Origin of the sequence: Rhodococcus sp. PML026, assembly GCF_000963615.1 — a bacterium.
GTDB lineage: Bacteria > Actinomycetota > Actinomycetes > Mycobacteriales > Mycobacteriaceae > Rhodococcoides > Rhodococcoides fascians.
Map to the genome: position 1 here is coordinate 576,577 of NZ_KQ031373.1, position 111,253 is coordinate 687,829.

Genomic DNA, 111,253 nt, shown 5'->3' on the forward strand with positions numbered 1-111,253 from the left:
CGAGGATTCACCGTTGCCGCAGGCGCTGACCGGAGTTCTGGCCATCCTCGCGACAGAGGGTGAATGCAGACAGACCGACCTCGCCAGCAGGCTCTGCGTCAGCCAGTCCGCCCTCAGCCGGCAGATCGCGGACCTCGTCGAACTCGGCTACATCGATCGGCACCCCGATCCGGACGACAGAAGAGCGTCCCGGGTCTGCGTGTCGGACGAAGGCCAAGCTCGACTGAAACAGATTTGGGACAGGCGAGCTCGTCGCCTGGCAGAGATGTTGAGCGAGTGGAGCGAAACCGAGGCTCTCGATGCCCTCGATTCCATCCGCAAGCTCAACGACACGTTCACCGAAGACGCCCACGCCCAGCACCAGGACGTGGCCCGCATTGAATTGATTGCGAGATAACCAATGACAACATCCGCGGAGAATCCGCCGAATCAGGCAGTCGCCGATCCCGATGCGATGACGCATCGCCAGATCCTCGAAGCCCTCACCGGTCTGCTGGCCGCGCTGTTCACCGCGCTGCTGAGCACCACCATCGTCTCGACCGCTCTGCCGACCATCATCGGTGACCTGAAGGGTTCGCAGACCGCGTACGCCTGGGTCATCACCACCGCCCTGTTGGCCAACGCCGCATCGACGCCCATCTGGGGCAAGCTCGCCGACCTGTTCAACAAGAAGGTCCTGGTCCAGAGCTCCATTCTGATCTTCGTCGCGGGCTCGCTCATCGCCGGCTTCGCGCACAACGTTCCGGTGCTGCTCGCCGCACGTGTGGTGCAGGGCATCGGCATGGGTGGCCTGACGGCACTCGTCATCGCCATCATCGGAACCATCGTCTCCCCGCGTGATCGTGGCCGCTACTCCGGTTACACCGGTGCCGTCATGGCCGTATCGATGTCCGGTGGCCCCATCCTCGGCGGCGTCATCGTCGACAGCCCCCTCGGGTGGCGCTGGTGCTTCTTCGTCTGCGTCCCGTTGGCTGTCATCGCCCTCGGCCTGCTGCAGAAGACGCTGCACATCAAAACCGTCCGCAAGGACAACGTCTCCATCGACTGGCTCGGCGCACTTCTGCTGACCGCAGGCGTGTCCGTTCTCCTCGTGTGGGTTTCGTTCGCAGGCAAGGCCGACTACTACGCCTGGATCTCTCGTGAGACCGCGTACCTCGTCGGCGGCGGAGTTGCGCTGCTCGTCCTGACGATCATCGTCGAGGCTCGACACAAGTCGCCGATCATCCCGCTCAAGATCGTCACCGAGCGCACCACCGGCCTGGCCATCATCGCGTCCATCGCGGTCGGCGTCGGCCTCTTCGGAGCCACCACGTTCCTCGGCCAGTACTTCCAGACTGCTCGCGGCTACACCCCCACCGAAGCTGGATTGCTGTCCATCCCACTGGTATTCGGCATGCTCGTCGCCTCCGTGGGCTCCGGTCAGCTGATCACCAAGTTCGGTCAGTGGAAGCCGTTCATCGTCACCGGCTCCATCTTGCTGGTCATCGGATTCCTGCTGCTGGGCACCATCGACCACGCCACCAGCCTGGTGACGGTCGGCATCTTCATAACCATCGTCGGTCTCGGTACCGGCATGCTGATGCAGAATCTCGTTCTCGCAGTGCAGAACACGGTCAGTGTGCAGAACGTCGGTGCCGCATCGTCGACGGTTGCCTTCTTCCGTACCTTCGGCGGAGCGATCGGCGTCTCGGTTCTCGGTTCGCTGCTGGCAACCCGTGTCGCCGAGAAGTCGGCAGCCGGTCTGGCGCAGCTCGGTGTGGACGGTTCGGCCGGAGGCGGCGGATCGCTCGACCTCACGGCACTGCCTGCTCCGATCGTCAGCGTCATCCGCACCGCATACGGCGACGCGACCGGACGCATCTTCATGATCGCCGGCTTCGTTGCGATCGTCACGCTCATCGCAGTGGTCTTCATCCCGAATCGCCCGCTGCGCAAGACGATCGACATCGCGTCGGCACCGGCGCAGGGACCCGTCGCCGATCCGAACAAGACCGATCTGGACCAGAACGATCTCGACGGTGATGCTCAGGCACAGCCCGAACGTCGCGAGCAGCTCGCCGAGATCCCGTCCTTCGGGGCGACTCAGGATTACGTCGGAGCGCAGTACGGCAACGAACGGCGCTTCGAGCGTCGCAACGAAGGTCGCCACGAGGCTCAGCCGGGTCAGCGTCCCTTCGATGGACTGAGCACCGATGCCCGTGATCGACTGCTCTCGCTGCTGCTGCCCCAGCCCGAGGACACGTTGACCGCACTCGACGAGGCCGAGGCCATTCGCGCCGAGGTGATCGAGCTGCAGCAGGAGCTCGACGCCAAGATGCTCGACTTCGATGCAGTGTGCGAGCGACTTCGTCGACTCGGACTCAGCGAGCAGCAGGTGGCTCGGGTGTTGGGAGACAACCACATTCCCGACAGCCACAATCACTACGCCAACGCCGGACTGAACGGCCATAGCGTCAACTGATCTGCCACAGAACAGCGAAAGGCCCCGCACACCCGAAAGGGAGTGCGGGGCCTCTCTCGTTCGCCTGCCGACTACTACCGGCCGGGTATGTACTTCAGCGCTTTGACGAAGGGAGGCATGATCTTTGCCCACAGCTTCGGCGGAAGTCCGCGCGGTCCACCTAGATTGAGCAGGCGGGTCGTCGCGATGGTCTGCGGCTCGGTGTACTTGAGAAGTCCCTCGTTTCCGTGCCTACGGCCCATGCCGGAGACGCCCATTCCGCCCATCGGTGCACCGGTGGTGCCCCACGTCGGCGCGTAGCCCTCGTCCACGTTGACCGTTCCCGCATGCAGACGTGCCGCAATGGCCTCGCCCTGCGCCTTCGTCTTGGCCCAGACGCTCGCGTTCAATCCGTAGTCGGTGTCGTTGGCCTTCGCAATGGCCTCGTCGACGTCGGCGACGGGGTAGATCGACACCAGCGGCCCGAAGGTCTCGGTCGCCGCACACTCCATGTCCTCGGTGACGTTCGTCAGCAACGTCGGCTCGTAGAACAGCGGGCCGATGTCGGGACGCGCCTTGCCGCCCGCGACGACGGTCGCGCCCTTGACCTTGGCGTCGTCGACGTGCGCCGAGACCGTCTTGATCTGGTCCTCGGAGATGAGGCTGCCCATTTCGATGCCGAACTCGTAGTCGGCACCCACGGTCATGTTGCGTACCCGCTGGCCGAACTTCTCGGTGAACTCGGCGGCGATCGACTTCTCGACGTAGATGCGCTCGATGGAGATGCAGAGCTGACCGGAGTTGGAGAAGCAGGCGCGCACTGCCGCGTCGGATACTTCCCGCAGGTTCGCGCCCTTGGCGACGATCATGGCGTTCTTGCCGCCGAGCTCGGCGGAGAAACCGATGAGTCGACGCCCCGCCTGCTCGGCCAGGAGCTGACCGGTGGCCGTGGAGCCGGTGAACATGACGTATTCGGTGTTCTCGACGATCGCGGTGCCCACCACCGAGCCGGGGCCGGGGACCACGGCGAACAGGTCGCGGGGCAGACCGGCCTTGTAGAGCAGCTCGACGCAGGCCAATGCGCAGTACGGCGTCTGGCTGTCGGGCTTGAGCACGACGCCGTTACCGGCCAGCAGCGCCGGAATGGCGTCGGACACCGCGAGAGTCATCGGGTAGTTCCACGGCGAGATGATTCCGACGACGCCCTTGGGCTGGTACCGAACGCGAGTCTTGGTCAGCACGGGAAGCATGCCGGTGACCTTCTTCGGGGCCAGCAGTTTGGCGGCCGTGCGTGCGTAGTGCCGCGAGGTCATCGAGATGTCGAGGACTTCCTCGAGGGCGGCGGCGCGGGACTTGCCAGTCTCGGCCTGCGCCATGTCCATGAGCTCGTCGCGGTGCGCGAGCACCAGGTCGCGGTAGCGGTGGAAGATCTCTGCGCGCTCGGAGACCGGACGCTTGGCCCAGGCCGCCTGAGCGGTACGGACGCGCGCGATCGCAGCCAGGGCATCTGCAGCCGTACCGACCGGAATGGTCGCCAGCTCCTTACCGGTGAACACCTCGGTGATCGTCTTGGTGGGACGCGAGTCCGCGTCGGGAATGGCGATGAGATCAGCGAGCCGGGAAAAGGTCGCAGTGGACGGAGCAGGCATTTTTGCATCCCTACTGATGAGTAGTGTTCGGAGTAACAGACAACCTACCTGGTCTTCGGCTCAGTTCACAGGGCCGATGTTCCCTGGCCCTGTGGCACGATGGGCGGTGGTCTACTCCGACGTCGGGGCGTTCGGAAGCAACAGGGTGGGGAATCCATGCGCAAGGCACTAGTTCTGGCCGGAGCAGCAGCACTGATGGTGGCATTCGCGGGGTCTGCGCAGGCAGATCCGGTCCAAGATTTCATTGCTCCGCCGAGCGATCCGGCTGCGTATCTCCCCTCGTCGCTCGGCGATCCGTGGTTCGATCCGCCGGCGGGATACGAGAATCTCGTGCCCGGCACTGTCCTCGCTCGACGCGATGTCGCGGTGACGCCCGAGGCCTCGTCCGTCCAATTACTCTTCCGCTCCACCGATTCGAAGAATCGTCCCATCGCAGCGGCGACGACGGTGCTGACTCCCACCGCGCCGTGGACCGGTGGTGGAGATCGCCCCGTCATCGCATACAACGAGGCGACGGATTCACTCGGCAACACGTGCGCGCCGTCGTACACCCTCCCGCGGGGCAACAACAAAGAGATCGATCAGGTCCGGATCCTGCTCGGCCGCGGTTACACCGTGGTGATGACCGATTATCAGGGGCCGCGTCAGGCGTATTCGGCCGGTCTCGTGTCGGGGCACACCGTGCTCGACGGTCTGCGCGCCTCCCGGACTGCAGGCGTGAGCGCGGATGCACCCATCGGCATCACCGGATATTCCGGCGGTGCGATCGCCTCGGGCTGGGCGGCGCAGTTGGCACCCGAGTACGCACCCGAGCTGAACATCGCCGGAGTCGCGTTCGGCGGTCCGCCCACCGATTACAAGATTCTGCAGACGTCGTTGAACGGTCAGATCGGGTCGGGCTTGTTCACTGCGGCGACGATCGGACTGTCCCGGGAGTACCCGGAGATGCGGCAGCTCGCCAACGACAACGGCAAGCGACTGGCGCTGGCACAGAAGGATCAATGCGTGGATGTGTTGTCCTACAGCGGACTACTGCTGTTGGACCAGCGAAATCTCTCCAACGTCCCGGACGTCTTCGCGCATACGATCACCACGGCCGTCGTCGAGGAAAACCGCATGGGCCAGACGAAGCCGGACGCGCCGGTGTACATCTACCAGGGCCTGCAGGACTTCCTCATTCCCAAAGAAGGTGCCGAGGCCGTGCAGGATCAGTGGTGTGCAGCAGGAGCGTCGGTACATCTGGAAGAGGTGCCCGGCGACCATTCACTGGCCCAGACCAACGGCCGTCCCGGTGCCTACGATTGGTTGGCGCAACGCCTGGCCGGTGTGCCGACCTCGGGTTGCGAACGTGTGATTCGCTAGAGGTCCATAACGAATCGTTTTTTCGTCTTGACCCTCACGCCACGGGAGGCAGCACAGTGTCCTTCGTGAGTGATTCGTCCGCGAACAGTTCGGTTGACGTCCAGGTCGGCATGCAGGTCGGCGCGGTCTCGAAGTTGGTGGGTGTCAGCGTCAGAACGCTGCATCACTACGACGAGATCGCGTTGGTGGTGCCGTCGGGGAGAACTCCCAAGGGCTATCGGACGTATTCATCGGCCGATGTCGAACGGCTGCATCAGGTATTGACCTACCGCGAGCTCGGGTTCCCGCTCGAGGTCATTGCAGCGTTGCTCGACGACCCGGCCGTCGACGCGATGGCGCATCTGCGGCGGCAGCGCGACCTGCTCGGCGAGCGGATCGATCACTTGCACGCAATGGCTGCGGCCGTGGACAAGATGATGGAGGCGAAGAAGATGGGTATGCAATTGACTCCCGAGGAGCAGCGAGAGATCTTCGGCGACAACTGGCCCGGCGAGGAATACGCCGAGGAGGCCGAGCAGCGCTGGGGCGAAACCGACGAGTGGAAGCAGTCTCAGCAGCGGACGGCGTCGTTCACCAAGGACGATTGGAAGGCCGTCAAGGAAGAGACGGACCTCCTGGAAGCCGATCTCGCTGCCGCGATGCAGCGGGGTGTGTCGCCGGATTCCGACGAAGCCGGGGAATTGGCCGAACGTCATCGCGCGTCGATCGAGCGGTACTACGACTGCGGTTACGAGATGCAGGTGAACCTGGCGGAAATGTACATCGCCGACGAGCGATTTGCCAAGCACTACAACGCTATCGCCGACGGTTTGGCGCAGTATCTCCGTGACGTCATCGTCGCGAACGCCGCTCGTCAGAGCTGACTCGTCTCGATCCGCACCCCTTTTCGGAATCCGCGCCTCCTGCAGGGGGTGCGGATTCCGAACCGGGGCGTAGATGTCCGGGCGAACGCTGCTCGTCAGGGTTGACGCGAGCGGCAGGCGGCATTCATCTGCCAATCCCAGTGCTCTGAGAATGGTTGTAGTGCTTGCGCTTCCATCGAACTCCCGTACGCATCAAACACTCAACAAACTGCGGGCATTGCCGGATGTGACGGCGCGCCAGTTCTCCAGTCCACCGTCCGCGGCTCCCGCGTCGAGCGAGCGCAGCTGCTCCTGCACCGCGCCGATCGGGGTGAAGCAGTAGTCGCTGCCGTAGACCAGACGATCGGGTCCGACCGTCGAGAGCAACGCCGGCAGCTGCCGCGGAACCGGCGTACCGGCGAGGTCGAACCACAAGCGCTGCAGTACATTCGGCGTCGACGGGGTACCGAGACCGACCTGCGTCCGGAAGAAGTCGACCCGATCTGCCAACAGCGGCAGTACTCCACCGCCGTGAGTGAACACCCAGCGGATGTGAGGGAACCGATCGACCACGCCCAGCAGAATCAAGTCGATGACGGTTCGCGCTGTGTCGAAGAGGAATTCGACCATCGGAGCGGGCCTACCGAGCGCTACCGCAGCTGCGTTCGGCGGCGAGGTGGGATGCACGAAGACCACCGCCGAACGCGCATCGAGCGCGGTGAGCAGTGGCGTCAGCACCGCGTTGCCCAGATACATGCCGCCGGCGTTCGACATCACGGTGACCCCGTCGGCACCGAGCTGATCGAGAGCCCGAATGGCCTCGACCGTCGAGTCGACGACGTTCGGAAGGGGCAGCGACGCAAAGAATCCGAGGCGTGGCTGGCCCTGGACAACTCCGACTCCGAAGTCATTGACCCGTCGGGCCAGATCGGAAGCCTGGCCGTCGTTGCCGAAGTGCACCCCAGGGCTCGACACGGACAGGATCGCCCTGTCGATCCCACACCGGTCCATCATCTGCAGATGCTCGGTCACCGACCAGGACGGCCACTTCGGCATGCCGTCGGGAAAGACGATGCCGGACGCGAGCGCTTCCCGCAGGTAGAAGTCGGGGACCATGTGCGAGTGCACGTCCACTACTCCCCCGGCGGCAGGCGTCGGTGACGCCGACGCGGTCGCTGCGGACAGGGCGACGCCCGAGAGCGTGGCTGCACCGAGCGCGCCGAGCAAGGTTCTGCGGTCGATCACGATCTACGTCCTTGTCGTCGACACCACCCGGTCCGAACTGACGCTATCGTCACATATGAGATTATCTGCAGTCAACGGTGACTTGTACCAACTGATGTAGGACTAACATGGCGCGATGACGACCGAACGTACGAAGCCCAGTCCTGCGCAATTTTTGGGGTACTCGTTCGGTCGGGTCCTGCCCCCGTCGATGCAGGATTGGGTCCGAAACGACCTCGTCGGCAACGGGGCCCAGGTGCGCTACCTGGCTCGATTCACGGTTCCCGTCATCCCGTTGCTGCTGCTGTTCCTGCTGATTCCCGGCCCACTGTGGATGTCGCTGGCGATGATGGCGTTGCTGTTCATTCCGCTGGTGTACTTCGCGATAGCGCTGATGAACGTCTATCGGCGGCACCGATTACTCATTCACGGCCTCGATCCCCAGTTGATCAACGCCAAGGCGCAGAGCCGTGTCGACCGCACCCGGGACGACTACGAGCGACGTCACGGCCGCGGCTGACGATCGGACGTTAGTCTTCTGCGCATGACTTCACCTGTGGAATTCAAAGCAACCGCTGATCTGGCCGACGAGATCGGTCCCGACATCCGCAGCTGCGACACCCAGTTCATCCAGTTCGGCAAGCACACCGAGTTCGCCGGACCCATCACCACCATCCGCTGCTTCCAGGACAACTTGCTGGTCAAGCAGACGTTGAGCGAGCCCGGCAACGGCGGCGTTCTCGTGGTCGACGGCGACGCCAGCATCCACACCGCGCTCGTCGGCGACATCATCGCCGGGCGGGGTGTCGACAACGGCTGGGCAGGCGTCATCGTCAACGGCGCTGTGCGGGACTCGGCGATTCTGCGCACCCTCGACATCGGCGTCAAGGCATTGGGGACGAACCCACGCAAGAGCACGCAGACGGGATCAGGCGAGAAGAACGTGCCGGTGACCTTCGGCGGCGTCACCTTCACCCCCGGCGAGATCGTCTACAGCGATCACGATGGAGTGGTCGCGGTCTGATCCGACGCGAAAGGGACGGCCGCGGTGCCGTCCCTTTCTGTTGCGTCTTGTACGACGTCGGTGCTACTTCACGAATGCGAGAAGCGCGTCGTTCACTTCCTGGAAGTGTGTCCACAGCAGCCCGTGGGGTGCGCCGTCGACCTCGACGTACGTTGCCTCCGGGAACGCCTCGTGGAACGGGCGGCCGGTGGAGTCGATCGGCAGGATGTTGTCGGCCGTGCCGTGCAGGATCAGCGTCGGCTTGCCCGATGCGCGGACCTTCTCGACGTCTCCGCGAAAGTCTTCGAGCCAGGTGGGCACGACGGCATAGGCCGCGACGGGCGCGCTGGTGGTGGCGGTGTTCCAGCTGGCGCGCACGGTGGCCTCGCTGATGCGGCTGCCGAGGTTCTCGTCGAGGTTGTAGAAGTCCTTGTAGAAGTTCTCGAACCAGGTGAAACGATCCTCGCGCGCTGCGGTCTCGATGCCGTCGAACACCGACTGCGGAACGCCGGTGGGGTTGTCGTCGGTCTGTAGCAGGAACGGCTCGAGCGAGGCGAGAAACGCGAACTTGGCGACGCGATCGGTGCCGTACTTCGCGGCATACCGAGCCAGTTCTCCTGTGCCCATGGAGAATCCGACGAGGATGACGTTGTTCAGGTCGAGCTCGGTGAGTACCTTGTCCAAGTCTGCAGCGAAGGTGTCGTAGTTGTAGCCGACGGTGGGCTTGCTCGACTGCCCGAATCCACGGCGGTCGTAGGTGATGACGCGGTAGCCGGCATCGAGCAGCGCACGCGACTGGCGCTCCCAGGAGTTGCCGTCGAGCGGGTAGCCGTGGATGAGCACAACCGGCTGGCCGGAGCCGTGATCCTCGTAGTAGACCTCGACGGGGGTGGAGTTCTCGGTTCCGACGTTGATGTACGCCATGATCCTGCCTTCCTGTGTCCTGAACATCGAGCGGGAGAACGGTCGTTCTCTCCGTGTGTGGACTACTGTAGAGAACGTTGGTTCTCTCGGCAAGGGGTAAGCGATGACCATTACGGAAATCGGACGGGCACAGGTGGTGAACGCCGCGGACGAATTGTTTTATGCGCGCGGCATCCAGGCCGTCGGCATGGATGAGCTGCGCACCGCAGCGGGAATCTCTCTCAAACGCATGTACACACTGTTTCCGTCCAAGACGGCCATCGTGGCCGAGGTCCTCCGTGGCCGCACTGCCCAGTGGAACGACGGGATCCGCGCCGAGGCGGACCGACACGACACGCCGCGCGGAAAGCTGTTGTCCATCTTCGACTTCCTGGATCGATGGTTTCGAGAGGACGACTTTCGCGGGTGCGCGTTCATCAACTCCTTCGGCGAACTGGGCGCAACCATGCCCGAGGTCGCCGACGCCGCGCATCAGCACAAGAAACGTTTCATCGAGTACGTCACCGCCTTGGCCGTCGAAGATGGATGCGAGCCGACCGTCGGTCTGCAAATCGCACTTCTCGCCGAGGGTGCTCAAACCACCGCCGCCATCACCGAACTGGCCGAATCCGCCTCTGCAGCAAAGACTGCGGCCGAGGTTCTGTTGAATTCGAGCGCGAAGTGACCGGCATCGCGGATCACTGACATTTGACACTGAAATTGTCCGTTTCGGGACGTTAGTGTCGAATCCATGAGCAAGCTACGAGTCCTCGCCGCCCTCACCGTCTCGACGTTCCTGCTGGTCAGTGGATGCACGTCGTCCGACGAGCCCTCAGCCGTGCAGGCGACCACTACGACGACGTCGAGTGGGAACATCAGGACCGACGACGTCCAGGCGGCTCTGGACGCGCTGGTAGCGGCCGGGTCCGTCGCCGCTGTCGCGCAGGTGCGCGACGGCGAGGATTCCTGGTCGGGAGCGGCAGGACTCGTCGAGCGTGATGGCACCGAGCCGGCGGGTGCCGATGATCCGGTGCGCATTGCAAGCGTCACCAAGTCGATGGTCGCGGCGGTGGTGCTGCAGCTCGTCGACGAGGGAAAGCTGCAGCTCGATCAGCGGGTCGACGAACTCCTTCCGGGCCTGCTGTCCAAGTCCGTCACCGTCCGACAACTGCTCGACCACACGAGCGGAATACCCGACTACCTCACCGGACTCGATACGGCGCAGCAGATCGCTTCTCGCGCCGATGATTCCGTCTCCGACGATGAGCTGATCTCGAAGGCATCGGCCATGCCGTGGACAAGTGAACCGGGCCAGGAGTTCAGCTACTCGAACACCAACTACGTTCTACTCGGGCGGATCGTGGCCGATCTCGATGGGAAGCCCGTCGGACAGTCGTTGCAGGACAGGATCTTCGAACCTCTGCAGATGACCGACACCACCTACCCCACCGACACTGATATCGCCGGCGATGCACTGCACGGCTACGTGCTGGAGAACGGGATCTACACCGACGTCACCGAATACGACGCGAGTATCTGGTCTTCCGCTGCTGCAGTGGTCTCCACCGTAGAGGACATGAACACGTTCTTTCGTGCTTTGTTCGACGGCACACTGCTACCTCGCAACATGGTCGACGACATGCAGGTGGTCAGCCCCTCCGGCTACGGCCTCGGATTGCTGCTGGGAATCGACGCCTGCGATCCAGAGTCCGGTGAGCTGCTGTTCGGCCAGCGCGGCAACGGCTTCGGATATCGCACTTTTCAGTTCTCGAGTCCCGACGGCACCCGTCAGGTGTCACTGGCCTGGACCACAGCCGCGCCGACCCCGGGCACCGATCCGCTGCTAGAACCCGCATCCGAAGCCCTGATCGCCGGGCTGGCATCGACCTGCCCGGCGTAGCTAGAGGGTCGTCACCCAGCCGTGCACTTCGTCGCTCGTGAGTGCAGCCTGGTGACGCTTCCGCAGAGTGAGCGTCGCCGGTCCGGTTTCCTTGGTTCCTATTGCGCGGCCGTCGATTTCGTATACCGGGGCAACCCCGGCCGACGTGCCACACACGAAGACCTCGTCGGCGATGTACAGCTCGGTGAGGTCGACGGTTCGCTCCTGAACCGTCATTCCTTCTTCGCGCGCCAACGTCAGAAGCGTTCGACGGTTGATGCCATCGAGAATGTCGCTGGTGACGTCGGGTGTGACGAGCACTCCGTTTCGGACGAGGAAGATGTTGGCGGCACTGAGCTCGCAGACGTGTCCGTTGATGTCGAGGAAAATGCAATCGTCGAACCCACTGTCGATGGCATCCTGTTTCGCCAGAACGGAATTGACGTATGCCCCGTTGACCTTCGCGCGCGACGGAATCGCATAGTCGGGGATGCGACGCCACACACTGGTCTTCAACCTCATACCGTCCTGCGGCACAATGGGATTGGCGTCGTAGAGGAAGATCGACACTGTCGTGTGCAGGCCACGGACCCGTGTTCCGGGAATGGACTCGTCGACGTGGACGGTTGCCCGCACGTACACCTCGTCGGTCGGGGCGTTGGCCGCGACGACCTGCTGCGTCACCTGCACGAACCGTTCGAAACTCCACTGCGTCGCGAAGGTGTCGATGCCGATGATCTTGCAGGACTCGACGAGTCGCTGGTAGTGATCGAGCAACCGGAAAGCGGTGCGCCGATCTCCGTTCATCTGCACCGGAAACACGGTGTAAACACTCAGGCCGTAGAGGACGGCCGAGGTCGCGACCCCGAGTGTCGCGTCCTGCGCGTCCACCAAGCGATCGCCGAAATACACCTTCGAGTGCGGGAGTGCCATGCGGCGATGCTAGTCGCCCGGTGAGTCCAAGCGACAACGCTTTTACTTCTCTATGGTCGAGTACATGAGCGAACGCGCAGTATCCTGGCCACCCCTTGGTCGTTCCGCAGGCTCCACTCCCGCCCGCACACTCTGGAACGACGGCCCCGAGGTGGGTGCCGTCGGCTTGGGCTGCATGGGAATGACCTGGGCATACAAGGCAGACGACCAAACGGAGTCCCCCGATCGCGTCATCGGGCACGCATTGGACCTGGGTGTGAACTTCATCGACACCGCCGATGTGTACGGACCGTTCACCAACGAGGAAGTCGTCGGCGCAGCCATCGGCAGTCGACGCGACGAGGTGGTGCTCGCGACCAAGGGTGGATTGACCTCCCACATCGGCGACGCCGGCGAGCCGGTCATTTCCGGCCCCAATGGCAAGCCCGAGCATCTGCGGTCTGCCATCGACGACTCGCTCCGACGGTTGGGCGTCGACCACATCGATCTGTATTACCTGCACCGTCCCGATCCCGAGGTCGACGTCGAAGACAGCATCGGCGCGATGGCCGAGGCCGTGCGGGCCGGAAAGGTTCGCGCACTGGGTGTTTCGGAGTTCACCGTCGAGCAGCTCGATCGGGCTCAGCGGGTGCATCCGATATCTGCTGTGCAGTCGGAGTTGTCGTTGTGGACACGCGACCACCTGGCAACCTCGTTGACATGGACGAAGGACAACGGTGCCGCCTTTGTGCCGTTCTCACCGCTGGGCCGAGGGTTTCTGACGGGCAACTTCCGCGGAACCGCACCCGCTGCAGATGATTTCCGCTCTCGACTGCCGCGTTTCAGTCACGACAACCTCGATGCGAACCTCGTCATCGTCGACGCCATCGCGGCCATCGCCGACGAGCTCGGTGCGACGCCTGCGCAGGTGGCCCTGGCATGGGTGCTGGCGCAGGGAGAGCACGTGGTGCCGATTCCCGGCACTCGCCGCACTTCACGTCTGGACGAGAACGCCGGTGCCGCCTCGCTCACGTTGAGCTCCGAGCACCTCGCCGCACTCGACACGTTGCCCGAGCCCGCTGGTGGCCGGTATTGAGATAGCGCAGGTCGATCCGTCGACGGATCGGTTGTCGGCCGAGAAAATCCTGGCCGTACAGAGGAGTGCGTACGCTGTCGAGGCCGAGCTCATCGGCGACGACCGCATCCCACTACTGCACGAGTCGGTGGATGATCTGTGTGCAGCACAGGTCCACTGGCTCGTCGCGCGCGATCTGGACGAAATCCTCGGTGCCGCAGCGTGGTCCGGATCCGAGATCGACCGTCTGGTGGTGGCTCCACACGCACATCGGCAGGGCATCGGACGAGCGTTGGTCGAGGTGATGCTGAATTCGATTGCAGGACAGCAACTGCTAGTCGCAACGGGACGCGACAATGGACCGGCCCGCCGCCTGTACGAGTCCCTCGGCTTCGCGCACACCGAGAATCAAGAGGTGTTGCCGGGACTGTGGCTGGCCCGCTACGAACTCAACCGTTGATCTGTATCGGGCTTACGCGGGCGAGCGACGAACCATATCAGTGCGCCTGAGATGGGCATCAGCAACACGAGCAGACACCACCAGAACGCGGATCCCCGACGAGCCTGATTGCTCCGAAGTATCGACACCCATGCGACACCGACGAGTAGCAGCCACAACACGATCCCAGCCATCCATGCGAGATCGAACCATAACGGCAGAGCCGGGTTACCGTCAGCATCCATGGTCTTCCGACTCCTTTCACCTCAGGGCAAGACTAGCCACGACGCAGGCATAAGGTGCGACCATGACTTCTGCCGGCGGCGCGATTGCATTGGCTCTCTTCGGCATTGCTCTCGTGTCGATCGTCCGCGACACAGGCTCCAACTGGCTCATCAAGCTGGCATGGGTAGTGGTGACACTGATCCTGCCCATCGTCGGCCCGATCCTGTGGTTCGCAGTCGGGAAGCGCTATCCGTATGGGGTGAACGGCGGCAACAGCTGAGAGTTCAGTGTCCAGTCGCATTGCGTAGGTCGATGTTGATCAGATGGCTTACCTGGTCGCGGAGCCATTCAACCGTCTGCGGGTTGGGGGCGGGTGCGTGGGCCAACAGCGTCCAGCGCAGTCGGGTTGCTGCGGTCAGATCGAACTGCACCAGGACGTCGGGAAGACTCGGCCACGGCGAGCTCCACACCACGCGGTCGAACTCACTACTCTCGACGATGCGCGGCAGAGCGGCACCCTCGAACATCACCGGCCAGGCGAACCCTTGATTCTTCGGATGCAAGTCTGGGCGCATCAGTGCCTTCCAGACGAAGAAGACCGGCGGCGACAACTCCGCAGTCCTGCTCGCGAGAACCATCATCGGGTTACCGTACGCGGGCGCCGACTCGGGAGCCCTCCTATTTTTCGCGCACGCCGGTGCGGGCGGTCGCGATGTACTGACAACAGACAGAGCTGTGCCCTGACGCTTGTGTGGGTCGTCAGGCGGGTTGTCGTGGTTCTTCGTCACCGGTGTCGCGGGTGTTGTCGCAGTGGTGGTCGGGTGGGTAGAGCACCTCCTCGGGGTGGTGTGCGTGATTGATCAGCCCACGGCGTGTGGGGTCCATTCCGGTCGGTGGGTGCCACAGGGTTCTGCCCGGATAGCGATGTCCTGCTGTGGTTTTGGTGGTTGCCCACTTTCCGGGGCCGGTGCCGACGAGTGCGTGGTGCATGTCGCAGCCGAAGGTGAGGGAGTCGATGTCGGTGGGTCCGCCCTCGACCCAGTCGTCGAGGTGGTGCGCTTGGCACCAGGTCGCCGGGCGGGTGCAGGAGGGGAAACTGCAGCCGCGGTCGCGGGCGATGAGGACAATGCGTTGGTCGCCGGAGGCGATGCGTTTGGATCGGCCGAGGTAGAGGGCTCTGCCGTTGTCGTCGAAGATGGTGAGGTAGTGGTGGGCGTGCGAAGCCATGCGGATGGCGTCGCGGATCGAGACGCGGGATCCGGTGGCGGTCATGGCGTAGCCGCAACCTGATTCGAGGTCTTTCGAACTCATGGTGACGATGGCGGTGACGGGCAGCCCGCGGTGGGTGCCGAGGGTGCCGGAGGCGAGGGTGTGCCGGAGCGCCATCTTCAGTGCATCATGACGGCGTTCGTTCTGGGTGCGTCGATCCCGCGCGGCGGCAGCGTCGCGAGCAGCGGTGTCCGATGCGTCGGCGTCGGTTTGGCCGCCGGGTTCAGCAGTGCTGTCGGAGCCGGCATCGTCGTTGGTGTCGTTGGTGTCGTTGGTGTCGGGCGTGCTGTGTGGCGTTGTGCCGCAACCACAATCGCTGCTGTCGGTGCACTCACCCTCACCGCGGCCGTCGCCACTGCGGTCGTCGCCACTGCGGTCGTCGTGACCGTAGAAGTTGGCACCGTTGTCGTCGGTCCCATCCCACAGGTATTCGTCATGCGATCGAGCATCGCTCGATCCTGCCTCGTCGGGCATCGGCCCGGGCTTTGGCGTAGCCGCACTGCCACTCCCGCCGCCGTCCTCGTCGCCGGTGGTCTCATCCTCGTGGACGATCGATGTCGGGTCTGCAGGGTTGTTCACTCCCGGCTTCGCGGCTTTCGAGAACAGGGCTTCGAGGTAGGCCCGTAGTTCGGAGTCGACGCAGAACTTTCCCTCGGACATTCCGTCGGACCCCTGCTCACCGAGGTAGAAGAACGCATCCCGTTTCCGTGGCCTCGGCTTCGCGTTCTTGTCTTCGTCTTCGTCTTCGTTCTCGTCGAAGTCGCCGTCGGGGTCGAGGATCGAGTCCAGGTGCGCGACCAGTGGTGCGAAGTCGTCGGGCCGTCGGGTCGAGGCGAGACCGACCAATTGCTGTTCGGCGCGATCTCGGGTCTGCGGATCGACACTCGAGGGTAGGTGCCGGAAGAATTCGCGGATCATCTGCACGTGCTGGGCATCGAGCAGTCCTGCCCGCAATGCTGCAGCGGTGTGCGGCAACAAGGGAGGCAGCATTTCACCGGACAGTGCGGTGCGATCACCCAATTCGGCGGCCAGACGCACCCGCGCCCCGGCCGCTCGTGGGGTGATTCGCAGCATCCACGCCACCGAGCACGGCACCGAACCCGGATACACATCGAGGCCGTGTTGTGAGATCAGTTCGTTGAGCCAGGTGTGCGAATACGCGGTCACAGACCGCGACAGAGCTTCCATGCGTTGGATCACCGCACGGCGGTCGGTATTCGACCACGACACCGACGCCTGCCCCGCCAACTCGGCGACCGCCGACTCCACACGGTCCACCAGCACCGACAGTTCGGGGTCGGACACGACGGGGGCAGGCGGCACCGTGTCGATGCCGTCCACCCCTGATTCGCCGTCCCCCGAAAGCATGAACAGAATCTACCGCGACCCACCGACAAACTTTCGAACACACGTTCCTATCCAACTCTGTCGCCTCAGGCCGCGGTGACGACGGGCACCACTTCGTAGGCCAGCTCCGGTAGTCCGGTCCACCTCATGGATCGGTAACGTCGCACTAGCGCAAGCCCGGTATCGACCCAGAAAGGGCGCACCATGACCGTGCGACCATCCAGCGATCCCACTGCCGCCGACTGGCTCGTCCACGCTGATCGAGATTGGTGGGACCTCGCCACCAGAGGTCCACTGGGGTACGAGAGCTACGCGCGTCTCCGGTTCATCCCGGATCCGACGCACGCGGATCAGCGTGAGGGCGAGGCCGACGTTCCGTACGACGAGCGTTCGGAGACAAACCAATTGGCGATGGTCGTTGCGACGCTGGCCAAACACACGACGACACCAGCGGACTGCTACTTTTGCGTATGGGAGGGGTGGGGTGGTCTCGAGGTGCACGGTGCCGCGCGAATCCACCTCCCGGAACGGGAAGCATTCTTGTTCCGGGGGGCTGCCCTGGACCTATTGCGCTGGGAACAGGCACTCGATCCCCCTGATCGCGAGGGTCTGCCGATCCCCTCGTTCGTCTGGCCCGCCGACCGAGCCTGGTGCATCGCCAACGACATCGATCCCCACTTCGCCACCATCGGTGCGAGCTCGTCCGCGATAAAGGACGTTCTCGCCTACCGTCGAGTCGACACAGTCATCGACGACCCTGCCAGCCCACAACCCTGGTACAGCCATTGAATACCGGCCGCACAGAATGGTCTAACACTGATCTGCAACAGGATATCTCGGCAACAGGATGGGTGAACGACGGCCTGAAGGTCGTCTCCGAAACCACAGTGGGCTCGCTGGTCCCCACTGTGTTCGACGCCTATGCCCGCATCCTGTATCCCGGGCGCAACGGCACGCCGAATCCCCTTCCGCGGGCGAAACCCATTGCAGCCCGGCATGTTCAGCTGGCATCCATCATCGAGGTACTCGCTGGTAGCACGAACACACCGGACGATTGCTTCTTCGCTATCTGGGAAGGCAACACCGCACTCGACTACATTCGCGATTCGGCACCGACCACGAACATCGCCGGCTACGACTACTTCCTGCTGAGGGGGCCGGTCTCACGTGCAACGGACACCCTCGGTGGGTTGTCACCGAATCTGTGGTGGCCCAACGACCACGCGTGGTGTGTAGCTCAGCACTTCGACTTCCCCTGTGCCTATATCGGGGGCAGCAGGGATGCCGTTGCGGACCTTCTCGCGCTCACAGAGATCGATTCGTCGCCGGTCCGCGTCGACCAGATCATCACCGTGAACTACGACCAGCACATCGACTGAGATACCTCAACCAGTCGATGCAACGGTCTCGACAATCGATGCTTTCCAACGAACTCCGAATCCCGCAGGTATTGAATCCCTTTCGTGGTACTCCAGCGCACCGCTGTACGTCACACTGAACGCGCCGGGATGTCGCGTCGGGATCAATTCCCGTCGTTGCACGAGAAGACCGGCCCGATCATGGATGCGGAGGGTGCCTCGCGGCCGCGTCCGAAAGTCCAACCACAGATACCTGTCCCACACCAGGCAGCCGTGTAACGTCACATCACCGACCAGGCCGCCGTCGCCCATCATCGTGGTGAAGCCGTTCCCGAGATGCGCCACCCACTCCGTCAGACCGTCCACAGTGACAGTCTCGACCCGAGCCGGCACCTCGGCACACATTTGCGCCGGCAGGTCCATCTGGTCGGGTGACGCCCAGTACGTGGTGGGAGTAAACACCGCGCCTACGGCAGGCTCGTCAGGCCACGGTTCCATGTCCTCGAGCATCCACAGTTGCGACATATCAAGCAAACTCACGTCAGAACTGCGCCCTGGGCGCTCCCATTCCCGGGTCGATTTGGAACGGCCCGCTGGCGGACGGCGCTATCGGGAAATCGAAGATTGCGGTGGGGATGTACACGGTGGCACAGGAGTTGGGTATGTCGACCACTCCGGACAGGCGTCCCTCGATCGGGGCCGAGCCCAGCAGCAGGTACGCCTGCTCGGGGCTGTATCCGAATTTGGTGAGGTAGTCGATCGCATGCATGCAGGCGTTCTGGTAGGACAGGTCGGAGTCCAGATACTTCTGCTCGCCGTCGACGGTGACCGAAATGCCCGAGAAGGCAATCCATTCCGAGTACTGCGGTGCGGTGTTTCCTGGCATGAAGATCGCGTTTTCACTGACCCCGTACGTGTCCATGCCGCCCTTGATCAGGTCGACGTGCAGGTCCATGAAACCGCCCATTTCGATGGCACCACAGAAGGTGATCTCCCCGTCACCCTGCGAGAAGTGCAAGTCTCCGAACGACAACTTCGCCCCCGGTACGAACACCGGATAGAAGACGCGAGTGCCCTTGGTGAGATTCTTTATGTCCTGATTGCCACCGTTCTCTCGTGGCGGTGCCGTACGTGCGGCTTCGCCTGCGACACGCGAGAACTCGTCGCCGCTCAACGATCCCAGAATTGCCCCGTCGAGTTCGGGTGCCAAAGCCAGTGGCGGAACACGATGGGGATCGGTGGCGATCAGAGCACCTTCACGGGCGTTCCACTTGGCCAGCAGAGCAGCCGATGGCGCGGTTCCCATCAGGCCGGGATGAGTGATGCCGGTGTACTTCACGTGCGGAACGTGGCGAGATGTGGTGGTCTGGCCGGAAAAGTCCCAGATCGCCTTGTACGCGTCGGGGAATCGATCAGTGAGGAATCCGCCACCGTTCTGCTTGGCGAAGATCCCCGTGTATCCCCAGCCCTGACCGGCCAGTGGGCCCGAATCTTCCTGTGGGATCGGACCGACGTCGAGGATATCGACGATCAGCAGGTCCCCGGGCTCGGCTCCCTCGATGTGGAACGGCCCGGACAACGTGTGCACGTTGTTGAGCGGCGCATTCAGAATGTCCTCGGCGGAGTCGTCGTTGTGAATGGCCCCGTCGAACCATTCGCGGCAGTGCGCCCGAAACGACGTGCCGGGCTTCACTGTGACCGCCGCCGGGATATCGGGATGCCATCGGTTGTGACCGACGATCTCCTGTTCGGTGAAACTCTTCGTCGAGTCGAGCGGAAACAGCAGTTCGGGCACGAGGCACCTCCGGTTGCGCGGATTCTCCTGCCTCGATCATTGCACCGTCGTGGTGTATTCGGCCCAGTATGACGTGTAAATGTTGTATGACGTTGCGCCGGAACGCCACTGACACGACACCTCGCGCTACCCTCGTGTGCGTGCCCACCTACAGCTTTCGCTGCACACAGCGTTGCGAACCCGTCGAGCAGAGATTCTCCATGGCCGATGTCCCCTCCCAGGTGACGTGCCCGGAGTGCGGCGAGAGCGCTGCACGCCGGATTTCGTCTCCTGCCCTCGGCAGGGGGAACAGCGCTGCGATGAAGGCACACGACGCCTCGCGGGCCACCGCCGACTCACCGACGGTAGTCACCTCCATCCCACGGCAAGGGCGGGCGGCTAGCCCGACGACGTCGAACCCGCTCCACCGTCGCCTGCCACGTCCCTGATCTCGGCGTTTCTCTTTCGTGCCGACGGGGAAGTCCGGGTGCATGTCCCAGCTCCCCGCTCCCCCGTCCATCGCCGACGGCTTCACCACCGACGACGTCGTTTCCTGGGTTGCCGAGCATCTGGGCGACCTGACGCTCGAGCGGCCGGACGGGATTGCCGCCGGCGGCATTCGCGGCGGACAGTCGGCCGCCGACATGGCGCTGGCCGGTCTGGACATCACCGGCTACGCCCGCGACCGCAGCACTGTCCTTCCTGCGAATCGTCGTGGAGCCAGTCGAATGTCGCCGTACATCCGGCACGGTCTGCTCACTCTCCCTGAGGTGTGGGACGCCGTAGCGGACGCCCCTGCGCGCGATCGCACGCGGTACCGGGACGAACTCATGTGGCAGGAATACGCCCGCCACCTCTATGCCCGCGTCGGAGCCGATCTGGGGAGATCCCTTCGTCGTGAACAACCACGACCGCACAACTGGACTTCCGAACCCTGGCCCGACGAGATGAACTGCATGTCCACGGTGGTGGGCGAATTGCACAGTGACGGTTGGCTCGTCAACCAAACACGCATGTGGCTGGCGTCCCAATGGGCTGTGCGTGCCGGCGCGACATGGCGCGACGGCGAGGACGAGATGTTCACCCACTTGCTCGACGGCTCACGGGCGGCCAATCGACTGGGTTGGCAATGGACGGTCGGTACCGGAAGCGGCAAGGTGTACGGCTTCAGTCGGTGGCAGGTGAACAAGCGCGCACCATCCCTGTGCCGCAACTGCGCGCTGAAAGACGCCTGCCCCATCGAGAATTGGCCCGACGATGATCTCGGACCGGCAGTCGACGGACCCGATCTCAACAAGGCACCGGTACCCGCGGGCCCCGCGAGCATGGAAGGTGATGGTGCAGAACAGGTCTGGCTGACCGCCGAATCGCTCGGCACCACAGACCCCGCCATGGCTGCGAATCCCGAGCGACCTGCCGTCTTCGTGTTCGACGAACCACTCCTGCACAAGCTTCGGCTGTCCGGAAAGCGACTGGTGTTCCTAGCCGAGACTCTCGGCGAGATCGCGTCGACCCGGCCGTTGGAGGTACGTCGCGGCCGAGTATCCGAGGAACTTTCCGGACGGTCTCTGGCCGCCACCTGGGCACCCGTTCCCGGCTTTTCTCGCATCGCCGACGCCATCGCCCCGGTCGAATTGCATCCATGGCCCTGGCTGACGCGTCCCACCACATCCTCGGTCCGGTCGTTCAGTGCGTGGCGGCGCAGTCACTGACGTGCCCGCACCGTGATCTGCCCTTCCTCGCTGGTGGCGGAGACCGTCTTCGGCGATCTGGGGTCGTTGATCACGTCGACGACGACGTCGCCTTTGTCGGATGCCGCGTCGACGGCATAGAAGTCGGCGGGCGGAAGCCCGATCGTCGTGTCGCCGATCACGTTGCGCGCCTTGACCGATTCCGGTGCAGTACGCGATTCGACGCTGATCTCGCCGAACGTCGTGCTCACATCCACGATGGACGCAGTTGCATCACTGATCTTCACGTCACCGAACCGTGTGTCGACCCGGATGGCTCCCGCCGATCCACGAGCGAACACCGATCCCGACGCTGTCGAGACGGATACGTCTGCACCGACATCCGACAGCACGACATCACCGCCCGCACCGTTCACCGCGAGGGTCAGGCCTGCGGGTATCTGCAATTCGACGTCGGCGTCACACGTCTTGTACCTGCCGTAGGAACATTCCACAGCCACGCTCGACCCGTCCGCACCGACGTCGACCGTGGGGGCGTCCCCTCGGTAGATCCCGTGCGCTCGAACATGCAGCGAATCATCGGGGCTGGGCACGAACTTCAGGTGCGCGAACCCGGTCGTCACAGTCAGCTGCGAGCCGTCGATCGCGTGATCTACCGAGTAGTCGTAGTTCTGAGTCTTCGGAACGGAGAAACCGAGCGCGATCGCCGCAGTGGTGCCTGCTCCGGCCGCACCGACCACGACGGCCGCTGTGGTGATCGCCAACGTGTAGCGCAACAATGGAATTCGATTCATCGAATAGCTCCCAGGTATCGTAGGACTGCCATGACCCGGCGGTGATCCGCACTGTCGCCGAGCAATCCGAGTTTGGCGAAGATGTTTCCGATGTGCTTCTCGACGGCTGCTTGGCCTACGACCAGAGTGGAGGCGATGCCGGCATTGGACTTACCTTCGGCCATCGCCGTCAGCACATCTCGCTCTCGCGGTGTCAGCGAGTCGAGTGGATCCGATCGTGGTGCGCGCGCCAAAATCTGTTGCACAACTTCTGGATCGATGACGGTTCCGCCGTCGGCGACCGTTTTCACCGCGTCGGAGAATTCGTCCACATCGGCGACGCGATCCTTCAGCAGATATCCGACGCCGTCCGTGCTCTGCCGAATCAGTTCTGCCGCATACCTTTCCTCCACGTACTGCGAGAGCACCAGTACTCCGACATCGGGCCAACGCTCACGAATGACCAGTGCCGCTCGCAGACCCTCGTCGAGAAATGTCGGAGGCATCCGCACGTCGATGACGCAGACGTCGGGCAGCGGCTCGGTGGACGACATCAGCGTCAACAGCTGCGCCGCGTCACCAACTTTTCCGATCACCTCGGCACCGGAGTCGACCAACAAACGCGCAACACCCTCACGTAGCAGTACCGAGTCGTCGGCAATGATCACTCGCACGGGATGGTCACCTCCACTCGTGTCGGGCCGCCCGACGGCGAAGTCACCGTCAGGGTTCCGTCGATTCCGCTGAGCCTGTCGGCCAATCCGGCCAATCCGCCGCCGGGCTCGAAATACGCACCGCCGCAACCGTCGTCGACCACGGTGACGGCGACGGAGGACTCGCCGCGAGCGACATCGACCTGCACGTTTCCGGCGTGGGCGTGCTTGCCGACATTGGTCAAGGCCTCGGACACCACGAAGTACACCGTCGACTCGGCGGTGGCGTTCAGACGTCGCTCGCCGGTGAGGGCCGGGTCGATGTCGATCGTCACCGGAACTGTCGACAACGCCGCGACCGACGACAGCGCTGCGTCGAGTCCGCGATCGGTCAGGATCGGGGGATGCAGTCCGCGCGTCAACGTTCGGATCTCACCGATCGCGTTCTTCGCCTCCCGATGTGCATCGTCGAGCAAACCCTTCAAGACCACGTCGTCCGTAGCCGACGCGCGAGACTTCGCTTGTCCCAGTGACATTGCCACCGAGACCAGCCGTTGCTGGGCACCGTCGTGCAGGTCCCGTTCGATGCGTCGCCGCTCGGCATCGGCGGCGTCGACGACGCGAGCACGGCTCATGGTCAGCTCGTTCACCCGCTTGCTCGACTCCGACTGCCCGAGAAGTGCTGCAGCGCTCCACCAATCGAGCTTGGCAATCAGGGTCGTCAGTGGCGGAACGCCGGCAACCAGGACTACCAGAGCTGCCACTCCGATCACCGCAACCAGCGGAAAGTCCACTCGTTCGGCTATCTCCAACCCGGTGCCCTCGGGATCGGTGACCAACCACGCGACCGGGGCGGCCGCCAGAACCGGAAGCGCCAGGAAGAGCGCAGGCAGCAAGAACAGCAGCGCAGCCGAGATCGGAATACGAATGATCCAGTAGACGAGCGACTTCCACAGCCCGACGTCACGAACACACCACACCAACCTTCGCCAACTGGTCGGATAGACGATGGTGTCCGGTTTCGTGATCTCGATGCCACTGGTCAGGTCGATGCCCGCTCGCGCCGCGATGTCCAGCCAACGAAGGACCACGATCGTGAACACGAAGACGAGCACACCGCTGAGGGCGAACGGCAACGCGAACACCGCGAGCAGGAGCAGACCTACGATCAGCCATCCGCCCAGTCCGGCGAACGTCGTCGCCAACAGCGACGCCATTGCCAACCACCACTGCTGCGAAATCCACGCTCTGAGCGGATTGAGGGGAATCGGTAATGCCTGGTTCATGCGGATGAGCCTAAGTGGGCAGTCGCCGGGGCGTCCTCACTGCGAACCCACGAGGTGAGGTAGGGCCAGCCCTACCCTCGGCGCGCAGGTCCATGTGAGTTCGCCCAGCTCAGGCGTCGAACACGCCCTTTGCTTCCCGAACTTGTCGGTAGCCGGTGATATCAAGGAAGTACACGACTACAGAAAGGGTTCCCATGTCCGCCAGTGTCGATACCTGCCACGGAACGCTCGTGATCCACGCAGTCGGTAGTGCGGAATGCACGGAACCCGATTGCGTGGATCTCGAGTACGTTCGCCACTTCCTGGTGCTCGAGTGCGAGGAGATCACCGGCGGCTGCCAGTGCACAGCGCTGGTTGAGCTCGCTCAGGCGTCCTGACGCCGGACGACCGGCTGCTGCAGCTCCGTCACCCAGTTCTCCTGCGGCGCAGGCTCGGAGACCAGGTAGTACTCGCGGCAGATGCCGGAGAGCTCGTAACCGTTGGCGTCGATCCAGGCCATGAACTGCTCCCAGGTTTCCCCGATCGTCGCCATCGAGCCGTGGTGCACGGTCGTCAGCGCGAGGTCGATCGCGGGTAGCTCGGTGACGTCGTAGTCCTCGCCTGCATCAACGTCGGGGGTGATCTCGAACGCGGCATGCACCGTGATGCCGGTGCCGTCACCGTCGTCGACGGCCTCGTAGAGGGCGATCGACGACGGTCCGAATTCGACTCCGTCTCGTGCCAGAGACGACGCGAGCCGGGCGTACATCGGACCGATCACCGGGCCGATGTTCTGTGGCCCGTAACCGGCAGCATTCTCGGTGACGACGGCGACGCGGGTGGCCGGCAGCGACTTGGTGTCCACAATGATCATCGAATCTTCTCCCTCTACGGCGCGGAGGCGCGCATCGATCCGACGCAGTCGGGCGGCGTCGAGATCGAGTCGATGGGCGACGTCTTCACGTTTGGCGACGAGCATCCGACGCAATCGGTCGGCGCTGACCTGCGCATGCACGATCTGCTTCACCTCGTCGAGCCGAAATCCCAGGTCCTTGAACATCAGGATGCGGCCCAACTCCTCGAACTGTCTACCGTCGTACGACCGATATCCGGTGAACGGATCCACCCGTGCCGGCGTCAACAGCCCGATCTCGTCGTAATGCCGAAGCATGCGAACCGAAACCCGGCCGATCGATGCGAACTCTCCGATACTGAACATGACCCTCCGAGACTGCCGTCTCACACTGTGTGAGGGTCAAGTATCGCGCGCCGTGCGGTGGCTCGACCCGTTCTGCGCGCACCGATCAACCACTTTCGCCGGTCGTCGCATCGATCGAGTGCGCTCCCTGATAGTCACGAAAAATTCGGACCAGGCCATTCGCCAGGTCTACGGCACCCCAGCGGTCACCGTAGCGCAACAGGCGTTGAGAAACCAGGCTTGGCAGTGAATTCCCGACACATCTCGAGACGGCCTCCCGGAGCCGCCTCGATAACCGACCGGGCGTCTGTAATCAAATGTTGAACGACCCTGTGAATGGGACGTCGCAGCGGTTATGGTTCGTTTCGATGCTCCTCCCCCGAACCCACAAGGACTCGCCATGAAGAGACGCCTGATCGCCTATTCCATTGCTGCACTTGCTATCTCCGCCACCGCAGTGGCGCTTCCCACCGGAGTGGCCTCGGCCGCGCCGTGTTCGGATGTGGACGTCTCGTTCGCTCGCGGCACCGGGGAACTTCCCGGCCTCGGCATCACGGGTACTCCTTTTGTGAGCACCGTCAAATCGCAACTCTCGGATCGCTCGGTCAGCACGTACGCCGTGAACTACGCCGCCGACTTCACCCAGGCCAGCGCGGGACCCGGATCTCGCGACCTCGTGGCTCATCTCAATTCCGTTGCGGCATCGTGCCCGTCGACGAAATTCGTGATCGGCGGTTACTCGCAGGGGGCGACCGTGGTGACCAACGCAGTCGGTCTGCGCACTCCCAGCAGCTTCACCGGTGCCGTCATCCCGGCCGCGATCGCCGACCGTATCGAGGCCGTTGTGGTGTTCGGCAACCCATTCTGGCTTACCGGCAGGAAGATCGAAACAGCCAGCAGCACATACGGTTCACGCACCAACAGCTTCTGCAACTTCGGCGACCCGGTGTGCCAGATCGGTGGCTTCAACACCTTCGCTCACCTGACCTACGGCACCAACGGCTCGACGACGCAGGGTGCCTCGTTCGCGGCCGCTCAGGTACGGAGCTGAATCGACTCACCGAAATCGGTGCGCGGGCCCCGATGGTTCTGCGGATAGAAAAGTCGGTTCCGGTAGCCCGGATTGCTGTGCGCTCGTGAAGATTTCCTCAGCGACTGCATCGACCCGAGCTATCGGAACCAACGCAATGGCCGAACCCCCGAACCCCCCACCCGTCATACGGGCCCCGTATGCCCCGGCTCGCAGCGCAGCATCGACGGCGCTGTCCAGCTCGGGGGAACTGACCTCGTAGTCGTCTCGAAGCGAGACGTGCGACGCCGTCATCAGGTCGCCGAGTTCGGTACCGATGTCACCGCCGTCCAGCAACGCTACTGCCCGCTCGACTCGTCGTATCTCGCTGGTGACGTGACGAACTCGGGGAACGAGAGCCTGATCGACGAGCCCCGATACCGCCCGCTCGGGGTCGAGTCCGCGCAGCGTCGACACACCCAGCTCCAGGTAGGCCCGGTCGAGGGCGGCCCGGCGGGCACCGTACTGGCCGTCGACCAGACGGTGCGGAGCGTTGGTGTCGATCACCATGATGCGAGCACCCGACGCCGCGACGTCCAGTGGGATCTGCCGGGTCGACCCGTCGAGGCAGTCCAGAAGCAGGGCATGCCCTCGTTCGGCAAGCATCGCGATGGCTTGATCCATTCCCCCGGTCGACGCGCCGGCCACATCGTTCTCGGCGCGAATGCTGGCGTCGATCAGTACCTTTCGATCGACGTTCAGATCGAACAGATCGCTCAGGGCCAAGGCGAACGAGCACTCGAGGGCCGCCGAACTCGACAGGCCCGAGCCCACCGGTACCGAGGAGTGCACGGCAACATCGACTCCGCCTATCCCGTGCTCCTGCAGCGCCCAGGCAACGCCCGCGACGTACGCGGCCCATCCCGACGGACTTCCCGGTCCGATGTCACCGAGTTGCCCCGTCCACGTCTGGTCGGTGTGCGTCGAGACCGCCCGCATCGTGGCATCCTCGCGCCGCCGAACAGCGACTGCAGTGGCGAAGGGCAGCGCGAACGGCAACACCAGACCTCCTGCGTAGTCGATGTGTTCGCCGATCAGGTTGACTCGCCCCGGTGCCAACCAGACGCCGTCCGGCTCCCCGCCGAACGCGGTGTCGAACAGCCCCGAAGCACCGTCGGCGAGGCTCTGCTCGGACACGACGCTCAACCAGTTCACACCAGCACCTCGCGCAATCTGTCTGCGATTCTCTCGGGAGTCGTGTCGTTGATCCATGCGCCCATCGCCGACTCGGATCCGGCCAGAAACTTCATCCGGCCCGGTGACCGCATCATCGAGAACAGTTGCAGGTGAAGTCGTCCCAGCTCTCGATCGGATCCGACGGGGGCCTGGTGCCACGCCGAGATATACGGCACCTCGTCCACGCCCTCGAAGAATGCGTCGACGCCCCGCAGCAATGCGCGGTAGACGCCGGCCAGCTCGTCGCGCTCCGCGTCGTTCAGTTCCGCAAGATCTGCGACGTCGCGGCGCGGAGCAAGATGTACCTCGAGCGGCCACCGTGACGCCGCGGGGACGTACGCCACCCAATGCTCGACATCCACGACTATCCGTCGGCCCGAGCGCAATTCGGCGGCGAGTACATCGGCCAACAGAACTCGACCGGTGTTCTCGAAGTGCTTGCGCGACTGCCTGATCAAAGCATCGGTACGAGGAGGAAGGTAGGGGTAGGCGTAAATTTGGCCGTGCGGGTGCGTCAAGGTGACACCGATCTCCTTGCCACGATTCTCGAAGCAGAACACCTGTTTCACTCCATCGATCGCCGAGAGCTCCGTGGTCCGGTCTGCCCACACGTCGATGATCGTTCGGACCCTCGACAGTTCCAGCGAGACGAAAGACGCGTCGGGATCACTGGCGAAACAGACGACCTCGCACCGACCGGTACCTGCCGCCAATGGCCACATCGGCTCACCGTCGACCGCTGCCGGAAGAGTTTGTTGTGCAGCACTTCCCGCCAACGACGGGAAACGGTTCTCGAACACCACGACGTCGTAATCCGAGGCCGGGATCTCGGTCGCCGGCCGGCCCGGACGGCTGGGGGCCAACGGGGACAGGTCGGCGGGAGGCAGGAACGTGCGGTCCATCCGCTGGGCAGCCATGACGATCCACTCGCCGGTGAGAACGTCGAATCTCATCTGCGAGAGCGACATCGACGGCGGCAGCGGCCGTGAATCCACCAGCTCCCGGGTGGCACCACCGGAAAGGTAGGGCTCGGTGTCGTCGTAATAGATCAATTCTCGACCGTCGGCCAGCGTGGTCGAGGTCTTGCGCATCGGATGGCTGGTGTCCTGCGTGGTCATCGACTGCTCTCTTCTCGAGTTGTCGGCCGGGGCTCGGCGGGACCGGTTGCGACGACCACGTCGTCGACGATGTCGGTCAGCGCGTCGCGAATACGTTCGGGCACATCGACATCGGTGACGATCACGTCCACCTCCGACAACGCAGCGGTGGTTGCGAGGGCGCGAACACCCCATTTGGTGTGATCAGCGAGGACCGCGACGCGTCGAGCCGAGGCGACGAAGGCCTGATTGGTCTGTGCCTCCAGCAGATTGGGGCAGGTGAGGCCCGCATCGATGTCCACTCCATGCGTGCCGAGAAACAGAATGTCGACGTGCAGCGTCTGCAACGCACCGACCGCCAACGGGCCGACGAGTGCGTACGACGGGGTGCGTTGGCCTCCGGTGAGCAACACGGTGTGGTCTGCTCTGCCGCCGGCGTGAAGGACGTCGGCGACGGGCAAGGAGTTGGTCACCACGGTGATGTCGGGTACACGAAGCAGTTCCCGCGCCAGCGCGTGTGTCGTCGTACCTCCGGAGATGCCGATGGTCGTTCCTGGCCGGATCAATCGTGCTGCGGCGCGGGCAATGGCGGCCTTGGCGTCACGGCTCTGCTCGGACTTGACCGGAAAACCCGGCTCGAACGCGCTCGCGGAACTCGGCGCGGTGATGCCGCCATGCACTCGCTCGACCAGGCCCTGGGCGACCAGTTCATTGACGTCACGTCGAATGGTCATGTCGGACACCGACAGAGCAGTGCCCAACGCGGCCACCGTGACGGCTCCCTCGGACAGCACCCGGTCCAGAATCTTTTGCTGACGTTGATGGGCGAGCATCACACCATCACCAGACCTGATTCCATGCACACAACATTCACCAGATAACAACAAATGTCAACAAAAGCGAACAGGGTGCGGCGATGTGGTCAGAAGTCGTCGTCGCTCTCGGACGCGGTTCGTGTACGCCCGATCCGTGTCAGATGCACCCGTCGCGCCAGTCGAATCACGGGACGAATGAGCAGTTCGATACTCCCCAGCAGGAAGAGCCACGTACCGATGACCGTCGTGCTCTCCTGAAAGAAGAGGATGCTGCCGGCGATGAACCAGACCGCAACGAGAATGTCGTTGATGATGCTGACAACTTCCCACCGCTGGCGAATCACCAGCTCCTCGTGCCCGATGGTGAAGGTCAGGTCGTTCATAGCGGCTCCTTCGTAAAACGTCTGTGTACCCAGTCCGACTACCCGGATCCCTCCCAATCGACCCGGGCTGCCATCTCGAGCAGTTTCCGACGGCGTGTCTCGCTGGTCTCGCCGATCCGCGCGATACGTCCGTACACATGGGCACGGAAGTCGGTCAGAACGTCCCGATTCTGTTGAACTGCACCGCTACCGATGCAGTTGTGCAGTAACGCGCGGAGGTTGTCGTACTCCTCTCGCGGAACTGCGGGCCACGCATTCACCACCAGCCCGGTGAGCTGTTGGCGTTGATGCGCGCGCCGCACTCGGGTTTTGTCGGGATGAATCGTGAAGCCCTCGTCGTGCACAATCTGGGACAGCACCCATAGCAACTTGTCGACGTCGAGGTCAGCCGGACCGGAGAACGCCAGGTCGTCGGCGTAGCGGGTATACCGGGCACCCATGGTGCGGGCGAGCCCGGCAGCTCGAATATCGAGTTGGCGGGCAGCCAGGTTGGCCAAGGCGGGCGACGTCGGTGCGCCCTGCGGCAAGTGAGTGGTGCGAAGCCTCGCCGCCGTCGCGCGGTCCATGCCCGTCAATTCGCCGGCCGGGGTGACCGTTGTGCACAGCGCGGCAAGATTGGCCGCGACCTTTCTGCGGTAGCCGACGGCCTCGAAGATCGCAACGACGCGATCGAACCCAATGGACGGAAAGAAGCGACGTAAGTCGACCGAGACCACCACCTCACGCTCGGCGTGGGGCGTCGCGAACGTGCGGGGGCTTCGCCCTTTACGAAAACCGTGCGCGGCGGGATGTGGTGGAATTCGATCCAGGATGCGGTGCAGTATCTTTCGCTGAATCTCGCGCAGGCGCGGTTTGGGAACCTCCAGCAGTCGAATGCCCTGACGTTTGTCCAGTCGCGCAGATCGATAGTGCTGCAACGGGAACGGCGCGGTGCGCAGCCTCCCCTGCAGGTCGGCAAACCACTCGATTTCGGAAATGGTCAGGTCAAGCGATTGCGCGAGCTGGCCCGTCGTCTCGTAGCGAGGCACCTCGAACCGCCAGGGTACGACACGGCCACGTATCGGCGATCGCTGTGACGACTTCGACGGCTGCGTAATTAACGGAAGATCTCGCAGCAGAACGAATATCGACGCCTCGTCGAACGGCGGACTCGGGTACAGGTCGATGATTCGATCGGCCAACCGCGAGGCCTTGGCCGGCATGAATCGAGAGAACGCCTCCTCGAGCCCCGATTGCGTCCACTCTGCGTCTGCAGCCAAACGAGCCAGGGTTGCGGCGGCGCGCGGAGACAGTTCGCGGTCGTTCACGTGTGTCGCTCCGCCGGACCTGGAGCGAGAGAATGCAGCGACGCGAGGCGACCGAAATCTTTCGTCCTCGGAGCAGTCGGGCACGCGTAGCGTGCGGAGCTGCTTCGGACGCAGTGCTCGATTCTCTTCATGTACCCAGGGGTTACCCCTGAGACCGGTCCCGCGGACCAACTCTCGCCCACGCGCCGCTGCATCCCACCACAATGCCAAACCGACGCGGATCTGTCAGCGGGATGACTCACTAGTTCGACCGACCGGTCGGGTTTTGAAGTTTTCGTGAGTTGCTCGATTGCGAGCCGGAGCTCTCGAGTCCAGAGCAGGTGAACGGAACCAGCGCCGACTCCGTTGCGTCCAACCCGTAGATGGGCTCTTGGGAAAGGACAGTGCACATGCATCGAAGCAGTCGATGGGCGGCAATCGCAGTAGGTCTGCTCCTGCTCAACGCATGTTCGACGGGCCCCGGCGGTACTGCAGTCCCCGAAGTCATCGCGACGACCAACACCGCCGTCGCCGCATCGACGCCGTGGGATCCATGCACCATCCCCGACGACGTCATCGAGCAGGCGGGATTGAACACGGCAACCAAGGAATCGGGGGTGTTCGGCAGAGATCAAAACGGATTCAAAATTTGCGGATGGGTAAGTCGCTCGCCAGCTGACGCCTACTTCCTGCGCATTTTTGTTGGGCTGCAGAGCTTGGACTACATCGACGATCCGAGCCATTTCGATCGACTCGAGCCTGTCCGAGTAGGCACTCGGGATGCCACCCAGTACCAGCAGATAGCCGCCGATGCATCCCGCAACTGCGGCATCGCATTCACCGCTGGAGCTGAATTGATCAGAGCAACGTTCATTACAGGCCAATTGACTGGCAGCTCACCGTACGACCCATGCACAGAGCTCAATGCCGTAGTGGCCAGACTCGATTCCGAACTGCCCAACTGAATTTTCCGTCTATCGAAGGACACACACCGTGGGCCAAGTGAAGCCTGACCTCCTCGCACAGTGGCAGGACATGAACCAACGAGCCGACGCCGGCACCCTCACCATTCCAGCCGACGTCGCTGCAAAATGCGACGCAGCCTGTGTCACCTACCTGGCTCACCTCAAGAAGATGCAGGTCGACTCGCTTGCACTGACCGAGGTCGAAGACTGGGGAAACTTGCCATCCGCCCAAGCGTTGCGTGACAAGTTCCTGCGCCTTGCGACCGGCAAAGACACGTCACTCGACGTCATTCTTCAGCAGCACATCGACGTCATCGATTCGATGCGTACGTTGTTTCGGCGCTACTTCGACGAGACGGCAGAAGTCGACAGCAGAACGGCCGCGAATGTCGTCGCGCTCACTCCAGAGAACTGACGGCCTGCAGCACTATTCGCTGGACATCGACCTCGCGGTTGTCGTTGTCCAGTGCCGCTACACCGGCTCGCAATTGCGAGAACGCCACCACTCGATCCGCGCCCTCAGCCGTCAGGCACACCCCACCGACGAGGTGTGGATCCCGACGATGGCGTGAATCCCCGCCTCCCCGCGTTTTCGTCGCGTCCGGAGCGTAGCTGCAAGCAAGCCTCCTGAGACGGATCAAGGCCGCCCAGGTTAGAACCACACCTAGAGGTTCGCGTGGTGGAGACTCAGCCTCCGTGCGCCTCGACGGCCACCGGCTGCCATTCGCGCCAGTTGGCCAGTCGCGACTCGTAGTCCTTCGTCGCGATCTGGAGCGGTGCCTCGCCGAAAAAGACTCGCAGCGGCGGCTTTTCGGCGTCGACGACTTTGAGCAGCGCCGAACGCGTAGCTACCGGATTGCCAGGAGTCGCCTGCCTTGCACTCCGCAGTTCGGCGGCCTTCTTCCGAACCGGGTCGTACGCGGCGATGTCGGTGGACTTCTTGGCGGACGGACCGGCCCAATCGGTGGAGAACCCACCCGGTTCGATCAGCGTCACATGGATACCGAAGTCCTCGACCTCCTGCGCCAGGGCCTGACTGAATCCTTCGAGGGCCCACTTGGACGCGTGGTACGCACCGACATTGGGGAATGCGGAGATTCCGCCGATGGACGACACCTGCAGGATGTGGCCGCTGCCCTGCTCACGCATGAACGGCAACGCGGCCTGAGTCACCCACAGCGCTCCGAAGACATTGGTCTCGATCTGCGCGCGGGCGTCCTCCTCGGAGATCTCTTCGATCATCCCGAACTGGCCGTAGCCGGCGTTGTTGACGACGATGTCGAGTGATCCGAAGGTCTTGTGCGCCAGGGCGACTGCTGCGAAGTCGGCAGCGCGGTCGTTCACATCCAGCTCGATCGGCAGAATCGCGTCGCCGTATTTCTCCACGAGATCGTGCAGTGTCGCCGTGTTGCGAGCCGTGGCTGCGACCCGATCGCCGCGGTCGAGGGCTGCAATCGCCCACTCGCGTCCGAATCCCTTGGAAGTGCCGGTGATGAACCACGTCTTGGATGCCATGAATCTCGCCCCTTCGCTACACGGACAAAAGTAAGGACGACGTCCGCTGCAAACGCCTCTCGGCGAGTGGTCGCTCGTAGCGACAAATGGGGTGAGGCCCGGGGCTTGCCAAGCGAACGCCGTCGAAAGAGTCCAACGGGGTGGGTACGCCGACTATTCCCCGCACGTCAACTTCGTTCCGTTCAGCTGTGCTCGGTGATCATCACCGCCATGGTGTTCGGCTCCAGCGCCTCGAAGATGTGCAGCGCGTCGCCGGGGTAGGCGACGTAGTCGCCGGGCATCAGCTCGACTGCCTCGCCCACCGGCCCCACCAGGGCTCGTCCGGCGCTGAGCACAACGTGCTCGACCACGCCGGGGGAATGAGGGTCCGAGCGCCTGGGCTCGCCCACGTCCGCACTGACCAGATAGATGTCTCGTCGCGCGTTCGGCGGAGACGACGCCAGCAGCGTCGCGGAGTAGTCCGCCCGGTCCGATGCAAATCTTGGCCCCTCGCCCGCACGGATCAGGCGGACCGACTGCTTCGCGGGCTCGACCAGTCTGGAGAACGGTACGTCCAGGGTGACGCTGAGCGCCCACAGAGTTTCCAGACTTGGATTCCCCGTACCCGATTCCAGTTGCGACAGAGTCGATTTCGCAATCCCGGCGCGGCGCGCCACCTCGGCCAGCGAGAGGCCGACGCGTCGCCGCTCCTGCTGCAGAGCGGCAGCGATGGCTGCGATCGGTGGTCCGGCGTCCGCCATTCGTTCACTCCATCGGTACGTTCGTTTGATTTGACGAACAGCCTAACATCGTCCACTATAACGACCATGCGTTCGACATGGCGAACCCTGCAGGGGGTCAACATCCGCGACATCGCGTTGGTCTGTCTGGCCGACGCCTTGGTCGGGGCCTCGTTCGGTGCCATCGCCGTAGCCGCCGACCTGCCACTGTGGCTACCGGTCGTGATGTCCCTGGTGGTCTTCGCGGGCTCATCCCAATTCATCTTCGTCGGCATCCTGGCCGTCGGCGGCAACCCCGTCGCCGCCGTGGCGAGCGCGTTGCTCGCGAACACTCGGCTCGTACCGCTCGGATTCTCCATAGGATCCGTTTTCGACAACGTCTCGCCATGGAAGCGACTGCTCGGCACCCACCTGATCACCGACGAAGCGGTCGCATTCAGCGTCGCCGAAGAAGACGAAGGACGGCGTCGAACAGCGTTCTGGCTGTGCGGAATCGGACTGTTCGTCACCTGGAACATCGGGGTGGTGATCGGCACTCTCGGTGGTGGCGCAATTACCGATACCGCCGCACTCGGACTCGACGCCGCATTTCCGGCGATCCTGCTCGGACTGATCATGCCTGCGCTCCGAGATCGGGGCACGCGCAATGCCGCACTCGTCGGCGCAGGGATCGCCCTGGCAGCGTCGATGTTCCTACCGAGCGGACTGCCGGTGCTCCTCTCGCTGATCGCCGTGGTCCCCGCACTGCTGTCCGCCAAGCCCGCCGCAGGCAAGGAATCCGCATGAGCCTCACGATCCCGCTGATCGCCATGATCGTCGGCACTTTCGCGCTCCGCCTCATCGGCCCGGCCCTGCACTCGCGCATGACCATCTCGCCCCGCATCGACCGCGTCATGTCCACCTCGGTCGCCGTCGTGTTCGTAGCCCTCATCGCCACCTCGACCCTGCTCGTGGGCAAGGACTTCGCGGGCTTCGCAGCCCCTATCGGCGTCACCGTCGCCGGAATCCTCGCTTGGCGCAAAGCACCCTTCGTCGTCATCGTGATCGCCGCTGCCGCAACCACCGCTGCCCTCCGCTGGATCGGTGTCGCCTGACCGAACCGCGGCACCCCAAGTCCACTAGATGTGACATTGACCCCCGAAAAGTCCACTCGACGTCACATTGAGTGCATCGGATGGGGAACACGGGTGACAGCCATCGCCCCTTCGCGGACTACCGACACGGCAACAAGCCCGTTGCCACCCGGGCCACCTCGCTTACTGACCTGAGCGCCCACTATTTCTCTGCATCCACGGGATCCCGCCTTTCGAGCCGAATTGTGGGCGCTGACATCAGTTGGCCGGCGCAGCGTGAACCGCCGACCCCCACTGGACCCACCTGACCTCGTGCACCGCTCCCCGTTCACCGGCACCCCGGGTCCACTAGATGTGACATTGACCCCCGAAAAGTCCACTCGACGTCACATTGAGTACCCCCGGGCGGGGACAATGGAGAATGAACACAATGTCTCGATGTGGGGAGCAGCAATGACCGCGCTGGATGCAGTACGACGACGCTGGCCGAAGACGATGCCACTTCAGCCGCTTCCGTCGGAGTCGTGGGCCAAGCAGGAGCCGACGTGGAAGGGTGCGAATCCTCAGGTCATCGAGTCGGCGTTGAAGCGTGCGAAGACTCGGACGTCGGGCAATTGGTTCGTTTTCGCTGCCAGTCGCGACGTGAAGGCCGACAAGCCGTTCGGTCGCTATGTCGGCACCACCGAGTTGGTTGCGTGGCGGGATTCGGCGGGCAAGGTGCACATCGGTCCGGGTGCGTGTCCGCATCTCGGGGCGGCACTCGATACCGCGAAGATCGAGTGCGACGCGTTGGTGTGCCGGTGGCATGGGCTGGCGTTGGGTCCGAAGGGTAAGGCGGGCTGGCGGCCGGTTCCTGCGTTCGACGACGGTGTTCTGGTGTGGGTCCGGCTCGACGAGCTGGGCGGCGAGGAGCCGACGCCGGTGCCGGTGGTACCGATCAGGCCCCCTGCGTCGACGTCCATTCCTGGTGTCGTCACGTTGATCGGGAAGTGCGAACCGGACGACATCATCGCCAATCGCCTCGATCCGTGGCACGGCGCATGGTTCCATCCGTACTCGTTCGCGAGGCTGAAAGTGGTCAGCGCGCCCACCGACATCGATGTGCCCGAGGAGGACGATCGCTTCCTGGTCGATGTCACGTTCCGCGTCAGTCGCGGCATCGGTGTTCCCGTTCGAGCCGAATTCGTCTGCCCCGGCCCACGCACCATCGTCATGCGCATCCTCGACGGTGAGGGGGCGGGAAGCGTCGTCGAGACTCACGCGACTCCCCTGGCTCCTGCGCCCGACGGCACCCCGCGGACGGCGGTCGTCGAGGCGACGATCGCGAGCTCGGATCGACCCGGCTTCCAGATGGCGCGCAAGGTCTCGGGATTGTTGCGTCCGGCGATGAACTTCACCGCCGCACGTCTGTGGAAGGACGACCTCGACTACGCCGAACGTCGTTACGAACTGCGCTCGACGGGTCGCGCGTGATCTAGCCTTCGACGAACGCGGCGAGTTGGCCGATGACGGTTCCCCAACCGTCATGGAAGCCCAACTCCTCGTGCATCTTTCGGTCTTCTACGCCTGCCACCCCTGGGGATAGAAGCAGTCGTACACGAACGACGGGACCGCCTCCTGCACGAGCGGAAACACCGGTTCCCACGCGCGAAGCGACAGCGCGAGCAACTTGGCCCGATACCGGGGGACGCACGGCACGATGGTCACCATCGGACCGAGTGTAGGTTGCAGCATTCGAGCGAGGCGGCGGTTCGACCGTCATACCGACTGCCGCACGCCACCCCCATTGCGCCGCAGCACTATTGGGTGGAAAGAATTTCCAAAAAAGTGCCGAAAAGGTCTTGGCACTCGCCGCATTCGAGTGCTAATTTCTGTGTTGCACAGTTGAGGAGCGCCTCGCCACAGGGGCGAGCGCATCTGGGTACAGGAGGTGGTTGCTGTGCTTCGTTTCGATCCGTTCCGTGACGTCGATTCGCTCACCTCGGCATTGTTGGGTGCGTCTACCGGTTCGGACCGCGCACCGCGATTCATGCCCATGGATCTGTACAAGGTCGACGATCACTACGTACTCAGTGCCGACCTTCCCGGCGTCGACCCGGGATCCATCGACGTCGACGTCGATCGCGGCACATTGACGCTCACCGCGCGACGAACAGTGCCGGAAAGCTCCGGCGTGCAGTGGATTTCATCGGAACGGTTCGCCGGGACGTTCCGTCGACAGATCTCTCTGGGTGACGGCGTCGACACCGAGGGCATCTCGGCGTCGTACGACAACGGCGTCCTGTCGATCACCATTCCGCTTGCCGAGCGAGCGAAGCCGCGCAAGGTCGACATCGCTCGTGCCGAGCTGACCGGCGAGCAGAGATCCATCGAACACCAATCGACCTGATCCGTCACGCGCACAAGCACATCGAGCACTGTCGAACTACTCAGGGAGGGTGATGCATATGGAAACGGATACCGTGGTCTGGCCGGAATCTCCCGATCGTGACCAATGGTGGCGCACGGTTCTCGGGGTCGGGACCGAGATCCGTGAATGCGCCGCGGCCGATCTACTGGATCAGCAGCGAGCAGAGCCGGTCGACGACGACCTCTACCCGCACGTACCGCGACAGCCCGTCGCTGCGTGATCCCAACGACCGCAAGGCCCGCACCGACATTCGGTGCCGGCCTGCGTCATTGCCGCACCGAGTAACTGGTCACAAGGCCAGACATCACAGGACCAACGAGTAGAACGTGCTCGACGGGTCCACGACGTAGTCGCCGAACGGGGGCACTGCGACGAATCCATGTCGCTCGTAGAGGCGTCGAGCTGCGGCGAAGTAGTCCTGGGTGCCCGTCTCGAGGCTGACGCGCTCGAACCCCAGCCGCCGCGCCTCCGTCAGAACGTGCTCGAGCAGTTCGGACGCCACCCCGCGGCCCCGCGCGAAACGCGAGGTACGCATCGACTTCAGTTCCCCGTGTTCAGGAGTGAGTGTCTTCAGCGCGGCAATGCCGAGCAGTGCCCCGGCCTCCCACGCCGTCCACACCCGGATGTCCGGCCCGCGCAGGCCCGACTGATCCAGTGCGTGAACACTCTCTGCCGGGGACGTCGCGTGCATGTCCGCAAGGTGCTCGACGAGCAACGCACCGACCTCCGGCCGCGACAGATCGTCGACCTCGAGACGCATGCAACCTCCTGTCGTGAGTGGAAGTTCGACCCCTGCTACGAAGTACCACTCACCTGCGGCGAAGCCGCTCCAAAGCGTCGAACATCTTGAATCGTCCACTCGTGGGCACGGTTTCGATGTCGTGGCCGGTGACGCCCCAGCCCGCCAACAGGGTGTTCGCTGCCTGCAGTCCGGTGGTGGCGGCACGTTCCATGAGAGCAACGGGCAGATCGATCCGAATGCCGTCACCCGCGAGTACCAGCGAGGGCTCGGGGGTGCGGACGGTGGGCCGCTCGGCGAATGCTCCGAGACCGAACATCGGACAGTCGTCTCGCCATTCGGATCGTTCCGCGATCACCTCTGCCGCAGCGGTTTCCGGGTAGATCTCGTGCATGCGAGCCATCAGCTGCGCGCGGGTGACCTCCTCGGATTCCTCGGCGGCGTAGGCATGCAGTTCGACGACCGAACCTCCGGTCCTCGCTGCCCACTCCGCGGCCTCGTCCTCGAACCGCTCGAGCACACTGATGTTGTCGATCGGAGGCATACCGCCGGTGCCGATGAACGCGGGACGATCGGCATTCACCGCCTTGCTCAGCCACACGCGGTGGACCATGAAAGGCGGGGTGTTCTGCAGCGCGCCGATCTGCTTGCGCCACGCCGGCGTCCCGAGCTCGGGGGATTGCTCGAGCACCCGCTGCAATCCGGCGATGTCGGTAGCGAGGACCACAGCGTCGGCGTCGATGATTCCGCCGGCGTCGACGCGGAACTTGCGCAGGCCACCGCGGGTGATCTCGCCACACGGAGTGGACGTTCTGATCTCGACACCGAGACCACTGAGATTCTCCCCCAACGGGTTCCACAGTGCCTGTGGGTAGGGATCGCGGGGGACGTCGAAGATCAAACCCTCGGAGGAGCCGAGGAAGTAGATGTGGAACATCATCGCCAGTTCGGCAGCCGACATCTCCTCCGGGTCGGCGAAGAAGCTGCGGGAGAACACCCCGAACGCCAGATGGCGTGCCGCTTCGGGGAAGTTGATGTTACGCAGGAACTCCGCAGCGGGAGTGGTGTCGAGTTCGTCGAAGGTCTTCGGCACGCTCACCGTCATGAGCGGCAGGGCGGCGATTCCGTTGAGGTCGGTGAGGTCCTTCCACCGGAACGTCGGACTGCGCTTGACGAACGCGAACGCGTTGAGCGGTGGCGTCTCCGGCAATCCCTTGAATCCGTCGATACGTCCGTCGCCGTCGATCAACGGGTAGTCGTCGACCGGGCGTAGACGCGCCAGGTCTGGGTCGGTGCGGCGCAGCAGGTTTCGCAGGTTGTAGTACTGCCGGAAGAACGCGTGGAAGCCGCGGCTCATCGTCGCGGGCGAGCCGTCCTCCAGCGTCGTGTCCCAGCCACCGACGCGGCCACCGAGGTAGCTTTCGCGTTCGACCAGATGAACCTTGACGCCGCGTTCGGCCAGCGCGGTCGCGGCGCTCAGCCCCGCGATACCGCCGCCCACCACCACCACATGCGGGACGTCGGCCAGCTGGCCTGCGTCCGAATATCCTTGCACCGCAGCATGGGTGACCTTCTTGGAGTCGGTCAACGCTCTTCCTTCGCGGGTCGAGAGCCCAGGAACGTGTGCACCACACCGTTCTGCCATCCGGTCATCGTCTCTCGGGCGACACCGCTGTAGCCCGCACGCTGCATCCGTCGCATGAACGCCGATGCGCCGTCGAACGTCACGACGCTGCGCCACAGATGCCGATACAATGTGGCGTCTCGCGTCGCGAGCCAGCCGAGCGGGATGATGATGCCCCAGCTCACGACGTTCCAGGAGATGCGAGCACGCAGTGAATCGTGCACCGAGTATTCGTGGAACGCGATCGTCGAACCCGGACGCAGCAGCGCCAGTAGCGATTTGAGTTCGGTGTCGGGGTCGTCGACGTTCCTGATCAGATATGCGGCCAGGATGGCGTCGAACGGTCCGTCGACCCCGTTCACGGCCAGATCCTCCACCCGCGAATGCACGAACGTGACGTTCGACGGCCAGTCCTTGCTCCGGGCGACCTCGAGCATCTCGGCGGACGCGTCGGCGGCGACGATCTCGGCGTGCGGTGCCGCTTCGAGCAGCGCTGCGGTGGACGCACCCGTACCGCAACCGATATCGAGCAGGCGCAGTCCGCTCCCGAGGTCGGGGATGCGGAGGCGCTGCGCGGACTTGACGAGGTGCTCGTGGTAGCCGGGGTTCGCTCCGACGAGTCGGTCGTACGCCTTGGCACCGACGTCGAATGCGCCGGGAACTTCGTTTCGCGGCAGACCGCGCTTACCGACCTTCACAGTGCCTCTTCCTTGCTCACGCGGGCAGCTGGCCCACCCTGGACCGACACGACATCTCCGTGCTGCAACTGCCGTCCGCGGCGGATGTCCACGTCCCCGTTGACGCTGACTAGGCCGTCGGCGATGATGCCCTTGGCTTCGGCACCGGATTCGATCAGGTTGGCGAGCTTGAGGAATTGGCCCAGCCGGATCGATTCGTCGCGGATGGGGACATCGTGTGCATCGGACATGTCTCCATCCTGTACTAGCGGGCCGCTCGCTGCTACCAACGAGTCACATCGCGGCGCGGAAGCGGCGCAATCGCAGGCTGTTGCTCACCACGAACACCGAGGACAGCGCCATTGCAGCCCCGGCGAGCATCGGGTTGAGCAGGCCCGCCGCCGCGAGGGGGATCGCCGCGACGTTGTAGGCGAACGCCCAGAACAGGTTGCCCTTGATGGTGCTCAGCGTGCGACGCGAGAGCCGGATCGCATCGCCGACCGCCCGTAGGTCGCCGCGGACCAACGTCAGGTCGCTCGCCTCGATCGCGACATCTGTACCGGTCCCCATCGCGAGCCCCAGGTCGGCGGTGGCCAGCGCTGCCGCGTCGTTGATGCCGTCGCCGACCATCGCCACGACCTTGCCTGCGGCCTGCAGTTCACGAACGGCATCGACCTTGCCCGACGGCAGCACACCGGCAACGACCTGCTCGATGCCTACCTCCGCGGCGATCGTTCGGGCGGCGGCCTCGTTGTCGCCGGTGAGCATGACCGGCGTCAGGCCCAGCTCGCGCAGTTCTGCGACGGCCTGCTTCGACGTCGGCTTGACCGAGTCGGAGACCACCAAAACCCCGCGGGCCTTCCCGTCCCACCCGATCGCGACGGTGGTACGTCCCTGGCGTTCGGCGTCGTCGAAGGCATCGGCCAGTTCCGGTGGCAGGGGCATCGACCAGTCGGCCAACAGGCTGCGACGGCCGATGACCGCGGCGCGACCCTCGACGACGCCCTGGACACCGAGACCCTCGAGGCTGGCGAACCCCTCGACAGCCGTGGACTGGGTCGAACCTGCGATGGCCCGAGCGATGGGATGCTCCGAACCCGATTCCAACGCTGCCGCCACGGCACGGACCACGTCCTCGTCCTCGCCGTCCGCCACGTGCACCGAATGCAGTGTCATCTCACCGGTGGTGACGGTGCCGGTCTTGTCCAGCACGACGGTATCGATGCGGCGGGTCGATTCGAGCATTTCGGGGCCCTTGATCAGAATCCCCAGCTGCGCCGCCCGACCGGTGCCGACCATCAGTGCTGTGGGGGTGGCCAGCCCGAGTGCGCAGGGGCACGCGATGATCAGGACGGCTACCGCCGCCGTGAAGGCAGCGGCCACCGAATTGCCGGTACCGAGCCAGAATCCGAGCGTCGCCACCGAGACGGCGATGACGATCGGTACGAAGATTCCCGAGATGCGATCGGCCAGACGCTGGGCCTGAGCCTTGCCGGTCTGCGCATCTTCCACCGCCTTCGCCATCTGCGCGAGCTGGGTGTCTGCACCGACTCTGCTGGCGCGCACGGTGATTCGACCACCGACGTTCACCGTGGCTCCGATCACCGCGTCGCCGGCCCCGACCTCCACCGGCACCGACTCGCCCGTCAGCATCGACCGATCGACAGCCGAGGATCCACTCTCGACGGTTCCGTCCGTGGCGATCTTCTCACCCGGACGAACGACGAACAGATCGCCGACGGCGAGCTGATCGATCGGAATCTGCTGTTCCTCATCGCCTTTCAGCACAGCGACGGTCTTGGCACCGAGGTCCATCAGTGCGCGCAACGCCGCACCGGCCTGCCTCTTGGACCTGCTCTCGAACCACCGGCCGGCCAGGATGAAGGTGGTGACACCCGCAGCCGCCTCGAGATAGATATTGCTCGCCCCGTCCATCCGCGCGATCGTGAACTCGAACGGATGCGTCATGCCGGGCTCGCCGGCTGTACCGAAGAACAGCGCATATAGCGACCAGCCCAGTGCAGCAAGGGTTCCCATGCTCACGAGGGTGTCCATCGTCGACGTACCGTGCTTCAGGTTGGTCCACGCGGCCCGGTGGAACGGCAGCGCTCCCCAGACCACGACCGGCGCGGCGAGAGTCAACGACAGCCACTGCCAGTTGGTGAACTGGAGAGCCGGAATCATGGCCATCGCGATGACCGGAATGCTGAGCACTGCCGAGACGACCAACCGCTGTTTCAGCGGATCGGTAGGGAGATCGTCCTGTGGCTCGGCGGCGGGCAGCGTGGCGGTGTACCCGGCAGCTTCGACGGCGGCGATCAGGTCCTCGGTAGCAACACCGTCACTGGTGACGCGCGCCTTCTCGGTGGCGTAGTTGACCGTCGCCGATACCCCGTCGAGCTTGTTGAGCTTGCGCTCGATGCGGTTGGCGCACGACGCACAGGTCATGCCGCCCAGAATCAGTTCGGTTTCCGTACTCATCCCTGATTCCCTTCTGCCTCGATGACGAATGTGGCCGTGCGGACGACACCCTGCGGCTGAAAGTCCGGATAGAGCGCAAATGTTCCGTCGTGGGACTCGTGGTCGGAATGCGTCGGTTCGCTGGGCGACGCGTCGGGTCCGATCGCGTGGCCGACGAACAGGGCAAGAAAGAAGACGAGGGCTATCCCGACGACGAATCCGACGAGCTTGGTCGGGGTGCCGAGTTCCTGTCGTGTGGAGTTCACATCCCTACCCTACCCCCCCAGGGTATCTAGTGGGTAGCGCCGATCGCCTTCTTGAAGCCGACGTGTGAGGCAGTGAAGCCCAGACGGGTGTAGAACCGGTGGGCATCCACTCGACGCGAGTCGGACGTCAGCTGCACCAGAGCGCACCCTCGCCGCGTGGCCTCCTCGATCGCCCACTCGATCAACGCGCCACCGAGCCCGCGGCTGCGCCAGGTAGCGGCCACCCGTACGGCTTCGATCTGAGCGCGCAACGCACCACCTCGCGCCAGTCCCGGAATGACCGTCGACTGCAGAGTTCCCACCACCTCGTCACCGTGCACGACGACGACCAGCACGTTCCGTGGATCGGAGGAAATGTCCTCGAAAGCGGTGCGATATCCGTCCATGTTCTCGACGGATTCGCGCGTCGCGCCCAACTGGTCGTCCGCCAGCAGCGCCACGATCGACTCGAGGTCCGACGCCACCGCCTCACGCACGACGCAGGTCGATCCATCGGTCAGAGCTAATTCCATCGGTGTCATTCGGTCGTGAAAAGTCATGTCCACGACGGTAAACGAAGCGTTTTGTAACGCGAACCATCCGAGCGACGAAATGCCGGGTAACCCACTGGCAATTGCAGTCGGGATCGGTTCGGGCGTGGATGATGGGGATCGAAAACATGAATGGTGGCAAGTCGAAGCGTGTGCGCATCGCGCTCAGCGCGTTTGCGATCGGCGCACTCGGTGCCGGAGTGCTGGTAGCAGCACCCTGGTCTGCGTCGGAAACGAGTGTCGAGGCCTCCGTCGAGCTGGTCTCGACATCGACCTGCTACGACATGGTGAGCATCGCCATCGGCGGACGCGGTGACACCCCACGCGAGGGCGTCAAGTGGCTGACCAAGCCCGACGGCACCCGCCTGCCCGCAGCGATGTCCGGTGACTACTCGAGCGACTGGATCGACCAGGCCGTGCGAGCTCCGAACAACGGCAACGTGGTTCCCGACTCCTACGCCGCGGTCTACGTCGAGTACCCGGCCGACCTGGCGAGCTACGAGAACGCCGTGCAGACGGGCGTCACCAACTCGCAGACCATCATGAAGGAAATCTCCGCGTCCTGCCCCAAGACTCGCTTCGCCATCGTCGGCTACAGCGAAGGCGCAGACGTTGCTCGCCGCACCGCCATGGAAATCGGCAATCAGGCCGTTCCCGAGGACGGCAAGTACGGCATCATCGACCCCTCGCAGGTCGTCGGCGTCGTCATCTTCGCCGACGCGGGACGCGTCGCAGGAGAGGGACCGTTCCCCGGTGCCGAGAACCCGTTCAGTAACCCGGACGGTTTCGACACCAAGTACCAGAACGGCAACAACGCCATCCCCGGACAGGGTGCATTGCCGGGAACGTCGGGCGGCTTCGGCGCACTCGACGGACGCGTCGCGTCCTTCTGCTCCGACGGTGACCTGACCTGCGCACTGCCCGCCAACACGTCGCTGATTCACCTGGCCGCCAACGTCGGTCGACAGGTCAACGCCGATGCGCTGCAGAACGAGAACCTCACCCCGGCCACCGGAGCCGACCTGGCTCTGGCACTGGGACGCATCGCAGTCAACGCCTTCAACGACATTGCGTCGCAGCCCAATTGGATGCAGAGCGACGAGACCTTCCTCGACGTACTGATCAAGGTGTCCGAGCCCAACTACAAGCCCGGCACCGCAACGACCCCCGTCTCGGCCAAGGTCGATGGTGAAGAGCCGATCGAGACCGGCCAGATGGTCGACATGGTGTACCTGCCGCAGAAGATCTTCAAGGAGATCACCGGGTTCATCTCGTCCAACCAGAACACGATCCCGGTCATCATGAACGATCCCTACGGCCTGACCCTCGGGCCCGGCTCGGGACACCACTTCGACTACTGGCGCGACGCCGACGCCGCCAACGGCAAGCCACTGACCTCGGTGCAGTACGCCGCAGCCTGGCTGACCCAGCTGGCCGAGCAGGCCAACCGGGGCGAGCCGGTGAAGACCAAGGAAGTACAGGAGAAGGCAGGCCGCGCAGCAATCCAGGCCATCGCCGCCACACCCGAGACCACCACCTCGGCAACGGCAACTCCGACGGCAACGACGACAGCACCGGTCACCACCAGCCCCGCTGCCCCGGCCGCCCCCGCTGCCCCGGCCGCCCCCGTTGCGCCTGCTCCCGCCCCCGCGGCCGAGGTGCCGGCACCCGCACCGGCACCGGCTCCCGCTGCCGAGCCTGCAGAACCGGCCTGCACGACTCCGGTCGAGGGTGAGACACCCGTCGAGGGCGCACCGCCGGTATGCGTCACCGCGCCCGCCACGGACACCCCGGTCACCCCCGAGGCCGCAGCTCCGACGACGACTGTTGCACCCACCCCGTAGGTGCGTGGAAACTCGTAGCCCACTACGTGTTCAGTCCGGGGACATATGAGACACGAGATGTCCACGGACATGTGACACACAGGCTGTGGTGATGCTGCGGGGCACTGTGACCGGCTATGGAGTAATCCATGGCCAGATCGGATGCCCGGATGAACCTGCTCGACGCCACCTTGACCGCATGGATCATCGAGGGAGCTGACGTCTTCGACGAACGAGGCCTGTCTGGCTTCTGCGCCGATCACGGGCTCTCCCGCAGTACTGCCAACCGTCACGCCGCCCGGATCCGGGAACGGGGCCGGTGGGAGCTCGACTCCCGCCGGCCTCGTTCGAGCCCGGCACGCACCCCTGACACTGTCGAAGCCCACATCATCGCGCTCCGCGGCGAATTGGGCCGCGAAAACGGTGCCGACAACATCCGCTACGAGCTGACCAAGATTGCCGCCGAACATGATTGGGCCGGCAAAGGCTGGAAGATCCCAGCCCGATCGACCATCAACAACATCCTCACCCGCCACGGCCTGGTGACCCCGGAACCCAAGAAGCGACCCAAATCGTCCTACCGCCGGTTCCAATACGCCCGACCCCGTGACTGCTATCAGATCGACGCCACCGAAGTCGTACTCGCCGGCGGTGGGAAAGCCACCGTCTTCGAGGTTCTCGACGACTGCACCCGCACCCTCGTCGCGACGTACGTCTGCCACGCCGAGACCACCGCCGGAGCCATCACCGCCATCGGTACAGCGTTCGCCGACTATGGTGTGCCAGCAATAGTGTTGTCCGACAACGGAATGGCGTTCTGCGCAACCGCATCGAAGGGCCGCTCGAAGTTCGGTGCATTCGTCACCGATTCCGGTGCCCGGCTCATCCACTCGAGTCCGTACCACCCGCAGACCAACGGCAAAGTCGAACGCCACCACCGGACCTTCAAAGAGTGGCTCACCGACCAACCCACCCGGCCCGCCACCGCAGCGCAACTACAGAAATCATGCAACCGATACCAGAAGTTCTACAACACCGACCGCCGCCACAGTGCCGTGAAAATGCCCCCTGATCAGGCATGGAACCGAGCTGCGACCCTCGGCGGTCCACAGCATTTACCCGCCCAGGTCGACGCCTCCGTCGGCACCCATCGCGTCTCCGACTCCGGCGTGATCGCCGTCGGCAACCACACGATCTCCGTCGGACGACCCCACGCCTACACTCGCGTGACCGTCCTACGCGACGGCAACCACGTCACCGCCTACACGGCAAGCGGAGACGTCCTCGGCCACCTGCACCTGAACACCGACAAGCGCTACCAAGGACAACTCCACCGCCCCGCAGCCTAGAATCGTGTCCCACATGTATCGAGACACCCGTGTCCCACATGTATCAAGACAGCACACGTAGCCCACTACGAGTTTCCACGCACGACGGGTGAGCGACGCGCCAGCAGAACAGCGGCACCCGTCACCACAGCAAGAACCACGAGCCCGGCCACCGACAGCACCAGGTGGTCGGGCTCGCTTGTGCGTGTGGCAACGGCGCTGTCGTACACCGAGGCTGTTTGATAGCTCGCAGCGTAGGCGGTGACAGGGAGCGCCATGACGAACAGCGCCGGCAGTGAGATCACCAGAGATCCGGGCGAGGTCGCCAGTGCGGAGACCAGAACATAGGCCGCAACGAGCGGCAGAGCGAACTGCGAGACGATCGGAATGTCGACGTAGTTCTCCGTCAGGCTCGTAGCAGCGATGACGAACAGGCCGCCCAGCCCGATGTACAGCTGCGGCCACCGGTAACCGATCCCGGCTCCCACTACCAACAGTGCTGCGCTCGCGCACAACCGAACGGCATCTCCCGCGGCGAAGCCGGAGGTGCCCAGGGCCGTCGCCGACACTGCGAACAACACCAGCAGCAGCCGTCCGTCCCGCCCCGGAAGTAGGAACGACGCCAGCAGCGCGGAAGCCGCCATACCGACGAGAGCAACGAGCCACTCGACGCTCCGCGTATCGGCATCTGCCGCAATCCAGCTCAGGACGCTGGCCACGACGGGCAGCGACAGGCCGACGAGCAGAATCCGCGGGGTCTCGGGTGGCTGCACCACCTCGTGATGGCGTGCCAGAAACAACGTGACTGCCGCGGCCACTGCAGCGATCACCATGACGATCGCGCGCTCGGGCGCCACATCGTCCTCGGCACCGACCACATCCCAGACGAAGACGGGACCGTCGTTCGCCTGCAACAGCGCATCGAGCCAATAACCCAGCAGCCCGGCGCCCACAACCGAGACACCCAGGGCGGCCTGTGCACCACGGTGGTGTCCCGACAAAACCGCGGCCGCACCCAGCAGCACACCGGTGCCCACTGCAGCGGCCCAGTGCCCGAGCATCCCGGGCACCATTCCGACGGTCTGGAACACCACGACGAGCAGCGCTGCCATCGCCACAATGGTCGCAGTTGGCGCACTGGCCCGGGCCGCGGAGACCGCCGTCCCACAGGCAGCGACGGCAACGACTGTGAGCCCGTTGACAATCGACCAGAACGACCCGAATTCCGCAGTGCTGTTCACCAGCGACTCGACGGGGCCGATGTCACTGATGGCATAGCCGAGAACGAAACCGGCCAAGAGCATCGACAGTACTTTCATACTGCCGATCATGCCGTCAGCCGAATTTCACTCCCTGCGCCAGGGGCAGTTCGTTGGAATAGTTGACCGTGTTCGTCGCCCGGCGCATGTAGGCCTTCCATGCGTCCGAACCTGATTCGCGTCCGCCGCCGGTTTCCTTCTCACCACCGAAAGCACCGCCGATCTCGGCGCCCGAGGGACCGATGTTGACGTTCGCGATACCGCAGTCCGATCCCGCAGCCGACAGAAAACGTTCTGCTTCACGCAGGTCGGTGGTGAAGATCGACGACGAAAGCCCCTGTGGCACATCGTTGTGCAGGGCGATGGCCTCGTCGAGGGTGTCGTAGGTGAGCACGTACAGGATGGGCGCGAACGTCTCGTGCCTGACGATGTCGGTCTGGGCGGGCATCGTCACGATCGCGGGCTGCACGTAGTACGAATACTCGTCGACGACATTCACGCGCTCACCGCCGACCACCACCGTTCCGCCGTCGGACTCGGCGGCCTCGAGCGCCTTCTGATAGCCGGCGAACGCGCCAGCGTCGATGAGCGGTCCCACCAAAGTGTCGCTCTCCAAGGGAGATCCGATGGACAGCGTCTCGTACGCCGAGACCAACTTGGCCACCAGTTCGTCCGCAACCGAGGAATGCGCGATGACGCGTCGGAGCGAGGTGCACCGCTGACCGGCCGTACCCGCAGCCGAGAACACCAGCCCGCGCGTCGTGAGATCGAGGTCTGCCGACGGCGTGACGATCGCCGCGTTGTTGCCGCCGAGTTCGAGCAGCACGCGCCCGAATCGCTGCGCAACCCGCGGCGCAACAGCCTTGCCCATCCTGGTCGAACCGGTTGCCGACACCAGAGCAACACGCGAATCATCCACCAGCGCTTCACCGGACGCTCGGTCCCCGATCACCAACTGAGCGATCTTGGGATCCACGCCTGCAGCGGCAGCAGCACGCTCGAACAGAGCCTGCACGCCGACGGCAGTCAGCGGGGTCTTCTCCGACGGCTTCCAGATGACGGTGTCCCCGGCCACCAACGCCAACGCCGTGTTCCAGCTCCACACCGCGACAGGGAAATTGAACGCCGTGATGACGCCGACTACACCGAGCGGATGCCATTGCTCCATCATGCGATGCCCGGGGCGTTCGGTGGCAATGGTGTTGCCGTACAGCTGACGTGACAGGCCGACGGCGAAGTCGCAGATGTCGATCATCTCCTGCACTTCCCCGAGCCCCTCGGAGACGATCTTTCCGGCCTCGATGGAGACCAGCGCGCCGAGGTCCTCCTTGTGCGTACGCAGCAGTTCCCCGAGTTCTCGGATCACCTGACCCCGCGCCGGTGCCGGCACCTGCGACCACGAGACGAACGCCGCAGCTGCGTCCGCGATGACACCGTCGACGTCTGCGGCAGAGGCCGATGCCAGCGACGCCAGATTTCCGCCGGTGATCGGCGATCTCGCGGTGATCGCGTCGGGACCGGCCGGCACGTCGAGCGCGATCGTCGCACCCAGCCGGTCGAGAATGGCGCGCGTACGCACACTCAGCTCGTCGTGGGTGATGGATGCAGACATGCGCGTACACCTTCCGTGGAGAGAATCGAACCGTCGGACATAAGCCTACCGACGGGGGTTACAACCGCATTATTTCCTGCCTAATGGTCTTGCTTACGGAATATTAACGCGTATGTTCGTCATCATGACGCAAGTATTACAGCGCACCGGAGTGCCCATCGACGCCTCGACCGCTCGCGGCGTGATCGGTGAACACCTACTGGCCGACGGTTTCGAGCTGGTCCTCGACCTCGACGCCTCCACCGGGTCCACCCTGGTCGATGCCCGAGACGGCACTCGCTACCTGGATCTGTTCACCTTCTTCGCGTCCAATGCCCTGGGTATGAACCACCCCGCCTTGATCGACGATCCGAATTTTCGGGCCGATCTGCTGCAGGCGGCGATGAACAAACCCAGCAACTCCGACATCTACACCGTGCCGATGGCACGTTTCGTCGACGCGTTCGCCCGGGTGTTGGGCGATGCTCGGCTACCGCACCTGTTCTTCGTCGAGGGCGGTGCGTTGGCAGTGGAGAACGCATTGAAGGTGGCATTCGACTGGAAGTCCCGGTGGAACGAGCGCAAGGGAATCGATCCGTCCCTGGGCTCGCAGGTGATGCACTTCGAGCACGCGTTCCACGGGCGCACCGGGTACACGATGTCCCTCACCAACACCGACCCGAACAAGGTCGCGCGCTTCCCGAAATTCGACTGGCCCCGAATTCCGTCCCCGTTCATCAGATCCGACGCGAACATGGACGAGCTCGAAGACGCGTCGTTGACGGCCGCACGGCTGGCCTTCGAAGCCAATCCGCACGACATCGCCTGCGCCATCATCGAACCCATCCAGGGCGAGGGCGGGGATCACCACTTCCGGCCCCGCTTCCTGCAGAAGCTGCGCGCACTCTGCCACGAGTTCGACGCACTGTTCGTCATGGACGAGGTGCAGACCGGAGCCGGAATGACCGGCACCGCATGGGCTTTCCAGCAGCTCGACGTCGTCCCGGATGTGGTCGCCTTCGGCAAGAAGGTCCAGGTCTGCGGAGTGATGGCGGGCGGTCGCGTCGACGACATCGACGACCACGTATTCGCGGTCAGCTCCAGAATCAACTCGACGTGGGGTGGCAGCCTCACCGACATGGTGCGATCGCGTCGAATATTGGAGGTCGTCGAAGCCGAGAACCTCATCGAACGCGCCGGCCAACTCGGAACAGTCTTGCTGAAGCAGTTGCAGGAGTTGGCAACTCGACATGAGATGGTCTCCGAGGTTCGTGGCCGCGGACTCATGTGCGCCTTCTCCCTGCCCGACGCCACGACCCGCGACCGAGTGATCGAACTGTTGCGCACCGAGGAGCACGTACTTGCGCTCGGCTGCGGCGACGCGGCAGTGCGATTCCGGCCGGCACTGACAGTCACCGAAACCGAACTGACACAGGCAATCGAGTCCATCGATCGGGTGTTGAGTCGGCTCTGACCCACCGCGTCAGGCAATCCTTGACACCAGCCGCCGCCTTCTGTCAGGATAAACCTGACACAGGAGGTGGATCATGGATCCGATCGAGCTGGCCGCCGAGGCCGACATCACTGCGGCAACACGGGCGGTCGTGACGGCCGCAGCCACCGAGGCCGGTCGCAATGCCGACGAGATCATCGGCACCGGCCCACTGCCGGGCACACCGGAATGGGAGGCAGAGCAGTCGACCGACCTGCCTGCACGACGGAGCCTCGCGTGGCATCTGTTGAGTCTTCGTGTGCAACTGGCGGCGGGGCTCGACGGCATCGAAACCGTTGTGGTGCTGCGCGTTCAGGGTGCGACGTGGGCGATCATCGGCCAGGCGGTCGGCATGTCTCGTCAATCGGCGCACGAGCGATGGGGTGCCCGCGCGGCAGCGATTCTCGATCCCGTCGGCGATGGGCAGCCCGACATCGTTCCGAACGACAGTCCGGCGTGACTTACCGCAGCACGGTCGCTGCCGCGGCTGCCACGGCGTCGGCCGCTCGCTGCAGTGCAGGCGACGACAGCGACCACTGCTGCCAGTACAGCTGAACGTCTTCGATGCCGTCGGCGTCGAAGCACCTCAGCGAGTCACAGTCCTGGAGGTCCGGGATCATTCCCCAGCCGAAGCCGAGTGCCACCGCCCGGGCGTAGTCCGAGGACGCCGGGACGAGGTGGCGGGGCGGAGTGTGCGAATCGACGCCTCGGTGCCGTAAGTAGTTGTCCTGCAATCGGTCGTCGGCATCGAACACCACCACCGGTGCGGTGCTCAGTGCCTCGATCGTCGTGCCGGCACCGAACCATCGCTCGATGAACTTTTCGGTTGCCGACGGCCGGTAGCGCATGGCGCCGAGGGATCGGACGGTACACCCACGGACCGGTTCGGACACCGATGTGATTGCAGCAGAGACGATTCCGTCGTGCAGGAGCTGGGCCGTGCGGTCCTGGTCCTGACGATGCAGATCGAAGGTCGTCGTACCGGCGAGTGGCGCGAGCGCAGGCAGCACCCACGTCGCCATCGAATCGGCATTGACGGCAATCGAAATGGGGGCCGAGACGCCGTCGTCGTTGAGCTCGGCCCTCGTCTGATCCGTGAGCGTATCGATCTGACGAGCCAGGCGTAGTACCGCGGCACCCGACTGGGTGGCCACCACCGGTTTCGTCCGCTGCACCAGGGTGCGCCCCAACGACGCTTCGAGCGACTTGATTCTCTGGCTTACTGCCGACGGGGTCACATGCAATGCACGTGCGGCAGCCTCGAAAGTTCCACCGTCGACTACTGCTGTCAGCGCTCTGAGCTGCTCGATCTCCACAATATGAAGTTACACTTACCGATGGTGAAAAACATTCGCTGGCTCTAATGCTGGTCGCCTCCTAGCGTGAACAGCATGACCTCGCTTGCCGCAGCACAATCGACGTTGACCGGATTGGGAGTCGGCCTGTCCCTTATCGTCGCCATCGGTGCGCAGAACGCGTTCGTCCTGCGCAAGGGCCTGCAACGCACCCATGTGTTCCCGGTGGTTGCGGTGTGCGCGCTGTCCGACGCCGTGCTGATCGTCGCCGGGGTGGCGGGCATCGGCGTCCTCGTGGACCGGTTTCCGCTGGCGTTACGCGTCGTCACCGTGCTCGGAGCGCTGTTCCTCTTCGTCTACGGAGTGATGGCGCTGAACCGCGCCCGCACCCCAGCGGCGATGACCACCGACGGCGGCGGTGGGGGCTCGCTGATCGCCGCTGTCGCAACGTGTCTCGCGTTGACGTGGCTCAACCCGCACGTCTACCTCGATACCGTCGTATTTCTCGGGTCCATCGGTAACCGGCAGCCGGGCGAGCTTCGGTGGTGGTTCGCCCTCGGTGCCGTGCTGGGCAGCGTGCTCTGGTTCACCGCTCTCGGATACGGATCGCGCGTGCTCAGCCCCCTGTTCGCGCGGCCGACGGCGTGGCGGGTCCTCGATCTCGGGATCGGAATCATGATGCTCACCCTGGCCGCGCTGCTGTTGTTCGGCTGAGTCTGCCGCGCCGACGGAGCGCGAGCAGTGAGCTGAGTGTCCACAATTCTCGATCGCGGCCCTCATCCCGATTTCGCATCCACAGAATGGACACGCAGCCCACCAACCGATACGAAGGACCCATGGCACAGCTGACGACGTTCCCGGAGCCCGAGTCCTCCTTGTCCGATCCCGCCGACCTGTTCGTCGAGTACCTCCGCTTCTACCGCGGTGAGCTCGCCCGGCGGATCGCCGCGTTGAGTGACGACGCGCTGGCCACGTCGGCTGTGCCGTCGCAGTGGACTCCCCTCGAGATGCTCATCCATCTTGTGTACATGGAACAGCGCTGGTTCGTCTGGGGGTTCCTCGGGCGCGCCGTCGACGATCCGTGGGGGGACAAGAAGGACGGATCCTGGCATGTGCCGACCGACGTGCCGGCGGCGGCATTGCTCGCGCGCCTCGACGACGGCGCTCGACTGACCGAGCAGGTGCTGCGGTCTCATCGCATGGACGACGTGGCCACCCTGGGTGGACGATTCACCGAAGAACAGCCCACCCTGATCTGGATCTGCTTTCATGTACTGCAGGAATACGCCCGCCATCTCGGCCACCTCGACGTCGCCGTCGAACTGACCGGCGGGCCCACAGGCGAGGGGCCGCAATGAGAATCAACATCACCAGTGTGTTCGTCGACGATCAAGACAAGGCATTGGCGTTCTACACCGACGTACTGGGCTTCGTGGTCAAGCACGACATTCCCATGGGCGGAACAGATCGCTGGCTCACGGTCGTATCTCCTCAGGAGCCGGAGGGCACCGAGCTACTGCTCGAGCCCAGCGGCCATCCGGCAACCGGCCCGTTCAAGACGGCACTGTTCACCGACGGCATTCCGTTCACCCAGTTCGCCGTCGAAGACGTTGCAGCCGAACACGATCGGCTTGTCGGACTGGGTGTCAGGTTCACTCAGGAGCCCACCGAGATGGGCCCGGTGATCACCGCCGTGTTCGACGACACCTGCGGCAACCTGATTCAGATCATCGCTCCGGTGAGCTGACCGGTCACACGTTCGCGTACAGATCGACGGTGGTGCCGTCGGGATCGTGCACGACGGCATAACGCTGCCCCCAGAACGCATCCCACGGCTGCAGGTGCCCTGTGTACCCCGCGTCGGTCACTGCGGCCCACGCGGCATCGACTCCGGCGGCCGTGCCGCAGTCGAATGCCAGCGCGACGCGGTGGCCTCCGCTGGGCGCGGTCCACGTCGGATCGAACGAGGTGATCGTCGAGGGTAGGTCGAACAACAACCGAACCCCACCGAGGTCGACCTCCACATGTTGCTCGGCATCGGCCTCGGCCGGAATGTCCAGTCCCAGAACGCGGTAGAACGCCAATGCAACTGCCATATCGGCGACGACGATTTCGATTCCTGCCAGACGTGGTTTCACCCGGACAAGGGTAGCCACGTCAGCCCCAGTTCGCGGCATTCGTCAGGCAAAACGGATGCCCGGCCGGATCCAACAGCACACGCCAGGTCTCACCCGGTTGCTCGTCGGGCACAGTTGCCCCCAACTGCACTGCGGCTTTCGCGGCCGCATCCAGATCGTCGACCGCGAGATCGAAGTGAAACTGTTTGCTGCCCTTCGTGTTCGGCCACTCCGGCCGCTGATAATTCTCCACGCGTCCGAATCCGAGCGCGCTGGAGGGCCCCTGCAGCATCGCGTAATCCTTCTCCGCGTGGACGACGGTCCAGCCGAGTAGCGCAGACCAGAACGTCGCGCTGGCCTCGGGATCTCCGCAGTCCAGCGTGACCATCTTCAGGGTTGCCACGGGTGCATCGTTCATGGTGTTTCTCCTCGACAGCGTCGATCGTTTCTCGAAGGTGTCGGACCAGACTCCTACACTGACGCCCGTGCCGGATAGGAAAAATGCGACAGCCACCCACGCCGGTGTCCTGCGGCCGGATCAGCTGGCGCAGTATGTCGACCTGGTCCGGCTGCCGTGTGCGGCGTCGTTGGAACCGTGGGTCGAGAACTACTGGCAACTTCGGTGGGATCTGCCGTCGGGCACCTCGTATCGCAGCTCGACCCTGCCCCACCCGGCATGCACGCTCAGCGTCGAGCACGGCTGGACCCGCGCCGGCGTCACCGAGCCGGTGGTCGTGACCGGAGTGCTGACCCGACGGTTCGACGTCGAACTCGCCGAGTCCGGGTGGGTGTTCGGCGTCAAGTTCCGACCCGGCGGCTACGCGAGCTTCACCGGAACCGTGGCCCGAACTCTGCGCGACGTCCCAGTAGCTCCGCCCACCCCGTTCCGATCGGAGACCGTCGCCGCGTTGACGCGACTGGACGCACAGCACGACGCCGACCACTGCCGAACCGTCGTCGACGCGGTTCTCGAGCCCTACGCCCACGATGTCGAGCCGGAGTACGAGGTCGTCTTGGATGTCATCGGCACGATGCTCGGTGATCGGACGCTGATACGCGTCGGCCAGGTGGAGGACAGATGTGGCATCGGGACTCGTCGGCTACAGCGGTTGTTCGAGCGTTATGTCGGTGCGACGCCCAAGTGGGTTCTGGGCCGATATCGGATTCACGACGCCCTCAGTGATCTCGACAACGGATACAGCGGGTCGCTGGCGGAACTGGCCGCGCGGTACGGATGGTTCGACCAGGCGCATTTCACCCGCGAGTTCACCGAACTGGTCGGTGTGTCTCCCGGTACGTATCAACTGTGAGTAACACCTTCGTCACGCAATGCGACTTTTGCCGATTCGTTTGGCACAGTATCCCGCGGTGCTCGGTAGCACCCGGTGGGCAACCGCAGCACAGAGGAAGAGTGGGCTTCAACGCATGATCAACATTCTCGTCGCCGGTGGAATCGCATTGGCGGTCTCGATTCTGTTGACGCCATTTCTCATCGCGCTGTTCACCCGGCAGGGCTTCGGCCAGGAGATTCGCGTCGAAGGCCCGGCGAGCCACCAAGCCAAGCGAGGAACGCCGACGATGGGCGGCGTCGCGATCATCGTGGGTCTGTGGGCCGGTTACCTCGGTTCCCACCTCGTGGCGATGGGAGGCGACGGGCCGTCGGCATCGGCGCTGTTGATCCTCGGTCTCGCGACCGCCCTCGGCATCGTCGGTTTCCTCGACGACTACATCAAGCTCCGGATGAAGCGAAGCCTCGGCCTCAAAGCCACCGGAAAATACGTCGGGCAGATCAGTGCCGCGGTGATCTTCGCGGTTCTGGCTCTGCAGTTTCGCAACGGCAACGGGCTGACGCCGGGCAACGTCGAACTGTCACTGGTGCGTCAGTCGACGTTCTTCACGATGGCTCCGATCGTCTTCGTGCTGTTCTGTGTGTTTCTCGTCGTTGCCTGGTCCAATGCCGTCAACCTCACCGACGGGCTCGACGGGTTGGCGGCGGGCTCGATGACCCTCGTCCTCGGCGCCTACACGGTGATGACGTTCTGGCAGTACCGGCAATCGTGCGCCACCAATTCGGTGGCCGGGTGCTACCAAGTGCGTGATCCCCTCGACCTCGCTGTCGTGTGCGCGGCGGCCGCGGGAGCGTGCATCGGATTCCTGTGGTGGAACGCGGCACCGGCCAAGATCTTCATGGGCGACACCGGCTCCCTGGCACTCGGTGGTCTGCTCGCCGGCCTGTCCGTCGTCAGCAAGACCGAGCTGATCGCGGTTGTCTTCGGAGCCCTTTTCGTCGCCGAGAGCGCGTCGGTGGTCATCCAGGTCGCGTCCTTCAAGTCCACCGGCAAGCGGCCGTTCCGGATGGCACCGATCCACCATCACTTCGAGTTGGGTGGCTGGGCGGAAACAACGGTCATCATCCGACTGTGGCTGTTCGCGGCCATCGCGTCGGCGCTGGGGCTCGGATTGTTCTACAGCGAGTTCCTCGCAGCCGTCGGCTGACCTCTACGATTCCGATATGACCGACGAACTGTCTCCGCTGGCCAAGGTCGATGCTCTCGCCGCCGAACTCGAGACCCTCGATGCTCGACGCGTCGCCATCGGAGTCGAACTCGTCAACCTTCAGTTCGGACTCGACGGAAACGCAAAGATCCGCGCCACCGAGGTCTTTCACAGCGACTACCTGGGCAGGCTGTTCACGTTGGTCGACGAACTACGCACGGACGAGTAGGGCTCGCTAGAGCGCATCCGGGTCCGATCGTGACACCGCAGTCAACCGAAAATCCCTCAGCGACAACGTCCATGCCGCCACCGCGGCCAGCACGGCACCGCCGACCGGAAACACCGTCCACGGACTGCCGATGATCGGGGTGAAGGTCGACTCCGGCTCACCGCGAGAGATGTACGACGTATCGGTGCTGTACAGGTCCGATACATACGTGTCCGAGAAGTACGTGTCTGCAGTGTGAATGTCCATCGAAGTCCAGCCGTAGTCGGATGCTGGAGTCGTTGGCTCGTCACCCGAGTCCACGAACATCAACGTGGGGAGCAATGGAGCCGCGGTGTCCGCCTCCGACCGCTGCGGCGGCCAGTGGGTCCACGCGAAGGCGCTGCCCGCTCCCAACGCCGCACCGACGACGATCAGCAACGCGAACAGGTGGGCGGAACTGTACTGACGGTCTCTGACGACGCGCATTCCGGAATCGACGAGAAACCACGCCACCACCAGAGCCAGAGCCACTCCGGCGGCAACGAGATACAGCGACACAGGGAACCAGCTCGGTCGCAGATGTGCCGTCCCAGGAGTGTCCGGCGGTTCGGTGATCGCAACGTGCCACACCACTGCGGCCGCAGTCCCTGTGGCCGCGCCGACGCCCCCAAGCACTGCGACGAGCGATCTGCCGGATGGTCTGTCCACGCGCGAGACTCTACCGGCCAGTCGGTCTCTTGACCTGAAGCATTGTTCAGGTTCTACCGTTCGATGCATGACGACACAGCGCCCTATGCAACCACCCGAGATGCAACCCATCGGCTTCTGGACCATCCGCGCCGGGGAGGCCGTCCGCGCTCGAACGCGCGGAGCGCTCCGCGACATCGGCATCACCCAGGCCGAATGGTGGCTCCTGCATCAGATTTCACTGCATCCCGCTGGTGCCGATCGAGCGAGGACTATCGACACGATCGGACACAACGACACCCCTGGCGCGATCGTCGACGCAATCGACTCCGCTACCGAGAAGGGGTTGATCACCGAATCCCATGCACGACTGAAGTTCACGCCTGAGGGCGAGCGGCTGTTCGCCCGCGCCGCGGACATCCAACGGATGCTGCAAGACGAACGCATGCAGGGAATCAGTCAGGACGATTTCGCGACCACTATCCGCGTCCTGCAACGAACCATCGAGAACGTCGGCGGCGACGCATGGCACTGGTAGGGCAGTCGCCCGGAAACGACAGCGTCAGCGTCGCTTTCTGGTGAACAGAACACCGACCACGAGGCCGAGAACAGCGCCGAGGACGGGCAGGCCGAAGACAACGAACGCCGTTGTGTAGGTGATTCCCAACGAGCGGATGTAACTCGAACTGTCCACGACGAACGCGTAGTTGACCCGTCGCGGCCTGATCTCCCACAGCAAGTATCCGAGCGAGCCGATCAATCCGAGACACAGCCCGACCAGGGTGCTCAACCTACGCATTGCCGTGCGCCCCACGGGCCGCGTCGGCAAACTCCGCCATGCTCGGGAACTGCATCGCAAAACCGTAGTCGCCGTTCGGCTCCGGTGTTGCGCCCCACCCTGGCCGATCGTGTCTGCGATCGATCCACACCGACGCAAGGCCGTGACGCCGCGCCGGGACGTGATCGTGGAACAGGCTCTGTGCCACGTGCAGCAGACGTGATTTGGGCACACCGAAGTCGTCGAGGATCGCGTCGAGCGCATCGAAATGGTTGTCCGCCGGCTTGTATGCGTGCACATCCTCGGCTGTGACGATGGCGTCGAATTCAACGCCGAGCCGACGGTTGCTACCGGCAAAACCCGCGCGGTGCACGTTGGACAGAATCACCAGCTTGTAGTGCTCGGCGAGTGATGCCAGTGCGTCCGCCGAGTCCGGAAACGCCGGCCAGTCCGGAACGGAGCCGGCGAGTCTGCCTGACCAGTCCGGGGTGACCGGTATACCCAGCGCGTCGCCTGTTCGTCCGAATGCGTCGGCCAGGATGTCGGGATAGAGCATCGACGGTGAATCCTGCTGCGCCTGTGCTTCGTTGGGGGCATAGGCGGCGAGTAATTCGTCTTCGGACATCGGCGATCCTGCATCCGCAGCCCATGCGCCGAGCACGTCGCCGATCCCCGACTCCCAATCGATCAGCGTTCCGTAGCAATCGAAGCTCAAGACGTCGTAGTCGGCCAGGTTCATCGGGCTCCCTTGGGTATTCGGTGGCGGTCGGATCCGGATGCCTCTATCGTCTGCAGGTCATGAGCATCGTACTGCGGTTGGCCGACCCTCGACCGATCGATGGTCGGCGGTTGTGACGTCGACCCGGCTACGGCGGGCAACTGCCACCGATGCCGAATTCCTGTACTCGATGGCCTCGGACGCCTCCGTCATGCGGTGGGTGGGCGACGGAAAACCCTGGACAAGAACCTATTTCGATGGTCGATTCAACCGCGCATTGGCGACGACGGACCTCGATACACCCGACCTGCCGATGTGGTCGATCGGCGTCGAAGACGCGGTACCGGTCGGACTGCTGAGCCTCATCCGTCGAGCCGATCACGTCGAGGTGGGCTACTGGGTGCATCCGGACCACTGGGGACGCGGCTGTGCTGGGCAAATGCTGGGCTTGGCACGCGAGACCGTGGGCAACCTCGCAATGGTTGCGACAGTCGCACGCGGCAATGCCGCGTCGCGCCGAGTGCTGGAGAAGGCAGGGTTCACAGTCGTGCACGACGGTGATCCGTTGACCTATCGTCGATCACCGTCGTCCTGATTCGACTGCTCACCAGGTCCGATCACCAGGACCGCGGCGGACGTGGGCGCACCGACGTCCGCCCGCTCGTGACCCCACGCACCATCGGACGCGCCAGGAATTCGTGCGGAAATCCCATGTCGATGGCGCTGACCGACTGCAGTCGAGCCAAGTGCGTCTCGTCGAAGACGATATCGAGGGCACCGATGTTGTGCTGCAACTGTTCTGCCGTCCGGACACCGATCAACGAACTGACGACGGCGGGATGCAGCAGCGTCCATGCCAACGCCACCTGGGCCGGAGTCGCACCCAACTCTTCTGCCACCTCGACGACGACGTCGGCTGTGCGCAACCCACGTTGGGTCAGTGTTCGGTTCGACCTCGCGTGATCGCGCCGACTACCCGCCGGTGAATTCGAGCTCGCCCCTTCGAGGTCGGCAGCGGTGTACTTACCCGTCAACACACCCCCCGCCGAGCGGTGACCACGGAATCACACCGAGACCCAGATCTGCTGCCATCGGTAACAACTCGCGTTCGGTAGTGCGCTCGATCAGGCTGTACTCGACCTGCAGTGCGGACAGCGGTGGCCATCCGCGTAGCTGCGCAAGGGTCTGCATTCGCGCGACCTCCCAGGCCGGGGTATCCGAAATGCCGAGGTAGAGAACTTTTCCCGATTGCACCAAATCACCGAGGGCGGCCATGATCTCGTCGCTCGGCGTCACACCGTCCCATGCGTGCAGGTACATCAGATCGATGTAGTCGGTGGCCAGGTTCCGCAAACTGGCCTCGACCGAACCACGCAGGCTCTTTCTTCCGCCGCCACCCGCATTCGGGTCCGCCGGATCGCGCGTCGCCGCATATTTGGTCGATACGACAACCGAGTCTCGACGACCATCGAGAAATTCCCCCAGATACCGCTCCGATTGACCGTCGGTGTAGATGTTCGCGGTATCGATCATGTTGCCTCCGAGGTCCAGATAAGCGTCGAAGATGCGTTTCGACTCCTGCTTGTCGGCTCCCCACCCCCAGGCGTCCCCGAATGTCATGGCCCCCAACGACAACGGTGCCACGCGCAGTCCCCAGCGCCCAAGGAGTCGATAGTCGTCCATCCGTGTCATCGTGTGTCTCCTTCTCGATCGATCCGTCCGGCTCACAGTGCCGGTCCGGTCGAGAAGCGGGAAGGTCATGGTCATCCTGGGACGCGCGATACCAGGCTGACTGGTCCGAATTGACCTACGCTGTGTGGAATGACCACGACGCCACCGGAGATGGCCCGCCGAGAACTGGCGGCCTTCCTGCGGTCTCGACGTGAAGCGCTCGTTCCGTCCGACGTCGGTCTGCCGCCACGGATCGGGGCCTCCCGGACCCCCGGACTCAGGCGCGAGGAAGTCGCCGCGCTCGCCGGTGTCAGCGTCGACTACCTCGTGCGGCTCGAGCAGGCCCGTGATATCCGACCGTCCGCCCAGGTGGTGGGGTCACTGTCGAGGGCCCTGAAGTTGTCCGGCGACCAGACGGGCTACCTGTTCACTTTGGCGGGGCATCGTGCACCCGAACGGCCCACCGACCGAAAGATTCCCGACGGAATCGCCCAGCTGGTACACGACGTCGAGCCCCTCCCTGCCATGGTCCTCGATTACAGACTCGACATCCTGGCCATCAACGAAACCATGGCCGCCCTGTTGCTCGACATAGACGAACGGCCCGCCGAGAGTCGTAATGTCCTCCGAATGCGCCTCTTGGACACATCATTCGACGGCTTCTACGAGTCACGCGACGACGTCGTCCGCGGTGCCGTCGCCGATTTGCGTGCCGCGTGGGTCGACCACTCGCACGACACTCACCTCGCCCTGCTGATCGACGAACTCCAACACGGCAGTGCCGAATTCTCGCGATACTGGCAATCACGAGAAGTATCGATACGAAGCCGGGGAGACAAGCCGATGCGGCACCCGCTCGTCGGCCCGGTGACCGTGACGTTCGACGTCCTCACTCCACTCGGCGACCCGGATCTTCGATTGATCGTCTATCGCCCGGCCGACGCACAATCGCATGCCGCGTTGGCCGAACTCGGTCGCCTCCGTGCGCGGCGACGCGGACGGCATCTGCGCACCATCTGAACCCGACCCAGCCGGGCTCGAAAAGTCGAGCCAACCGTGCCTCCGCCTCCCTATCGTTGTCACCAGAACGAAGGAAAGGCCACCGGCACATGCTCGAACGATGGAATGCAGCACTCGATTACATCGGACAACCTCGATCACGACATCGACCCGGCACAGCTCGCTCGCATCACCCTCACGTCCGACTATCACTTTCGACGCGTGTTCTCCGCGCTGGCCGGAATCCCACTGTCGACGTACATCCGACAACGGCGAATGTCGTTGGCAGCCGCAGACATTCTCGCCGGCATCGGGGTGCTCGACGTCGCGACCAAATACGGCTACAGCGGCGACGCATTCACTCGCGCATTCCGAGACATGCACGGGGTCCCACCATCCCACGCCCGCAAACCAGGGACCACCCTCCGCTCCAGACCACCACTGGCAATCACCTGACCATCGAAGGAAAGAGCACCATGGACTACCGCATCACCGAACTGCCCGCATTCCACATCATCGGCAAATCGACGCGAATCCCCCTCACATTCCACGGCGAGAACACCGCCATGACCCAGTTCCACCAGACCTTGCCCACCGGATTCGGCGAACAACTCCGCCGACACGCCGACCTGCCCGAACTCCCCCACATCCTCTTCGTCAGCGATGGCTTCGAGGCCGACCGAACCGACGGCAGTCTCTTCGACTACTACTTCGCCGTCGCCACCACAGCCCCCATACCGGCCGACCTGGACTCCCTCAGCGTCCCCGCATCGACATGGGCGGTCTTCGAAACACGCAGCGACACCGCACTCGCCCCAGCACTACAACAACTCTGGGCCGACGCATTCAGCGAGTGGTTCCCCTCCCACCCCTTCCACATCACCCCCGGACCGGAAATCCTGACCGTCACCGAGAACACGCCCGACTGGTCATCGGGAGCCGGAGAACTCTGGATCCCGGTTGCCCGCAACCAATGACTTCCCGCCCGCCCTGGTCACTCAATGTGACACTTGGTGGCCTTTTCGGGGGTCAATGGCACATCCAGTGGACTGTGGGGGCGGGTGTCGGTGCCAACTCATGACTAATCTGGCGTGATGTCCAGTAGTCGCCGGAACGAGTTGCGGCGACGGTATCTGTCGCTCGGCCTGGGTGAGCTGTCCGCCGCAGCGGTGTTTGCTTCGATTGCGCTCACCATGGCAGAACCACGGCTCGACGGTCGAGAGGAGTCTCTCGCCATGTGGTCTGCTCTCACCCCGTTGCTTGCCGTCCTCGTGCAGGCGGGAATCTACTGGTTGATGGCGCGATCCTGGGTCGAACTCAACCCGATGCCACCGGTCATTCGCGCGTTCTATCGCGTATGTCGAGTCGCAAACGTTCCATTGTTGGCGGCTGGGCTCATCGGTGTCGTCGTATGGTTCCCGTCGAGCGCCGGAATTGGCGTCGCACTGCTCGTCGTGTGGCTGTTCGCCGTTGTCGAATTCGTCAACTACTTCGTGGTTCGACTGTCGTATCCCGCACACCGCTGGTGGCCGACAGTCGGTCAGATGCGCACTCCTCGGCTTGTCCTCGACATCAACACGCGTCGCTGATCGAAACAGGGAGCACTAGCACGACATCCCGGTACTCAATGTGACATTCGGTGGCCTTTTCGCGGGTCAATGGCACATCGAGTGGACTGCGTGGCTGCGGGCGCGCCGCCGAGAATCAGGAGCTGCGGCGGGAGAGGATGCTCGTGATTTCCGCCAAGGCCGGCAGAGCTGCGGCGATGGCTTCGCGGTTGTGTCGACTCAGTTCGTCCAGTGCGTCCGCGAGTACTCGGGAGCTCGCCGCGTCGTATTCGGCGAGGAGCTTCACAGCTTTCGGCGATGCGGTGAGTGTCGCCCCTCGAAGGTCACCGGTGGTAATCGATCTTTCCACCAGGCCGGCGTCGACCATCGCTCTGATCAGGTTGCTCACGGTGGATCGGGCCAGGTTGAGGCGAGTGGCAAGGCGTCCCGGACTCATGGACGGTTCTGCTGCAAGGGCTCGCATCACCTCGATGTGCGAGTCGGCGATGTCGGGCAACTGCGCGACATCCCGCGTCGCCCGGAGCAGTGATCGCCGCAGGGGCCCCAGCTGTCGGCCCAGTTCGGTTGCGGTGGAGTCCATGCGTCGATGATCGCACAGATAGTTTTGCCGCAAACATAGTTTTGTGACAAAATGAAGACCATGACCACAGTCGAGAACCCCATCCCCAGTCAAGATCTGAGCGGCATCGTCGGGCATCGCTTCATCTACACGTACGCCAACAGCTGGCAGTACGAGATGTATGTCAAGAACGCGACCACGATCGACTACCGAATTCACACCGGCATGGTCGGCGGACGCTGGGTCAAGGACCAGGAAGTCGATCTCGTCCAGCTCGACGACGACGTCTACAAGATCTCGTGGAACGAGCCCACCGGAACCTCGGTCGTCGTCAACGTCATCCCAGGCAAGCGTCGTCTGCACGGAACCATCTTCTTCCCGCAGTGGATCGAGTTGGACGGAACCAAAACGGTCCTCTACCAGAACGATCACCTCGACGAAATGCGTGCGTACCGCGACGCCGGACCGACCTACCCCATCTATGTCGTCCCCGAGTTCGCCACGATCACGCTCTTCGAGAACGTCGGAGCCGACGACGAGACCATCGTGTCCGTCGCACCGGGCGATCTTCCCGACGGCTTCGCGGACCGAACGAACTGACGTGCGCCCCGATCTGACGTTCGTCGCGCACCTGTCCGTCACGGTCGGGGAGCCCATCGATCTCGGCCAGGTCAGCGACGGACATCGACGCCTCGTGCCGATCCTCGGTGGCACCGTCGACGGGCCGGTGATACGAGGACGCGTCCTGGCCGGCGGCGCCGACCACCAGGTCCTCAGATCGGCCACTGTCACCGAACTCGACGCCCGATATGCACTCGAGACCGACGCAGGCGAACGAATCTCGGTCCACAACGTCGGGATGCGCACCGGCAGCGAACAGGACATCGACGCACTGACTCGCGGCGAGCAGGTTCCCGCCGACCGAATCTACTTCCGCACCTTTCCCCGACTGTCGACGTCCGCCGACTCCCTCAGCTGGATGAACGGGACACTCTTCGTGGCCACGGGTGAACGTTTACCGAATTCCGTCGAACTGGACGTCTACCAACTCACATGACGGAGGCAGATATGCACCGACCCCAGTGCACTCAATGGCACATTCAGTGGCCTTTTCGGGGGTCAATGGCACATCGAGTGGACTGCCTAGGCGATCAGGTGAGGCTTTCGCCATAGACGTGGTCGACGGCGATGGTCACCAACACTCGGCGATCCGCGGCCATTGCGGCGCGGTATTCGGTCCAGTCGGGGTGCTCTCCGGCGGCGGCGCGGTAGTAGTCGACCAGCGCATCGATTTCGGGGCTGTTCGGGTTCGCGCCCGGTCCGGTGAGGGTGACGGATCCTTCTGCTGTTGCCCAGGCCTTGCCGTCGGCGCTGGTCACTTCGAGTGCAGCGCGCGGGTCTCGGCGTAGGTTGGCCGTTTTCGCTCGTCCTTCGGTGACCGAAATCTTGATTGTTCGCTCGGTGCGACCGTAGAACGGCGTCACCGGCGACAGTTGCGGCAGGCCGCTCGCTTTTATCGTGGCGAGTACGCCGAGTCGGCTGCGCTCGAGGAGGTCGTGTGGATCGAATGCTCCGCTGGTCATGGCTTCACCTCGGGGTCGTCGAACGAACTGGCACGATCATGGTGGGCAACACGGTCGTCGGTGCCGCTGTTCCTCGGCCTGTCGGTAGGGAGGTCGTCGGCATAAGTTCCGATTGCGCGACGGTATGTGCCGAGCGCAGGCTTCGCTGCCTGCAGTGCCGCCTTCAGCGCGCCAGCACCATCGCCCAGATCCCACAGGATCAGGGCAATGAATGCATCTCGCGCAGAGGAGAATTCGTCGGAAAACTCGAAGTCTTCCAACACACGCGACGCGTCCTCGAGTCGCCCGACATTACGCAGCGAACTGGCGAGCTGAATTCTGGCCTTGCTCTCGTGCACGGAATCGAGCCCACTCGACAGCGCCGCCTCGTACAACGGAATCGCAGCCGATTCTTCGCCCAGAAAATCCTCGAGCGACGCACGTTCGAACAGGGCCCGTGCTCGGGAAAGCCTTGTCGCCGAAAGCAACTCATTCATCTCCGACCGCATCAAAGCAGGCTCGCCGTCATCTGCGTGGCACCAGAACGCAGCTATGGAGTCCATCTGGGCCCCCCGGGATTCGGCCGGACAGCTACCGACGAACGACATGCGCTCACGTTCGTCCCCTCACCAGTCCATCCTTGCAGAGCATGCCTACGCTTGGAACCTTCACTCTGTGATGTTCTCTGAACCGAAGCGAAGTACACGATCGGTGTGAGTCGTCATCGACGGTATCGGCCGGGCTGCGAACTCGAAAAGATGGTGAACAGCACCACCACCGACCTGGGTGAAGCCGGGTCTCGAAACGTCCCACTCGATTGACACGTCGGTGAACGGTAAGCAAACGTATAGCCATGCAACTGAGATTTCTGGCCGGCATCTCGACGGCTTTCGCATGCAAGCTTCTGCTGATGCGAGTGCTGACCCTCAAGTTGCAGCGAGACATCGAGGCGCTCAACAACGGAAACTATCGCCCTCTGCTCTCGTCGTTCCACCGAGACGCGGTGCTCAAATTCGCCGACGGTGACAGCCGATGGTCGGGCACCCACCGCGGACGACCGGCAATCGAAAAGTTCTTCCAGGACTTCGTCGCCGCCGGCATCCGCGGGCAGGTCACGGAAATCTACAGCGGCGGAGCCCCCTGGCGCATGACCCTCCTCGTCCGCTTCGACGACCAAGCACACGCAGCCGACGGCACCGAGTTGTACAGCAACCGAACGGTGCTCCTGGTCCGCACCAGCTGGGGCAAGATCGTCTCGCAAGAGGACTTCTTCGAGGACACCGCACGCATCGACGCATTCGAGCGAAAATTGCGCCAACTCTAGATTCGGTCTCCCCTCCCCCGGTTTTGCCCCTTCCCCCGGGTACTCAATGTGACATCTAGTGGCCTTTTCGGGGGTCAATGTCACATCGAGTGGACTCCGGGGGCGGTCGGGCGGGGGCGGCGATAGGTCACCTGGGGGTAGTCGTCGGTATGCGAGACGCTGGCGTGCACGTTGTACACCTCGCGCACCAGGTGTTCGGTGATCACTTCGTGTGGGGTTCCCGATGCCACGATGCTGCCGTTGTTCAGGACGATGATGCGGTTGCAGAACATGGCGGCGAGGTTGAGGTCGTGGAGGGCGATGTAACTGCTCAGGGGTAGTCCTGCGACGAGGGTGAGGATGTCGAGTTGGTGTTGGATGTCGAGGTGGTTGGTCGGCTCGTCGAGCAGTAGTTCGGTGGGTTGTTGAGCGAGGGCCCGTGCGATCTGGGCGCGTTGGCGCTCTCCGCCGGAGAGGGTGTGCCAGCGTCGGGTGGCTTTCGACGCCATGGCGGTGTCGGTGAGTGCCTGTTCGATCGCGGCGTCGTCGGCTGCTGTGTCTCCGCCGAGGATGCCGTGGTGGGGGATGCGGCCCAGGCGTACGACGTCGCGGACGGTGATGTCGACGTCGGTGTCGGAGTGTTGGTCGACCATCGCTACGCGGCGGGCGATGCTGCGACGACGTTGGGTGCGCAGGTTCTTTCCGTCGAGCAGCACGTCGCCGCTGTCGGGTGCCACGATACCGGCGAGGATGCGCAGTAGCGACGATTTGCCGGAGCCGTTGGGGCCGATGAGCCCGATGGTCTCGCCCGGTTCCGGTGCGAAGCTGATGCCGTCGAGAATCGGGTTCCCGCCGCGGGTCCACTGGATGTTGTTCACGTGCAACGTCATCGGGATCTCCTGAGCCGAAACAGAATGAGCGCGAATGCCGGCACGCCGATGAGTGCGGTCACCACTCCGACGGGTATTTCCTGCGGCGCGAACAGCGTTCGGGCGATGGTGTCGACCCACACCATGAAGATCGCGCCGATGACCACCGTCGTCGGCAGCAGTCGTCGATGCCGTGCGCCGACGAGAAAACGGGCGGCGTGCGGCAGAACGAGACCCACGAACCCGATGGCTCCGGCGGCGCTGACGAGCGAGGCCGTGATCAGTGCGGTGATGACCAACAACAGGATTCGCACCCACTTGACCGGAACACCGAGGGACGCGGCCGCGTCGTGCCCGAATGTGAAGGCGTCGAGGGCCGAGGTGTTGAACAGACACACCACCATTCCGAGCAGCGCAACCGATCCGCACAGCACCACGTCCGTCCAGTCGGCACCGCTCAGCGATCCGAGAAGCCAGAACAGCACGCCGCGTGTCTGTTCGGCGTCGGCCGAGGAAATGACGATGAACGACGTCAAGGCCGAGAACAGCTGCGTCCCCGCGACCCCGGCCAGCACCACGCGGTCGTTTCCGCCGCCTGCGCCTGCGGCCAGCAGCATCACCAGGACGAACGAGAGCAGCGCACCGGCGAATGCCCCTGTGGACAAGGACAAAGCGCCACCGCCGACGCCGAGAACCGCGACGAGGACCGCTCCGGTGGATGCACCGGACGAAATGCCCAGGACGAAGGGATCGGCGAGGGGGTTACGCAGCAGTGATTGCATGATCGCCCCGCACAGCGCGAGACCCGCGCCGCACACGGCGGCCAGCAAGGTCCGGGGCAGGCGCAGCTCCCAGACGATTCCGTCCTGGATGCGACCGACTCCCGAACTCCCGATACCCATGTGCGTCAGTATCACTCGATACACGTCGGGCACCGACACGTTCGCGGGTCCGATGGTGACGGCGACGCCGATCGAGAGCACCAACAACGCCGATCCTGCGAGCAGTAGTGGGACGAGCACCCCGCGATCGGTGCGGCTCATCGCGACGCCATTCCCCAATCCTGCAGGGCGGCCGCAACTTTCTCGACACCGTCGATCGTCCGAATGGACGGGTTCAGATCGGCACCGTTGACGACGATGTACCGCTTGTTCTCGACGGCGGGCATTCGGTTCGTGACCGAATTCGACTCCAGGAAGCCGATTTTGCTGTCCAGGGCGTCCCCGGCGATACTGCGTCGGCTCAGATCTGCGAGCACCAGTGCAGTCGGGTTGCGATCGAGCACACTCTCCCAATTGACCTGTGGCCATTCGTCGGTGGTGTCGGCATAGATGTTCTCGGCGCCGACGGAGTCGGTGATGATGCCCGACGATCCGCAGCAACCGGCCATGTACGGCGTATCGGTGTCGGCGAACCAGTAGGCCAACGACACACCTGACGCGTCGACCGAACCGGAGGCCTTCTCGAACCGATCCTGCAGTTCGGCGACCAGGCGCTCGCCACGGTCTCGCACGTCGAAGACCGCAGCGAGATCACGAATCTCCCGATAGACGGTGTCGATCACCAGCGGCTCCGTGCGGGCACCGTCGGAATTGACGCTCTCGTCGGTCTTGCCCTGACAGTCGGTGGGCGAGAGGTAGTTCGGGACGCCGAGTTGCTCGAACCTGCTCCGATCTGCGACTCCCCCGGGTCCGAGGGTGCCGCCGAAGGACGCGGACACGAAATCGGGCTCGGTATCCAACACGACCTCGAGCGATGGCTTGTTGTCCGCGAGCCTCGGCACCCTGGCGTTCTCGGATTCGAGGTTCGAGCGGACCGGGTCGGTCCAGGTGGCGGTGCCCACCATCCGGTCTGCGAGGCCGAGCGAGAGCAGTATCTCCGTCGAGCTCTGGTTCAACGACACCGCGCGTTGCGGTGGTGCGTCGACGACGACGTCGCGTCCGCAGTTCTCGATGGTCAGGGGATAGTTCCCGGAGGTGTCGGTGGACGCGTCGGGGGTCGACGCGGTCGAACAACCGGAGACCAGAAGGATGGAGACAGCGCCTAGTGCTGCGAGAGAGGTACGCATCGAAGAGCTTCCTGCTTGGGGCTCGTGTCGCGGAGCCGCGGGTGGGGTTCGATCACGACGTCCGAGCATTCGGACTTCGAGCTCTCACCCGTCACCGTTGCGCGCCAGCTCCGGAATTGCACCGGATTCCCTCGTTCGTCGCGTGCTGACCCTATCGCGCGAGAGCGCCGAGAGGTCAGTGCGCCGGCGTCGAGACCGGTACCGACGGATACGAGCTCGGAAAGGCTCTGCGCGCGACCACTACGACTGTGAGTGCCACAGCCACCAGGATCGTCGCCGCAGCGGTCACCGCCCCGATGCCCCTGGCGTCGACGACGACGCCTCCCACCAGGGCCCCGGTGGCAATGGCCAGTTGAAAGGCGACGACGTAGATCGCCGACGCCTTGTCGGCGTCGGCAGGGGCGGCCCGCACCACGGCGGACTGGATGCAGACCGGCAGCGTGGTGAAGGCCAGACCCCACAACGCGATCGCCCCGACAGCAAGGACGGCCAGGCTGCCCGGTGCTGCGCTGAGGGTGCCCCACAGGATCGCCGTCGCGGCCGCGACGGCACCCAGAGCTGCGATGGTGGAGGCCGCGGCCAACGGTCGTACGTTCTGCCGATCACCCAGATACCGACGACCCCGAACAAACCGTAGAGCATCAACATCAGCGTCAGAGTGGTTCCGGCCGAACCGATTGCGCGATCGACGATGAGCGAGAAGTACGTGTACGCGGCGAAATGGCCGAGGACGGCCAGGAACGTCACTCCACACAGGATCGCCAGGGTGCCGTCGAGCACGCGCGGTGATTTCTTGTCGCCCGCAGCTGCCCGGGTGACCGGTAGTGCGGGGAGGACGAAGTAGAGCGCCACCGCGATAGCGGCGGCAACGACACCGAGAATCGTTGCAGCAGTGCGCCACCCGAACCACTGACCCATGGCCGCGGTGATCGGATTTCCGGCGACCAACGCCAACGAGGTGCCGGCGTACACCGTGGCGATCGCTTTTCCTTGCTTACCGGGAAGTGCGAGTGACGCCGCGACGGGTGCGACCACGGCCCAGAAGACTCCGTGGGTGGCCGCGCACAGCATCCTCGACAGCACCAGCATCGGGTACCCGACGGACACCGCAGAGAGCAGTTGCGAAAAGGCCAGTGCTGCAACGGTGATGACGACGACCCGTCGCCGCGGCCAGTCGCGTACGAACCTGATCAACGGCATGGTCATGACGGCGACGCCGTATGCGTAGAAGGTCAGCAGCAGACCGACAGCGGATTCGCCGACGCCGAGATCGCCCGAGATCTCCGGAAGCAGACCCACGGGCAACGTTTCGGCCGTGACATAGATGAAGGCGGCTGCACCGAGGACCAGCAGCTTGGGAAGGAGCGACGACATGCTGTGTATCGTTACACAGATCGTCGACGCACGCTAAGGTGACCCCGTGAACAATCGGGTGACGATGGCCGACGTCGCGGCGTCTGCGGGAGTTTCCACCATGAGCGTGTCGTACACCTACAACCAACCCGACCGCGTCTCGCCTGCCACCCGGGACCGCGTCCACGCAGCGGCGGCGGCCCTCGGATACGCAGGTCCCAACCGTGCGGCACGCTCGCTCCGCAGCGGAAAGCACAACAGCATCGGCGTCGTACTCGATGAAAAACTCACCTACGCCTTCGAGGATCCCCAGGCCCGACGGTTCCTCTCGGGCATCGCCGACGCGTGTCTCGACGCCGACACTGCACTGGTGATGCTGCCGAATTTGCACCGCGACAGCGATATTGCGAGGATTCGCGACGCGCAGGTCGACGGCTACGTCGTCTGGACCACCGGCGTCGACGACCCCGTCCTCGACGTCCTCGTCGGCACCGGTCGACCCACCTGCGTCCAGGGCGGACCCGAGCATCCGGGATTGAACTCCATCGGAATCGACGATCGCGCCGCCGCCGACGCGATCGGCACCATTGCTCTGCGCAATCGCCGTCGGCCCGCGATCGTCGCGCTGCGACCCGATTCGCGACGCGAATCGACGGTCGTGCACGGTGCCGACGCGTCGGACATCTCGATGCCGGTAACCCGCGCACGACTCGAGGGCTACCGCGATGCGTGCATGCGTCGAGGCATCGAGTGGTCGACGGTACCGACGCTGTTCACCACCCACAATTCGCGTGCAGAGGGCACACGGTCAGCGCGACTGTTGTTGCGCGACAACGCCGTCGACGTGATTTTCGCGATGAGCGACGAACTCGCCTTCGGCGCACTCGACGCGGCGACGGCTGCCGGTATCGACATTCCCGGCCACGTCGCACTGACCGGATGGGACGACTCCCCGGCAGCGGCAGCGGCCCACTTGACCACCGTCGCTCAATCGTTGTTCGACCAGGGCAGATCGGCGGCCCGGTGGGTGCTCGGCCTCAGCGACACCGTCGACGCAGCGGTGTGGAACATCGAGAAGCGAGGGTCGACGGGCGGGCTGCGTAACGCCCTCTAAAAAGGGCACGTTCCCCGTTTATAGGCGATAAGCAAACTCTTCGGCTAGTATCGCCGGTGGCCGTCCGGCTACGAGGGGGCACTGTGAGTCGAGAACACGACACGCCGCTCCGCCATGCCGACCCCAACCCGACGCTCGACGCCCTCACCGGGCTTCCGAACCGGGACAAGATTCTGGCCACCATCACCGCCGCGCTGGTCGACCTCGGCACCGAACAGCACTTCAGCGTCCTCCTCGTCGACATCGACGGCTTCCGTGAATACAACGACGCGCTCGGACCGGCCCAGGGCGACGAGCTGCTGTGCATGGTCGCCGACCGGCTCACCGCATCGACCCGACCCGGCGACACCATCGGTCGACTCACCGGAGACGAATTCGTCATCGTCGCCTACGGCAGCCATGCCCTGGCAGCCCGAGCCATGGCCGCGGGATTCGCCAGCATCTTCGAGCCCCCCTTCGAGCTCGGCGGCCGTCAACTCACTCTCACCGCCAGCGTCGGTGTCGCGTCCACCACCGGCAGCACCGATCGCGCCACCCAGCTTGTGCACAACGCCACCGCCGCGATGCACGCCGCCAAGGCCACCGGACGCAACCGCCATCACATCTTCACCGACGAGCTGCACCACACCAACCGCATGCGACTCGAACTCCTCGAACGATTGCGCGGTGTCGCCATGACCGAGCGCGAGCTCACCATGGTCTACCAACCCATCGTCGAACTCGCGACCGGAGCAGTCGTCGGAGCCGAAGCCCTCGTCCGCTGGAACCACCCCGAACTCGGACTCCTCATGCCCGACGCCTTCATCCCCCTCGCCGAAGACAACGACCTGATCGTCCCACTGAGCATGTGGATTCTCACCGACGTCGCGGCAACCATCGCCGACTGGCAATCCCGCGCGATCATGCTCCAAGTCGGAGTCAACGTCAGCCCCGCACACTTCGCCGCAGGAACCCTGGCCACCGACGTCATCGACATCGTCGACACCCACGGCATCGAACGCGGTCGACTCGCACTCGAACTCGCCGAATCGCAGACGCTGCACGACCTCGACGCCGTGCACTACCAACTCCGCGACGTCCAACGCCACGGCGTCCTCATCGCGATCGACGACTTCGGCTCCGGCTTCTCCTCCCTCGAACGACTCGCCACCCTCCCCGTCGACATCCTGAAGATCGACAGATCCCTCACCCAACACCTCGACAGCACCAACCTCCACCGACGCCGCGCCATGACCACCCTCTGCACCGCCCTCGTCGACGTCACCACCACCCTCGGCAAAGACACCGTCATCGAAGGCATCGAGACCACCGAACAACTCCGAATCTGCACCGACATGGGCGTAACCTTCGGCCAAGGACACCTACTCGGACGACCCATGCCCGTCGCCGACCTCGAGCAATACATCACCCGACACAGCAGCCACAGCGAATCCGCATGAGGAACCGAACGTGAAGATAGACAACGAAATTCAACGCTTCACCGACGCGCCCCGCGCCCAACTCTCCACCATCAACCCGAACGGCACCCCACACCTGGTCCCCATCGTCTACGCCGTCGCACCCACCGGCGACCGCATCTACACAGCCATCGACTGGAAACCCAAAACCACCCAGAAACTGCAGCGACTCGATAACATTCGCGCCGACCCCGCCGTCAGCCTCATCGTCGACCACTACTCCGACGACTGGTCCCAACTCTGGTGGATCCGCGCCGACGGCAACGCCCGCATCGTCGACGCGGGCAGCGCCGAAGGCACAGTCGGTACCGACACCCTCGTCGCGAAATACAGCCAATACAAGAACAACCGACCCGAGGGGCCGGTCATCGTCATCGACAAACTGTCCTGGAGATCGTGGTCCGCTTCCTGATCGTTTTACTTCCTCTCCCCCAAGCATCGCCCACCCCACCGCCAGACCTCTACCGGCTGACCACCACTACTGTCTGACACCACTACTGTCTGACCACTCAATGTGACATCCGGTGGCCCTTTCGACCGTCAATGGCACATCGAGTGGACTGCACATGGGTCGGAGGGCACCGAAAAACCATTGGAATCGGCAGTAGCAGGGAGTCAGACTGTCTCAATGGTCAGCAAACCTCCCGTTCGGATTGTCACCGACCGTCTCGTGGTTCGACGCGAGACGGCAGACGATGCTGTCGTCATTGCCGAGGCGATCGAGCGAAATCGGGTCCGCCTGCTGCCGTGGCTCGGTTGGGCCACCGAGGACGCTGCCGACAGATCGGCGCAGATCGTCCGCATCGCGGAAAGCCGGAAGCTGTGGGACGCCGACGAAATGTACGACTACGGGATCTTCGGTCGATCCACCAGCGCATTCCTGGGGAAGATTGCATTGCACCGACGAGTCGGACCGGGTGGGATCGAAATCGGGTACTGGCTCGACAGTGCAGCCGAGGGTGACGGCATCATCTCGGAAGCCACCGCGACCCTCACGCAAGAGGCATTGAAACTCGCCGACGTCGATCGCGTCGAAATTCATTGCGATGCAGCCAATTCGAGGAGTCGAGCCGTTCCGCGGCGGCTGGGTTTCGTCCTCGACAGGATCGAGCCGCGAGCCTTGGCCGCTGCGGCCGAAACCGGAGACCACATGATTTGGGTGTATCAGCCCGATCGGCGGTAGGACGGGTCGACGGTGACGTGGGGGCGCGGACGCGCGAGCGCCTGTCGGTACCGTGACCGCAGGTCGGATAGAACGCGTTCCGGATCGTCGCGAATGTCGCTGGGCAGGTGAGTCACGACAATGATGCCGGCGTTCTGAGCGCGCTCCCGTCGTTCCACGGTGGCGCGGTGCGCCGCGGGTGACAGGTGATATTCGAGCGAGTCGATCTCCCAGTCGAGGGCGACGTCGTCGAGCCAATTGTCGGCCACCAGCAGCAACCTGCCCGACTCGTCGCGTACCGCGACATTGTGCGTCATCGGGGGAAGACCGCTGCGCGCGTACAACTTCTGCGCGTGTGCTTCGGCAACGGAGTGCGCGCCGGCGGCCAGTTCGCGAAGTACTCGACGAGGCATCGCGGTTCCACGCGTGGTGCCGGCGTCCAGTTCCTTCATGATCGCCTCGATCGTTGCCGCACCCCGCTGAACGACACTGGCAACGAGCGCCATGCACTGCTCGGCGTTCTTCATGCGACGAATCGCGTCGCACAAACACCGAACAACCGGCGCGACGGGAAGACCCGACTTACTTTCCGCCGTTGGCATCCGCCACGTACGTTCCACCGCGGCGAAGCTCACGGACCTGCGGTGCTGCGCCTCGGGGATGAGCACGAACGTCTCCTCGAACGAGCCGGATGTACCGAGACCATGCAACGCCAGCCCGGCCCGACCACTGATGACGCCATCACGACCGCAGTAGATGGACGCGGCAACCGCCCGCTCCAAGGGCGTCAGCGAACGGTTCTTCAAGAACACCAGGCCAGGTAGCGCCCGTGACCAGATACCGTCCGGCAGCGTGCGCCGAACAATCGTCTTCGACGCGACGCCGAGTTCGAGAAGATGAGCAGTCCGCACCAGCCCGCGATCCGATGCGGCCGCAATTACCCTCGCATCGACCCGTACGCCGCCCCTCTTCATACAGACGATCCTGCACGCTCGGCCGGATACCGATCGCACCCGACGTCGCGCTATCAACAGCCCTGTGGATAACCAAAGGCCTGTGGACGAACGCATACAGAAAGGGTGGCCCACACTCTGACTCGAGCAAGGCCAGGCGCGAACTCGTGACCGGACGCGAGTCCACTCAATGTGCCATTGACTGCCGGAAAGGCCACCAAATGTCACATTGAGTGGACGGCGGGGCGGCAACAGGCAACCCACCCACCTCAGCGGGGATACCGTCTATCTTGCAACTCGTGCGTTCTTATTTCGGGAGTGAGACATGACGGCGACAGCAGTTCCCTCGGATCGGTCGGGTACTACGGCACCACGGTCGTTTTCGCCGCCGCAGCGCGGTCGGTTGAGTGAGGTTCCGCATATCGCGGGGCTGGTGCTCGGTGTGTTCGCGGCGGCGTTGTTTCTGTGGAGTCTGTCGCCCACTTTGCGGTATCTGGTTCATGCGCCGCGGGAGTATGTCGACACGTATTACTTCGATGCTCCGGATACGAGTTTGTCGTGGGCGTTGGTTGTCGGGTTGTTGGCGGCGGCGTTGGCGAGTCGGAAGCGTATTGCGTGGTGGTTGCTGACGATTTATTTGGTGTTGTTGGCGATCACGAACGTCGCGGAGGGCATCGAGGACAAGAACGTCAGTTCGTGGATTGCGTTGGCGGTTCATGTCGTCGTGACGGGTCTGCTGATCGCGTCGCGCAAGGAGTTCTACACGCGGGTTCGGCGCGGTGCGGTGTGGAAGGCGCTCGGGGTGCTCGTGCTGGGAGCGGCCGTCGGCACGATTGTCGGGTGGGCGTTGGTGGCGTTGTTCCCGGGTTCGTTGCCGGAGGGTCAGACGTTCCTGTGGGCGTTCAACAGGGTGACGGCGTTGGCGACGGTGGACAACGAGCAGTTCGACGGTAGGCCGAACGGTTTCGTCAATACGGCGTTGGGACTGTTCGGAGCGCTGGCGTTGCTCGGTGCCGTGGTCACGTTGTTCCGGTCGCAACGGTCGAGCAATGCGTTGACCGGGCGCGACGAGTCGGCTCTGCGCGGCCTGCTCGACAAGTGGGGTGCCGACGATTCCCTCGGTTACTTCGCGACCCGCCGCGACAAGGGCGTCATCTTCGCCACCAGCGGCAAGGCGGCGGTGACGTATCGCGTCGAGGTCGGGGTGTGTCTGGCCAGTGGTGACCCGATCGGCAACCCCGAGGCGTGGCCACATGCGATATCCGAGTGGCTCGACCTGGCCGAGAAGTACGGCTGGACCCCAGCTGTCATGGGGGCCAGCGAGATCGGGGCCACGGCCTACAAGCGGGCCGGCCTGAGTGTTCTCGAACTCGGCGACGAAGCAATCCTGAAAACCAAAGATTTCAACCTCAATGGACGCGAGATGCGTCCCGTGCGTCAGGCCGTCAACCGGGCTCGCAAAGCGGGTGTCGTGGTCACCGTGCGTCGTCATCGCGATATTTCGGCCGAGGAGATGGACGAGATCATTGCGTGCGCGGATGCGTGGCGCGATACCGAGACCGAGCGTGGTTTCTCGATGGCGCTGGGCCGGTTGGGCGATCCGCTCGACGGCGATTGTCTTCTGGTGCAGGCGGTTCAGGGCGAGAAGATCGTCGGTGTTCTGTCGCTGGTGCCGTGGGGTCGGACCGGCGCGTCGTTGGACCTGATGCGCCGCGATCCGGCGTCGCCGAACGGTGTCATCGAGTTGATGGTGACCGAACTTGCCACCGGCGCAGATCATTTCGGTATCAGCAAGATTTCGCTGAACTTCGCGGTGTTCCGTGCTGCGTTCGAGGAGGGCAGTCGGATCGGGGCCGGTCCGGTACTGCGAATCTGGCGCAGCGTATTGGTGTTCTTCTCGCGCTGGTGGCAGCTCGAGGCGCTGTATCGCTCGAATGTGAAGTACTTGCCGGAATGGGAGCCGCGCTACCTGTGCTTCGCCGATAACCGGGTACTGCCGAAGGTCGGTGTCGCGTCGGCCATCGCCGAAGGCTTCTTGACTCTGCCGACCTTTCGGCGCGCCTCGAAGCACACCGGGTCCCACGTCGCGGTGCCCGCAGCCTTGGTCGACGCCGAGGACATTCATCCCGACGGCAGTGGACCCGAGACTCCCGCAGACGACACCGTGCCCGGCCGTAAACGTCCCGACCAGGTACGCGTGCGCATGGCCAAACTCGATCGTCTCGAAAGTGACGGCATCGAGGGCTATCCCGTCGCCTATCCCCCGACGCACACCGTCGGTGAAGCGGCGGCATCGCCCCAGGGCACGACCGTCCGAATTGCGGGTCGAATACTGCGCATTCGCGACTACGGCGGCGTGTCGTTCGCCGTCATCCGGGACTGGTCGGCCGATATTCAGGTGCTGTTCGACCGCGAACGCGTCGGCGACAGAATCGAGGAATTCGATGCCGACTTCGACCTGGGTGACCTCATCGAAGTCAGTGGCACCATCGGATACAGCAGGCGTGGTGAGCTGTCGCTGCTCGCCACCGAGTGGCGAATGAACGCCAAATGCCTGCACCCTCTGCCCGACAAGTACCGCGGTCTGACCGATCCGGAAGCGCGAGTACGGCAGCGGTACGTGGACCTGGCGATCAACCGCGATGCGCGCGCGCTGATGATCGCACGCTCGAATGTGGTGAAGTCGCTTCGTGATTCACTGAGCGACCGCGGCTACATGGAGGTCGAGACACCGATCCTGCAGCAGGTACACGGCGGTGCGAACGCTGCTCCGTTCGTCACCCACATCAATGCCTACAACCTGGATCTGTATCTGCGCATCGCACCGGAGCTCTATCTCAAGCGGCTGTGCGTCGGCGGCATGGGGAAGGTCTTCGAGATCGGGCGCGTGTTCCGCAACGAGGGAGCGGACTTCAAGCACAATCCGGAGTTCACGATCCTCGAAGCGTACGAGGCACACAGTGACTACGAGCGCGCAATGGTGTTGTGCCGCGAACTGATTCAGCGTGCAGCCGTCGCAGCCCACGGCCGCGAGATCATCCTGCGGCCCGACGGCCCGGACGGCGAGCTGATCGAGATCGACATCTCCGGGGAATGGCCCGTCAAGACACTGCACGGTGCCGTCGCCGAGAAATTGGGTGTCCCCGTCGAGCCGTCGACGCCCCTGGACGAGCTGCAGCGGCTGTGCGACGAGAACGACATCCCGTACGAGAAGTCGTGGGACGCGGGTGCCGTCGCCCAGGGCATGTACGAGCACCTGGTGGAGGACTGCACCGAATTTCCCACCTTCTACAAGGACTTCCCGACGTCGATGTCGCCGTTGACGAGACCGCATCGGAGCATCCCCGGTGTCGCGGAAAAGTGGGACCTGGTGGCGTGGGGGGTCGAACTGGGGACGGCCTACAGCGAGCTGACCGATCCCGTCGATCAGCGTCGACGCCTCACCGAGCAGTCGTTGCTGGCTGCGGGTGGCGACGAAGAGGCGATAAGCTTGGACGAGGACTTCCTGCAGGCGCTCGAGCACGGGATGCCCCCGACCGGCGGCCTCGGAATGGGCGTCGACCGCGTCGTCATGCTCATCACCGGCGGCAGCATTCGCGAGACACTCGCATTTCCGCTGGCCAAACCGCGTCAATGACGGTCTTCCCGAGGCGATACTCCACGGTAAAGTTGCAAAACGGGGCGAATGGTGGAAACTAGAGGCTTAAACAAACTTCGAGTAGGCAATGCACGGTGGGGACGAAAACATGGATCACGGGAATCGAACCGAGCGCGAGGCATTGTTTCCCGTGAAACATCCTCCCGGGCGGTACGTCGAAGTGGACGGCCAACGTCTGCATCTGTTCGTCCGGGGAACCGGCCCCACGATCGTTCTCTGCGGCGGCCTGGGCAGTAACTGGTTCGACTGGAACGACACCGTCGATATCTTGAGCGCCCGCCATCATGTCGTGGTTCTCGACCGCCCCGGCTTCGGACTCAGCGACCCTCTACCCGATGGCGCCACTCCCACCGTCCGCGGCGAGGCCGACAGGATCGTCGGCGTCCTCGACGCGCTCGGTGTCACCGAACCCGCCGTCGTCGCGGGTCACTCGATTGCCGGCTTCTACGCAGAAGCGGTGGCCCGGCTGTACCCGTCGCGCATACGTGGTGTTCTTCTCCTGGACTCGAGCGCCGAGTCCGACCCCCGCCGCATCCTTCCGGCGGCTCTGCGAGTGCGCGCAGCGCATTTGCTGTCGACGCTACTGAGCCGCACGGGCCTTCAGCGGCTCGTCGGCCCGCGCGTCCGACCGATACTCAACCAGGCGACGCCACCCGACGGGACACCGAAGGACGTCGTCGACTGGGTCGACGACATCTACCGCAGGCCCACCTATCTCACGGCTGCACTCGTCGAAGATGTCGTCTACCCGGACCTCGCGGCCGAACTGAACCAACTTCGGAAGCGATTGCCACTCGTCGTTCCCGTTATCGTCGCGGCCGCCCACACCGGACGCCCGTCCCCGTGGGGACGCAGATGGATCAAGACCCAACGCAAGCTGGCCACATACTTGCGAGCCGATTTCACCGTCGTCATACCCGCCCATCACCACGCCATGATCGACAAACCCGCCGAGGTTGCGGCGCTCATCACCGAACTGGTGTGAACCTCTCCCGTCGACGCACGTAACGTGTGTCGACGAGCCCGTAGCCCAAGACCCGAGCCGAAGCTCGGCGATGGCGCGGTAGCACGAGAGGAAATTGAAGATGGTTGCGATCAGCACAACGCAAGGTCGACAGTCGAAGATGCTCGGTCTGGGCGTTCACCGCCCCGAACGAATAGTCACCAACGATGAGATCTGCGAGTTCATCGACTCCAGCGACGAGTGGATTCAGACGCGATCGGGCATCAAGAACCGCCGATTCGCCGACCCCGAAGAAAACGTCGTCCAGATGTCGATCTCGGCAGGCCGAAAAGCACTCGAAGCCAGCGGCATCTCCGCCGAGCAGGTCGACACCGTCATCGTCGCGACCTCCACACACCTCGAACTGACACCCCAAGCAGCCGCCAAGGTTGCCCACGGACTCGGCACCAAAGGACCGGCCGCGTTCGACATCTGCGCCGGATGCGCAGGCTTCTGCTACGCACTCGCCGTCGCATCGGACCTGGTCAAGGCCGGAACCTCGCAGTACGTCCTCGTCATCGGAGCCGAGCAGCTCAGCGTCACCACCGACCCGTACGACCGCACCACCCGCTTCATCTTCGCCGACGGCGCCGGAGCCGTAGTCGTCGGACAGAGCGACGAAACCGAAATCGGACCCGCCGTATGGGGATCCGACGGCTCGCAGTCCGACGCCATCGTGCAGACCACGGACTGGTACGAATACATCACGACAGCCGACATGGAACGGCCCTGGATCAGGATGAACGGAATCTCCGTCTTCCGCTGGGCTGCATTCGAGATGGGCAAGGCCGCGCAGAAGGTACTCGACGTCGCCGGCATCAAAACCGACGAACTGCACGCCTTCATCCCTCACCAGGCCAACAGCCGCATCACCGATCTGCTGGCGAAGAGCCTCAACCTGGACGAGGGCACCGCCGTCGCCAACGACATCGCCGAAACCGGCAACACCTCCGCGGCGTCCATCCCCCTGGCAATGGAAGAACTACTGCGCACCGGAAAAGCCAAAGCAGGCGACACAGCGCTGCTCCTCGCCTTCGGTGCAGGACTGTCCTACGCCGGACAGGTCGTCAAACTCCCGAAGCTGTAATCACTCCACCCGTCCGCAGCCCACACCCACCCGCAGTCCACCGACCCGCAGTCCACTCAATGTGACATTCAGTGGCCTTTTCGGCAGTCAATGTCACGTTGAGTGGACTCGGGCCGCGTGGACTTGGGTGCGGGTGGGGTGGGTGCGGGTGGACTCGGGCGGTTGGGCGGTCCGCCGAGGGTCTGGCCGAGTCAGCTCTCGGGTCGTAGTGTTGGTTCATGCCCAAGCCTCCGTTGCCCGTTGATGCTGTCGAGTTGCTGAAGAAGGCGAATCCCGCTGTCATGGCGGTTGTTCGTGCCGATGGAACTCCGATCACCGCGCCCACTTGGTATTTGTGGGAGGACGGGAAGATCGTGCTCAATTTCGATGCCTCGCGTAAGCGGCTGGAGCACATTCGGGCGAATCCCAAGGTCTCGATTTCGGTGATGGACGAGGCCAGTTGGTATACGCATGTGACGGTGCACGGTTCGATCGAGTTGCAGGACGACCCGGATCTGGTGGATATCGATCGCATCGCGACGCATTACACCGGCGAGCGGTATCCGGTTCGCGATCAGCCGCGCGTGACCGGCTACGTGACCGTCGACGCGTATGTGGGCTGGGGCAAGGTCGGTTCGTAGACCTCGCCTTGCCGCTTGCGACGGCCCAATTCAGGTGCAAGACTCCCGCAATGGTCAATCCGCAGGGTGAAGGTAGCGACGCGTTCGAGAAGGACGAGCCGTACGGGGGTCAGCAGTACCCGCCGTATCAGGACCCGAACACGAGCTACCAGAACCCGCAGCACGGACAACCTCAATACCAAAATCCTCAATACCCGAACCCTCAGTACGGACAACCCCAATACGGACAGCCCCAATACGGTCAGGCCCCGTATGTCGGAGCGGGTTTTCGGCCGGCACCCGCGACGAACACGTTGGCGATCGTGTCGCTCGTGTTGGCGGTGTTGGGTCTGACGTTCATCCCGCTGATCGCGTCGGTGTGTGCGGTGGTGTGTGGCCACGTTGCGAAGGGCCAGATCAAGCGCACCGGCGAGGGCGGGTCAGGATTCGCGACGGCAGGTCTGATCGTCGGCTACGTGTCGATCGCCCTGTTCGTCCTCGTCGTGGCTGCTATTTTCATCTTCGCGATAGCCGCCTCGAATTCATCCACGTATTGAGTTCGGTTGCTGCGCCAGTCGGCCGTTCATCGCTGCGGCCCACAGGCCGGCGATGACTGCCAACGCAATGACGAACAGCGCCAAGGCATTCCATCCGAGTGACTGAAAGACCACTCCGCCGAGCCAGCCCACGACGGACGATCCTCCGTAGTAGAACAGGTTGTACAGCGATGTCGCCTGGGCCCGTCCGTGGACGGCTCGCTGGCCGGTCCATCCCGACGCGATGGCGTGGGCGGCGAAGAATCCCATCGTGAAGATCACCAGCCCGGTGAGGATCACGGCCAGGTTCGACGCCATCGTCAGTGCGACTCCGGCGATCATGGTGGCGGTCGATCCGGCGAGGACGATCGACCGGCCGTGCTTCGTCGCCAACTTCCCCGCCACTCGCGAGGACACCGTGCCACTGAGGTAGGCCACGAAGATCAAGCTGATCAGAGACTGTGGAAGACCGAAAGGTGCTGCCTCGAGCCGGAATCCGAGGAAGTTGTAGACCGCGACGAATCCGCCCATCAGCAGGAAACCCTGGCCGTACAGTGCCAGCATCCCCGGCTCTCGGAGATTCACCCACAACCGACCGGGTAGGTCACCGATCTTGCTGTGCACGAGGGTGGTTCGCGGCCGCGGTGCCAACCACACGAACAGTCCCGCTGCCAGCGCCGCGATGACCGACACGGTCAGGGTTCCGATTCGCCAATTGGTCTGTTCTGCAACGGGTCCTGAAACTATCCGCCCCAGTAGCCCACCGAGCGTCGTACCGGACACGTAGGTCGCCGCTGCCAGCGCGGTGTGATTGCGGTGCACCTCCTCGCTGAGATAGGCGATCGCGATGGCCGGGAGTCCGCCCAGCGCAGCACCTTCGAAGAATCGCAGGACCAGCAGCACCTCGAGAGAAGGCGACAGAGGCACCAGCAAACCCAGTGCCGTCGCGACGAGTATCGAGGCGGTCATCGCTCGAACGCGTCCGATTCGGTCGGCCGCTACCGACCACGGAATGACCGACACCGCGACGCCGACGGTCGCCAGGCCGACGGCGAGCGAGGACTGCGACGGGGTGATGTCGAGACTGGACGCGATGAGCGGCAGAATCCCCTGTACCGAGTAGAGCTGCGCGAACGTCGCCACTCCGGCGAACAGCAGCGCCAACACCAGACGCCGGTACTCGGTCGATCCCTTGGGATGCCCCTCCCACTGCAGGACCTCGGGCTGCGTCGTAGTCATGTCAAAGACGTTAGAAGCGCTCACGGTATACGTCCAATGCATGAGACTCCAGCAATCGATACGTCAGCGATATGCTTCGTTCATGCGCCGCGAGACCACCGAGCTGCTGCCGCTTCTGCCGACACTGGTCGCGGTGGCGGACACCGAGCACATCACCGACGCCGCCCACGTCCTGGGAGTCCCGCAACCCACCGTCAGTCGGCAGGTCGCCCGCGCATCGGCGATCCTCGGCGTCGACATCGTGGAACGACGGGGTCGCGGCATCGTGCTGACCAATACCGGCCGCGTCCTCATCCCGTATCTTCAACGAGCCCTGAGCGACATCGACGCCGGTATCGACGCCATGACCGAGCACGACGCCCGAGCGCGTGGCCGAATCGCCGTCGCGTTCCAGAACACACTCGGTGAGGACGTCGTGCCGGCACTGATCCGGCACTTTCGCGTCGACCATCCCGCGGTGACGTTCGATCTCGACCAAGGCGCACGTGCACGCTGTCTGGATCGCCTCGCAGATCGCGCGTCCGACCTGGCGTTCGTGTCTTTGAGCGCCGAACACACCGACACGAATTCCTTCCAGCTGTACGACGAGCGGCTGATGCTGGTGGTCCCCGAACATCACCGTCTCGCGTCGCGGAAGACGGTCGATCTCGCCGATACCGCCGACGAGAACTACATCGCCATGGGCCACGGATACGGAATGCGCTCGATCTGTGACGAGCTGTGGGCCGATGCCGGATTCAGCCCGCGCATCGCGTTCGAGGGACAGGACACCCATACCGTGCGCGGACTCGTCGGCGCCGGCCTCGGCATTGCCATCCTGCCGCGGATCCGTGCACACGGCGCCGAGGGTGGAACGGTCGACGTGGGACTCACCCAACCAGCTGCGCGCAGGCGAATCGGCATGGTGTGGGAGCCGGGGACGGACATGCCCCGCCAGGTGGCGGCCTTCCGCTCGATGGTGGAACGCAGTGGACGCACACTCGTGATTAGGTGAGTCGATGCAACTGGTTCTGGTACGGCACGCCCTTCCGCGACGATCGGAGTCCTCGGCCGATCCCGATCTCGACGAACTGGGCGTCGAGCAATCCTGCCGAGTGCCGGATGCGCTGGCACGCTTCACGGTGTCGCGAGTCGTGTCGAGTTCGCAGCAACGCGCGATCCGGACCGCGCAGCCACTCGCCGAACGGCTCGGTCTCGAGATCACGACCGACGACCGTCTGACCGAGTACGACCGGGACTTCGGCGGCTACGTCCCGATCGAGGCCGCGAAGACCGAATTTCGCGACGCCTACGACCGCATCAAGGCCGGTCACCTACCCGAGCAGGTCGACGAGCAGGCCTTCCGCCGGCGAGTTCTCGACGGAGTGGACGATATCGTCTCGGCCGCCGCGCACTCCGATACCGTCGTCCTCTTCGCTCACGGCGGCGTCGTCAACATGCTGTTGCAAGACATTCTCCAGACCCCGAAAGTGCTCGGATTTCCCATCGACTACTGCTCGGTGACGCGTGTGCTCTTCTCCCGCAGCGGTGCCCGATCGGTCTCGTCGGTCAACGAGACCGCCCATGTGTGGGACCTGTTGCCGCGCAACCGACAATCCACAGAGACCTCTTAAAGTCCCTGGTAGAGGTGCAGAACGGCCGCTGTGGATCGCTCCGAGTGGTCGGTGCGGCCGGCGGTGGCAGTTAGCCTCGAAGTCATCATGGGTGAAATGCGTATCTTCCGACGTCCTGCCGTTGCTCTCGTCGCACTGGCGTTCCCTCTGGTGGCTGTGGGTGCGTTCGCACTCGGCACCGGCTACGACCTGGGCGGAGAATCGACCACGACGACCGCCGTTGTCGCAGACACTCAGCAGGCCCCGGCCGAGGCACAGCAGACGGCCGATCCCCTGTCCAAGGCCAGGAGCAGCCTCAACAGCGCCTCGCTCCCGATCACCTTTCTCTCCAGCGGCATCGGTCAGCTGACCGAAGGCGGAACGCAGCTCAACGACGGCGTCGGCCAGCTCGCCGACGGCATCACCCAGGCTCACGACGGAACCATCCAGCTCGCCGACGGTTTCGGCCAGTACCGCGACGGCATCGGCCAGCTCGGTGACGGCGCATCGCAGATCAGCGGGGGTGTCGACCAGGTCGTCGACCAGCTCGCCGGATTCGGAGCTCTGCAGGCCGACTTCACGGCAAAGCTCGCCGCCACGGCAGACACGGTCGATCGCTTCCCGCATCCGGGGTCCGACGCGATTTCCGGCGAGATCCGCGGAGTGATCGACAACCTCAACACTCAGGCGTTCGGTCCCGATACGCTCGCTCAGCTGCAGACCCTCAAGGGTGGTGCTCAGCAGCTGTCGACCGAACTGAACGACCCCAACAGTCAGTTCCTCGGTGCCACCGCGCAGCTCGGCGACGCAACCGTGCAGTTGCGTGACGGACTCGGCCAGCTCGACGACGGCGGGCAGCAACTCAAAGCCGGCACCGATCAGCTCGTGACGTCGGTGAAACCCGTCGAGGGAATCGTCAACGGCATCGCCACCAATGTGCGCGACGCCTCCGCCGCCCTCCCGGCAAAAGCGGCGGCCACGACCGATGACGCCACCTCCGACCAGAACGTTGCAGCGACTGCGACGAGCACCGGCATCGGTGCCACCCCGTATCTGATTGCCGCCCTCGTGGCACTCGGAGCTCTCGGCTGCGTCAGCCTCGTGCGGGTCCTGGGCAGGGACACCAAGCCGCGGTGGCTCGCCGTCGGAGCGGCCGTCGCCGCAGTGGGTGTCAGCGCGGCCGTCGCATTCGCCTTCGCCACCGACGCCGCCCTCGGACCGGTGATCGGAGCCGGCGCGTTCCTCATCGTGTCGGCCGCGGCTTATCTCGCCACCGCAGGCGCAATTCAACGAGTGCTCGGTGCCGTCGTCGGGCAGATCGTCAACGTCGTCGCGCTGGTCGTCCAGGTAGTCGTCTGCGGCTTCGCGTACGCATCGACGGCACCGATCTGGGGAGACGTCGCAGCCTTCATGCCGATGAGCTACACCGCCGCCGGTGCCCGCATCATCGCGTCGGGAGAGATGAGCGGGACCGGGTGGCTGGCGATCGGTGCCACGGTGGCGCTGCTTGCCGTCTCGGCACTCGTGTACGTCAGCGCGCGGGCAGGCTCAGCCGACGGGCCGGAGCGGATGGATGGCGGGCGGGGCCGCGAGATGGGCACCGAATTCGCTTAGCGCCTGCTGCAGGTGCGGGGTCTGCATGTGGCCGTCGAGGTCCTCCTGCGACTTCCATACCTCGATGGTGATGAAGGTGCCCGGCTCGACCGCCGACTCGAACAACTTGTAGGAGACGTTGCCGCTCTCCTTGCGTGACTCGGCGACCAGAGCCACGAGCCCGTCGCGCACGGTGTCGATTGCGTCCGGCTTGGCGGTGATCGTCGCGACTACCTCGAGATCGTTGATCATGCGGAATCGGTTCCTTCGTTCGGCGAGACACACTCTTCCTCACCGAACGTACTCCCGACCCACCTAAGGTGAGGTGTCCACGCGGGAAGGGAAGAAGCAGTGAATCAGACGGCAACCGAGGATCGCGCCACGAAGAAGGAATGGCTCGGCCTCGCGGTACTGGTGGTGCCGATCCTCGTGGTCTCCATGGACATGTCGGTGCTGTATCTCGCGCTGCCCTTCATGACCGCCGATCTCGAACCCACCAGCAACCAGACCCTGTGGATCCTCGACATCTACGGATTTCTGCTGGCCGGTCTGCTGATCACCATGGGCTCACTCGGCGACCGTATCGGACGCCGGACCCTGCTGATGGTCGGCGCGGTGGTCTTCGGCGCGGCATCGCTTGCCGCGACGTTCTCCACCTCCCCCGAGATGCTGCTCGTCGCACGTGCACTGCTGGGAGTCGGCGGAGCCACCATTGCGCCGAGCACACTGTCGTTGATCCGCAACATGTTTCACAACCCTGCACAGCGCAAGGAAGCGATCGGCCTGTGGACAGCCGGTTTCGCAGGCGGCGCAGCAGTGGGCCCGGTTGTCGGAGGCGTTCTGCTGGAACACTTCTGGTGGGGTTCGGTCTTCCTGATCAACATCCCCATCATGGTCGTGCTCTTCGTTGCGGCCCCGCTACTGGTCCCCGAGTTCAAGGACAGCGACCCCGGAAAGTTCGACCCGATCAGCGTGATCCTCGCGATCTCGTCGATGCTCTCGATCGTGTTCGCCATCAAGCACGGGGCCCAGGACGGTATCGACGCCACGACGATCACCACCGCGATCCTCGGCCTGGCACTCGGCTTCGTGTTCGTCATCCGGCAACGCAAGGCATCGAACCCGCTCATCGACGTGACGCTCTTCGCCGAACGTGCTTTCAGCGCTGCAGTCGTCGTGCAATTTCTGGTCATCTTCTCCATGACCGGCTTCAGCCTGTTCGCCTCCCAGTACCTGCAGCTGGTTCTCGGACTCGGACCACTCCGCGCCGGATTGTGGTTGCTGATTCCCGCTGCCGCAGCGGCGGCCGGTGCCGTCACCGCACCGACGATGAGCAAGGTGATCCCCACCGGCACCATCATTTCGGCGGGCCTGCTGTCCATCGTATTCGGTTGCGTCGCACTGATATTCGTGCAATCCGACTCCGGCCTGCCGCTGCTGCTGACCGGAATGGCCCTGGTCACGTTCGGGATCGGAGCAGCATCGACTCTGAACTCCGACATCGTGCTGACCGCTGCGGCCCCCGAAAAGGCCGGGGCTGCATCGGCATTGTCGGAAACCGGGGCCGAGCTCGGCGGTGCCGTCGGCATCGCGATTCTCGGCACCATCGGCAGCACCGTCTATCGACACCGCATGGAGGACGCCATCCCGGCGGGCACGCCGGCCGAGATCGCCGATCCCGCCCGCGAAACCATCGGCGGTGCAATAGCCGTGGCCGACTATCTGCCGGAGCCGTTCGCATCGCAGTTGACCGACGTCGCGCACTCGTCCTTCATCGACGGATTCAACCTCGCCGCCGGTACGAGCGCCGTGCTGATGTTCGTCAGTGCCGTCGTCGTGTTCCTGCTGCTCCGTCGGGTGCCTGCTACTACGTCGTAGTCAGACCGCGTCGGCGAGGTAACGCGCCAACCACCGCGTCGCCGACACCCCGTCTCCGACGTCGTAGGTCTGATATTCCTGGTGGATGCCCGAACGGTAGAAGGCCTCGATTTCCCGCTGACGCTGAGCGTTGGCCTGATCCGACAGCTGCCCCTGCAGTACGGGTAATCCACCGGACGCAGCGAGGTCGGCGATCAAGGATTGCGCTTCCTGGGTGTACTGATCTGCGACGTCGGGCGCAGGGTTGGACGACACGGCGAGGAAGCCCGCGAGTCGCGCCACGTAGTCGTCCTTGGGCGTCGAGCAATACAGATCGCCGACGGCGCAGAACGTGCGCACCACCGGACTGACGTAGCCGAATCCGCCGACCCTGGGTCCACCGACGCCGGTACCCACCACAGGGGGACCGACCAGGGCGTCGGTGTCCGACCGCCTCGGGTCGGAGACGAGCCCGACCGCCACCACCTTGTCGGCCGGAACCACCCCGAGACCGGTTCCGATGGACGCGGCGAGATCACCGGCCGCGTCCGCTCCCTGGCTGTAACCGATGATGCCCAGTTTCGTTGCGCCGCAGCGATCCGCCATCGCCTTCAGCATGCCGCCTGCATTGGTGACGGCAGCAGCACGCGACTGCCCGTACACCTCGCCCTCCCACGGGAACGCGGTGGCGGGATACGAGACGTACTCGGTGCGGATGTCCCCGCCGAGACGATCGGTGACGTCGGTCAGCATCCCCGGCTTCGGGGCAGCACCGGAGCTGGTCTCCCACGTTCCCGGAATCGCGACGACGTACATCGAGGGACAGCCGGCGGGATCCGCTGAGGCAGGCGACGCCCCGACGACCAGACCGGACGCAACAGCTGCAGCGACGCCGACACCGGCGCAGAATCTCTTGACACTCATGGGGAGGGGGCCTCACTGGGTGATCGAACGCTTCTTGTGTTCGATCACCACAATGACAGCGGCCTGTGACCATCCGATGCCCACATGGTTAACGGAAGTAACCGTGCGTCACACAGTTCGCCGCCACCCCGTCGGTATCGGTCGCGCCCCCGTCGGGATCGGTCGCGCCCCCGTCGGTATCGGTCGCGCCCCCGTCGGGATCGGTCGCGCCCCCGTCGGGATCAATGCGGCTTTCAGTCGCTCAGAGTGCAACAAAGGGACATTGATCCCGACGGGACGGGCGGAAAACTACCTACCGCTGCGGCGCCTGGGTGGGCACGATCGGCGACGGCAGTGCGGTTGCTCCCTGCAGGAAGGTGTCGACGGCGGCCGCGCAGGAGCGGCCCTCGGCGATGGCCCACACGATGAGCGACTGACCGCGGCCCATGTCTCCGGCGACGAAGACGCCGGGCACGTTGGTGACCCACTCGTTGGTGCGTTCGACGTTTCCGCGCTGGTTGAAGTCGACGCCCAGGTCGGTCAGCAGACCGCCCTTGTCGGGTCCGACGAAGCCCATGGCGAGGAGCACGAGATCGGCTTCGAGGGTGAACTCGCTGCCTTCGATCTTCTCGAACTTGCCGGCCTTGAATTCGACCTCGCAGGCTTCGAGTGCGGTGACCTTGCCGTTCTCACCGACGAAACGCTCGGTGTTGACGGAGAAGACGCGCTCGCCGCCTTCCTCGTGTGCGGACGCGACGCGGTACATCAGCGGGTACGTCGGCCACGGGGTGGAGGTGGCACGCTCCTCGGGCGGACGCGCCATGATCTCGAACTGGTGGACGCTTTCGGCACCCTGACGGTGCGAGGTGCCCAGGCAGTCGGCCCCGGTGTCGCCGCCGCCGATGATGACGACCTTCTTGCCCTCGGCACTGACCGGCGGCTGCTCGAAGTCGCCCTGCTGGACGCGGTTGGCGTGCGGCAGGAACTCCATGGCCTGGTAGATGCCGTCGAGTTCGCGGCCCTCGATGGGCAGGTCGCGCCAGGCGGTGGCACCGCCGGACAGCACGACCGCGTCGAACTGCTCACGCAGTTCATCGGCCGAGATGTCCACGCCCACATCGACACCCGTGCGGAAGACGGTGCCCTCGGCCTCCATCTGCGCGAGCCGACGATCGATGTGACGCTTCTCCATCTTGAACTCGGGAATGCCGTAGCGCAGCAGCCCGCCGATGCGATCGGCACGCTCGAACACCGTGACGGTGTGGCCGGCGCGGGTGAGCTGCTGCGCTGCAGCAAGTCCCGCGGGTCCGGAGCCGACGACGGCGACGGTCTTGCCGGTCAGGTGCGTCGGGTAGACCGGCGTGACCCAGCCTTCCTCGAAGGCCTTGTCGATGATCTCGACCTCGACCTGCTTGATGGTCACCGGATCCTGGTTGATGCCCAGGACACATGCCGCCTCGCAGGGAGCGGGGCACAACCGTCCGGTGAATTCCGGGAAGTTGTTGGTGGCGTGCAGGCGATCGATGCTGTCGCGCCAGCGGTCCTTGAACACCAGGTCGTTCCACTCGGGAATCAGGTTCCCGAGGGGACAACCGTTGTGGCAGAACGGAATGCCACAGTCCATGCATCGGCTGGCCTGGGTGCGCAGAGTGTCCTTCGAGAAGTCCTCGTAGACCTCTTTCCAGTCCATCAGGCGCAGATCGACGGGCCGCCGCTTGGGTACTTCGCGAACCGTGTTCTTCAAAAATCCCTGTGGGTCACCCACGAGCTGCCTCCATGATCGCTTCGTCCACGTCCGCGCCGTTCTTCTCGGCTTCGGAGATGGCCAGCAGTACCTTCTTGTAGTCGCGAGGCATGACCTTCACGAAATGGTTCACCTGCTGTGACCAATCCGCGAGGATCCGCTCGGCCACCTCGGAGCCGGTCTGCTCCTGGTGACGAGTGACGATGTCCTTCAACCAGGTGAATTCGTCGCCCTCGAGCTCGTCGATGTCGACCAGCTCGGTGTTGAGGTTGGCCTCGAACGTCTTGTCCGGATCGAAGATGAACGCAACGCCGCCGGACATGCCGGCACCGAAGTTTCGTCCCGTCGTGCCGAGGATGACGACCTTGCCGCCGGTCATGTACTCGCAGCCGTGATCGCCGACGCCTTCGACGACAGCAACGGCACCGGAGTTACGAACCGCGAACCGCTCGCCGACGACGCCGCGGATCAGGGCTTCACCGCTGGTGGCGCCGAACAGGAACACGTTGCCGCCGATGATGTTGTCCTCGGCCACGAATCCCTTCGGAGCGTTCAGCGACGGCCGCAGCACGAGATGTCCACCGGACAGGCCCTTGCCGACGAAGTCGTTGGCGTCTCCGTTGAGGCGCAACGTCATACCGGAGGGCACGAACGCACCGAAACTGTTGCCGGCCGAGCCGGTGAACGTGATCTCGATGGTGTCGTCCGGGAGGCCGACCCCGCCGTACGCCTTGGTCACCTCGTGTCCGAGCATCGTGCCGACGGTGCGGTTGACGTTGGTGATCTTGGACTCGAACGCGACCTTCTCGCCCTTGTCCAACGCATTGCGGCTAGCCGAAATCAGCTGCTGATCGAGGGCCTTGTCGAGACCGTGATCCTGAACGCCTGTGTTGTACAGGTTCTGGTTCATGAACGCCGATTCGACTTCTTCGAGGATCGGCGACAGATCGAGCTTCGACGCCTTCCAGTGCTCCTTGGCCGCGGTCGTGTCGAGCAGACCGACCTGGCCGACGGCTTCGTCGAGCGTGCGGAAGCCGAGCTCGGCCATGAGCTCACGCACCTCTTCGGCGATGAACATGAAGAAGTCCTCGACGAACTCGGGCTTGCCAGCAAAACGCTTGCGCAGCAACGGGTTCTGTGTCGCAACACCGACGGGGCAGGTATCGAGGTGGCAGACGCGCATCATGATGCAGCCCGACACGACGAGCGGAGCGGTGGCGAAACCGAACTCCTCGCCGCCGAGCAGAGCAGCGACCATGACGTCGCGGCCGGTCTTGAGCTGGCCGTCCACCTGCACGACGATGCGATCGCGAAGACCGTTGAGCAGCAACGTCTGCTGGGTCTCGGCCAAGCCGAGCTCCCACGGTCCACCTGCGTGCTTGACCGACGTCAACGGCGTCGCGCCGGTGCCGCCGTCATGGCCCGAGATGAGCACCACGTCGGCGTGTGCCTTGGACACACCCGCCGCAACGGTGCCGACTCCGACCTCGGAGACGAGCTTGACGTGGATACGAGCCGACGGGTTCGCGTTCTTCAGGTCGTGGATCAGCTGCGCCAGATCCTCGATCGAGTAGATGTCGTGGTGCGGCGGCGGCGAGATCAGACCGACACCCGGCGTGGAGTGCCGAACCTCGGCGACCCACGGGTACACCTTGTGAGCCGGAAGCTGGCCGCCCTCACCGGGCTTGGCTCCCTGCGCCATCTTGATCTGGATGTCGGTGCAGTTGGTCAAGTAGTGCGAGGTGACGCCGAAACGTCCCGACGCGACCTGCTTGATGGCACTGCGTCGCCAATCGCCGTTCTCGTCCGGCTCGAAGCGCGAAACGTCCTCGCCGCCCTCACCGGAGTTCGAGCGCCCGCCGAGACGGTTCATGGCAATGGCGAGGGTCTCGTGCGCCTCGGCCGAGATGGAGCCGTAGCTCATGGCACCCGTGGAGAAACGCTTGACGATCTCGCTGGCCGGCTCGACCTCGTCGATCGAAATCGCCTGTCGCTCTTCGGTCTTGAAGCGGAACAGACCGCGCAGCGACGCGAGCCGCTCGGACTGGTCGTCGACCATCTTCGTGTATTCCTTGAAGATGTCGTACTGACCGGTGCGGGTGGAGTGCTGCAGCTTGAAGACGGTGTCAGGGTTGAAGAGGTGGTACTCCCCTTCCCGACGCCACTGGTACTCGCCGCCCGTCTCGAGCTCACGGTGTGCGCGTTCCTGACGGTTGTCGAGGTACGCGACGCCATGTCGCGCCGCGACGTCGTCGGCGACCTGGTCGAGATCGATACCGCCGAGGTGGCTGTTGAGCCCGGTGAAGTACTCGTCGACCAGTTCCTGCGACAGGCCGATGACCTGGAACAGCTGGGCTCCGGTGTACGACGCGAGAGTCGAGATGCCCATCTTGGACATCACCTTCAGCACGCCCTTGCCTGCGGCCTTGATGTAGTTGCCGACGGCCTTGTCGAAGTCGATGCCGGTGAGGGCACCGCGCTCGATCATGTCCTCGATCGACTCGAAGGCCATGTACGGATTGACCGCTGCCGCACCGAATCCGATGAGCAGAGCCATGTGGTGGACCTCGCGGGCGTCACCGGCTTCGATGATCAGACCGACCTTGGTGCGGGTCTTCTCTCGAACGAGATGGTGGTGCACTGCCGAGGTGAGGAGCAGGGACGGAATCGGAGCAAGCTTCTCACTGGACTCTCGGTCGGAGAGCACGATGATCCGCGCCCCGCCCGAAATGGCAGCGGAAACCTGAGCGCGGATGGCCTCCAACGCCTTTCGGAGACCTTCACCACCCTCGGCAACCGGGTACAGGCCACGCACGACCACCGAGCGCAGCTCTTCCTGCGTGCCCTCGTCGTTGATGTGGACGAGCTTGGCGAGGTCGTCGTTGTGCAGGATCGGCTGGGGCAGCACGATCTGCTTGCAGCCGTCGGCACCCGGGTTGAGCAGATCGCCCTCGGGACCGATGGTGCCGCCGAGGCTGGTGACGATCTCTTCACGGATCGCGTCGAGCGGCGGGTTGGTGACCTGGGCGAACAGCTGCGAGAAGTAGTCGAACAACATCCGCGGACGTGCCGACAGCACGGCGATCGGGGTATCGGTACCCATCGAACCGATGGCCTCGGCACCGGACTTCGCCATCGGCGAGACCAGCACGTTCAGTTCCTCGGTGGTGTATCCGAAGATCTGCTGGCGGATCAGCACGCGATCGTGCGGCATGTGCACGTGCGGCCGCTCGGGCAGATCGTCGATCGACGTCAGGCCCTCGTCGAGCCACTGCTGGTACGGGTGCTCGGCGGCGAGTTCGTCCTTGATCTCGTCGTCGGAAACGATGCGGCCCTGTGCGGTGTCCACCAGGAACATCCGGCCCGGCTGCAAGCGAACCTTGCGGACGACCTTGGACGGGTCGATGTCCAGCACGCCGACCTCGGAAGCCATGACGACCAAGCCGTCGTCGGTGACCCACAGGCGGCTGGGGCGCAGACCGTTGCGGTCCAGAACGGCACCGATGACGGTGCCGTCGGTGAAGCACACCGAGGCCGGTCCGTCCCAGGGCTCCATCAGCGAGGAGTGGTACTTGTAGAACGCCCGACGCGCGGGGTCCATGGATTCGTGCCGCTCCCAGGCCTCGGGAATCATCATCAGCACGGCATGCGGCAGGCTGCGGCCGCCGAGGTGCAGCAGTTCGAGCACCTCGTCGAAACGTGCTGTGTCACTGGCTCCGTGGGTGACGACGGGGAAGATCTTCTCGAGCGCTTCCGAGCCACCGAACACGTCGGAGGTGATGAGGGCCTCGCGGGCGCGCATCCAGTTCTCGTTGCCGGTCGCGGTGTTGATCTCACCGTTGTGTGCGACCCGTCGGAACGGGTGGGCCAACGGCCACGACGGAAACGTGTTGGTCGAGAAACGCGAATGCACGAGTCCCAGTGCACTTTCGACGCGCTCGTCCTGCAGGTCGAGGTAGAAGCCCTTGAGCTGGGGCGTGGTCAGCATGCCCTTGTAGACGAACGTCTGCGAGGACAGTGACGGGAAGTACACGGTCTCGCGACCGGGGCCGTCCTTGCCTGCGCCCTCTTCACCCAACTCGTGTTCGACGCGCTTGCGAATGACGAAGGCACGACGCTCGAGTTCGAGGTCGGTGATCGCCGCGTCGGGAGCGGAGAAGAACAACTGACGGAACGTCGGCATCGCGTCGCGCGCCAACGCGCCCAAGGAGGAGTCGTCGGTGGGGACCTCACGCCATCCGAGGACGGTCATGCCTTCGCTCTCGACGATGCGCTCGACACCCTCGCACGCGCGTGCGGCGTCGCTGCGGCCCTGCGGCAGGAATGCGACACCTGTTGCGTAGGCACCGGGTGCGGGGAGCTCGAAATCTACGACGGCGCGGAAGAACGCGTCCGGTACCTGGATCAGAATGCCCGCACCGTCGCCGGTGTTCGGTTCGGAGCCCGCGGCACCGCGGTGCTCGAGGTTGACCAGTGCGGTGATCGCCTTCTCGACGATGTCGCGACTGCGGCGACCGTGCATGTCCACCACGAATGCGACACCACAGGAGTCGTGTTCGTTGACGGGATCGTAGAGGCCTTGCGGGCCCGGAGTGTGCTTCATACCTAGCCTTCGGATAAGTCCAGCCTTGAAACTCGTCGGCGACGGTGTGGTGTAACCGGCTGCTCGAACGGCCTGCGGTGCGTCCTCGCCGTTGAAGCAGCACCTGTCGATCTTCCACGCTTTCCTCTGCACGGGCGGGTGGGCTCGTGGTAGAAAAGTGAAGGTCTCGACGGATCAGGCCGTGGTGAGGCCGATCCAATTACGAACGATAAGTCAGTACCAGGGTGCTCTCGCAAATAAGGTAAGCCTACTTCGGGCTCTCACCTGCGATTTTCCACCGAATCGACGGGGTCCGGAATCCGGCTCTGCATCGACACTTCGACATCGTTGTCGAACTACACGAATGTAAGGCATCACCCGCGCTCACACGCCGGGGTTCGAAGAAACTACTGGCCGCAGCGATCGAGATCAGCTGCGGCCAGTGTGGTGGGCGGAGGGGGACTTGAACCCCCACGTCCCGAAGGACACTGGCACCTGAAGCCAGCGCGTCTGCCATTCCGCCACCCGCCCGGGTGACGGCGAGAACACTAACACGCACCCCGCCGTGCTCGAAAATCGCCGCCTCGAGCTGCCCCGAGCAACCGGCGGCACAGCGTTGCTGTCGGCCGCACCGTATATCATGCTTGCAGCGCGACTTCGTGATGACACGCGGCCGTCGCAGCGTTGAAGGCAACAGGCACCACAGGGTGGAAGAACACAGTGAGAGGAGGGGTCACGATGGGCATCGTTCAGCGTTTCGAACGCAAGCTGCAGAGCGCTGTCGGCGACGTCTTCGCCCGCGTGTTCGGCGGCGGCGTCGTACCGGCCGAAGTCGAGGCGGCGCTGCAACAGGAGGCGTCCGATCTCGTTCGCCCCTTGGACGGCGGTCATTACCTGGCACCCAACAACTACGTGATCACGATCAACAGCTCGGATCACGAGGAACTTGCCGGTGATCGCGAGCTCACGGTCAAGGCTTTCTCGCGTCACCTGGACGATTACATCCGTGATCAGGGGTGGCAGACCTACGGTGACGTGGTGGTTCGCTTCGAACCGTCGCCCACCCTTCACACCGGACAGTTCCGGGCCAGTGGCTCGGTCGATCCCGATGTGGGACGATCGGCGATTGCTGCGCAGAACAGCTCTGTTCAGCAGAACGCGTCGGCACAGCCAGCCCGTCCCGTCCCTTCAGCCACGCAGCGACCGACTGCCCCACCGATGTCGATACCAGGAGCCGGCCACATGACGCAGAACCCAGGCTACGACCCGCAGCGCGACCCCGCGGACGGACATCGTCCGGATCCGCGCGCGCGCAACGGATACGCCGGTGGCCAGGATCCCCGCTACGCGGCGCGTGAGCAGAACGGATACGACGCGCAGGGTTACGCGCCCGCCGATCGGGATCAGCGCTACGACCAGCAGCCGTACAACGCCCAGGGCTACGAGAACCAGGGCTACGACGAGCAGCCGTACGCCCAGCACGGCCAGGCCTACAGCGCCGCCGGCGGCCCGGAGCAGGGATACGACCAGGCCTACGGAGCACCCAACGGTCAGGAGCAGGGTTACGACGCCCAGGGCTACGACCGAGCGGGCTACAACGCGCAGGGTTACGACGCTCAGGGCTACAACGCCCAGGGTTACGACGCGCAGGGCTACAACGGTGCCGGTTACGACTACAACGGTGGCGAGCAGGGCGGTGCCTACAACGAGGCTCTCTATCAGGAGCAGGCGTACGGCGAGCCCGCCGGCCGCTATGCCGAGCCACAGGGTGCCGGTTACCCACAGCAGGGCTACCAGCAGCCCGCCTACGACTACCCGCCCGCCCAAGCGCCCTACGGCCGCGGCTACCCCCAGGGTGCCGGTGATCGCGGGGACGGCTACGGCTACGACCAGCCGGCGTCCTACGCAGGTCAGCCCCAGGCGCTCGCCGCGACCCTTCAGCTCGAGGACGGCAGCGGCCGCTACTTCCAGCTCCGGGACGGACAGAACATCATCGGGCGCGGCCAGGACGCCCAGTTCCGCCTCCCCGACACCGGGGTGTCACGCCGACACATCGAGATTCGCTGGGACGGTCGAGTGGCCATGCTGTCCGATCTGGGATCCACCAACGGAACCACCGTCAACGGTGCACCCGTCCAGGATTGGCAACTGGCCGACGGCGACGTGATCCGCGCCGGTCACTCCGAGATTCTGGTCCGGATCGTCTGATCACCGGAGTGGCCCGGCCGATCGAGATGTGCGTCTCCTCGACTCGCAGGTTCGCCCACCCGTATGTCGTCCACACGAGCGACTGCACCCTATGATGCTGCGAGACAACCATGTCTGTCGCGCCGCCGCGTCGGATTGTGGGGGATGCAGGTCCGATCGCGAAGGAGGAGGTGAATCGTCGTGCAGGGATTGATTCTGCAACTGACCAGGGCAGGTTTTCTGCTCCTGTTGTGGTTCTTCGTCTGGGCCGTTCTTCGGACGCTGCGCAGTGACATCTATGCCGCAGCCGGTATGCGTGTGCCCGCCCGCTACTCCGGTGGCTCGAAGGTGCTCCCGTCGTTCAACAAGCAGAAGGTGGCGAAGTACCTCGTGGTGACCCAGGGCGGCCTCGCCGGGACGCGCATCTCGCTCGGCACTCAGCCGGTTCTGATCGGACGCGCAGACGATTCGACTCTCGTTCTGACAGACGACTATTCGTCCACCAGGCACGCTCGCCTCTCGCCTCGCGGCGGTGATTGGTACGTCGAAGACCTGGGCTCGACCAACGGCACCTACCTCGATCGAGCCAAGGTCACCACCGCTGTACGCGTTCCACTGGGAACTCCGGTTCGCGTCGGCAAGACCGTGATCGAGTTGCGCCCGTGACCCTTGTTCTCCGCTACGCCGCCCGCAGCGATCGCGGTCTCGTTCGCTCCAACAACGAGGACTCCGTCTACGCAGGTGCGCGACTGTTGGCTCTGGCCGACGGCATGGGCGGTCACGCCGCAGGCGAAGTGGCCTCGCAGTTGATGATCGCCGCGCTGGCGCACCTCGACGACGACGAACCGGGCGAGGATCTGCTCGGCAAACTCGAAGCCGCCACCCGAGAGGGCAACGCCTCCATCGCCGACCAGGTGGAAGACGAGCCCGAACTCGACGGCATGGGAACCACGCTGACCGCAATCCTGTTCGCGGGCAAGCGAATGGGTCTGGTGCACATCGGTGACTCGCGTGCCTACATGCTGCGCGACGGCTCGCTCACTCAGATCACCCGCGACGATACGTTCGTCCAGTCACTGGTCGACGAAGGCCGCATCACCGCCGAACAGGCGCACACGCACCCGCAACGCTCACTGATCATGAGGGCGCTGACCGGTAACGAGATCGAGCCGACGCTCACCGTCCGCGAGGTCCGTGCCGGCGACCGCTACCTGTTGTGCTCCGACGGTTTGTCGGACGTCGTGAGCGACGAAACCATCGAGAACACTCTCGCCGAGGGCGAGACCGGGCCGTGCGCCGACCGCCTCATCGAACTAGCCCTGCGCAGCGGTGGCCCGGACAACGTCACCGTCGTCGTCGCCGACGTCATCGACCTCGACTACGGCCAGAGCCACCCGATTCTCGGCGGCGCAGCCAGCACCGAGGACGAGGAGGACGCTCCGCCACCGAACACTGCAGCGGGCCGCGCCGCCGCCATGCGTCCCCCGCGCACGACGCCCAAGCGCGTGACCGCTCCGGTGGTGACACCGGAGAAGAAGTCGCACAAACTGCGGTGGTCACTGATCGCGCTGACCCTGGTCGTGTTGGCCGGAATCGGTGTAGTGGTTGCCAATTCGGTGATCAAGGGCAATTACTACGTCGGTGCGGACAACAGCAAGGTCACCGTGCTGCGCGGTCTCCCCGGTTCCGTTCTCGGGTACTCGTTGCAGAGCGTGGAATTGATCGGCTGCCTCGACGACAACGGTGGCGTCACATTGACTGCACCCGACGCCGCGCCGGCCGATTGCGTCCCGTTCGAGATCGACGACCTGTTGCCGGCCGCGCGCGAGCAGGTGACCGCAGGACTCCCGTCGGGCTCTCTCGACGACGCCCGCGGTCAGGTGCAACGGTTGGCCTCGGGAGACCTATTGGAGGTCTGCGAGACCGAGCCGGCAGTGACCACCACAGCCGCACCGGCCCCGACGACGATCATCCCTCCCCCCGGAGTTCCGTTGCCTCCGCCCGCGCCGGAGCCCGTTCCGGAAGCTGCCCCGACCACTACCGCCGTGCCGACACCGACCGTCGCGCAGATCCCGGGCCAGAACTGCAGGACCGGTACTCGATGAGTTCCAATCCGTCCGCAGGAGGCTCCTTTCCGAGTCCTCCCGGTGGGTTCGCTCCCGCACCGATCCAGTCGAATCGTCGCAATGTCGAATTGCTGCTGCTCGGTGCCGCGGTCCTGATCACCACCATCTCGTTGATCCTCGTCGAAGCCAGCCAGGAACAGACGATCACCTGGGACCTGGCCAAGTACGCGCTGGCCTACCTCGCACTGGTGACGGTGGCGCACTTGGCCGTACGACGGTTCGCCCCCTATGCGGATCCGCTGCTGCTGCCGATCGTCGCGCTGCTCAACGGTCTCGGCCTGGTGCTGATCCATCGACTGGACCTGGCCGATCAGCAACAGGCGCAGTATCTCGGCAATCCCATTCCGTCGCCCGACGCCAACCAGCAGGTGCTGTGGACGACGCTGGCCATCGCCGGCTTCGTCGCGCTGCTGGTGTTGCTGCGCGACTACCGCACCCTGGCACGCTACGGGTACACCCTCGGGCTGGCCGGCTTGATCCTTCTCGCCATTCCTGCGCTGCTGCCGTCGGCGTTCTCCGAGGTCAACGGATCCAAGATCTGGATTCGGTTGCCCGGCTTCAGTTTGCAGCCCGGTGAGTTCGCCAAGATTCTGTTGCTGATCTTCTTCGCGTCGCTGCTGGTGTCCAAGCGTGAACTGTTCACCACTGCAGGCAAACACTGGCTCGGCATGGACTTTCCGCGCGCTCGCGATCTCGGGCCCATCATCGTCGTGTGGATCGTCTCGGTCGCGGTGCTCGTGTTCGAGAAGGACCTGGGCACGTCGCTGCTGATCTTCAGCACCGTTCTGGTGATGATCTACATCGCCACCGAACGTGTCGGCTGGATCATCATCGGCAGCGGTCTGCTGATGGTCGGATTCTTCTTCGCCTACCAGGCGTTCAGCCACGTGCGCGTGCGGACACTGACCTGGTTGGACCCGTTCGCGGACTACAACGACACCGGCTACCAGATTTCCCAGTCGCTGTTCGGTCTGGCCACCGGTGGGCTCGCCGGCACCGGCCTGGGCAGCGGCCGCCCGTCGCAGGTTCCGTTCCCCAAGACCGACTTCATCATCGCCACCGTCGGCGAGGAACTCGGCCTCATCGGTTTGGCCGCAGTGCTGATCCTGTATCTGCTGTTCGTCATTCGCGGAATGCGTACTGCGCTCGCCGTCCGAGACAGCTTCGGCAAGTTGCTCGCCGCCGGGCTCTCGTTCACCGTCGCTGTGCAGCTGTTCGTCGTCGTCGGCGGCGTCACCAAACTCATCCCGCTGACCGGTCTGACCACCCCGTACATGTCGTACGGAGGATCCTCGTTGCTGGCGAACTACCTGTTGGTGGCTCTGCTGATCAAGATCTCCGACGCAGCGCGCGAGCCTGCGACCCCCAAGAAGAAGCCCGCTGTGGCCGCCCCGATCGCCGAGGCGCCGACCGAAATGGTGAAGCGCGCATGAACACTCCCCTACGCCGCGTCTCCATCGCCATCATGGTGATGGTGGTCGCCCTGCTCGCCAACGCGACCTACGTTCAGGTCATCAAGGCCGACGACCTGCGCACCGACCCACGGAACTCCCGCGTTCTGCTCGACGAGTACTCACGTCAGCGCGGTCAGATCTCGGCCGGTGGCCAGGTTCTCGCATCGTCGGTTGCCACGGACGATCGCTACAAGTACCTGCGCACGTACCCGCAGAACTCGATCTCCCCCGCGAGCCCGCAGGCCAACGCCCCGATCACCGGCTTCTATTCGATGCTGTACTCGAGCACCGGTCTCGAACGCGCCGAGGACCCGGTACTCAACGGATCCGACGACCGGTTGTTCGGCGGACGCCTGTTCGACCTCATCTCCGGCCGGGATCCCCGCGGCGGCAACGTCGTCACCACCATCGACCCGGTCGTCCAACAGGTGGCGTACGACCAGCTGACCGCCAAGGGATACACCGGCTCCGTCGTGGCCCTCGACCCCGCCACCGGCAACATTCTCGCCATGGCCAGCACGCCGAGCTACGACCCCAACCTGCTGGCCAGCCACGACGGCAGCACCACGTCGACCGCGTGGGAGAACCTGAGCGACGATCCGGGCAAGCCGCTGGTGAACCGCGCGATCTCGCAGACCTACCCACCGGGATCGACGTTCAAGGTGATCACGACCGCCGCTGCGCTCCAAGCGGGCGCCACTCCGGACGATCAACTCACGGCCGCGTCGAACATCACCCTTCCTGGAACGTCGACGACGCTCGAGAACTACAACGGTTCCACGTGCGGAGGCGGTCAGACCGCCTCGCTACGTGAGGCGTTCGCACGGTCGTGCAACACCGCCTTCGTCGAACTCGGCATCGACACCGGCGCCGACAAGATGCGCGAGACCGCCGCCAAGTTCGGTATCGGAGAGGACACCAGCATCCCGCTCACCGTTGCCGACAGCACCATCGGATCCATCGACGACGACGCGGCTCTCGGCCAGTCCAGCATCGGTCAGCGCGACGTGGCGCTCACCCCGCTGCAGGACGCCGTCATCGCCGCGACCGTCGCCAACGGCGGTGTACGGATGGCTCCGAACCTGGTGCAGCAGTTGCAATCTCCCGACCTGTCGGACCTGTCCAGCTACCAACCCCAATCGATGGGTGAGGCGATCAGCTCCGACACGGCCGCGACCCTGACCGATCTGATGATCGGTTCCGAGAACAACACCAGCGGGGAAGGCAAGATCCCCGGGGTGCAGATCGCGTCGAAAACCGGTACCGCAGAACATGGTTCGGATCCTCGCAACACCCCGCCCCATGCGTGGTACATCGGTTTCGCACCGGCGAAGGACCCCAAGGTCGCCATCGCCGTCATCGTCGAGGACGGCGGAGATCGAGCCCTCGCCGCCACCGGCGGTTCGGTCGCAGCACCCATCGGCCGCGCCGTCATCGCCGCCGCATTGCAGGGGAGGTGAGCATCGGTGCCACTGAGTAACGGAGCCGTCATCGCGCAGCGCTACAGACTGCTGCGCCTCATCGCCACCGGCGGCATGGGACAGGTCTGGGAGGCGATGGACAATCGCCTCGACCGCCGTGTCGCCGTGAAGGTACTCAAAGCCGAGTTCTCCGAGGACCCGGAGTTCTTGCAGCGCTTCAGGTTCGAGGCCCGTACCACCGCTCAGCTGAACTACCCCGGAATCGCCGGGGTGTACGACTACGGCGAGACCCGCGACGGTGCAGGCGAATCGCTCGCCTACCTGGTGATGGAACTGGTCAACGGCGAACCCCTCAACGCAGTGCTGGGTCGCATGTCGCGCCTGCCGCTCGGCCATGCCCTCGACATGCTCGAACAAACCGGGCGCGCACTGCAGATCGCGCACACGGCAGGGGTCGTCCACCGCGACGTCAAGCCCGGCAACATCCTGATCACCCCCACCGGGCAGGTCAAGATCACCGACTTCGGCATCGCCAAGGCCGTCGACGCCTCCCCGGTCACCAAGACCGGAATGGTCATGGGCACCGCCCAGTACATCGCTCCCGAGCAAGCCCTCGGCGAAGAGGCAACCTCGGCATCCGACGTCTACTCACTCGGCGTCGTCGGATACGAAGTACTGGCGGGCACACGGCCTTTCGTGGGCGACGGCGCCTTGACCGTCGCCATGAAGCACGTCCGCGAAGCACCGGCACCCATGCCGGTCGACCTACCACCTGCCGTCCGTGAGCTCATCGAGATCACGATGGTCAAGGATCCGGCCGCCCGGTACGCCAACGGCGGTGAATTCGCCGACGCCGTCGCCGCAGTTCGGGCCGGCCGCCGGCCGCCTGCACCCGGCAACTCGCGCGGTACCGGAACCGGGAGAGTCATGATGCCCGGCGTCGTGCCCAGTCCGCAGCCGCCTCCGCCGTCGAGCACCCAGATGATGCCGACCTCGCAACGGGATTACCGGGGCCCGGCTACCGGCACTGCAGCTGCAGCGGTTCCCGAGCAGACCGGCATGTCCTCGGCACAGAAGGCGTTGGCCTGGGGCGGCGGCGCGCTCCTGCTGTTGGCCATCCTGATCGGCGGTTACGTACTGCTGACCGGTGGCAGGGACGACTCGCCGACACCGTTCGTGCAGCCCACGACCACCACGCAGCCGACGACCACGACCACAACGACCACCGAGCCGACGACCACCACCGAAGAAACCACGACCACAGAAGAAACGACGACCACCACCACGACGACCACCACCACCACCTCGGAGGAGCCGACGACCACCGAAGAGAGCACGACGACCTCGGCGCAGCCCACCCAGACGACGACTCGCAGGCCGCTGATCGAGATTCCGTTCCCGCAAGCACCACAAGGACAACGATGACGACTCCCCGTACGCTCTCCTCTCGCTACGAGCTGGGCGAGATACTCGGTTTCGGCGGTATGTCCGAGGTTCACCTCGCTCGGGACACACGACTCGATCGTGACGTCGCCATCAAGGTTCTGCGCGCCGACCTCGCTCGCGACCCCACGTTCTACCTCAGGTTCCGACGTGAGGCACAGAACGCTGCTGCGCTCAATCACCCCGCCATCGTCGCCGTCTACGACACCGGTGAAGCGGAGACCGAAGCCGGTCCGCTCCCGTTCATCGTCATGGAATACGTCGAGGGCGACACGCTGCGCGACATCGTGCGCGCCGAAGGACCCATGGAGCCGCGTCGGGCCATGGAGGTCATCGCCGACGTCTGTGCTGCGCTCGATTTCAGCCACCGCAACGGCATCGTGCACCGCGACGTCAAACCCGCCAACATCATGATCAACAATGCAGGCGCGGTGAAGGTGATGGACTTCGGCATCGCCCGTGCCATCGCCGACTCGTCCTCGCCGATGACTCAGACCGCCGCCGTGATCGGAACCGCGCAGTACCTCTCGCCCGAGCAGGCCCGCGGGGAACAGGTCGATGCGCGTTCGGACGTCTACTCGCTCGGGTGCGTGCTGTTCGAGATCCTCACCGGCGAGCCGCCGTTCAAGGGGGATTCGCCGGTCGCCGTCGCCTACCAGCACGTCCGTGAAGACCCCCAGCTGCCGTCGCTGGTCAACGACACCGTCCCACGCGAACTCGACTCGATCATCCTCAAGGCAATGGCCAAGAACCCGGCCAATCGCTACCAGAGCGCCGCCGAGATGCGTACCGACCTGGTCCGCGTTCTGGGTGGACAGCGCCCGAGTGCGCCCATGGTGATGAACGACGAGGATCGAACCACCATCCTCGGCTCCGTCGATTCTCGTCAGGCCGATTTCTCCGGCAAGGACAAGCCCGCCGCTACCGCGGCACCTCGGTCGTCACGCCACACGGAGGACTACGAGGAACCGAAGAACCGCCGCGGCCTCAAGATCGCGTTGATCTCGGCGGCCGCGATCATCGTCGTCGCTATCGTCGGTGCCTTCCTGTGGTCGCTCGGTCCCGGTGCCGACCCCAAGACCGTCGCCGTGCCCACCGTCGTCGGGCTGTCCGCAGACGAGGCGCAGCGTCAACTCGAAGAAGCCGGCCTGCGAGTGAGCATCCAGGAGAAGCCCGACGCGGCGATTCCGGAAGGCTCGGCCATCGGCACCAATCCGGCGGCCGGATCACAGACCGAATCGCCGGGGAACATCCAGCTCGACGTGTCCTCCGGACCGCAGCAGGTGCAGGTTCCTCGACTGACCGGCCTCACCCAGCAGCAGGCGTCGGATGCACTGAACGAGGTGGGCCTCCAGCTCGATGCCACCGTCGCCCGTGCTCCGTCGTCACCCGAGAACCTCGACAAGGTCGTCGAGCAGAATCCGTCGTCGGGCGTGAGTATGAACGCCAACTCGCAGGTCCGCATCACGCTGGGCACCGGGCCCGCGCAGGTTCGGATGCCCGATGTCGTCGGGCAACTCGTGAACGTGGCGCAGCCGAACGTCGAGGGAGCCGGACTGCGCGTCCAGGTCCAGAACATCGACTCGGGACAGCCGACGGGTCAGGTCGTCTCCACAGACCCCGTGGGCGGCACCAACGTCACCGAGAACACCGTCGTCACGCTGCGCGTGTCGAACGGCGACAAGATCCCCATGCCCGACCTCGCCGGTCTGACCGAGGCGCAGGCGTTGGCCGCGCTGCAGTCGGCCGGCTGGACGGGCACGGCAGCGGAACTGACGGCGACAAGGGAAGCGACGCTGGATCCGTTGATGGTCGGGCGGGTGGTGAATCAGACGCAGCCGGCAGGGTCCGAGATCAGCAAGTCCGACACCGTCACGATCAGCATCGGTGCCCTGGGTATCCCCGGGCGTTAGCGATCAGGCGAAGGCCTCGGCGACCTGCGCCTCCAGGGTTCCCACCAAACCGGAATCGGTGGGCATACCGCACACTGCGAGCCAGTTGGCCAGCATCCGGTGCCCGCCCTCGGTGAGGATGGACTCCGGATGGAACTGCACGCCGTGAATGGGTAGCTCGGTGTGCCTCATGGCCATCACCAGACCGGACTCGGTACGGCCGATGATCTCGAGTTCCGCGGGGATGGTGTCCTCGCGGACGGTCAGCGAGTGATAGCGGGTGGCCGTGAACGGCTCGCCCATCCCTTCCAGGACACCGACGCCGGTGTGATGGACGAGGCTGGTCTTACCGTGCAGCAACTCCGGGGCCTTCTCGACCGTGGCGCCGAACGCGGCTCCGATGGCCTGATGGCCCAGACACACACCGAGCAGTGGAGTTTTGGCCCGCGCGCTCGCCGAGACCAGGTCCATCGTGGCCCCGGCGCGCTGCGGGGTTCCCGGGCCCGGGCTGAGCAGAATGCCGTCGAACTCCGCGGCGACAGCGTCGCGATCGGCGAGTCGCTCGTCGTCGTTGCGCCACACCTCGACCTCGGCGTTCAACTGGCCCAGGTACTGGACGAGGTTGAAGACGAAGCTGTCGTAGTTGTCGACGACGAGAATGCGCATGTCGACAGCGTACTCAGCGCGGCTCCGCGAAACGCATGCGCACCGATTCGGTGTACGCCGGAACCGAGAGGTTCTGGTAGGCCGCGACCTCGTAGCGCAGGCCGTAGCGCAACGCATACTGCTCGTACAGCCGCACCCCGGGCTCGTTGTCCAGCGCCGCCCGCAGTCGATCCGGGTCGCCGAGAGCCGTCATCACGTACGGCGGACTGTACGTCCGGCCGCCCAGTAGCAGCGTGTTCCCGATACACCGCGGCGCTGACGACGCCACCAAGCGCTGATCCTGCATCGCCATCGCCGACGCCCCGCCGGCCCACAGGGCGTTGAGGACACTCTGCACGTCGACCTGATGAACCACCAGGTCGTCCGGAGACGCGTCGGACGCATACGACCCGTCGGGACCGCGTGGAGCGTCGGCCATCGTCACCGTCAACCCCGTGCCGGACGCCTCCTCCCGGCCCGCCGCGTCCGAGAGGGCGTCGACCCGGGCCAACGCGTCGGCCACCTCGGAGTCGCCCGCCGCCGTACGCTGCTGCAGGAGATCGACCTGCTGCTCCAGCGCATCTCTACTGCGCAGCGCATCGTCGCTGCTTCTCTGGGCCGAATCGACCAGATCGGCGAGCCGTGTCGTGTCGCCGCCCCGCAACTCGTTGCCGTCCGAGGCATGTCTCGTGGTTCCGAGCAGCAGACCGACCACAGCGCACACCGCCACAGCGAGCACCCACCATCGGGTCTCGGAGGAATCGGTCGATCGTCGTCTCACAGAGTGCTCGCCACTGTTCGGTAGGTCGGTGCTGCGCTGATCTGAGTTAGCGTGTACTACAAACCGGGTGGATGACCGCCACGGCTCTCCGGGAGACAATAACCTGGGGATGCACGCAACTCGATCGATCCACAGGTTGTCACCGTCAGTTGTCCACAGGCACGGCGCACGCCGATGACCGTCAAGAACACGAAGAGGACGCAATGCCGAAGTCGAAGGTACGGAAGAAGAACGACTACACGATCAACCCGGCCAACCGCACGCCGGTGAAGGTCAACGCCGGCCCGTCGCCGGTCTGGTACGTGGTCCTGATGCTCGGATTCATGCTGGTAGGGCTGCTGTGGCTGATCGTGTACTACCTGGCCCAGGAAGACATCTCGTTCATCGGCAACCTCGGTGCGTACAACTTCCTCATCGGATTCGGCTTCATGGTCGTCGGCCTCGTCATGACCATGCGATGGCGCTGAGAGCCTGCCGAGTTACACCCATGTCATTCATCCCCAATGTGGATAAACCCTGTGGATAACTTTCCCAACCATCCACAGGGTGTGTACGAACACCGATGGGCGACGCCGGCCGTAGCCGTCGGCGCGCTGGTGGCAGGCGGTATCGCACTCGCCATCGGTGCCGTCCTCGCCTCCTCGGACGCCGCCGGAACCTTCCTCGTCGGACTCGCCGCCGTCGGAACCTGGGTGATGGCAGCCCTCGCGGCCGCACAACGCCCCCGACTCGCCATCACACCCGACGGCTCCCTGGTGATGAAACGACTCACCGGCACACGTACGTACTCGCGCGCCGACATCGTCCAAATCAAAGTGGTCCGCTACCCGAGACTGGGACGACGAGTGCCGATGCTCGAACTGGACGTCCGCCCACCCGACGAGGACGACGATCGACTCATCATCTTCGGTCGATGGGACCTGGGAGCCGACCCACGCGACGTGTTCGAGGTACTCGACACCTACGGTCTGGTGCCGCCGAACAACTGACCGCCCACCGTCCCGGACCCCCTCCGGGGGTACTCAATGTGACGTTCAGTGGACTTTTCGGGGGTCAATGGCACATCTAGTGGACCAGTGAGCGTCGCAAAGCTGCCGGGCACCAGCCAGCAGCCCGTGGTAAATGCCGAGCTCGCGATCGGCATCGTCGGGAGTCAATGTGACGTCCAGTGGCCTTTTCGGGGGTCAATGGCACATCTAGTGGACTTCAGAGGCCCACTTGCGCGCGCAGGTCGAGGACTCGGACCGCGATGGTGCCCAGGGCTATCAGGGCTACTGCGGCCACGGAGAGCCAGGCGAGGGATATCCCGGCACGAGGCTGCGCGCCGTTGCGGTTGGGTAGGAACACCAATCCGGCGGTGGCTGCCGCTCCGGCGACCAGTCCGCCCATGTGGCCCCACAGCGAGATGCTGGGGATGGAGATGCTGATGAAGATGTTCAACGCGATCACGATCAGGACCGGGGTCGGGGAGCGCTTGAGTCGCAGCAGAATGATGGCCTGCGCACCGAGCAATCCGAATACGGCACCCGACGCGCCGGCGGTGGCGGCGAGGGGGTTCTCGAACAGCAGGACCGATGCGCTGCCGCCGAGCAGCGACAGGAAGTAGACGGCGAGATAGCGGCTGCGGCCCAGCACCAGTTCGACGTCTCGGCCGATGATGTAGAGGGCGAACATGTTCACCAGCAGGTGAATGGGTCCTATGTGGATGAACCCGCTGCTGAGGAGGCGCCACACATCGCCGTCCGCGACCAGCAGGCTGTTCAGTGCCCAGGCGTCGGCCAGCGAGGATCCGCGGAAATTGCTCATGAGGTCGCCGGATTGAGCGGCGGTGATACCGAAGATCACGACGTTGATCGCGATCAGCGCGAAGGTCAGGGGTGTCTTGGCCGAGCGTGTCATCGGCGCGCCGGCGACCGTACGTGCGGTCCGGACGTTCTTGTTGCCGTCGCGCACACAGTCGACACAGTGTTGCCCGACGGCCGCGGGCTGCAGGCACTGTGGGCACGCGGGCCGGCCGCATCGAGAGCAGGCCAGGCCGGTCGGGCGATCGGGATGTCTGACGCACACCGACTGGGGTGGGTTGGGCTGGTCGCCGTACGCGCCACCCCAGCCGGGGTTTGTCATCGTGTAATTCCTTCTACAACCGAATCAGGCGATGGTGATGCTGTTGATGACGACCTCTTCCACGGGGCGATCGCCGCGGCCGACCTGCGTGCTCGAGATGGCGTCGACGACCTTCTTGGACGCCTCGTCCGTGACCTCACCGAAGATGCTGTGCTTGCGGTTGAGGTGCGGGGTCTTGCCGGTGGTGATGAAGAACTGCGAGCCGTTGGTGCCGGGGCCTGCGTTCGCCATGGCCAGCAGGTAGGGGCGGTCGAAGGAGAGCTCCGGGTGGA

121 protein-coding genes, 1 tRNA gene and 1 riboswitch (2 of these 123 running past the window's edge) are annotated in these 111,253 nt (G+C 64.3%); of the genes, 65 read left to right on the forward strand and 57 right to left on the reverse strand.

Translation table 11 applies throughout. The annotated features are described in order from the left end of the window. Positions 1-397, forward strand: the 3' portion of a protein-coding gene (locus VF34_RS13335; RefSeq protein ID WP_032366715.1) for a MarR family winged helix-turn-helix transcriptional regulator. It extends 89 nt beyond the left edge of the window; the window shows 397 of its 486 coding nt (coding positions 90-486); its start codon lies beyond the left edge, outside the window; it ends in the stop codon at positions 395-397. 57 nt (positions 398-454) lie between these two features. Beyond that, positions 455-2,461, forward strand: a complete 2,007-nt coding sequence (locus VF34_RS13340) for an MDR family MFS transporter (protein WP_155289571.1) — start codon at positions 455-457, stop codon at positions 2,459-2,461. Between the two features lie 74 nt (positions 2,462-2,535). On the opposite strand, the gene VF34_RS13345 is transcribed toward VF34_RS13340, so the two are convergent. Then, positions 2,536-4,089, reverse strand: coding sequence for a succinic semialdehyde dehydrogenase (locus tag VF34_RS13345; RefSeq protein ID WP_027494877.1), 1,554 nt, complete (start codon positions 4,087-4,089; stop codon positions 2,536-2,538). Between the two features lie 156 nt (positions 4,090-4,245). Here VF34_RS13345 and VF34_RS13350 point away from each other — a divergent pair, with 156 nt between their 5' ends. Further along, the gene (locus tag VF34_RS13350; protein ID WP_032374209.1) at positions 4,246-5,451 is read left to right on the forward strand and encodes a lipase family protein; all 1,206 of its coding nucleotides are present in this window, start codon (positions 4,246-4,248) and stop codon (positions 5,449-5,451) included. A 110-nt stretch (positions 5,452-5,561) separates the two neighbouring features. After that, positions 5,562-6,314 carry a MerR family transcriptional regulator gene (locus VF34_RS13355; protein ID WP_032374299.1) on the forward strand — a complete coding sequence of 251 codons (753 nt, stop codon included), beginning with the start codon at positions 5,562-5,564 and terminating at the stop codon, positions 6,312-6,314. 192 nt (positions 6,315-6,506) lie between these two features. Here VF34_RS13355 and VF34_RS13360 read toward each other — a convergent pair whose 3' ends face one another. Continuing rightward, a complete protein-coding gene (locus tag VF34_RS13360) occupies positions 6,507-7,538 on the reverse strand; it encodes an amidohydrolase family protein (protein ID WP_230593538.1) in 1,032 nt (343 codons plus the stop codon). A gap of 115 nt (positions 7,539-7,653) precedes the next feature. Here VF34_RS13360 and VF34_RS13365 point away from each other — a divergent pair, with 115 nt between their 5' ends. Together VF34_RS13365 and rraA are read left to right on the forward strand one after the other, a co-directional pair. Beyond that, positions 7,654-8,037, forward strand: a complete 384-nt coding sequence (locus tag VF34_RS13365) for a DUF5313 family protein (protein ID WP_032366711.1) — start codon at positions 7,654-7,656, stop codon at positions 8,035-8,037. Between the two features lie 24 nt (positions 8,038-8,061). After that, the gene (gene rraA, locus VF34_RS13370; RefSeq protein ID WP_027494882.1) at positions 8,062-8,541 is read left to right on the forward strand and encodes a ribonuclease E activity regulator RraA; all 480 of its coding nucleotides are present in this window, start codon (positions 8,062-8,064) and stop codon (positions 8,539-8,541) included. 63 nt (positions 8,542-8,604) lie between these two features. Here rraA and VF34_RS13375 read toward each other — a convergent pair whose 3' ends face one another. Then, the gene (locus VF34_RS13375; RefSeq protein WP_032374210.1) at positions 8,605-9,444 is read right to left on the reverse strand and encodes an alpha/beta fold hydrolase; all 840 of its coding nucleotides are present in this window, start codon (positions 9,442-9,444) and stop codon (positions 8,605-8,607) included. Positions 9,445-9,547: 103 nt separating this feature from the next. Between VF34_RS13375 and VF34_RS13380 the strand changes: the two genes are divergently transcribed. Beyond that, complete coding sequence (locus VF34_RS13380; RefSeq protein WP_027494884.1) at positions 9,548-10,108, forward strand: TetR/AcrR family transcriptional regulator; 561 nt, start codon at positions 9,548-9,550, stop codon at positions 10,106-10,108. Between the two features lie 66 nt (positions 10,109-10,174). After that, positions 10,175-11,323: a serine hydrolase domain-containing protein gene (locus VF34_RS13385; protein WP_052061647.1), complete on the forward strand. Its 1,149-nt coding sequence runs from the start codon at positions 10,175-10,177 to the stop codon at positions 11,321-11,323. Here VF34_RS13385 and VF34_RS13390 read toward each other — a convergent pair whose 3' ends face one another. Next, on the reverse strand, positions 11,324-12,235 hold the full coding sequence (locus VF34_RS13390) for an aminotransferase class IV (RefSeq protein ID WP_032374211.1): 912 nt from the start codon (positions 12,233-12,235) through the stop codon (positions 11,324-11,326). A gap of 64 nt (positions 12,236-12,299) precedes the next feature. Between VF34_RS13390 and VF34_RS13395 the strand changes: the two genes are divergently transcribed. Together VF34_RS13395 and VF34_RS13400 are read left to right on the forward strand one after the other, a co-directional pair. Next, positions 12,300-13,310 carry an aldo/keto reductase gene (locus VF34_RS13395; RefSeq protein ID WP_045841688.1) on the forward strand — a complete coding sequence of 337 codons (1,011 nt, stop codon included), beginning with the start codon at positions 12,300-12,302 and terminating at the stop codon, positions 13,308-13,310. Beyond that, complete coding sequence (locus tag VF34_RS13400) at positions 13,297-13,749, forward strand: GNAT family N-acetyltransferase (protein ID WP_052063021.1); 453 nt, start codon at positions 13,297-13,299, stop codon at positions 13,747-13,749. Before VF34_RS13395 ends, VF34_RS13400 begins: the two co-directional genes overlap by 14 nt. Here VF34_RS13400 and VF34_RS25875 read toward each other — a convergent pair. Further along, positions 13,731-13,973: a PLDc N-terminal domain-containing protein gene (locus VF34_RS25875; RefSeq protein WP_032366707.1), complete on the reverse strand. Its 243-nt coding sequence runs from the start codon at positions 13,971-13,973 to the stop codon at positions 13,731-13,733. The two genes, VF34_RS13400 and VF34_RS25875, sit on opposite strands and share 19 nt — an antisense overlap. Before the next feature lie 62 nt (positions 13,974-14,035). Between VF34_RS25875 and VF34_RS13410 the strand changes: the two genes are divergently transcribed. Then, positions 14,036-14,233, forward strand: coding sequence for a PLD nuclease N-terminal domain-containing protein (locus tag VF34_RS13410; RefSeq protein ID WP_032366706.1), 198 nt, complete (start codon positions 14,036-14,038; stop codon positions 14,231-14,233). Between the two features lie 4 nt (positions 14,234-14,237). Here VF34_RS13410 and VF34_RS13415 read toward each other — a convergent pair whose 3' ends face one another. Continuing rightward, positions 14,238-14,594, reverse strand: a complete 357-nt coding sequence (locus VF34_RS13415; RefSeq protein WP_052053584.1) for a hypothetical protein — start codon at positions 14,592-14,594, stop codon at positions 14,238-14,240. 118 nt (positions 14,595-14,712) lie between these two features. After that, positions 14,713-16,590 (reverse strand): HNH endonuclease signature motif containing protein, encoded by a 1,878-nt coding sequence (locus VF34_RS24345; protein WP_052718669.1) that lies wholly within the window; start codon positions 16,588-16,590, stop codon positions 14,713-14,715. A 183-nt stretch (positions 16,591-16,773) separates the two neighbouring features. Here VF34_RS24345 and VF34_RS13430 point away from each other — a divergent pair, with 183 nt between their 5' ends. Then, positions 16,774-17,358 carry a hypothetical protein gene (locus tag VF34_RS13430; protein ID WP_032374599.1) on the forward strand — a complete coding sequence of 195 codons (585 nt, stop codon included), beginning with the start codon at positions 16,774-16,776 and terminating at the stop codon, positions 17,356-17,358. A gap of 62 nt (positions 17,359-17,420) precedes the next feature. Next, positions 17,421-17,948 carry a hypothetical protein gene (locus VF34_RS24350; RefSeq protein ID WP_052061615.1) on the forward strand — a complete coding sequence of 176 codons (528 nt, stop codon included), beginning with the start codon at positions 17,421-17,423 and terminating at the stop codon, positions 17,946-17,948. A 6-nt stretch (positions 17,949-17,954) separates the two neighbouring features. Here the strand turns inward: VF34_RS24350 and VF34_RS13440 are convergent, their stop codons facing one another. Both VF34_RS13440 and fmdA read right to left on the reverse strand, forming a co-directional pair. Then, positions 17,955-18,467, reverse strand: a complete 513-nt coding sequence (locus tag VF34_RS13440) for a hypothetical protein (protein ID WP_230593515.1) — start codon at positions 18,465-18,467, stop codon at positions 17,955-17,957. A gap of 1 nt (position 18,468) precedes the next feature. Further along, complete coding sequence (gene fmdA, locus VF34_RS13445; protein ID WP_027494894.1) at positions 18,469-19,722, reverse strand: formamidase; 1,254 nt, start codon at positions 19,720-19,722, stop codon at positions 18,469-18,471. A gap of 200 nt (positions 19,723-19,922) precedes the next feature. Here fmdA and VF34_RS24690 point away from each other — a divergent pair, with 200 nt between their 5' ends. Both VF34_RS24690 and VF34_RS13455 read left to right on the forward strand, forming a co-directional pair. Then, a complete protein-coding gene (locus VF34_RS24690; RefSeq protein ID WP_230591622.1) occupies positions 19,923-20,150 on the forward strand; it encodes an FmdB family zinc ribbon protein in 228 nt (75 codons plus the stop codon). 42 nt (positions 20,151-20,192) lie between these two features. Next, positions 20,193-21,413 (forward strand): FAD-binding domain-containing protein, encoded by a 1,221-nt coding sequence (locus VF34_RS13455; protein ID WP_032374601.1) that lies wholly within the window; start codon positions 20,193-20,195, stop codon positions 21,411-21,413. Here the strand turns inward: VF34_RS13455 and VF34_RS13460 are convergent. Genes VF34_RS13460 through VF34_RS13470 form a run of 3 tightly spaced genes read right to left on the reverse strand, consistent with a single transcriptional unit; the run spans position 21,407 to position 24,104 of the window. Then, positions 21,407-22,186 carry a DUF4097 family beta strand repeat-containing protein gene (locus tag VF34_RS13460; RefSeq protein ID WP_027494896.1) on the reverse strand — a complete coding sequence of 260 codons (780 nt, stop codon included), beginning with the start codon at positions 22,184-22,186 and terminating at the stop codon, positions 21,407-21,409. The two genes, VF34_RS13455 and VF34_RS13460, sit on opposite strands and share 7 nt — an antisense overlap. Beyond that, complete coding sequence (locus VF34_RS13465) at positions 22,183-22,839, reverse strand: response regulator (RefSeq protein WP_027494897.1); 657 nt, start codon at positions 22,837-22,839, stop codon at positions 22,183-22,185. The genes VF34_RS13460 and VF34_RS13465 overlap by 4 nt, the downstream gene beginning before the upstream one ends. Further along, positions 22,830-24,104: a sensor histidine kinase gene (locus tag VF34_RS13470; RefSeq protein ID WP_052718670.1), complete on the reverse strand. Its 1,275-nt coding sequence runs from the start codon at positions 24,102-24,104 to the stop codon at positions 22,830-22,832. Before VF34_RS13470 ends, VF34_RS13465 begins: the two co-directional genes overlap by 10 nt. Before the next feature lie 194 nt (positions 24,105-24,298). Here VF34_RS13470 and VF34_RS13475 point away from each other — a divergent pair, with 194 nt between their 5' ends. Then, complete coding sequence (locus tag VF34_RS13475; RefSeq protein WP_027494898.1) at positions 24,299-24,481, forward strand: hypothetical protein; 183 nt, start codon at positions 24,299-24,301, stop codon at positions 24,479-24,481. On the opposite strand, the gene VF34_RS13480 is transcribed toward VF34_RS13475, so the two are convergent. Continuing rightward, positions 24,469-25,302, reverse strand: coding sequence for a MerR family transcriptional regulator (locus tag VF34_RS13480; protein ID WP_032374602.1), 834 nt, complete (start codon positions 25,300-25,302; stop codon positions 24,469-24,471). The two genes, VF34_RS13475 and VF34_RS13480, sit on opposite strands and share 13 nt — an antisense overlap. A gap of 379 nt (positions 25,303-25,681) precedes the next feature. Here VF34_RS13480 and VF34_RS13485 point away from each other — a divergent pair, with 379 nt between their 5' ends. Continuing rightward, positions 25,682-26,332 (forward strand): cutinase family protein, encoded by a 651-nt coding sequence (locus VF34_RS13485; protein WP_032374603.1) that lies wholly within the window; start codon positions 25,682-25,684, stop codon positions 26,330-26,332. Positions 26,333-26,338: 6 nt separating this feature from the next. On the opposite strand, the gene galK is transcribed toward VF34_RS13485, so the two are convergent. The 5 genes from galK to VF34_RS13510 form a co-directional block, all read right to left on the reverse strand. Continuing rightward, positions 26,339-27,562: a galactokinase gene (gene galK, locus VF34_RS13490; RefSeq protein ID WP_080733348.1), complete on the reverse strand. Its 1,224-nt coding sequence runs from the start codon at positions 27,560-27,562 to the stop codon at positions 26,339-26,341. Further along, positions 27,502-28,617 carry a galactose-1-phosphate uridylyltransferase gene (galT, locus tag VF34_RS13495; protein WP_032374625.1) on the reverse strand — a complete coding sequence of 372 codons (1,116 nt, stop codon included), beginning with the start codon at positions 28,615-28,617 and terminating at the stop codon, positions 27,502-27,504. Before galT ends, galK begins: the two co-directional genes overlap by 61 nt. 23 nt (positions 28,618-28,640) lie before the next feature. Next, positions 28,641-29,456, reverse strand: coding sequence for a DeoR/GlpR family DNA-binding transcription regulator (locus VF34_RS13500; protein ID WP_032374605.1), 816 nt, complete (start codon positions 29,454-29,456; stop codon positions 28,641-28,643). Between the two features lie 89 nt (positions 29,457-29,545). Beyond that, complete coding sequence (locus VF34_RS13505; protein ID WP_032374606.1) at positions 29,546-29,821, reverse strand: YrhK family protein; 276 nt, start codon at positions 29,819-29,821, stop codon at positions 29,546-29,548. A 38-nt stretch (positions 29,822-29,859) separates the two neighbouring features. Then, complete coding sequence (locus VF34_RS13510; protein WP_032374626.1) at positions 29,860-31,128, reverse strand: reverse transcriptase family protein; 1,269 nt, start codon at positions 31,126-31,128, stop codon at positions 29,860-29,862. Between the two features lie 389 nt (positions 31,129-31,517). On the opposite strand from VF34_RS13510, the gene VF34_RS13515 reads away from it, so the two are divergent. Further along, positions 31,518-32,072 carry a DUF3558 family protein gene (locus VF34_RS13515; protein WP_032374607.1) on the forward strand — a complete coding sequence of 185 codons (555 nt, stop codon included), beginning with the start codon at positions 31,518-31,520 and terminating at the stop codon, positions 32,070-32,072. 37 nt (positions 32,073-32,109) lie between these two features. Continuing rightward, positions 32,110-32,487 carry a hypothetical protein gene (locus VF34_RS13520; RefSeq protein ID WP_032374608.1) on the forward strand — a complete coding sequence of 126 codons (378 nt, stop codon included), beginning with the start codon at positions 32,110-32,112 and terminating at the stop codon, positions 32,485-32,487. Here the strand turns inward: VF34_RS13520 and VF34_RS24985 are convergent. The 3 genes from VF34_RS24985 to VF34_RS13535 form a co-directional block, all read right to left on the reverse strand. After that, positions 32,471-32,608 (reverse strand): hypothetical protein, encoded by a 138-nt coding sequence (locus VF34_RS24985; protein WP_156158520.1) that lies wholly within the window; start codon positions 32,606-32,608, stop codon positions 32,471-32,473. The genes VF34_RS13520 and VF34_RS24985 overlap by 17 nt on opposite strands. A 151-nt stretch (positions 32,609-32,759) precedes the next feature. Beyond that, positions 32,760-33,587 (reverse strand): SDR family oxidoreductase, encoded by an 828-nt coding sequence (locus VF34_RS13530; RefSeq protein ID WP_032374610.1) that lies wholly within the window; start codon positions 33,585-33,587, stop codon positions 32,760-32,762. A 182-nt stretch (positions 33,588-33,769) separates the two neighbouring features. Then, on the reverse strand, positions 33,770-34,327 hold the full coding sequence (locus VF34_RS13535; protein ID WP_032374611.1) for a helix-turn-helix domain-containing protein: 558 nt from the start codon (positions 34,325-34,327) through the stop codon (positions 33,770-33,772). 66 nt (positions 34,328-34,393) lie between these two features. On the opposite strand from VF34_RS13535, the gene VF34_RS13540 reads away from it, so the two are divergent. The 3 genes from VF34_RS13540 to VF34_RS13550 all read left to right on the forward strand — a co-directional run bounded on the left by VF34_RS13540 (position 34,394) and on the right by VF34_RS13550 (position 36,852). Continuing rightward, positions 34,394-35,092 (forward strand): AzlC family ABC transporter permease, encoded by a 699-nt coding sequence (locus VF34_RS13540; RefSeq protein WP_032374612.1) that lies wholly within the window; start codon positions 34,394-34,396, stop codon positions 35,090-35,092. Continuing rightward, a complete protein-coding gene (locus VF34_RS13545; RefSeq protein WP_045841521.1) occupies positions 35,089-35,400 on the forward strand; it encodes an AzlD domain-containing protein in 312 nt (103 codons plus the stop codon). Before VF34_RS13540 ends, VF34_RS13545 begins: the two co-directional genes overlap by 4 nt. Before the next feature lie 432 nt (positions 35,401-35,832). Continuing rightward, positions 35,833-36,852: a Rieske (2Fe-2S) protein gene (locus VF34_RS13550; RefSeq protein ID WP_032374614.1), complete on the forward strand. Its 1,020-nt coding sequence runs from the start codon at positions 35,833-35,835 to the stop codon at positions 36,850-36,852. 87 nt (positions 36,853-36,939) lie between these two features. On the opposite strand, the gene VF34_RS24695 is transcribed toward VF34_RS13550, so the two are convergent. Beyond that, entirely contained in the window at positions 36,940-37,089 is a 150-nt protein-coding gene (locus tag VF34_RS24695; protein WP_045841694.1) for a hypothetical protein, read from the reverse strand. 229 nt (positions 37,090-37,318) lie between these two features. On the opposite strand from VF34_RS24695, the gene VF34_RS13560 reads away from it, so the two are divergent. Both VF34_RS13560 and VF34_RS13565 read left to right on the forward strand, forming a co-directional pair. Then, complete coding sequence (locus VF34_RS13560; protein WP_032374627.1) at positions 37,319-37,768, forward strand: Hsp20/alpha crystallin family protein; 450 nt, start codon at positions 37,319-37,321, stop codon at positions 37,766-37,768. Positions 37,769-37,826: 58 nt separating this feature from the next. Beyond that, on the forward strand, positions 37,827-38,009 hold the full coding sequence (locus VF34_RS13565; RefSeq protein WP_032374615.1) for a hypothetical protein: 183 nt from the start codon (positions 37,827-37,829) through the stop codon (positions 38,007-38,009). An 84-nt stretch (positions 38,010-38,093) separates the two neighbouring features. On the opposite strand, the gene VF34_RS13570 is transcribed toward VF34_RS13565, so the two are convergent. The 7 genes from VF34_RS13570 to VF34_RS13600 are packed head-to-tail and all read right to left on the reverse strand — an operon-like array spanning position 38,094 to position 44,094. Then, positions 38,094-38,549, reverse strand: coding sequence for a GNAT family N-acetyltransferase (locus VF34_RS13570; RefSeq protein ID WP_032374616.1), 456 nt, complete (start codon positions 38,547-38,549; stop codon positions 38,094-38,096). 49 nt (positions 38,550-38,598) lie between these two features. Next, complete coding sequence (locus VF34_RS13575; protein ID WP_045841522.1) at positions 38,599-40,116, reverse strand: FAD-dependent oxidoreductase; 1,518 nt, start codon at positions 40,114-40,116, stop codon at positions 38,599-38,601. Then, complete coding sequence (locus VF34_RS13580) at positions 40,113-40,850, reverse strand: class I SAM-dependent methyltransferase (protein WP_032367575.1); 738 nt, start codon at positions 40,848-40,850, stop codon at positions 40,113-40,115. The genes VF34_RS13575 and VF34_RS13580 overlap by 4 nt, the downstream gene beginning before the upstream one ends. Further along, the gene (locus VF34_RS13585) at positions 40,847-41,080 is read right to left on the reverse strand and encodes an RNA-binding S4 domain-containing protein (RefSeq protein WP_027494925.1); all 234 of its coding nucleotides are present in this window, start codon (positions 41,078-41,080) and stop codon (positions 40,847-40,849) included. Before VF34_RS13585 ends, VF34_RS13580 begins: the two co-directional genes overlap by 4 nt. 43 nt (positions 41,081-41,123) lie before the next feature. Beyond that, a complete protein-coding gene (locus tag VF34_RS13590) occupies positions 41,124-43,310 on the reverse strand; it encodes a heavy metal translocating P-type ATPase (RefSeq protein WP_032374618.1) in 2,187 nt (728 codons plus the stop codon). Further along, a complete protein-coding gene (locus VF34_RS13595; protein ID WP_032374619.1) occupies positions 43,307-43,555 on the reverse strand; it encodes a hypothetical protein in 249 nt (82 codons plus the stop codon). Before VF34_RS13595 ends, VF34_RS13590 begins: the two co-directional genes overlap by 4 nt. A 26-nt stretch (positions 43,556-43,581) precedes the next feature. Further along, a complete protein-coding gene (locus tag VF34_RS13600) occupies positions 43,582-44,094 on the reverse strand; it encodes a GNAT family N-acetyltransferase (protein ID WP_230593513.1) in 513 nt (170 codons plus the stop codon). Between the two features lie 104 nt (positions 44,095-44,198). Between VF34_RS13600 and VF34_RS13605 the strand changes: the two genes are divergently transcribed. Together VF34_RS13605 and VF34_RS13610 are read left to right on the forward strand one after the other, a co-directional pair. After that, positions 44,199-45,929 carry a cutinase family protein gene (locus VF34_RS13605; protein WP_032374620.1) on the forward strand — a complete coding sequence of 577 codons (1,731 nt, stop codon included), beginning with the start codon at positions 44,199-44,201 and terminating at the stop codon, positions 45,927-45,929. A gap of 128 nt (positions 45,930-46,057) precedes the next feature. Further along, positions 46,058-47,257 (forward strand): DDE-type integrase/transposase/recombinase, encoded by a 1,200-nt coding sequence (locus VF34_RS13610; RefSeq protein ID WP_231578188.1) that lies wholly within the window; start codon positions 46,058-46,060, stop codon positions 47,255-47,257. A 65-nt stretch (positions 47,258-47,322) separates the two neighbouring features. On the opposite strand, the gene VF34_RS13615 is transcribed toward VF34_RS13610, so the two are convergent. Then, entirely contained in the window at positions 47,323-48,555 is a 1,233-nt protein-coding gene (locus tag VF34_RS13615) for a hypothetical protein (protein WP_155289501.1), read from the reverse strand. 16 nt (positions 48,556-48,571) lie between these two features. Next, complete coding sequence (gene amaB / locus VF34_RS13620; RefSeq protein ID WP_032373368.1) at positions 48,572-50,107, reverse strand: L-piperidine-6-carboxylate dehydrogenase; 1,536 nt, start codon at positions 50,105-50,107, stop codon at positions 48,572-48,574. A 124-nt stretch (positions 50,108-50,231) separates the two neighbouring features. On the opposite strand from amaB, the gene lat reads away from it, so the two are divergent. Continuing rightward, positions 50,232-51,560: an L-lysine 6-transaminase gene (gene lat / locus VF34_RS13625; protein ID WP_032373564.1), complete on the forward strand. Its 1,329-nt coding sequence runs from the start codon at positions 50,232-50,234 to the stop codon at positions 51,558-51,560. A 73-nt stretch (positions 51,561-51,633) separates the two neighbouring features. Then, positions 51,634-52,038 (forward strand): hypothetical protein, encoded by a 405-nt coding sequence (locus VF34_RS13630; protein ID WP_032373369.1) that lies wholly within the window; start codon positions 51,634-51,636, stop codon positions 52,036-52,038. Between the two features lies 1 nt (position 52,039). On the opposite strand, the gene VF34_RS13635 is transcribed toward VF34_RS13630, so the two are convergent. After that, complete coding sequence (locus VF34_RS13635) at positions 52,040-52,897, reverse strand: LysR family transcriptional regulator ArgP (protein WP_032373370.1); 858 nt, start codon at positions 52,895-52,897, stop codon at positions 52,040-52,042. Positions 52,898-52,969: 72 nt separating this feature from the next. Here VF34_RS13635 and VF34_RS13640 point away from each other — a divergent pair, with 72 nt between their 5' ends. From VF34_RS13640 to VF34_RS13650, 3 genes are all read left to right on the forward strand, one after another. Further along, positions 52,970-53,587, forward strand: coding sequence for a LysE/ArgO family amino acid transporter (locus VF34_RS13640; protein WP_032367950.1), 618 nt, complete (start codon positions 52,970-52,972; stop codon positions 53,585-53,587). 122 nt (positions 53,588-53,709) lie between these two features. After that, positions 53,710-54,231: a mycothiol transferase gene (locus VF34_RS13645; RefSeq protein WP_032367951.1), complete on the forward strand. Its 522-nt coding sequence runs from the start codon at positions 53,710-53,712 to the stop codon at positions 54,229-54,231. Continuing rightward, entirely contained in the window at positions 54,228-54,620 is a 393-nt protein-coding gene (locus VF34_RS13650) for a VOC family protein (protein ID WP_027494935.1), read from the forward strand. Before VF34_RS13645 ends, VF34_RS13650 begins: the two co-directional genes overlap by 4 nt. Before the next feature lie 4 nt (positions 54,621-54,624). Here the strand turns inward: VF34_RS13650 and VF34_RS13655 are convergent, their stop codons facing one another. Both VF34_RS13655 and VF34_RS13660 read right to left on the reverse strand, forming a co-directional pair. Next, positions 54,625-55,011 carry a VOC family protein gene (locus VF34_RS13655; protein ID WP_027494936.1) on the reverse strand — a complete coding sequence of 129 codons (387 nt, stop codon included), beginning with the start codon at positions 55,009-55,011 and terminating at the stop codon, positions 54,625-54,627. Positions 55,012-55,030: 19 nt separating this feature from the next. Next, entirely contained in the window at positions 55,031-55,408 is a 378-nt protein-coding gene (locus tag VF34_RS13660; RefSeq protein ID WP_032367582.1) for a VOC family protein, read from the reverse strand. 67 nt (positions 55,409-55,475) lie between these two features. On the opposite strand from VF34_RS13660, the gene VF34_RS13665 reads away from it, so the two are divergent. The 3 genes from VF34_RS13665 to VF34_RS13675 all read left to right on the forward strand — a co-directional run bounded on the left by VF34_RS13665 (position 55,476) and on the right by VF34_RS13675 (position 57,715). Beyond that, positions 55,476-56,300 (forward strand): helix-turn-helix transcriptional regulator, encoded by an 825-nt coding sequence (locus VF34_RS13665; RefSeq protein ID WP_230595153.1) that lies wholly within the window; start codon positions 55,476-55,478, stop codon positions 56,298-56,300. 115 nt (positions 56,301-56,415) lie between these two features. Then, on the forward strand, positions 56,416-57,486 hold the full coding sequence (gene mraY, locus VF34_RS13670) for a phospho-N-acetylmuramoyl-pentapeptide-transferase (protein WP_027494939.1): 1,071 nt from the start codon (positions 56,416-56,418) through the stop codon (positions 57,484-57,486). Positions 57,487-57,502: 16 nt separating this feature from the next. Next, the gene (locus VF34_RS13675) at positions 57,503-57,715 is read left to right on the forward strand and encodes a hypothetical protein (RefSeq protein ID WP_027494940.1); all 213 of its coding nucleotides are present in this window, start codon (positions 57,503-57,505) and stop codon (positions 57,713-57,715) included. A gap of 6 nt (positions 57,716-57,721) precedes the next feature. Here the strand turns inward: VF34_RS13675 and VF34_RS13680 are convergent, their stop codons facing one another. Further along, positions 57,722-58,402, reverse strand: a complete 681-nt coding sequence (locus tag VF34_RS13680; protein ID WP_032389477.1) for a hypothetical protein — start codon at positions 58,400-58,402, stop codon at positions 57,722-57,724. A gap of 67 nt (positions 58,403-58,469) precedes the next feature. Here VF34_RS13680 and VF34_RS13685 point away from each other — a divergent pair, with 67 nt between their 5' ends. Next, complete coding sequence (locus VF34_RS13685) at positions 58,470-58,919, forward strand: MarR family winged helix-turn-helix transcriptional regulator (protein ID WP_032373372.1); 450 nt, start codon at positions 58,470-58,472, stop codon at positions 58,917-58,919. Between the two features lie 24 nt (positions 58,920-58,943). Here VF34_RS13685 and VF34_RS13690 read toward each other — a convergent pair whose 3' ends face one another. Continuing rightward, a complete protein-coding gene (locus tag VF34_RS13690; protein WP_032373373.1) occupies positions 58,944-59,180 on the reverse strand; it encodes a hypothetical protein in 237 nt (78 codons plus the stop codon). Next, the gene (locus tag VF34_RS13695) at positions 59,173-59,898 is read right to left on the reverse strand and encodes a haloacid dehalogenase type II (RefSeq protein WP_032373374.1); all 726 of its coding nucleotides are present in this window, start codon (positions 59,896-59,898) and stop codon (positions 59,173-59,175) included. The genes VF34_RS13690 and VF34_RS13695 overlap by 8 nt, the downstream gene beginning before the upstream one ends. A 112-nt stretch (positions 59,899-60,010) precedes the next feature. Between VF34_RS13695 and VF34_RS24355 the strand changes: the two genes are divergently transcribed. Next, complete coding sequence (locus VF34_RS24355; protein WP_052060784.1) at positions 60,011-60,472, forward strand: GNAT family N-acetyltransferase; 462 nt, start codon at positions 60,011-60,013, stop codon at positions 60,470-60,472. Between the two features lie 22 nt (positions 60,473-60,494). On the opposite strand, the gene VF34_RS25580 is transcribed toward VF34_RS24355, so the two are convergent. Together VF34_RS25580 and VF34_RS25585 are read right to left on the reverse strand one after the other, a co-directional pair. Beyond that, a complete protein-coding gene (locus VF34_RS25580) occupies positions 60,495-60,914 on the reverse strand; it encodes an aldo/keto reductase (protein WP_230595154.1) in 420 nt (139 codons plus the stop codon). Continuing rightward, positions 60,901-61,569 (reverse strand): aldo/keto reductase, encoded by a 669-nt coding sequence (locus VF34_RS25585; protein WP_230595155.1) that lies wholly within the window; start codon positions 61,567-61,569, stop codon positions 60,901-60,903. Before VF34_RS25585 ends, VF34_RS25580 begins: the two co-directional genes overlap by 14 nt. 129 nt (positions 61,570-61,698) lie before the next feature. Between VF34_RS25585 and VF34_RS13710 the strand changes: the two genes are divergently transcribed. The 4 genes from VF34_RS13710 to VF34_RS13720 all read left to right on the forward strand — a co-directional run bounded on the left by VF34_RS13710 (position 61,699) and on the right by VF34_RS13720 (position 64,136). Next, a complete protein-coding gene (locus tag VF34_RS13710) occupies positions 61,699-62,568 on the forward strand; it encodes a helix-turn-helix transcriptional regulator (protein ID WP_032373375.1) in 870 nt (289 codons plus the stop codon). A 105-nt stretch (positions 62,569-62,673) separates the two neighbouring features. Then, positions 62,674-63,003, forward strand: a complete 330-nt coding sequence (locus VF34_RS25590) for a helix-turn-helix transcriptional regulator (protein ID WP_230595156.1) — start codon at positions 62,674-62,676, stop codon at positions 63,001-63,003. Positions 63,004-63,023: 20 nt separating this feature from the next. Next, positions 63,024-63,524 carry a GyrI-like domain-containing protein gene (locus tag VF34_RS25595; protein WP_230595157.1) on the forward strand — a complete coding sequence of 167 codons (501 nt, stop codon included), beginning with the start codon at positions 63,024-63,026 and terminating at the stop codon, positions 63,522-63,524. A 117-nt stretch (positions 63,525-63,641) separates the two neighbouring features. Then, positions 63,642-64,136: a hypothetical protein gene (locus tag VF34_RS13720; protein ID WP_196249523.1), complete on the forward strand. Its 495-nt coding sequence runs from the start codon at positions 63,642-63,644 to the stop codon at positions 64,134-64,136. A gap of 115 nt (positions 64,137-64,251) precedes the next feature. Here the strand turns inward: VF34_RS13720 and VF34_RS13725 are convergent, their stop codons facing one another. Further along, positions 64,252-64,695 (reverse strand): MarR family winged helix-turn-helix transcriptional regulator, encoded by a 444-nt coding sequence (locus VF34_RS13725; protein WP_032373377.1) that lies wholly within the window; start codon positions 64,693-64,695, stop codon positions 64,252-64,254. A gap of 60 nt (positions 64,696-64,755) precedes the next feature. Between VF34_RS13725 and VF34_RS13730 the strand changes: the two genes are divergently transcribed. Together VF34_RS13730 and VF34_RS13735 are read left to right on the forward strand one after the other, a co-directional pair. Next, complete coding sequence (locus VF34_RS13730; RefSeq protein WP_197077467.1) at positions 64,756-65,274, forward strand: phenolic acid decarboxylase; 519 nt, start codon at positions 64,756-64,758, stop codon at positions 65,272-65,274. Between the two features lies 1 nt (position 65,275). Beyond that, positions 65,276-65,731: a DUF3237 domain-containing protein gene (locus tag VF34_RS13735; protein WP_032373378.1), complete on the forward strand. Its 456-nt coding sequence runs from the start codon at positions 65,276-65,278 to the stop codon at positions 65,729-65,731. Positions 65,732-65,825: 94 nt separating this feature from the next. Here VF34_RS13735 and VF34_RS13740 read toward each other — a convergent pair whose 3' ends face one another. Together VF34_RS13740 and VF34_RS13745 are read right to left on the reverse strand one after the other, a co-directional pair. Continuing rightward, positions 65,826-66,257, reverse strand: a complete 432-nt coding sequence (locus VF34_RS13740) for a PPOX class F420-dependent oxidoreductase (RefSeq protein WP_032373379.1) — start codon at positions 66,255-66,257, stop codon at positions 65,826-65,828. Then, complete coding sequence (locus VF34_RS13745) at positions 66,254-66,733, reverse strand: tetratricopeptide repeat protein (RefSeq protein WP_155289502.1); 480 nt, start codon at positions 66,731-66,733, stop codon at positions 66,254-66,256. Before VF34_RS13745 ends, VF34_RS13740 begins: the two co-directional genes overlap by 4 nt. A 356-nt stretch (positions 66,734-67,089) precedes the next feature. Between VF34_RS13745 and VF34_RS13750 the strand changes: the two genes are divergently transcribed. After that, positions 67,090-67,560 (forward strand): nuclear transport factor 2 family protein, encoded by a 471-nt coding sequence (locus VF34_RS13750; protein ID WP_032373380.1) that lies wholly within the window; start codon positions 67,090-67,092, stop codon positions 67,558-67,560. A gap of 80 nt (positions 67,561-67,640) precedes the next feature. Here VF34_RS13750 and VF34_RS13755 read toward each other — a convergent pair whose 3' ends face one another. The 4 genes from VF34_RS13755 to VF34_RS13770 all read right to left on the reverse strand — a co-directional run bounded on the left by VF34_RS13755 (position 67,641) and on the right by VF34_RS13770 (position 71,850). Continuing rightward, the gene (locus tag VF34_RS13755) at positions 67,641-68,429 is read right to left on the reverse strand and encodes an ABC transporter ATP-binding protein (RefSeq protein WP_032373381.1); all 789 of its coding nucleotides are present in this window, start codon (positions 68,427-68,429) and stop codon (positions 67,641-67,643) included. Continuing rightward, positions 68,426-69,451: a FecCD family ABC transporter permease gene (locus VF34_RS13760; RefSeq protein WP_032373568.1), complete on the reverse strand. Its 1,026-nt coding sequence runs from the start codon at positions 69,449-69,451 to the stop codon at positions 68,426-68,428. The genes VF34_RS13755 and VF34_RS13760 overlap by 4 nt, the downstream gene beginning before the upstream one ends. Next, on the reverse strand, positions 69,448-70,476 hold the full coding sequence (locus VF34_RS13765) for an ABC transporter substrate-binding protein (protein WP_032373382.1): 1,029 nt from the start codon (positions 70,474-70,476) through the stop codon (positions 69,448-69,450). The genes VF34_RS13760 and VF34_RS13765 overlap by 4 nt, the downstream gene beginning before the upstream one ends. Then, a riboswitch (cobalamin riboswitch) is annotated at positions 70,464-70,660 on the reverse strand. (Overlaps the previous gene by 13 nt.) Positions 70,661-70,761: 101 nt before the next feature. Next, the gene (locus VF34_RS13770; protein WP_230595158.1) at positions 70,762-71,850 is read right to left on the reverse strand and encodes an MFS transporter; all 1,089 of its coding nucleotides are present in this window, start codon (positions 71,848-71,850) and stop codon (positions 70,762-70,764) included. A gap of 46 nt (positions 71,851-71,896) precedes the next feature. Between VF34_RS13770 and VF34_RS13775 the strand changes: the two genes are divergently transcribed. The 4 genes from VF34_RS13775 (at position 71,897) to VF34_RS13790 (ending at position 75,583) form a co-directional block, all read left to right on the forward strand. Beyond that, positions 71,897-72,943 (forward strand): LacI family DNA-binding transcriptional regulator, encoded by a 1,047-nt coding sequence (locus VF34_RS13775; protein ID WP_032373383.1) that lies wholly within the window; start codon positions 71,897-71,899, stop codon positions 72,941-72,943. A gap of 83 nt (positions 72,944-73,026) precedes the next feature. Next, positions 73,027-74,382, forward strand: a complete 1,356-nt coding sequence (locus tag VF34_RS13780) for a putative bifunctional diguanylate cyclase/phosphodiesterase (protein WP_052062921.1) — start codon at positions 73,027-73,029, stop codon at positions 74,380-74,382. Between the two features lie 10 nt (positions 74,383-74,392). Then, complete coding sequence (locus VF34_RS13785) at positions 74,393-74,812, forward strand: TIGR03668 family PPOX class F420-dependent oxidoreductase (RefSeq protein ID WP_032373384.1); 420 nt, start codon at positions 74,393-74,395, stop codon at positions 74,810-74,812. A 216-nt stretch (positions 74,813-75,028) separates the two neighbouring features. Next, on the forward strand, positions 75,029-75,583 hold the full coding sequence (locus tag VF34_RS13790) for a GNAT family N-acetyltransferase (RefSeq protein ID WP_032373385.1): 555 nt from the start codon (positions 75,029-75,031) through the stop codon (positions 75,581-75,583). Here the strand turns inward: VF34_RS13790 and VF34_RS13795 are convergent. After that, on the reverse strand, positions 75,565-76,536 hold the full coding sequence (locus tag VF34_RS13795) for a hypothetical protein (RefSeq protein ID WP_032373386.1): 972 nt from the start codon (positions 76,534-76,536) through the stop codon (positions 75,565-75,567). The two genes, VF34_RS13790 and VF34_RS13795, sit on opposite strands and share 19 nt — an antisense overlap. A gap of 304 nt (positions 76,537-76,840) precedes the next feature. On the opposite strand from VF34_RS13795, the gene lysX reads away from it, so the two are divergent. From lysX to VF34_RS13820, 5 genes are all read left to right on the forward strand, one after another. After that, the gene (gene lysX / locus VF34_RS13800) at positions 76,841-80,152 is read left to right on the forward strand and encodes a bifunctional lysylphosphatidylglycerol synthetase/lysine--tRNA ligase LysX (RefSeq protein ID WP_032373387.1); all 3,312 of its coding nucleotides are present in this window, start codon (positions 76,841-76,843) and stop codon (positions 80,150-80,152) included. A 109-nt stretch (positions 80,153-80,261) separates the two neighbouring features. Then, positions 80,262-81,158, forward strand: a complete 897-nt coding sequence (locus VF34_RS13805) for an alpha/beta fold hydrolase (RefSeq protein WP_196249525.1) — start codon at positions 80,262-80,264, stop codon at positions 81,156-81,158. Positions 81,159-81,258: 100 nt separating this feature from the next. Continuing rightward, positions 81,259-82,263, forward strand: a complete 1,005-nt coding sequence (locus VF34_RS13810; RefSeq protein ID WP_032373388.1) for a beta-ketoacyl-ACP synthase III — start codon at positions 81,259-81,261, stop codon at positions 82,261-82,263. Between the two features lie 218 nt (positions 82,264-82,481). Next, positions 82,482-82,883, forward strand: a complete 402-nt coding sequence (locus VF34_RS13815) for a PPOX class F420-dependent oxidoreductase (RefSeq protein WP_032367602.1) — start codon at positions 82,482-82,484, stop codon at positions 82,881-82,883. Between the two features lie 50 nt (positions 82,884-82,933). Beyond that, on the forward strand, positions 82,934-83,419 hold the full coding sequence (locus VF34_RS13820) for a DUF4190 domain-containing protein (protein WP_052062922.1): 486 nt from the start codon (positions 82,934-82,936) through the stop codon (positions 83,417-83,419). On the opposite strand, the gene VF34_RS13825 is transcribed toward VF34_RS13820, so the two are convergent. Next, positions 83,405-84,637 carry an MFS transporter gene (locus VF34_RS13825; protein ID WP_032373389.1) on the reverse strand — a complete coding sequence of 411 codons (1,233 nt, stop codon included), beginning with the start codon at positions 84,635-84,637 and terminating at the stop codon, positions 83,405-83,407. The genes VF34_RS13820 and VF34_RS13825 overlap by 15 nt on opposite strands. A gap of 82 nt (positions 84,638-84,719) precedes the next feature. Here VF34_RS13825 and VF34_RS13830 point away from each other — a divergent pair, with 82 nt between their 5' ends. The 3 genes from VF34_RS13830 to VF34_RS13840 all read left to right on the forward strand — a co-directional run bounded on the left by VF34_RS13830 (position 84,720) and on the right by VF34_RS13840 (position 87,843). After that, a complete protein-coding gene (locus VF34_RS13830; RefSeq protein ID WP_155288498.1) occupies positions 84,720-85,631 on the forward strand; it encodes a LysR family transcriptional regulator in 912 nt (303 codons plus the stop codon). 4 nt (positions 85,632-85,635) lie between these two features. Next, a complete protein-coding gene (locus VF34_RS13835; RefSeq protein ID WP_032373390.1) occupies positions 85,636-86,250 on the forward strand; it encodes a histidine phosphatase family protein in 615 nt (204 codons plus the stop codon). Between the two features lie 96 nt (positions 86,251-86,346). Continuing rightward, positions 86,347-87,843 (forward strand): phage infection protein, encoded by a 1,497-nt coding sequence (locus VF34_RS13840; RefSeq protein ID WP_230595160.1) that lies wholly within the window; start codon positions 86,347-86,349, stop codon positions 87,841-87,843. Here VF34_RS13840 and VF34_RS13845 read toward each other — a convergent pair. Continuing rightward, positions 87,778-88,071, reverse strand: a complete 294-nt coding sequence (locus tag VF34_RS13845; RefSeq protein ID WP_032367959.1) for a putative quinol monooxygenase — start codon at positions 88,069-88,071, stop codon at positions 87,778-87,780. The two genes, VF34_RS13840 and VF34_RS13845, sit on opposite strands and share 66 nt — an antisense overlap. Positions 88,072-88,173: 102 nt before the next feature. On the opposite strand from VF34_RS13845, the gene VF34_RS13850 reads away from it, so the two are divergent. Then, on the forward strand, positions 88,174-89,700 hold the full coding sequence (locus tag VF34_RS13850) for an MFS transporter (protein WP_032373392.1): 1,527 nt from the start codon (positions 88,174-88,176) through the stop codon (positions 89,698-89,700). Here VF34_RS13850 and VF34_RS13855 read toward each other — a convergent pair whose 3' ends face one another. The 4 genes from VF34_RS13855 to VF34_RS13870 all read right to left on the reverse strand — a co-directional run bounded on the left by VF34_RS13855 (position 89,701) and on the right by VF34_RS13870 (position 97,439). After that, positions 89,701-90,603 (reverse strand): cutinase family protein, encoded by a 903-nt coding sequence (locus tag VF34_RS13855; protein WP_032373393.1) that lies wholly within the window; start codon positions 90,601-90,603, stop codon positions 89,701-89,703. It lies immediately after the preceding gene. Between the two features lie 292 nt (positions 90,604-90,895). After that, positions 90,896-92,347, reverse strand: a complete 1,452-nt coding sequence (locus VF34_RS13860; protein ID WP_027494974.1) for a glutamate synthase subunit beta — start codon at positions 92,345-92,347, stop codon at positions 90,896-90,898. Continuing rightward, positions 92,340-96,929 (reverse strand): glutamate synthase large subunit, encoded by a 4,590-nt coding sequence (gltB, locus tag VF34_RS13865; RefSeq protein WP_045841525.1) that lies wholly within the window; start codon positions 96,927-96,929, stop codon positions 92,340-92,342. The genes VF34_RS13860 and gltB overlap by 8 nt, the downstream gene beginning before the upstream one ends. Before the next feature lie 424 nt (positions 96,930-97,353). Beyond that, positions 97,354-97,439: transfer RNA gene (locus VF34_RS13870), tRNA-Leu, on the reverse strand. Positions 97,440-97,646: 207 nt separating this feature from the next. On the opposite strand from VF34_RS13870, the gene VF34_RS13875 reads away from it, so the two are divergent. From VF34_RS13875 to pknB, 7 genes are all read left to right on the forward strand, one after another. Beyond that, positions 97,647-99,116 carry a DUF3662 and FHA domain-containing protein gene (locus VF34_RS13875; protein WP_045841526.1) on the forward strand — a complete coding sequence of 490 codons (1,470 nt, stop codon included), beginning with the start codon at positions 97,647-97,649 and terminating at the stop codon, positions 99,114-99,116. Positions 99,117-99,296: 180 nt separating this feature from the next. After that, positions 99,297-99,761 carry an FHA domain-containing protein FhaB/FipA gene (locus VF34_RS13880; protein ID WP_027494977.1) on the forward strand — a complete coding sequence of 155 codons (465 nt, stop codon included), beginning with the start codon at positions 99,297-99,299 and terminating at the stop codon, positions 99,759-99,761. After that, on the forward strand, positions 99,758-101,200 hold the full coding sequence (locus VF34_RS13885; RefSeq protein WP_045841527.1) for a PP2C family protein-serine/threonine phosphatase: 1,443 nt from the start codon (positions 99,758-99,760) through the stop codon (positions 101,198-101,200). Before VF34_RS13880 ends, VF34_RS13885 begins: the two co-directional genes overlap by 4 nt. Then, on the forward strand, positions 101,197-102,654 hold the full coding sequence (locus tag VF34_RS13890) for an FtsW/RodA/SpoVE family cell cycle protein (RefSeq protein ID WP_027494979.1): 1,458 nt from the start codon (positions 101,197-101,199) through the stop codon (positions 102,652-102,654). Before VF34_RS13885 ends, VF34_RS13890 begins: the two co-directional genes overlap by 4 nt. After that, positions 102,651-104,135 carry a peptidoglycan D,D-transpeptidase FtsI family protein gene (locus tag VF34_RS13895; protein ID WP_032367613.1) on the forward strand — a complete coding sequence of 495 codons (1,485 nt, stop codon included), beginning with the start codon at positions 102,651-102,653 and terminating at the stop codon, positions 104,133-104,135. Before VF34_RS13890 ends, VF34_RS13895 begins: the two co-directional genes overlap by 4 nt. A 6-nt stretch (positions 104,136-104,141) precedes the next feature. After that, positions 104,142-105,521: a serine/threonine-protein kinase gene (locus VF34_RS13900; RefSeq protein ID WP_045841528.1), complete on the forward strand. Its 1,380-nt coding sequence runs from the start codon at positions 104,142-104,144 to the stop codon at positions 105,519-105,521. Further along, positions 105,518-107,452, forward strand: a complete 1,935-nt coding sequence (gene pknB / locus VF34_RS13905; protein ID WP_032400892.1) for a Stk1 family PASTA domain-containing Ser/Thr kinase — start codon at positions 105,518-105,520, stop codon at positions 107,450-107,452. Before VF34_RS13900 ends, pknB begins: the two co-directional genes overlap by 4 nt. A gap of 3 nt (positions 107,453-107,455) precedes the next feature. Here pknB and VF34_RS13910 read toward each other — a convergent pair whose 3' ends face one another. Continuing rightward, positions 107,456-108,097: an aminodeoxychorismate/anthranilate synthase component II gene (locus VF34_RS13910; protein ID WP_032371409.1), complete on the reverse strand. Its 642-nt coding sequence runs from the start codon at positions 108,095-108,097 to the stop codon at positions 107,456-107,458. Between the two features lie 13 nt (positions 108,098-108,110). Continuing rightward, a complete protein-coding gene (locus VF34_RS13915; RefSeq protein ID WP_032367617.1) occupies positions 108,111-108,857 on the reverse strand; it encodes a DUF881 domain-containing protein in 747 nt (248 codons plus the stop codon). A 203-nt stretch (positions 108,858-109,060) separates the two neighbouring features. Between VF34_RS13915 and crgA the strand changes: the two genes are divergently transcribed. After that, a complete protein-coding gene (gene crgA, locus VF34_RS13920) occupies positions 109,061-109,324 on the forward strand; it encodes a cell division protein CrgA (RefSeq protein ID WP_027494985.1) in 264 nt (87 codons plus the stop codon). Between the two features lie 36 nt (positions 109,325-109,360). Then, on the forward strand, positions 109,361-109,846 hold the full coding sequence (locus tag VF34_RS13925; RefSeq protein WP_045841529.1) for a PH domain-containing protein: 486 nt from the start codon (positions 109,361-109,363) through the stop codon (positions 109,844-109,846). Between the two features lie 217 nt (positions 109,847-110,063). Here the strand turns inward: VF34_RS13925 and VF34_RS13930 are convergent, their stop codons facing one another. Both VF34_RS13930 and VF34_RS13935 read right to left on the reverse strand, forming a co-directional pair. Further along, a complete protein-coding gene (locus VF34_RS13930; protein ID WP_032373399.1) occupies positions 110,064-110,981 on the reverse strand; it encodes a rhomboid family intramembrane serine protease in 918 nt (305 codons plus the stop codon). 24 nt (positions 110,982-111,005) lie between these two features. Further along, on the reverse strand, positions 111,006-111,253 hold the end of the coding sequence (locus tag VF34_RS13935) for a peptidylprolyl isomerase (protein ID WP_094621787.1). The gene runs 289 nt beyond the window's last position; 248 of the gene's 537 nt are visible here — the last part of the coding sequence; its start codon lies off the right edge, out of view; the stop codon is at positions 111,006-111,008.

What these genes read in the sequence shown, in the direction of transcription:
- VF34_RS13340 (WP_155289571.1), top strand. Translation starts at nt 455, where the DNA reads ATGACGCATCGCCAGATCCTCGAAGCCCTCACCGGTCTGCTGGCCGCG.
- VF34_RS13345 (WP_027494877.1), bottom strand. Translation starts at nt 4,089, where the DNA reads ATGCCTGCTCCGTCCACTGCGACCTTTTCCCGGCTCGCTGATCTCATC.
- VF34_RS13350 (WP_032374209.1), top strand. Translation starts at nt 4,246, where the DNA reads ATGCGCAAGGCACTAGTTCTGGCCGGAGCAGCAGCACTGATGGTGGCA.
- VF34_RS13355 (WP_032374299.1), top strand. Translation starts at nt 5,562, where the DNA reads ATGCAGGTCGGCGCGGTCTCGAAGTTGGTGGGTGTCAGCGTCAGAACG.
- VF34_RS13365 (WP_032366711.1), top strand. Translation starts at nt 7,654, where the DNA reads ATGACGACCGAACGTACGAAGCCCAGTCCTGCGCAATTTTTGGGGTAC.
- rraA (WP_027494882.1), top strand. Translation starts at nt 8,062, where the DNA reads ATGACTTCACCTGTGGAATTCAAAGCAACCGCTGATCTGGCCGACGAG.
- VF34_RS13375 (WP_032374210.1), bottom strand. Translation starts at nt 9,444, where the DNA reads ATGGCGTACATCAACGTCGGAACCGAGAACTCCACCCCCGTCGAGGTC.
- VF34_RS13380 (WP_027494884.1), top strand. Translation starts at nt 9,548, where the DNA reads ATGACCATTACGGAAATCGGACGGGCACAGGTGGTGAACGCCGCGGAC.
- VF34_RS13385 (WP_052061647.1), top strand. Translation starts at nt 10,175, where the DNA reads ATGAGCAAGCTACGAGTCCTCGCCGCCCTCACCGTCTCGACGTTCCTG.
- VF34_RS13390 (WP_032374211.1), bottom strand. Translation starts at nt 12,235, where the DNA reads ATGGCACTCCCGCACTCGAAGGTGTATTTCGGCGATCGCTTGGTGGAC.
- VF34_RS13395 (WP_045841688.1), top strand. Translation starts at nt 12,300, where the DNA reads ATGAGCGAACGCGCAGTATCCTGGCCACCCCTTGGTCGTTCCGCAGGC.
- VF34_RS25875 (WP_032366707.1), bottom strand. Translation starts at nt 13,973, where the DNA reads ATGGATGCTGACGGTAACCCGGCTCTGCCGTTATGGTTCGATCTCGCA.
- VF34_RS13410 (WP_032366706.1), top strand. Translation starts at nt 14,036, where the DNA reads ATGACTTCTGCCGGCGGCGCGATTGCATTGGCTCTCTTCGGCATTGCT.
- VF34_RS13415 (WP_052053584.1), bottom strand. Translation starts at nt 14,594, where the DNA reads ATGATGGTTCTCGCGAGCAGGACTGCGGAGTTGTCGCCGCCGGTCTTC.
- VF34_RS24345 (WP_052718669.1), bottom strand. Translation starts at nt 16,590, where the DNA reads ATGCTTTCGGGGGACGGCGAATCAGGGGTGGACGGCATCGACACGGTG.
- VF34_RS13430 (WP_032374599.1), top strand. Translation starts at nt 16,774, where the DNA reads ATGACCGTGCGACCATCCAGCGATCCCACTGCCGCCGACTGGCTCGTC.
- VF34_RS24690 (WP_230591622.1), top strand. Translation starts at nt 19,923, where the DNA reads ATGGCCGATGTCCCCTCCCAGGTGACGTGCCCGGAGTGCGGCGAGAGC.
- VF34_RS13455 (WP_032374601.1), top strand. Translation starts at nt 20,193, where the DNA reads ATGTCCCAGCTCCCCGCTCCCCCGTCCATCGCCGACGGCTTCACCACC.
- VF34_RS13460 (WP_027494896.1), bottom strand. Translation starts at nt 22,186, where the DNA reads ATGAATCGAATTCCATTGTTGCGCTACACGTTGGCGATCACCACAGCG.
- VF34_RS13470 (WP_052718670.1), bottom strand. Translation starts at nt 24,104, where the DNA reads ATGAACCAGGCATTACCGATTCCCCTCAATCCGCTCAGAGCGTGGATT.
- VF34_RS13475 (WP_027494898.1), top strand. Translation starts at nt 24,299, where the DNA reads ATGTCCGCCAGTGTCGATACCTGCCACGGAACGCTCGTGATCCACGCA.
- VF34_RS13480 (WP_032374602.1), bottom strand. Translation starts at nt 25,302, where the DNA reads ATGTTCAGTATCGGAGAGTTCGCATCGATCGGCCGGGTTTCGGTTCGC.
- VF34_RS13485 (WP_032374603.1), top strand. Translation starts at nt 25,682, where the DNA reads ATGAAGAGACGCCTGATCGCCTATTCCATTGCTGCACTTGCTATCTCC.
- galK (WP_080733348.1), bottom strand. Translation starts at nt 27,562, where the DNA reads ATGGATCAACGACACGACTCCCGAGAGAATCGCAGACAGATTGCGCGA.
- galT (WP_032374625.1), bottom strand. Translation starts at nt 28,617, where the DNA reads ATGCGCAAGACCTCGACCACGCTGGCCGACGGTCGAGAATTGATCTAT.
- VF34_RS13500 (WP_032374605.1), bottom strand. Translation starts at nt 29,456, where the DNA reads ATGCTCGCCCATCAACGTCAGCAAAAGATTCTGGACCGGGTGCTGTCC.
- VF34_RS13505 (WP_032374606.1), bottom strand. Translation starts at nt 29,821, where the DNA reads ATGAACGACCTGACCTTCACCATCGGGCACGAGGAGCTGGTGATTCGC.
- VF34_RS13515 (WP_032374607.1), top strand. Translation starts at nt 31,518, where the DNA reads ATGCATCGAAGCAGTCGATGGGCGGCAATCGCAGTAGGTCTGCTCCTG.
- VF34_RS13530 (WP_032374610.1), bottom strand. Translation starts at nt 33,587, where the DNA reads ATGGCATCCAAGACGTGGTTCATCACCGGCACTTCCAAGGGATTCGGA.
- VF34_RS13535 (WP_032374611.1), bottom strand. Translation starts at nt 34,327, where the DNA reads ATGGCGGACGCCGGACCACCGATCGCAGCCATCGCTGCCGCTCTGCAG.
- VF34_RS13540 (WP_032374612.1), top strand. Translation starts at nt 34,394, where the DNA reads ATGCGTTCGACATGGCGAACCCTGCAGGGGGTCAACATCCGCGACATC.
- VF34_RS13545 (WP_045841521.1), top strand. Translation starts at nt 35,089, where the DNA reads ATGAGCCTCACGATCCCGCTGATCGCCATGATCGTCGGCACTTTCGCG.
- VF34_RS13550 (WP_032374614.1), top strand. Translation starts at nt 35,833, where the DNA reads ATGACCGCGCTGGATGCAGTACGACGACGCTGGCCGAAGACGATGCCA.
- VF34_RS24695 (WP_045841694.1), bottom strand. Translation starts at nt 37,089, where the DNA reads ATGGTGACCATCGTGCCGTGCGTCCCCCGGTATCGGGCCAAGTTGCTC.
- VF34_RS13565 (WP_032374615.1), top strand. Translation starts at nt 37,827, where the DNA reads ATGGAAACGGATACCGTGGTCTGGCCGGAATCTCCCGATCGTGACCAA.
- VF34_RS13570 (WP_032374616.1), bottom strand. Translation starts at nt 38,549, where the DNA reads ATGCGTCTCGAGGTCGACGATCTGTCGCGGCCGGAGGTCGGTGCGTTG.
- VF34_RS13585 (WP_027494925.1), bottom strand. Translation starts at nt 41,080, where the DNA reads ATGTCCGATGCACACGATGTCCCCATCCGCGACGAATCGATCCGGCTG.
- VF34_RS13590 (WP_032374618.1), bottom strand. Translation starts at nt 43,310, where the DNA reads ATGAGTACGGAAACCGAACTGATTCTGGGCGGCATGACCTGTGCGTCG.
- VF34_RS13600 (WP_230593513.1), bottom strand. Translation starts at nt 44,094, where the DNA reads ATGACTTTTCACGACCGAATGACACCGATGGAATTAGCTCTGACCGAT.
- VF34_RS13605 (WP_032374620.1), top strand. Translation starts at nt 44,199, where the DNA reads ATGGGGATCGAAAACATGAATGGTGGCAAGTCGAAGCGTGTGCGCATC.
- VF34_RS13610 (WP_231578188.1), top strand. Translation starts at nt 46,058, where the DNA reads ATGGCCAGATCGGATGCCCGGATGAACCTGCTCGACGCCACCTTGACC.
- VF34_RS13615 (WP_155289501.1), bottom strand. Translation starts at nt 48,555, where the DNA reads ATGAAAGTACTGTCGATGCTCTTGGCCGGTTTCGTTCTCGGCTATGCC.
- amaB (WP_032373368.1), bottom strand. Translation starts at nt 50,107, where the DNA reads ATGTCTGCATCCATCACCCACGACGAGCTGAGTGTGCGTACGCGCGCC.
- lat (WP_032373564.1), top strand. Translation starts at nt 50,232, where the DNA reads ATGACGCAAGTATTACAGCGCACCGGAGTGCCCATCGACGCCTCGACC.
- VF34_RS13630 (WP_032373369.1), top strand. Translation starts at nt 51,634, where the DNA reads ATGGATCCGATCGAGCTGGCCGCCGAGGCCGACATCACTGCGGCAACA.
- VF34_RS13640 (WP_032367950.1), top strand. Translation starts at nt 52,970, where the DNA reads ATGACCTCGCTTGCCGCAGCACAATCGACGTTGACCGGATTGGGAGTC.
- VF34_RS13645 (WP_032367951.1), top strand. Translation starts at nt 53,710, where the DNA reads ATGGCACAGCTGACGACGTTCCCGGAGCCCGAGTCCTCCTTGTCCGAT.
- VF34_RS13650 (WP_027494935.1), top strand. Translation starts at nt 54,228, where the DNA reads ATGAGAATCAACATCACCAGTGTGTTCGTCGACGATCAAGACAAGGCA.
- VF34_RS13660 (WP_032367582.1), bottom strand. Translation starts at nt 55,408, where the DNA reads ATGAACGATGCACCCGTGGCAACCCTGAAGATGGTCACGCTGGACTGC.
- mraY (WP_027494939.1), top strand. Translation starts at nt 56,416, where the DNA reads ATGATCAACATTCTCGTCGCCGGTGGAATCGCATTGGCGGTCTCGATT.
- VF34_RS13675 (WP_027494940.1), top strand. Translation starts at nt 57,503, where the DNA reads ATGACCGACGAACTGTCTCCGCTGGCCAAGGTCGATGCTCTCGCCGCC.
- VF34_RS13685 (WP_032373372.1), top strand. Translation starts at nt 58,470, where the DNA reads ATGACGACACAGCGCCCTATGCAACCACCCGAGATGCAACCCATCGGC.
- VF34_RS13690 (WP_032373373.1), bottom strand. Translation starts at nt 59,180, where the DNA reads ATGCGTAGGTTGAGCACCCTGGTCGGGCTGTGTCTCGGATTGATCGGC.
- VF34_RS13695 (WP_032373374.1), bottom strand. Translation starts at nt 59,898, where the DNA reads ATGAACCTGGCCGACTACGACGTCTTGAGCTTCGATTGCTACGGAACG.
- VF34_RS25585 (WP_230595155.1), bottom strand. Translation starts at nt 61,569, where the DNA reads ATGACACGGATGGACGACTATCGACTCCTTGGGCGCTGGGGACTGCGC.
- VF34_RS13710 (WP_032373375.1), top strand. Translation starts at nt 61,699, where the DNA reads ATGACCACGACGCCACCGGAGATGGCCCGCCGAGAACTGGCGGCCTTC.
- VF34_RS25590 (WP_230595156.1), top strand. Translation starts at nt 62,674, where the DNA reads ATGCAGCACTCGATTACATCGGACAACCTCGATCACGACATCGACCCG.
- VF34_RS25595 (WP_230595157.1), top strand. Translation starts at nt 63,024, where the DNA reads ATGGACTACCGCATCACCGAACTGCCCGCATTCCACATCATCGGCAAA.
- VF34_RS13720 (WP_196249523.1), top strand. Translation starts at nt 63,642, where the DNA reads ATGTCCAGTAGTCGCCGGAACGAGTTGCGGCGACGGTATCTGTCGCTC.
- VF34_RS13725 (WP_032373377.1), bottom strand. Translation starts at nt 64,695, where the DNA reads ATGGACTCCACCGCAACCGAACTGGGCCGACAGCTGGGGCCCCTGCGG.
- VF34_RS13730 (WP_197077467.1), top strand. Translation starts at nt 64,756, where the DNA reads ATGACCACAGTCGAGAACCCCATCCCCAGTCAAGATCTGAGCGGCATC.
- VF34_RS13740 (WP_032373379.1), bottom strand. Translation starts at nt 66,257, where the DNA reads ATGACCAGCGGAGCATTCGATCCACACGACCTCCTCGAGCGCAGCCGA.
- VF34_RS13745 (WP_155289502.1), bottom strand. Translation starts at nt 66,733, where the DNA reads ATGAATGAGTTGCTTTCGGCGACAAGGCTTTCCCGAGCACGGGCCCTG.
- VF34_RS13750 (WP_032373380.1), top strand. Translation starts at nt 67,090, where the DNA reads ATGCAACTGAGATTTCTGGCCGGCATCTCGACGGCTTTCGCATGCAAG.
- VF34_RS13755 (WP_032373381.1), bottom strand. Translation starts at nt 68,429, where the DNA reads ATGACGTTGCACGTGAACAACATCCAGTGGACCCGCGGCGGGAACCCG.
- VF34_RS13760 (WP_032373568.1), bottom strand. Translation starts at nt 69,451, where the DNA reads ATGAGCCGCACCGATCGCGGGGTGCTCGTCCCACTACTGCTCGCAGGA.
- VF34_RS13765 (WP_032373382.1), bottom strand. Translation starts at nt 70,476, where the DNA reads ATGCGTACCTCTCTCGCAGCACTAGGCGCTGTCTCCATCCTTCTGGTC.
- VF34_RS13770 (WP_230595158.1), bottom strand. Translation starts at nt 71,850, where the DNA reads ATGTCGTCGCTCCTTCCCAAGCTGCTGGTCCTCGGTGCAGCCGCCTTC.
- VF34_RS13790 (WP_032373385.1), top strand. Translation starts at nt 75,029, where the DNA reads ATGGTCAGCAAACCTCCCGTTCGGATTGTCACCGACCGTCTCGTGGTT.
- VF34_RS13795 (WP_032373386.1), bottom strand. Translation starts at nt 76,536, where the DNA reads ATGAAGAGGGGCGGCGTACGGGTCGATGCGAGGGTAATTGCGGCCGCA.
- lysX (WP_032373387.1), top strand. Translation starts at nt 76,841, where the DNA reads ATGACGGCGACAGCAGTTCCCTCGGATCGGTCGGGTACTACGGCACCA.
- VF34_RS13805 (WP_196249525.1), top strand. Translation starts at nt 80,262, where the DNA reads ATGGATCACGGGAATCGAACCGAGCGCGAGGCATTGTTTCCCGTGAAA.
- VF34_RS13810 (WP_032373388.1), top strand. Translation starts at nt 81,259, where the DNA reads ATGGTTGCGATCAGCACAACGCAAGGTCGACAGTCGAAGATGCTCGGT.
- VF34_RS13815 (WP_032367602.1), top strand. Translation starts at nt 82,482, where the DNA reads ATGCCCAAGCCTCCGTTGCCCGTTGATGCTGTCGAGTTGCTGAAGAAG.
- VF34_RS13820 (WP_052062922.1), top strand. Translation starts at nt 82,934, where the DNA reads ATGGTCAATCCGCAGGGTGAAGGTAGCGACGCGTTCGAGAAGGACGAG.
- VF34_RS13825 (WP_032373389.1), bottom strand. Translation starts at nt 84,637, where the DNA reads ATGACTACGACGCAGCCCGAGGTCCTGCAGTGGGAGGGGCATCCCAAG.
- VF34_RS13830 (WP_155288498.1), top strand. Translation starts at nt 84,720, where the DNA reads ATGCGCCGCGAGACCACCGAGCTGCTGCCGCTTCTGCCGACACTGGTC.
- VF34_RS13835 (WP_032373390.1), top strand. Translation starts at nt 85,636, where the DNA reads ATGCAACTGGTTCTGGTACGGCACGCCCTTCCGCGACGATCGGAGTCC.
- VF34_RS13840 (WP_230595160.1), top strand. Translation starts at nt 86,347, where the DNA reads ATGCGTATCTTCCGACGTCCTGCCGTTGCTCTCGTCGCACTGGCGTTC.
- VF34_RS13855 (WP_032373393.1), bottom strand. Translation starts at nt 90,603, where the DNA reads ATGAGTGTCAAGAGATTCTGCGCCGGTGTCGGCGTCGCTGCAGCTGTT.
- gltB (WP_045841525.1), bottom strand. Translation starts at nt 96,929, where the DNA reads ATGAAGCACACTCCGGGCCCGCAAGGCCTCTACGATCCCGTCAACGAA.
- VF34_RS13875 (WP_045841526.1), top strand. Translation starts at nt 97,647, where the DNA reads ATGGGCATCGTTCAGCGTTTCGAACGCAAGCTGCAGAGCGCTGTCGGC.
- VF34_RS13890 (WP_027494979.1), top strand. Translation starts at nt 101,197, where the DNA reads ATGAGTTCCAATCCGTCCGCAGGAGGCTCCTTTCCGAGTCCTCCCGGT.
- VF34_RS13895 (WP_032367613.1), top strand. Translation starts at nt 102,651, where the DNA reads ATGAACACTCCCCTACGCCGCGTCTCCATCGCCATCATGGTGATGGTG.
- pknB (WP_032400892.1), top strand. Translation starts at nt 105,518, where the DNA reads ATGACGACTCCCCGTACGCTCTCCTCTCGCTACGAGCTGGGCGAGATA.
- VF34_RS13910 (WP_032371409.1), bottom strand. Translation starts at nt 108,097, where the DNA reads ATGCGCATTCTCGTCGTCGACAACTACGACAGCTTCGTCTTCAACCTC.
- crgA (WP_027494985.1), top strand. Translation starts at nt 109,061, where the DNA reads ATGCCGAAGTCGAAGGTACGGAAGAAGAACGACTACACGATCAACCCG.
- VF34_RS13925 (WP_045841529.1), top strand. Translation starts at nt 109,361, where the DNA reads ATGTGGATAAACCCTGTGGATAACTTTCCCAACCATCCACAGGGTGTG.
- VF34_RS13930 (WP_032373399.1), bottom strand. Translation starts at nt 110,981, where the DNA reads ATGACAAACCCCGGCTGGGGTGGCGCGTACGGCGACCAGCCCAACCCA.